The 115,343-nt window shown below is 55.8% G+C and carries 99 protein-coding genes and 2 pseudogenes (2 of these 101 only partly in view); 62 read left to right on the top strand and 39 right to left on the bottom strand.

All coding sequences use genetic code 11. The features are described from left to right. On the bottom strand, positions 1-718 hold the 5' portion of the coding sequence (locus tag G0034_RS10810; RefSeq protein ID WP_179120850.1) for an MFS transporter. 602 nt of this gene lie to the left of the window's left edge; 718 of the gene's 1,320 nt are visible here — the first part of the coding sequence; it begins with the start codon at positions 716-718; the stop codon falls past the left edge of the window. Positions 719-1,045: 327 nt separating this feature from the next. Here G0034_RS10810 and G0034_RS10815 point away from each other — a divergent pair, with 327 nt between their 5' ends. Continuing rightward, a complete protein-coding gene (locus tag G0034_RS10815; protein ID WP_179120851.1) occupies positions 1,046-1,840 on the top strand; it encodes a YdcF family protein in 795 nt (264 codons plus the stop codon). A 54-nt stretch (positions 1,841-1,894) separates the two neighbouring features. Here the strand turns inward: G0034_RS10815 and gap are convergent, their stop codons facing one another. Next, positions 1,895-2,896, bottom strand: a complete 1,002-nt coding sequence (gene gap / locus G0034_RS10820; RefSeq protein ID WP_023330368.1) for a type I glyceraldehyde-3-phosphate dehydrogenase — start codon at positions 2,894-2,896, stop codon at positions 1,895-1,897. A 190-nt stretch (positions 2,897-3,086) separates the two neighbouring features. Here gap and cybB point away from each other — a divergent pair, with 190 nt between their 5' ends. After that, complete coding sequence (cybB, locus tag G0034_RS10825) at positions 3,087-3,617, top strand: cytochrome b561 (RefSeq protein WP_071922258.1); 531 nt, start codon at positions 3,087-3,089, stop codon at positions 3,615-3,617. A 90-nt stretch (positions 3,618-3,707) separates the two neighbouring features. On the opposite strand, the gene G0034_RS10830 is transcribed toward cybB, so the two are convergent. Beyond that, complete coding sequence (locus tag G0034_RS10830; RefSeq protein ID WP_050863025.1) at positions 3,708-4,775, bottom strand: oxidoreductase; 1,068 nt, start codon at positions 4,773-4,775, stop codon at positions 3,708-3,710. A gap of 13 nt (positions 4,776-4,788) precedes the next feature. Then, positions 4,789-5,532 (bottom strand): DeoR/GlpR family DNA-binding transcription regulator, encoded by a 744-nt coding sequence (locus G0034_RS10835; RefSeq protein ID WP_069602069.1) that lies wholly within the window; start codon positions 5,530-5,532, stop codon positions 4,789-4,791. 737 nt (positions 5,533-6,269) lie between these two features. On the opposite strand from G0034_RS10835, the gene G0034_RS10840 reads away from it, so the two are divergent. The 5 genes and pseudogenes from G0034_RS10840 to G0034_RS10855 all read left to right on the top strand — a co-directional run bounded on the left by G0034_RS10840 (position 6,270) and on the right by G0034_RS10855 (position 29,159). Beyond that, on the top strand, positions 6,270-7,607 hold the full coding sequence (locus tag G0034_RS10840; RefSeq protein ID WP_179120852.1) for a TolC family outer membrane protein: 1,338 nt from the start codon (positions 6,270-6,272) through the stop codon (positions 7,605-7,607). A 121-nt stretch (positions 7,608-7,728) separates the two neighbouring features. Then, a pseudogene (locus G0034_RS23635) lies at positions 7,729-8,073 on the top strand (BapA/Bap/LapF family prefix-like domain-containing protein); the annotation flags it as partial. A gap of 192 nt (positions 8,074-8,265) precedes the next feature. Further along, positions 8,266-25,734 (top strand): annotated as a pseudogene (locus tag G0034_RS10845) (Ig-like domain-containing protein); the annotation flags it as partial. 72 nt (positions 25,735-25,806) lie between these two features. Beyond that, a complete protein-coding gene (locus tag G0034_RS10850; RefSeq protein ID WP_014883769.1) occupies positions 25,807-27,987 on the top strand; it encodes a type I secretion system permease/ATPase in 2,181 nt (726 codons plus the stop codon). Continuing rightward, on the top strand, positions 27,984-29,159 hold the full coding sequence (locus G0034_RS10855) for an HlyD family type I secretion periplasmic adaptor subunit (protein WP_047027368.1): 1,176 nt from the start codon (positions 27,984-27,986) through the stop codon (positions 29,157-29,159). Before G0034_RS10850 ends, G0034_RS10855 begins: the two co-directional genes overlap by 4 nt. A gap of 35 nt (positions 29,160-29,194) precedes the next feature. On the opposite strand, the gene G0034_RS10860 is transcribed toward G0034_RS10855, so the two are convergent. After that, positions 29,195-30,079 carry a hypothetical protein gene (locus G0034_RS10860; RefSeq protein ID WP_032629235.1) on the bottom strand — a complete coding sequence of 295 codons (885 nt, stop codon included), beginning with the start codon at positions 30,077-30,079 and terminating at the stop codon, positions 29,195-29,197. 287 nt (positions 30,080-30,366) lie between these two features. Here G0034_RS10860 and G0034_RS10865 point away from each other — a divergent pair, with 287 nt between their 5' ends. After that, positions 30,367-31,830 carry an EAL domain-containing protein gene (locus G0034_RS10865; RefSeq protein WP_032636607.1) on the top strand — a complete coding sequence of 488 codons (1,464 nt, stop codon included), beginning with the start codon at positions 30,367-30,369 and terminating at the stop codon, positions 31,828-31,830. A gap of 24 nt (positions 31,831-31,854) precedes the next feature. On the opposite strand, the gene G0034_RS10870 is transcribed toward G0034_RS10865, so the two are convergent. Continuing rightward, a complete protein-coding gene (locus tag G0034_RS10870; protein ID WP_014883773.1) occupies positions 31,855-32,127 on the bottom strand; it encodes an ElaB/YgaM/YqjD family protein in 273 nt (90 codons plus the stop codon). Between the two features lie 135 nt (positions 32,128-32,262). Then, complete coding sequence (locus G0034_RS10875) at positions 32,263-32,739, bottom strand: GNAT family N-acetyltransferase (RefSeq protein ID WP_045134059.1); 477 nt, start codon at positions 32,737-32,739, stop codon at positions 32,263-32,265. 89 nt (positions 32,740-32,828) lie between these two features. Here G0034_RS10875 and G0034_RS10880 point away from each other — a divergent pair, with 89 nt between their 5' ends. Then, on the top strand, positions 32,829-33,785 hold the full coding sequence (locus G0034_RS10880) for a LysR family transcriptional regulator (protein ID WP_087529306.1): 957 nt from the start codon (positions 32,829-32,831) through the stop codon (positions 33,783-33,785). On the opposite strand, the gene G0034_RS10885 is transcribed toward G0034_RS10880, so the two are convergent. Then, positions 33,782-34,648 (bottom strand): AraC family transcriptional regulator, encoded by an 867-nt coding sequence (locus G0034_RS10885; RefSeq protein ID WP_179120854.1) that lies wholly within the window; start codon positions 34,646-34,648, stop codon positions 33,782-33,784. The genes G0034_RS10880 and G0034_RS10885 overlap by 4 nt on opposite strands. A 463-nt stretch (positions 34,649-35,111) precedes the next feature. Here G0034_RS10885 and G0034_RS10890 point away from each other — a divergent pair, with 463 nt between their 5' ends. The 4 genes from G0034_RS10890 (at position 35,112) to G0034_RS10905 (ending at position 39,373) form a co-directional block, all read left to right on the top strand. Further along, positions 35,112-35,960 carry a hypothetical protein gene (locus tag G0034_RS10890; RefSeq protein ID WP_179120855.1) on the top strand — a complete coding sequence of 283 codons (849 nt, stop codon included), beginning with the start codon at positions 35,112-35,114 and terminating at the stop codon, positions 35,958-35,960. Positions 35,961-36,096: 136 nt separating this feature from the next. Then, positions 36,097-36,372 (top strand): metal/formaldehyde-sensitive transcriptional repressor, encoded by a 276-nt coding sequence (locus G0034_RS10895; protein ID WP_003857256.1) that lies wholly within the window; start codon positions 36,097-36,099, stop codon positions 36,370-36,372. A gap of 30 nt (positions 36,373-36,402) precedes the next feature. Further along, positions 36,403-37,521, top strand: a complete 1,119-nt coding sequence (locus tag G0034_RS10900; protein WP_023338313.1) for an S-(hydroxymethyl)glutathione dehydrogenase/class III alcohol dehydrogenase — start codon at positions 36,403-36,405, stop codon at positions 37,519-37,521. A 160-nt stretch (positions 37,522-37,681) separates the two neighbouring features. After that, positions 37,682-39,373 (top strand): methyl-accepting chemotaxis protein, encoded by a 1,692-nt coding sequence (locus G0034_RS10905; RefSeq protein WP_045282085.1) that lies wholly within the window; start codon positions 37,682-37,684, stop codon positions 39,371-39,373. Between the two features lie 89 nt (positions 39,374-39,462). Here the strand turns inward: G0034_RS10905 and G0034_RS10910 are convergent, their stop codons facing one another. The 4 genes from G0034_RS10910 to G0034_RS10925 all read right to left on the bottom strand — a co-directional run bounded on the left by G0034_RS10910 (position 39,463) and on the right by G0034_RS10925 (position 44,539). After that, complete coding sequence (locus G0034_RS10910; RefSeq protein ID WP_179120856.1) at positions 39,463-41,844, bottom strand: glucose/quinate/shikimate family membrane-bound PQQ-dependent dehydrogenase; 2,382 nt, start codon at positions 41,842-41,844, stop codon at positions 39,463-39,465. A 250-nt stretch (positions 41,845-42,094) separates the two neighbouring features. Further along, positions 42,095-43,018, bottom strand: coding sequence for a LysR substrate-binding domain-containing protein (locus G0034_RS10915; protein ID WP_014883781.1), 924 nt, complete (start codon positions 43,016-43,018; stop codon positions 42,095-42,097). A gap of 182 nt (positions 43,019-43,200) precedes the next feature. Then, on the bottom strand, positions 43,201-44,085 hold the full coding sequence (locus G0034_RS10920; protein WP_014883782.1) for an SDR family oxidoreductase: 885 nt from the start codon (positions 44,083-44,085) through the stop codon (positions 43,201-43,203). 64 nt (positions 44,086-44,149) lie between these two features. Beyond that, positions 44,150-44,539, bottom strand: a complete 390-nt coding sequence (locus G0034_RS10925; RefSeq protein WP_014883783.1) for a YdeI family stress tolerance OB fold protein — start codon at positions 44,537-44,539, stop codon at positions 44,150-44,152. A 139-nt stretch (positions 44,540-44,678) separates the two neighbouring features. Between G0034_RS10925 and G0034_RS10930 the strand changes: the two genes are divergently transcribed. The 4 genes from G0034_RS10930 to G0034_RS10945 are packed head-to-tail and all read left to right on the top strand — an operon-like array spanning position 44,679 to position 47,172. Next, on the top strand, positions 44,679-45,182 hold the full coding sequence (locus G0034_RS10930; protein WP_117581657.1) for a hypothetical protein: 504 nt from the start codon (positions 44,679-44,681) through the stop codon (positions 45,180-45,182). A gap of 9 nt (positions 45,183-45,191) precedes the next feature. Further along, positions 45,192-45,638, top strand: coding sequence for a DUF421 domain-containing protein (locus G0034_RS10935; protein ID WP_014883785.1), 447 nt, complete (start codon positions 45,192-45,194; stop codon positions 45,636-45,638). A gap of 11 nt (positions 45,639-45,649) precedes the next feature. Further along, positions 45,650-46,168 carry a 2-oxo-tetronate isomerase gene (locus tag G0034_RS10940; protein ID WP_014883786.1) on the top strand — a complete coding sequence of 173 codons (519 nt, stop codon included), beginning with the start codon at positions 45,650-45,652 and terminating at the stop codon, positions 46,166-46,168. 17 nt (positions 46,169-46,185) lie between these two features. Next, complete coding sequence (locus G0034_RS10945) at positions 46,186-47,172, top strand: SDR family oxidoreductase (RefSeq protein ID WP_179120857.1); 987 nt, start codon at positions 46,186-46,188, stop codon at positions 47,170-47,172. Here G0034_RS10945 and G0034_RS10950 read toward each other — a convergent pair whose 3' ends face one another. The 8 genes from G0034_RS10950 to G0034_RS10985 all read right to left on the bottom strand — a co-directional run bounded on the left by G0034_RS10950 (position 47,173) and on the right by G0034_RS10985 (position 53,710). Next, positions 47,173-48,798: an alpha-amylase family protein gene (locus G0034_RS10950; RefSeq protein WP_045134053.1), complete on the bottom strand. Its 1,626-nt coding sequence runs from the start codon at positions 48,796-48,798 to the stop codon at positions 47,173-47,175. Between the two features lie 8 nt (positions 48,799-48,806). Beyond that, positions 48,807-49,817 carry a cytochrome d ubiquinol oxidase subunit II gene (gene cydB, locus G0034_RS10955; RefSeq protein WP_047028235.1) on the bottom strand — a complete coding sequence of 337 codons (1,011 nt, stop codon included), beginning with the start codon at positions 49,815-49,817 and terminating at the stop codon, positions 48,807-48,809. Next, a complete protein-coding gene (locus G0034_RS10960; RefSeq protein WP_023330385.1) occupies positions 49,817-51,220 on the bottom strand; it encodes a cytochrome ubiquinol oxidase subunit I in 1,404 nt (467 codons plus the stop codon). Before G0034_RS10960 ends, cydB begins: the two co-directional genes overlap by 1 nt. A gap of 68 nt (positions 51,221-51,288) precedes the next feature. Continuing rightward, on the bottom strand, positions 51,289-52,161 hold the full coding sequence (locus G0034_RS10965; protein WP_008502274.1) for a manganese catalase family protein: 873 nt from the start codon (positions 52,159-52,161) through the stop codon (positions 51,289-51,291). A 15-nt stretch (positions 52,162-52,176) separates the two neighbouring features. After that, positions 52,177-52,683: a ferritin-like domain-containing protein gene (locus G0034_RS10970; RefSeq protein ID WP_014883791.1), complete on the bottom strand. Its 507-nt coding sequence runs from the start codon at positions 52,681-52,683 to the stop codon at positions 52,177-52,179. Positions 52,684-52,708: 25 nt separating this feature from the next. Then, positions 52,709-52,912: a hypothetical protein gene (locus G0034_RS10975; RefSeq protein WP_179120858.1), complete on the bottom strand. Its 204-nt coding sequence runs from the start codon at positions 52,910-52,912 to the stop codon at positions 52,709-52,711. Positions 52,913-52,935: 23 nt separating this feature from the next. Continuing rightward, entirely contained in the window at positions 52,936-53,430 is a 495-nt protein-coding gene (locus tag G0034_RS10980; protein ID WP_023337266.1) for a YciE/YciF ferroxidase family protein, read from the bottom strand. Positions 53,431-53,524: 94 nt separating this feature from the next. Beyond that, a complete protein-coding gene (locus tag G0034_RS10985) occupies positions 53,525-53,710 on the bottom strand; it encodes a con-10 family general stress protein (RefSeq protein WP_014883792.1) in 186 nt (61 codons plus the stop codon). Positions 53,711-54,237: 527 nt separating this feature from the next. Here G0034_RS10985 and hglS point away from each other — a divergent pair. Both hglS and G0034_RS10995 read left to right on the top strand, forming a co-directional pair. After that, positions 54,238-55,581: a 2-oxoadipate dioxygenase/decarboxylase HglS gene (hglS, locus tag G0034_RS10990; protein WP_059372955.1), complete on the top strand. Its 1,344-nt coding sequence runs from the start codon at positions 54,238-54,240 to the stop codon at positions 55,579-55,581. Positions 55,582-55,624: 43 nt separating this feature from the next. Continuing rightward, positions 55,625-57,130, top strand: coding sequence for a carboxylesterase/lipase family protein (locus G0034_RS10995; protein WP_179120859.1), 1,506 nt, complete (start codon positions 55,625-55,627; stop codon positions 57,128-57,130). Here the strand turns inward: G0034_RS10995 and G0034_RS11000 are convergent. Continuing rightward, on the bottom strand, positions 57,117-57,959 hold the full coding sequence (locus G0034_RS11000) for a LysR family transcriptional regulator (RefSeq protein ID WP_014883795.1): 843 nt from the start codon (positions 57,957-57,959) through the stop codon (positions 57,117-57,119). The genes G0034_RS10995 and G0034_RS11000 overlap by 14 nt on opposite strands. A gap of 114 nt (positions 57,960-58,073) precedes the next feature. On the opposite strand from G0034_RS11000, the gene G0034_RS11005 reads away from it, so the two are divergent. From G0034_RS11005 to rimL, 4 genes are all read left to right on the top strand, one after another. Then, positions 58,074-59,243 carry a pyridoxal phosphate-dependent aminotransferase gene (locus G0034_RS11005; RefSeq protein ID WP_014883796.1) on the top strand — a complete coding sequence of 390 codons (1,170 nt, stop codon included), beginning with the start codon at positions 58,074-58,076 and terminating at the stop codon, positions 59,241-59,243. 10 nt (positions 59,244-59,253) lie between these two features. Continuing rightward, on the top strand, positions 59,254-60,027 hold the full coding sequence (locus tag G0034_RS11010) for a transporter substrate-binding domain-containing protein (protein ID WP_023330389.1): 774 nt from the start codon (positions 59,254-59,256) through the stop codon (positions 60,025-60,027). Positions 60,028-60,269: 242 nt separating this feature from the next. Then, on the top strand, positions 60,270-61,925 hold the full coding sequence (locus G0034_RS11015) for a glucan biosynthesis protein D (RefSeq protein ID WP_063943124.1): 1,656 nt from the start codon (positions 60,270-60,272) through the stop codon (positions 61,923-61,925). Positions 61,926-62,030: 105 nt separating this feature from the next. After that, the gene (gene rimL / locus G0034_RS11020) at positions 62,031-62,570 is read left to right on the top strand and encodes a 50S ribosomal protein L7/L12-serine acetyltransferase (RefSeq protein WP_045134045.1); all 540 of its coding nucleotides are present in this window, start codon (positions 62,031-62,033) and stop codon (positions 62,568-62,570) included. On the opposite strand, the gene ydcK is transcribed toward rimL, so the two are convergent. After that, positions 62,565-63,545 (bottom strand): YdcK family protein, encoded by a 981-nt coding sequence (gene ydcK, locus G0034_RS11025; RefSeq protein ID WP_063943126.1) that lies wholly within the window; start codon positions 63,543-63,545, stop codon positions 62,565-62,567. The genes rimL and ydcK overlap by 6 nt on opposite strands. Positions 63,546-63,667: 122 nt before the next feature. On the opposite strand from ydcK, the gene tehA reads away from it, so the two are divergent. Continuing rightward, a complete protein-coding gene (tehA, locus tag G0034_RS11030; RefSeq protein WP_063943128.1) occupies positions 63,668-64,669 on the top strand; it encodes a dicarboxylate transporter/tellurite-resistance protein TehA in 1,002 nt (333 codons plus the stop codon). After that, a complete protein-coding gene (gene tehB, locus G0034_RS11035) occupies positions 64,669-65,262 on the top strand; it encodes a tellurite resistance methyltransferase TehB (RefSeq protein WP_014883802.1) in 594 nt (197 codons plus the stop codon). Before tehA ends, tehB begins: the two co-directional genes overlap by 1 nt. On the opposite strand, the gene pepT is transcribed toward tehB, so the two are convergent. Further along, positions 65,259-66,488, bottom strand: coding sequence for a peptidase T (gene pepT / locus G0034_RS11040; RefSeq protein ID WP_047344225.1), 1,230 nt, complete (start codon positions 66,486-66,488; stop codon positions 65,259-65,261). The genes tehB and pepT overlap by 4 nt on opposite strands. A 111-nt stretch (positions 66,489-66,599) precedes the next feature. Between pepT and G0034_RS11045 the strand changes: the two genes are divergently transcribed. Together G0034_RS11045 and G0034_RS11050 are read left to right on the top strand one after the other, a co-directional pair. Further along, positions 66,600-68,195, top strand: a complete 1,596-nt coding sequence (locus G0034_RS11045) for an ABC transporter substrate-binding protein (RefSeq protein WP_071922247.1) — start codon at positions 66,600-66,602, stop codon at positions 68,193-68,195. A 135-nt stretch (positions 68,196-68,330) separates the two neighbouring features. Beyond that, entirely contained in the window at positions 68,331-69,005 is a 675-nt protein-coding gene (locus G0034_RS11050) for a DUF3313 domain-containing protein (RefSeq protein WP_014883805.1), read from the top strand. Positions 69,006-69,039: 34 nt separating this feature from the next. On the opposite strand, the gene G0034_RS11055 is transcribed toward G0034_RS11050, so the two are convergent. Continuing rightward, entirely contained in the window at positions 69,040-69,936 is an 897-nt protein-coding gene (locus G0034_RS11055) for a DMT family transporter (RefSeq protein WP_014883806.1), read from the bottom strand. A gap of 174 nt (positions 69,937-70,110) precedes the next feature. On the opposite strand from G0034_RS11055, the gene G0034_RS11060 reads away from it, so the two are divergent. After that, positions 70,111-70,983 carry a helix-turn-helix transcriptional regulator gene (locus G0034_RS11060; protein ID WP_014883807.1) on the top strand — a complete coding sequence of 291 codons (873 nt, stop codon included), beginning with the start codon at positions 70,111-70,113 and terminating at the stop codon, positions 70,981-70,983. On the opposite strand, the gene G0034_RS11065 is transcribed toward G0034_RS11060, so the two are convergent. Further along, entirely contained in the window at positions 70,873-72,129 is a 1,257-nt protein-coding gene (locus tag G0034_RS11065) for a benzoate/H(+) symporter BenE family transporter (protein WP_014883808.1), read from the bottom strand. The two genes, G0034_RS11060 and G0034_RS11065, sit on opposite strands and share 111 nt — an antisense overlap. A 92-nt stretch (positions 72,130-72,221) precedes the next feature. Between G0034_RS11065 and G0034_RS11070 the strand changes: the two genes are divergently transcribed. After that, entirely contained in the window at positions 72,222-72,749 is a 528-nt protein-coding gene (locus tag G0034_RS11070) for a helix-turn-helix domain-containing protein (protein WP_014883809.1), read from the top strand. An 80-nt stretch (positions 72,750-72,829) separates the two neighbouring features. Next, a complete protein-coding gene (locus G0034_RS11075) occupies positions 72,830-74,794 on the top strand; it encodes a peptidase U32 family protein (RefSeq protein ID WP_179120860.1) in 1,965 nt (654 codons plus the stop codon). Here the strand turns inward: G0034_RS11075 and G0034_RS11080 are convergent, their stop codons facing one another. Then, positions 74,795-75,025 carry a DUF2554 family protein gene (locus tag G0034_RS11080; protein WP_014883811.1) on the bottom strand — a complete coding sequence of 77 codons (231 nt, stop codon included), beginning with the start codon at positions 75,023-75,025 and terminating at the stop codon, positions 74,795-74,797. A gap of 243 nt (positions 75,026-75,268) precedes the next feature. On the opposite strand from G0034_RS11080, the gene G0034_RS11085 reads away from it, so the two are divergent. Then, complete coding sequence (locus tag G0034_RS11085; protein ID WP_014883812.1) at positions 75,269-75,631, top strand: hypothetical protein; 363 nt, start codon at positions 75,269-75,271, stop codon at positions 75,629-75,631. 229 nt (positions 75,632-75,860) lie between these two features. Here G0034_RS11085 and ftrA read toward each other — a convergent pair whose 3' ends face one another. Next, positions 75,861-76,868, bottom strand: coding sequence for a transcriptional regulator FtrA (gene ftrA, locus G0034_RS11090; RefSeq protein WP_179120861.1), 1,008 nt, complete (start codon positions 76,866-76,868; stop codon positions 75,861-75,863). A 73-nt stretch (positions 76,869-76,941) separates the two neighbouring features. On the opposite strand from ftrA, the gene G0034_RS11095 reads away from it, so the two are divergent. The 8 genes from G0034_RS11095 (at position 76,942) to zinT (ending at position 84,960) form a co-directional block, all read left to right on the top strand. Beyond that, positions 76,942-77,355: a rhodanese-like domain-containing protein gene (locus G0034_RS11095; RefSeq protein ID WP_048996998.1), complete on the top strand. Its 414-nt coding sequence runs from the start codon at positions 76,942-76,944 to the stop codon at positions 77,353-77,355. A gap of 156 nt (positions 77,356-77,511) precedes the next feature. Continuing rightward, complete coding sequence (locus G0034_RS11100) at positions 77,512-78,615, top strand: cobalamin-independent methionine synthase II family protein (RefSeq protein ID WP_087529319.1); 1,104 nt, start codon at positions 77,512-77,514, stop codon at positions 78,613-78,615. 202 nt (positions 78,616-78,817) lie between these two features. Continuing rightward, positions 78,818-80,089 carry an urea ABC transporter substrate-binding protein gene (gene urtA, locus G0034_RS11105; protein ID WP_047344233.1) on the top strand — a complete coding sequence of 424 codons (1,272 nt, stop codon included), beginning with the start codon at positions 78,818-78,820 and terminating at the stop codon, positions 80,087-80,089. A gap of 24 nt (positions 80,090-80,113) precedes the next feature. Next, positions 80,114-81,688: an urea ABC transporter permease subunit UrtB gene (gene urtB, locus G0034_RS11110; protein ID WP_047344234.1), complete on the top strand. Its 1,575-nt coding sequence runs from the start codon at positions 80,114-80,116 to the stop codon at positions 81,686-81,688. Next, positions 81,688-82,761: an urea ABC transporter permease subunit UrtC gene (gene urtC, locus G0034_RS11115; RefSeq protein ID WP_023330406.1), complete on the top strand. Its 1,074-nt coding sequence runs from the start codon at positions 81,688-81,690 to the stop codon at positions 82,759-82,761. Before urtB ends, urtC begins: the two co-directional genes overlap by 1 nt. Beyond that, a complete protein-coding gene (gene urtD / locus G0034_RS11120; protein ID WP_023330407.1) occupies positions 82,761-83,558 on the top strand; it encodes an urea ABC transporter ATP-binding protein UrtD in 798 nt (265 codons plus the stop codon). Before urtC ends, urtD begins: the two co-directional genes overlap by 1 nt. 9 nt (positions 83,559-83,567) lie before the next feature. After that, complete coding sequence (gene urtE, locus G0034_RS11125) at positions 83,568-84,266, top strand: urea ABC transporter ATP-binding subunit UrtE (RefSeq protein WP_014883820.1); 699 nt, start codon at positions 83,568-83,570, stop codon at positions 84,264-84,266. 52 nt (positions 84,267-84,318) lie between these two features. Continuing rightward, entirely contained in the window at positions 84,319-84,960 is a 642-nt protein-coding gene (zinT, locus tag G0034_RS11130; protein WP_014883821.1) for a metal-binding protein ZinT, read from the top strand. A gap of 50 nt (positions 84,961-85,010) precedes the next feature. Here the strand turns inward: zinT and ydeE are convergent, their stop codons facing one another. Beyond that, positions 85,011-86,204, bottom strand: coding sequence for an efflux MFS transporter YdeE (ydeE, locus tag G0034_RS11135; protein WP_014883822.1), 1,194 nt, complete (start codon positions 86,202-86,204; stop codon positions 85,011-85,013). Between the two features lie 194 nt (positions 86,205-86,398). On the opposite strand from ydeE, the gene eamA reads away from it, so the two are divergent. Beyond that, entirely contained in the window at positions 86,399-87,298 is a 900-nt protein-coding gene (gene eamA / locus G0034_RS11140; protein ID WP_014883823.1) for an O-acetylserine/cysteine exporter, read from the top strand. A gap of 38 nt (positions 87,299-87,336) precedes the next feature. Here eamA and marB read toward each other — a convergent pair whose 3' ends face one another. From marB to marR, 3 genes are read right to left on the bottom strand one after another with little or no spacing between them, the layout of a single operon-like run. Further along, positions 87,337-87,555 (bottom strand): multiple antibiotic resistance protein MarB, encoded by a 219-nt coding sequence (marB, locus tag G0034_RS11145; RefSeq protein WP_014883824.1) that lies wholly within the window; start codon positions 87,553-87,555, stop codon positions 87,337-87,339. Positions 87,556-87,588: 33 nt separating this feature from the next. Continuing rightward, positions 87,589-87,969: an MDR efflux pump AcrAB transcriptional activator MarA gene (gene marA, locus G0034_RS11150; protein WP_008502237.1), complete on the bottom strand. Its 381-nt coding sequence runs from the start codon at positions 87,967-87,969 to the stop codon at positions 87,589-87,591. A gap of 19 nt (positions 87,970-87,988) precedes the next feature. Continuing rightward, positions 87,989-88,423: a multiple antibiotic resistance transcriptional regulator MarR gene (gene marR / locus G0034_RS11155; protein WP_014883825.1), complete on the bottom strand. Its 435-nt coding sequence runs from the start codon at positions 88,421-88,423 to the stop codon at positions 87,989-87,991. A gap of 256 nt (positions 88,424-88,679) precedes the next feature. On the opposite strand from marR, the gene G0034_RS11160 reads away from it, so the two are divergent. Continuing rightward, entirely contained in the window at positions 88,680-89,345 is a 666-nt protein-coding gene (locus tag G0034_RS11160) for a MarC family NAAT transporter (RefSeq protein WP_014883826.1), read from the top strand. Between the two features lie 94 nt (positions 89,346-89,439). Here G0034_RS11160 and G0034_RS11165 read toward each other — a convergent pair whose 3' ends face one another. Further along, positions 89,440-90,636 carry a sugar transporter gene (locus G0034_RS11165; protein WP_023337287.1) on the bottom strand — a complete coding sequence of 399 codons (1,197 nt, stop codon included), beginning with the start codon at positions 90,634-90,636 and terminating at the stop codon, positions 89,440-89,442. 177 nt (positions 90,637-90,813) lie between these two features. Here G0034_RS11165 and G0034_RS11170 point away from each other — a divergent pair, with 177 nt between their 5' ends. The 3 genes from G0034_RS11170 (at position 90,814) to G0034_RS11180 (ending at position 92,986) form a co-directional block, all read left to right on the top strand. Continuing rightward, on the top strand, positions 90,814-91,602 hold the full coding sequence (locus G0034_RS11170; protein ID WP_023337288.1) for a PhzF family phenazine biosynthesis protein: 789 nt from the start codon (positions 90,814-90,816) through the stop codon (positions 91,600-91,602). 27 nt (positions 91,603-91,629) lie between these two features. Then, positions 91,630-92,421, top strand: a complete 792-nt coding sequence (locus G0034_RS11175) for a PhzF family phenazine biosynthesis protein (RefSeq protein WP_023337289.1) — start codon at positions 91,630-91,632, stop codon at positions 92,419-92,421. Between the two features lie 82 nt (positions 92,422-92,503). Then, positions 92,504-92,986 (top strand): GNAT family N-acetyltransferase, encoded by a 483-nt coding sequence (locus G0034_RS11180; RefSeq protein ID WP_047344235.1) that lies wholly within the window; start codon positions 92,504-92,506, stop codon positions 92,984-92,986. On the opposite strand, the gene ptrR is transcribed toward G0034_RS11180, so the two are convergent. Continuing rightward, on the bottom strand, positions 92,940-93,818 hold the full coding sequence (gene ptrR, locus G0034_RS11185; RefSeq protein ID WP_014883831.1) for a putrescine utilization regulator PtrR: 879 nt from the start codon (positions 93,816-93,818) through the stop codon (positions 92,940-92,942). The two genes, G0034_RS11180 and ptrR, sit on opposite strands and share 47 nt — an antisense overlap. Before the next feature lie 98 nt (positions 93,819-93,916). Between ptrR and sad the strand changes: the two genes are divergently transcribed. The 9 genes from sad (at position 93,917) to G0034_RS11230 (ending at position 104,285) form a co-directional block, all read left to right on the top strand. Further along, positions 93,917-95,305 carry a succinate-semialdehyde dehydrogenase gene (gene sad / locus G0034_RS11190; RefSeq protein ID WP_023337290.1) on the top strand — a complete coding sequence of 463 codons (1,389 nt, stop codon included), beginning with the start codon at positions 93,917-93,919 and terminating at the stop codon, positions 95,303-95,305. Positions 95,306-95,417: 112 nt separating this feature from the next. Continuing rightward, positions 95,418-97,007, top strand: coding sequence for a methyl-accepting chemotaxis protein (locus tag G0034_RS11195; RefSeq protein ID WP_047626167.1), 1,590 nt, complete (start codon positions 95,418-95,420; stop codon positions 97,005-97,007). Positions 97,008-97,069: 62 nt separating this feature from the next. Then, on the top strand, positions 97,070-97,996 hold the full coding sequence (gene glsB, locus G0034_RS11200) for a glutaminase B (RefSeq protein WP_179120862.1): 927 nt from the start codon (positions 97,070-97,072) through the stop codon (positions 97,994-97,996). Next, a complete protein-coding gene (locus G0034_RS11205; protein WP_023337293.1) occupies positions 97,996-98,358 on the top strand; it encodes a DUF4186 domain-containing protein in 363 nt (120 codons plus the stop codon). Before glsB ends, G0034_RS11205 begins: the two co-directional genes overlap by 1 nt. A gap of 107 nt (positions 98,359-98,465) precedes the next feature. After that, positions 98,466-99,914 carry a GGDEF domain-containing protein gene (locus tag G0034_RS11210; protein WP_179120863.1) on the top strand — a complete coding sequence of 483 codons (1,449 nt, stop codon included), beginning with the start codon at positions 98,466-98,468 and terminating at the stop codon, positions 99,912-99,914. 111 nt (positions 99,915-100,025) lie between these two features. Further along, positions 100,026-100,991, top strand: a complete 966-nt coding sequence (locus tag G0034_RS11215; RefSeq protein ID WP_179120864.1) for a sensor domain-containing diguanylate cyclase — start codon at positions 100,026-100,028, stop codon at positions 100,989-100,991. Between the two features lie 82 nt (positions 100,992-101,073). Further along, positions 101,074-101,601, top strand: a complete 528-nt coding sequence (locus G0034_RS11220; protein ID WP_179120865.1) for a GNAT family N-acetyltransferase — start codon at positions 101,074-101,076, stop codon at positions 101,599-101,601. A gap of 116 nt (positions 101,602-101,717) precedes the next feature. Then, the gene (locus tag G0034_RS11225) at positions 101,718-103,169 is read left to right on the top strand and encodes a tagaturonate reductase (RefSeq protein ID WP_045268152.1); all 1,452 of its coding nucleotides are present in this window, start codon (positions 101,718-101,720) and stop codon (positions 103,167-103,169) included. Between the two features lie 201 nt (positions 103,170-103,370). Beyond that, the gene (locus G0034_RS11230; protein WP_179120866.1) at positions 103,371-104,285 is read left to right on the top strand and encodes a bestrophin family protein; all 915 of its coding nucleotides are present in this window, start codon (positions 103,371-103,373) and stop codon (positions 104,283-104,285) included. Here the strand turns inward: G0034_RS11230 and G0034_RS11235 are convergent. Beyond that, positions 104,273-104,821 carry a GNAT family N-acetyltransferase gene (locus tag G0034_RS11235; RefSeq protein WP_179120867.1) on the bottom strand — a complete coding sequence of 183 codons (549 nt, stop codon included), beginning with the start codon at positions 104,819-104,821 and terminating at the stop codon, positions 104,273-104,275. The genes G0034_RS11230 and G0034_RS11235 overlap by 13 nt on opposite strands. A gap of 134 nt (positions 104,822-104,955) precedes the next feature. Between G0034_RS11235 and G0034_RS11240 the strand changes: the two genes are divergently transcribed. From G0034_RS11240 to G0034_RS11265, 6 genes are all read left to right on the top strand, one after another. Further along, a complete protein-coding gene (locus G0034_RS11240) occupies positions 104,956-105,540 on the top strand; it encodes a hypothetical protein (protein ID WP_045268153.1) in 585 nt (194 codons plus the stop codon). Positions 105,541-105,592: 52 nt separating this feature from the next. Beyond that, entirely contained in the window at positions 105,593-106,033 is a 441-nt protein-coding gene (locus G0034_RS11245) for a GNAT family N-acetyltransferase (protein WP_179120868.1), read from the top strand. 146 nt (positions 106,034-106,179) lie between these two features. Then, a complete protein-coding gene (locus tag G0034_RS11250) occupies positions 106,180-107,175 on the top strand; it encodes an alpha/beta fold hydrolase (RefSeq protein WP_023330426.1) in 996 nt (331 codons plus the stop codon). Positions 107,176-107,219: 44 nt separating this feature from the next. Further along, entirely contained in the window at positions 107,220-107,960 is a 741-nt protein-coding gene (locus tag G0034_RS11255) for a response regulator (RefSeq protein ID WP_014883845.1), read from the top strand. Beyond that, positions 107,957-109,255 (top strand): ATP-binding protein, encoded by a 1,299-nt coding sequence (locus G0034_RS11260; RefSeq protein WP_014883846.1) that lies wholly within the window; start codon positions 107,957-107,959, stop codon positions 109,253-109,255. The genes G0034_RS11255 and G0034_RS11260 overlap by 4 nt, the downstream gene beginning before the upstream one ends. Positions 109,256-109,390: 135 nt before the next feature. Further along, the gene (locus G0034_RS11265; RefSeq protein ID WP_023330428.1) at positions 109,391-110,581 is read left to right on the top strand and encodes a cytochrome c biogenesis protein/redoxin; all 1,191 of its coding nucleotides are present in this window, start codon (positions 109,391-109,393) and stop codon (positions 110,579-110,581) included. A gap of 8 nt (positions 110,582-110,589) precedes the next feature. On the opposite strand, the gene tam is transcribed toward G0034_RS11265, so the two are convergent. After that, a complete protein-coding gene (gene tam / locus G0034_RS11270; RefSeq protein ID WP_014883848.1) occupies positions 110,590-111,348 on the bottom strand; it encodes a trans-aconitate 2-methyltransferase in 759 nt (252 codons plus the stop codon). 83 nt (positions 111,349-111,431) lie between these two features. Then, positions 111,432-112,016 (bottom strand): NUDIX hydrolase, encoded by a 585-nt coding sequence (locus G0034_RS11275; RefSeq protein ID WP_014883849.1) that lies wholly within the window; start codon positions 112,014-112,016, stop codon positions 111,432-111,434. Between the two features lie 86 nt (positions 112,017-112,102). Between G0034_RS11275 and G0034_RS11280 the strand changes: the two genes are divergently transcribed. Then, positions 112,103-112,864, top strand: a complete 762-nt coding sequence (locus G0034_RS11280) for a DeoR/GlpR family DNA-binding transcription regulator (RefSeq protein ID WP_179120869.1) — start codon at positions 112,103-112,105, stop codon at positions 112,862-112,864. Between the two features lie 32 nt (positions 112,865-112,896). Here G0034_RS11280 and G0034_RS11285 read toward each other — a convergent pair whose 3' ends face one another. Together G0034_RS11285 and G0034_RS11290 are read right to left on the bottom strand one after the other, a co-directional pair. Next, positions 112,897-113,259, bottom strand: a complete 363-nt coding sequence (locus G0034_RS11285) for a TIR domain-containing protein (protein WP_023330429.1) — start codon at positions 113,257-113,259, stop codon at positions 112,897-112,899. Positions 113,260-113,402: 143 nt separating this feature from the next. After that, positions 113,403-113,852 carry a PACE efflux transporter gene (locus G0034_RS11290; RefSeq protein ID WP_045134025.1) on the bottom strand — a complete coding sequence of 150 codons (450 nt, stop codon included), beginning with the start codon at positions 113,850-113,852 and terminating at the stop codon, positions 113,403-113,405. Positions 113,853-114,235: 383 nt separating this feature from the next. Here G0034_RS11290 and G0034_RS23350 point away from each other — a divergent pair, with 383 nt between their 5' ends. Next, positions 114,236-114,535 (top strand): hypothetical protein, encoded by a 300-nt coding sequence (locus G0034_RS23350; RefSeq protein ID WP_286079243.1) that lies wholly within the window; start codon positions 114,236-114,238, stop codon positions 114,533-114,535. A gap of 10 nt (positions 114,536-114,545) precedes the next feature. Further along, positions 114,546-114,809, top strand: a complete 264-nt coding sequence (locus tag G0034_RS23355; protein ID WP_286079244.1) for a hypothetical protein — start codon at positions 114,546-114,548, stop codon at positions 114,807-114,809. 42 nt (positions 114,810-114,851) lie between these two features. On the opposite strand, the gene silA is transcribed toward G0034_RS23355, so the two are convergent. Beyond that, positions 114,852-115,343, bottom strand: partial view of a Cu(+)/Ag(+) efflux RND transporter permease subunit SilA gene (gene silA, locus G0034_RS11305; RefSeq protein ID WP_179121329.1) — the final stretch only. 2,649 nt of this gene lie beyond the right edge of the window; only the last 492 of its 3,141 coding nucleotides appear in the window; its start codon lies off the right edge, out of view — the gene reads right to left on this strand; it ends in the stop codon at positions 114,852-114,854.

The raw sequence follows: 115,343 nt of genomic DNA on the forward strand, positions 1-115,343 counted from the left end.
AGTGATGCTTCAGCGTATCGCGGAGTGGGGCTTTCGCTACCTGACCAGACGCTTTCACCTTTTGAAAATCAGGCGTTTCATCAATATCTTTTCGGATCCACAGGCCGAGCAATACCAGTACCGAGCTCAGCAGGAACGGGATCCGCCAGCCCCAGGAGAGAAAATCCTCTTCACTGAACAGGGTCATGAGCGAAACAATAAAGGTCGCCATCAGCATGCCGATGGTCACGCCCGCCTGCGGAATGCTGCCGAAGAACCCTTTGCGTTTTTCTGGCGCGTATTCATAGGCCAGCAACAGCGCGCCGCCCCATTCACCGCCGATGCCCATCCCCTGAATGATACGCATCAGGATCAGCAGCGCGGGAGCCCACATGCAAATCATCTCATACGTCGGCAGCAGGCCAATCATGACGGTTGCACCGCCCATCAACGAGAGGGTCAGGACAAGGGTCTTTTTACGTCCGATGCGGTCACCGATATGTGCAAAAAGTACCCCGCCAATGGGGCGAATAAAAAAGGTTAAGGAGAAGGAGAGATAAGAGAGAATGAGTCCGATCACCGGATCGACCATCGGGAAGAAGATCTTATTAAAGACCAGCGCGGCCGCCGTACCGTAGAGAAAATAGTCAAACCATTCAATGGCGCTCCCGGTAAGGCTGGCGATTAACACCTTCTTATTTTTTCGTAATACCGTCGTCGTACTTTCATGTTCTGTCATGACCTGAAACCTCGCCACGTTGATGATGTAAGAGGTGTCACCTGGCGCGCTTCAGGTGCAACCTGTGATGATGAAAAAGGTTGTCAAATTGTTAAGCAACTTAGGGTTGGATGTTGTATTTAGCAAGCGCAGGGGGGATAAAACTGGTCAGATCACGGTGAAATAAGCAGCGTTGGGTGCTTTTTCATGACGCCTGTACCATACAATGTTTTGTTGGGCTGAAAATCAAAAGCATAATAGGCAGGTGCAACCCGATGATTTTTGGATGTTTCTGGTTATTTCAGAAAAATGATAAATTCGGTGATTCAACAACGCGAGGAGTTCACCATGGTTCAGCCCCATTTCCCCGTCCTGCCGGACGCTACGCTTACGGCCATCAATACTGTCGGTGAATGGCTGGCGCAGGACGATCTCCGCGGCACGTCTCAAACCCCGGATGTTGATGGGGTGATCCTGGCAGGAAACGCGGTGATCACGACCATTGAAGCAGCCTGCCGAATTGCCGCAGAAAAGCAGGTTCCGCTGCTGATTAGCGGCGGTATCGGCCACTCGACAACGTTTTTGTATGATGCGATCCGTCACCACCCCCGTTATCACCCACTGCCGGTGTCCGGGCGGGCGGAAGCAAGCATTCTTGCCGACATTGCGCGGGAGTTCTGGCAGATCCCCGAGTCGCGCCTGTGGGTTGAAGATCGCTCCACTAACTGCGGAGAAAACGCCCGATTTAGCTGGAACATGCTGAAACAGCACCAGCGAACAAGCGGACGAATGCTGGTGGTTCAGGATCCGACGATGCAGCGCCGTACGATGGCGACATTCGCCCGCGTTTGCCGCGATGAGCCCGTTTCTCCGCAGTGGATTAGCCACCCGGGAATGACGCCAATACTGCAAAACGGCAAAAACGGCGTGGTATTTAGCGAGGGTAACGCAGGGCTGTGGGCCGTTGAGCGTTACCTTTCGCTGGTTATGGGGGAACTGCCGCGTCTGCATGACGATGAGAACGGCTATGGCCCGGCCGGCCGGGATTTTATCGCGCACGTCGAATTCCCTGAGGCTGTCACCGAAGCCTGGAAACAGATTCAGCAGGATCCGGTCCTGAAGGTGGCGCGTAAAATCATCTGAGCACGGGGCAATCCCCTCGCCCCTTTGGGGAGAGGGTCAGGGGGAGGGGGAATTTCACAGCGCGGCGAACTTATCCAGCGTACGCACCAGCTGCGTCACGAAACCATACTCGTTGTCATACCACGCGACGGCCTTCACCAGTTGCAGGTCTCCCGCTTCCGACACCTCCGTCTGTGTGGCGTCGAATACCGAACCGTAGTGCGAACCAATCACGTCTGACGACACAATTTCATCATCGGTATACCCGAACGATTTATTCCCCTGTGTCGCCTTTTTCAGCGCAGCGTTGATCTCCTCAACGGTAACTTTCTTGCCCAGAATGGCGACCAGCTCGGTGACGGAGCCGGTTTTTACCGGCACGCGCTGCGCGTGGCCTTTCAGCTTGCCGCTGAGCGCAGGGATCACCAGGCCGATGGCTTTTGCCGCACCGGTCGTGTGCGGAATAATGTTCTCAGCTGCTGCCCGCGAGGCGCGTAGATCTTTCCCGCGCGGTCCATCGACCAGCGCCTGGGTGCCGGTGTAGGCATGGATGGTGGTCATGGTGCCCACTTTTATTTCAAACGCATCGTGCAGGGCTTTTGCCAGCGGGGCCAGGCAGTTGGTGGTGCAGGACGCGACGGAAATAATGGTGTCACTGGCGTTAATCGTGTCGTCATTCACGCTATAGACGATGGTTTTCATGTCACCTGCAGGTGCCGAAATCAGCACTTTTTTCGCACCTGCGTCCAGATGTGCCCGGGATTTCTCTTCAGAGGTGTAGAAGCCGGTGCACTCCACGACAATATCCACTCCCGCCGTTTTCCATGGAATATGCTTTGCCTCTTTCTCCGCGTATACCGCAATGGTCTTACCGTCGACGATCAGCGCATCTTCAGTGAAATCTACGCTCCACGGGAAGCCACCGTAGTTGGAATCATGTCTGAGCAGGTAAGCCAGCACTTTCGGGGAGGTGAGGTCGTTGATGGCGACGACAGTATTACTGTCCTGAGTTTCAAGAAGGCGGCGCAGAACAAGGCGTCCAATGCGTCCGAATCCGTTAATGCCAATTTTACTCATTGTGTTCTCCTGTGAACATGTCGATACGACAGTTTGAACTCATCCAGGCTTAGACCATCACGGACAGGGCGGCAATTGAAGATACTTCATCCGCAGGGAAGTGACTGAAAAGTCATACAGAAAAGTTAATGAATTTTTAAGGAAAGGAGATTATGTTGGCGCGGTGACTGTTTTTTTTTCAGGAAATCCCATGCGTACTAAATATTCAAGCCTGCAGATTGCGATTCACTGGCTGGTGTTTTTGTTAGTTGTCGTCGCCTACTGCGCGATGGAGTTTAGAGGCTTTTTCCCGCGTACCGATCGCCCGGTGATAAACATGATCCACGTCTCCTGCGGGATCTCGGTGCTGGTGCTGATGGTGGCGAGATTGCTCATCCGCCTTAAATATCCCGCACCGCCTATTCAGCCGAAACCCAAAGCGATGATCACCGGTATGTCGCACCTTGGGCATCTCATCGTTTATCTGCTGTTTATTGCGCTGCCGCTGATTGGCATTGTGATGATGTATAACCGCGGAAACGACTGGTTTGCCTTTGGCATGCTGATGCCGCATGCGGCGGAAGGGAATTTTGATCTGGTGGATGTGCTGAAGGAGTGGCACGAGACGCTGGCCAATCTCGGCTATTTCGTGATTGGTCTGCACGCGGCGGCAGCGCTAATGCATCACTATTTCTGGAAAGACAATACGCTGCTGCGCATGATGCCGAAAAAGCGTCAGTAGTCTTTTCGCCCGGCGGCGCTTCGCTTGCACGGGCCTACAAACGGCTCAAACTCGTAGGCCGGGTAAGCGCAGCGCCACCCGGCTTGTTTTTTAACCCAGCAGCGCACGCTCTTCAGCCGTTAACGCCAGCGTCTGCGTTGTCCCGGTCTCTGATGATTTCACCGCCGCTTCCAGCACAGCCATGACCGCTAATGCCTCGACAGGGTGAACAGGATGGGGGATTTCCCCGCGCAGCGCATCACGCACGTGGATGTAATACTGGCGCTGGTCGCCTTTCGGTGTGGCAACGGTCTGCGTTGCACCGTCTGCCCCGAAGAACACCATGCTGTCGCTGTCTTCTCCCCAGGTTTCGCTGCCGGGGATCACACCCGCAAGCAGTTGTGCTTCCTGCTGATCGATTCTGGCCTTCACCACGCTGCCTTTATCCCCGTGAACGGTAAAGCGCGCCGTCCCGCCAGCGACCAGCATGCTGGCGTGCAGAATAACCTTGTGCGCCGGGTAATTTAAAACCACGTGCGCCCAGTCGTCGATCTCCGCACCCTCGCGCAGCGTCGCGATATTCCCCTGAACCGACTCAGGCAGGCCAAACAGCTGTAGCGTCTGGTCGATCAGGTGCGGCCCCAGGTCAAACCACAGACCGCTCCCGGGAACGTTCTGCTCGCGCCAGCGCACGCGGACTTCCGGACGGAAGCGATCAATATGCGACTCCAGGTGCTTGACCTTGCCGAGCGTGCCTTGCGCAATAATCTGTTTAATGCCGAGGAAATCGCTGTCCCAGCGGCGGTTATGAAAAACAGAGAGCAGGAGCTGTTTTTCATCCGCCAGCGCGATCAGGTCGCGGGCTTCCTTCATATCGAGGGTAAAAGGCTTATCCACGACGACATGTTTCCCGGCGTTCAGGGCCAGCGTAGCCAGCGGGGCGTGAGTGGCGTTAGGCGAGGCAATCACCACCACGTCGATATCAGGATGCTGAATAGCCTCTTCCGGTGTCGCGACCACAAGCACATCCGGAAGATCGCGTTTTACCTTCTCTTCATCACGGGAAGAGACCACCGCCAGCCTAAGCCCGTCCACGGACTGGATCAGCGGAGCATGGAAGGTTTTACCCACAAATCCATACCCGATCAGCGCAATGTTGATTGTTTGAACTTTACTCATGACCTTCTCCACGTTATTGCGCGCATACGGTGACCTGTAATGCGCCAGGGTCCCCAAGCTCAGGCCAGGGACGATCTAAAAAGAGTTGATGAATGTCGGATAACCCCGAAACCAGATACGGTTCACAGCGGTTAACTTTCAGATGGTCGGCCACGATCCAGTGTTCATGGCTTGCAGCGAGCATCGCACGTTTCACCTCAGCATCGGCCTCTTTACCGGCACTCAGGCCGAGTTCGGCATGAATGGCGCACGCCCCAAGAATGGCGATATCTGCCCGATAGCGGGAGAGCAACGACAACGTGGCGCTTCCGGCAAACAGGCGCTGTTTCGGGTCCCATTTCCCGCCGAGCAGGATCAGATCAATGTCTTCCCGGTCGCTAAAATGCTGGGCGATGTCCAGCGAAGTGGTGATCACGGTGTGAGGCCCCTGAAGAAAGATCGCGACGGCCATCACCGTGCTGCCGGCATCCAGAAAGAGGGTAGAACCGGCTGGAACCGCCTGCGCGACCTGTTTCCCCAGGCGTTGCTTGGTTTCAGGCAGCAGCGTGTTGCGGCCCTGACGATTCATGGCGGAAAGATTAAGGGCGATAGCGCCACCGTGGTTCTTCTGGGCAAGCCCCTGATTTTCCAGGTCGGTGAGATCCCGACGGATGGTATCTGCTGAAACCTGCAGCTTTTCTGCCAGCTCAGTAATGCTGGCCTGACCTTGATCGCTCAAAATATCAAGGACATAACGTTGACGTGCGGTCTTGTGCATGGATGCACTCCTGCAAAATGTCGCAATAATTCGCATAATACAGCATTTCTGCGCAGAGGGAAGCAGGGGAATGGGTAAGCGGTCGGGAGGTGCAGTCATTCCGGTAGGTGATTATTACATTTGTATTAAGCAGATATCATTAAGCCGTTTTGAATGTTAACCACAGTGTTATTGTTATGTTTTATTTAATGATTTGGGTTATGTAACCATTATACTACCATTGATTAGAATAAATCTCTGCGAATAATATTTATAATGGCGTTTAATCTCTTACTTTAGTTTTTTAATGGATTTTTATTTTGGCGTGAGGTCGGCAATGACTTAAATTGACACTTCTTTGAAAATCTTTGTGTCTGACGCTCCTGGAAATTAACGCAAAAATGTACAGAGAGTGAATTAGGAATTTTCCTTAAATAACAGAGGGTTTATATGTTTCATTTGAAATGCCTTTTTTATACTTTTGTCCAGAAACCCCATCTTTTTTCTTATTTGTAACACCACATTAACATTGTGGGTGTAGTGGCCTATACCACATTTTGTTATGCTGCAAATCAGTTTAAGAAATAAGTAAATTCTTAATTGAAATAAGACGACGGACTTTCTCACTTCCAATGGAAATGGGTATGGGGGAGTTTTACCTGAAATTCAGTGAGGACGCTAAAGAAGATATTTGTCTAATTATCTATACCTCTTTTTGGGTAATTGCCTGAGTTTGGCTCAGAGTCAGGGAGATAAAAATGACGATATTGCGAAAGCCTATGTTACGCCGATTTACAACAGCACTGGCATTAATTTCATTCGCCATAAATACGGCTTATGCCAATAGTCACCAGGCAGGGATTGCCGCAGTGGCAAAGACGACCTTAAAAGAAAGTATTCTTTTTGCTATCGATCGCGATCCCTCAATTAGTCAGCAGGCCGCGCAATTAGGTATTGGTCAGGCGCAAATAGATGAAGCGCGTAGCGGCTGGATGCCACAAATCGCGTTGAACGGGAGCACGGGTCATAGCCAGACCACCGATTCCAGCGGATCGCTGAAGAATTCTGCGGCCTGGGGGATTAGCCTGACCCAGCTGCTGTACGATTTCGGGAAAACCAATAACAGCATCAGCCAGTCTTCCGCCCAGCGCGATAGTTACCGCTACCAGCTGATGAGTACGCTCTCTGATGTGGCGGAGAAAACGGCACTCAGCTACGTGGAAGTTAAACGCTATTCCGATCTGCTCCAGGCGGCAAAGGACAACGTTCAGGCGCTTAAAAATGTTGAGCAACTGGCAAAACTGCGTGCGGATGCAGGGGTGAGCTCCACTTCCGATGAACTGCAGACCCGCACGCGTATTGCTGGCATGCAGGCAACGGTCGCGCAGAATAACGCCGCCTTAAACAGCGCCCGCGCAAGGCTTGCGGTCTTAACCGGGATGCAGGCTGACGCTTATTCGCCCGTGCCTGCGAACCTCGCCGTTGAGCCTGATTCGCTTAACCGCATTGATTATTCCTTGATACCCACGGTGTTAGCGGCGCAGAACCGGGAGCGTTCGGCCCAGTACGGCGTGGAAACGGCGAAGTCCCAGCACTGGCCGACCTTAAGCCTGAAGGGGGGGCGTACCCGTTATGAGTCGGACAACCGTTCTTACTGGGACGACCAGATCCAGCTCAATATTGATGCACCGCTTTATCAGGGCGGCGCGGTCTCCGCACGTGTGCGTCAGGCAGAAGGCGCACGGGCTATGGCCTCTTCTATGGTTGATCAGGCGCGCTTCGATGTTCTGCAAAAAGCCTCCGTTGCGCAGGCTGACTGGACCGGTGCACGGGGAAGAATGGAAGCCGGTAAGCTGCAGCTGGAAAATGCACTGCGTGCCCGTGATGTTTATAAAAATGAATACACCCTGAGCAAGCGGAGCATTAATGATTTGCTCAGCGTTGAGCAGGATGTCTGGCAGGCCACGTCGGCAAAAATAATCGCTGAGTATGATGGGTGGAGTTCGGCAATTAATTATGCTTCCGCGGTTGATAATTTAATGTCGCTTATTGGAATAGAGAAAAACGCTGCCGCAAAATTACCCGATTTGAGTTAAAAAAAGACGCGCATAGCTGCGCAAAATAAGACTGAAAATAATGGGTGTTTTTTCCCAGGGATAGCTACATCCATCTGGTGGACATATCCACAGGAATCCGCACACCTGCAAGGAGAAGAATATGAGTAACGTAAAGGTTGTTGATGTCATCATTCGCAAAACGGCAGAAAAAACGAAATTAACCGGAGACGGAAATCTCTCGGTATCCATTTCATCGCCGAGTGTGATTGAAATCCAGGGCTCAGCTCAGGATGTGGTGCGTTATGTCCGCCAGGGTAAAGACCTTCTCATTTATATGAAAGATGGCAGCGTTATTCGCTGTAATAACTATTTTGTCGAAGATCCTGAAACCCATCATCAGTCAGAGCTGGTATTCAACGATCATCAGGAACTGACGCATATTTCTTTTGCCGATGCCGGGGAAGCGTCTGGCGCTGCTGTCACTGAGTTAACCGCCCAGGCCACACCCATTAGCAGCATTGAACCTTTCCTTGAGCAGGAAAGTGTCCTGAGCGATGCGCCGTGGGGCTGGATTGCGGGTGCTGCCCTGGGCGGTGGCGCCATCGGGGCGCTGCTGGCCAACGGCGGTGACGGCGAAACGAAAACGAAAGTCATTGATAACACCAAAGAAGTGGAAAGTGCCACGCCGACCTTTTTGCTGTCGGACAAGGTGGGTGACAAGCAGGGTGTGCTGAGCGCGAACGCGATCACGGACGATAACACCCCGACCTTTAGCGGTAGCGGCCAACCGGGCGCGACCATTCAGATCAAAGACAGCAGCGGAAGCACCATTGCCAGCGCGATGGTGGGTAAAGACGGCACCTGGACGGTAAAACTCCCGACCCAGTCTGACGGAGAGCATACGTGGTCGGTCGTGCAGATCGACGGCAGCAAAACCACCTCTGCAGGCAGCATCACGGTAACCGTCTCCACGGCCGAGGCCTCGATTACGCTGGCGACAACGGCGGGTGACAACGTGATAAACGCCAGCGAGCAGTCTGCCGGTTTTACGCTGTCCGGCAGCAGCCAGCATCTGGCGAAGGGAACCGACGTTTCCGTGACGCTGAACGGTAAAACCTACACGGCGGAAGTGGGGGCCAACGGCGCGTGGAGCGTAAAAGTGCCAGCGGCAGACGCGCAGGCGCTGGGCGATGGCACCTGGACGGTCAACGTGAGCGGCAAAGACGCGGCGGGGAATACCGTGAGCGGAAGCCAGACGATTGGCGTGGATACCGCTGCGCCAACGCTCTCTGTCGATACGCTCGCGCAGGACAATATCATCAATGCCGCCGAGCACAACCAGCCGCTGACGCTGACCGGTAAAACCAACGCGGAAGCCGGACAAATTGTGACGGTAACGCTGAACGGCAAAAACTATAACGCCACGGTGGGCAGCGATGGCACCTGGTCCGTCACACTTGCCGCCAGCGAGGTGCAGGCTCTCAGTGAGGGCAACCACACCCTGACGGTGAACGTCAGTGACAAAGCGGGTAACGGTACATCAGCGACGGCAGATTTCTCGGTTCATACTGCGGCGCCGGTCATTACCATTCACACCGTGGCGGGCGATGATATTCTCAATACCAGCGAGCAGGACCAGGCACAGATTATCTCCGGCCAGGCGAGCGGTGCCGCCGCAGGCGATGTGGTGACCGTGACCGTGGGCGGTAAGACCTTCACCGGCGTGGTGCTGGCAGACGGCAGCTGGAGCGTAGGCGTCCCGGCGTCCGTTGTGGGTGCGCTGGGAGAAGGCCACCACACCCTTTCGGTGTCCGTGACCAATGCGGCAGGCAACACCAGCAGCGCCACGCACGGCATCACGCTGAGCGGCAACCCGCCGGAATTCACGATTGACGCCATCAGCCAGGATAACGTGCTGAATGCCCAGGAGGCGATGCAGCCGCTGAGCCTGTCCGGCACCAGCAATCTGCCTGACGGCAGCGCCATCACCGTCACGCTGAATAACGTGAATTATCCGGCCACCGTCGAAAACGGTATCTGGTCCATCCAGGTGCCGGTTTCCGACGTGTTGAATCTGGCGAACACGCTTTACACCGTTACCGTTAGCGGCACCGACAGCGTGGGCAACAGCGGTTCTGCCGAAGCGAATCTGCTGGTGGATACCGTGCTGCCGCAGGTCATTATCAACACCTTTGCAGGCGACAACCTGGTCAATAACGCCGAAGCGGGCGTGGATCAAACCCTCAGCGGTCGCGTTACCGGCGCGGCGGCGGGCGATACGGTGTCTGTTACCGTGGGCGGTAAGAGCTACAGCGCCACGGTAGGCAGCGATCTCACCTGGAGCGTCACCATTCCGTCGGCGGATCTTCAGGCGTTCGGCGATGGTGATTTAACCTTCACCGCATCGGTAACCAACGGGCACGGTAATACCGGCACCGGCGAGCGTGATATCAACATCAACGCTCAGCTGCCGGGTCTGCGCGTGAACACCATTTCCGGCGATGACGTGATCAACGCCATCGAACAGCAGCACGATCTGACCGTCACCGGTGCCAGCACCCATCTGGCTGCGGGCACACAGATTGTCGTTACCATCAATAACGTCGAGTACGTCACCGCGGTTAACGCCAGCGGCAACTGGCAGATTGGCGTTCCGGCGGCGGATCTTCAGGCCTGGACGGCGGGAGAGGTGACGGTCAACGTCAGCGCGAAAGATGCCTGGAACAACACCGTTTCGGCAGAACACCCGATTGAACTCGACCTCAACGCCGTGGCGGTCACCATTGATACCGTCTCCAGCGATGACATGCTCAACGCGACAGAAAAAGGCAGCGATTTAACCCTGTCCGGCCAGACGCAGGGCGTGGAAGCGGGGCAGACCGTGGTGGTGAAATTCGCCGACCAGACCTTCACCGCCCAGGTGCAGCAGGATGGCTCCTGGAGCCTGACCGTACCGGCCAGCGCGATGGACACGCTGATCGACGGTCGCGCACAGGTGAGCGTCAGCGTCACCAACATCAACGGTAACACTGCCGACGCGTCGCGCGTGGTCACGGTGGATACCCTGCCGCCAGCGATTACCCTCGATAACCTGACCGCGGATAACATCATTAATGCGGCCGAAGCGCAGCAGGATTTAGTCTTAAGCGGCAGCAGCACGGCAGAATCGGGCCAGACGGTCACCGTAACGCTGAACGGCAAAACGTACCAGACCACGGTCCAGACGGACGGTACCTGGCAGTTGAGCGTTCCGGCGGCTGACGTTGGCGCTCTGGCCGACGGTATCGTGACCGTGACGGCCAGCGTGAGCGACGTGGCGGGTAACACCAGCAGCGCCGATCGCGTCGGTCTGGTAGACGCAACCGTGCCGCAGGTGACCATCAACGACTTTGTCACCGCCACCAACACCATTAACCAGCTTGCCCATTCTCAGGCGCAGATCCTGAGCGGCTCCGTGACCGGCGCGGCAGCGGGCGACCGGGTGACCATCACCATCAACAATGTGGATTACACCACCGTGGTGGATGCGGCGGGCAACTGGAGCCTCGGTCTGCCAGCGTCCGTGGTGCAGGGGCTGGCCGACGGTACCTGGACCATCGACGTCTCCGTGACCGACAGGTCCGGTAATACCGGAAGCAGTTCGCTGGATGTGGTGGTGAATACCGTGACGCCGGTCATCGGTATTAATACCCTGGCAGCAGATGACGTGATCAATGCGACCGAGAAAGGTCAGGATCTGCAACTCTCGGGTACCAGCAACCAGCCGGAAGGAACCCGTATCACCGTCACCCTGAACGGCATCGACTACACGGCTATTGCCGATGCCAGCGGTAACTGGAGCGTCACCGTACCGGCGACGGCGGTAGGTGCGCTGGGCGAAGCGCATTACACCGTGACGGCGAACGTGACCGACAGCGTGGGCAACAGCGCCTCTGCAAGTCACGATGTGCTGGTGGACAGTTCGCTGCCGGTTGTGACGATCAATACCCTGGCGGGCGATAATATCGTTAACGCCGCGGAGGTTGCGGCAGGGCAAACCCTGACCGGTAAAGTGGCTCACGCGGCGCCAGGTGACACTGTCACTATTATCCTTGGCGGCCAGACATACACGGCCACCGTGCAGGACGATCTCACCTGGAGCCTGCCGTTAAGCGAGGGCCAGTTAACCGCGCTCGGCAATGGCGATTTGACGCTGTCAGCCAGCGTCACCAACGCCCACGGTAATACCGGCTCATCCTCTCTGGACTTCACCATCGACGCCCAGCTTCCTGGGCTGCGTATTGACACCGTGGCGGGCGATGACGTGATTAACATCATCGAACACGGTCAAAACCTGATTGTGTCCGGCTCCAGCACCGATCTGGCGGCGGGCAGCACCGTCACGGTAACCATTAACGGCAGCAACTATTTCGCCACCGTGCTGGCGGACGGCACCTGGAAGGCGGCGATCCCGGCCGCGGATGTGTCGCAGTGGGCGGACGGTTCGCTCGATATCAAGGCAAGCGCACAGGATACCTCCGGCAACCCGGTGAATATTGGCACCGTTGTGGATGTCGATCTCGCGCCTGTCGCCATCACTATCAGCAGCGTGACCGACGATAATGTGCTCAACGCGGCGGAAAAAGGTCAGGATCTGCTGCTTTCCGGCACCACCTCCAATGTGGAAGCGGGTCAGACCGTGACCATTACCTTTGCGGGTAAAACCTGGACCACGACCGTGGATGCCAACGGCGACTGGACGTATACCGTACCGGCAGCCGATCTGAGCGGCCTGAAAGACGGCGACGCCAGCGTGCAGGTTAACGTCACCAACGCGAACGGCAACGCGGCATCGTCCGCGCAGGAATTCAGCGTCGATACCACCGCGCCGACGGTCAGCATCAACACCATCAGCAATGACAATATGCTCAACGCGGCAGAGGCGGCGCAGGATTTGACCCTGAGCGGCTCCACCACGGCCGAAGCCGGCCAGACGGTGACGGTCTCGTTCAACGGCAAGCAGTACACCGCGCAGGTGCAGGCGGACGGCAGCTGGACACTCAACGTGCCGGCGGCGGATCTGGCAGGCATCAGCGACGGTAACGCCACGGTCACGGCATCGGTTTCCGATAAAGCCGGTAACCCGACAAGCGCGGATGCCTCCGTTCTGGTGGATACCACCGTGCCACAGATTAGCTTCAACATCGTCGCGGGCGATGACATCGTGAACATTGCTGAGCACGGTCAGGCGCTGATCGTCTCCGGTAAGGTGACGGGCGCGCAGGCGGGCGATGTCATCACGGTGACCCTGAACGGGAAAGACTACACCGCAATGCTGGATGCGTCCGGGAGCTGGAGCGTGGGCGTTCCGGCAACGGACGTGGGCGCGCTGGTGAACGGCAACCAGACGATCGCGGCGACACTCACCGATAAAGCGGGTAACAGCAACACCGCAACGCATGACGTTGAGGTCTCCCTGACCGCGCCGGTGATTGCCATCAATACCCTGGCGGTTGACGACGTGATCAACGCGGCCGAAAAAGGCCAGGACCTGCTGGTTTCCGGCAGCAGTAACCAGCCGGACGGCACCACCATTACGGTGACCCTGAACGGCATCAGTTACACCGCCATCACGGACGCCAGCGGCAACTGGAGCGTCACCGTACCGGCGGCAAACGTCTCGGCGCTGGGCGAAGCGAGCTACGCCGTGACGGCAAACGTGACCGACGCGGCAGGCAATAGCGCAAGTACCAGCCACAGCGTTGTGGTCGACAGCGCGCTCCCGGTGGTGACCATTAACCCTGTCGCCACGGATGATGTGATTAATGCGGCAGAGGTCGCCGCAGGCCAGACCCTGAGCGGGAAAGTGAGCGGGGCAGCGATCGGTGACACTGTCACTATTTCCATCGGTGGCAATATCTACACCGCCACGGTACAGGACGACCTGAGCTGGTCGGTCAACGTGCCGTCCACGGTCTTAACCGCCATCGGTAACGGCGATCTGACGGTGTCCGCCAGCGTTACCAACGGCCATGGCAATACCGGCACCGGCGAGCGCGACATCACCATCGATGCCAGCCTGCCCGGTCTGCGCGTCGATACCGTCGCGGGCGACGATGTGATTAACAGCATCGAACATGCGCAAAACCTGATTATCACCGGGTCAAGCGATGGCCTGGCAGCCGGTTCGGCACTCACGGTAACCGTCAACGGAAAAACCTACGCGGCAACCGTGCTGGCAGACGGCACCTGGGCGGCGGCGATCCCGGCGGCAGACGTTAGCGCGCTGGGCGCAGGCACGGTCACCGTAACGGTTAACGGCCAGAGCACGGCGGGCACGCCGGTCACCATCAGCCACGACGTGAAGGTAGATTTGGCCGCAGTCGCCATCAGCATTAATCCGATTGCCACCGACGACGTGATTAACGCGACGGAAAAAGGCGCGGACCTGGTCCTGTCCGGCTCCACCACCAATGTGGAAGCTAACCAGACCGTCACCATCACCTTCGGCGGCAAGTCGTACACCGCGACGGTCGATGCCAGCGGCAACTGGACGACCACCGTACCGTCTGCCGATTTGGGCAGCCTGAAAGACGGCGACGCCAGCGTACAGGTGAGCGTGACCAACGTGAACGGCAACAGCGCGTCAGCTGGCCGTGAGTACAGCGTGGACGCGACGGCGCCGACGGTCTCGATTGACATCATCAGCGACAACAACATCATCAATGCGGCCGAAGCGCAGCAGGATCTGGTCATTAATGGCGTGACCAACGCCGAAGCGGGCCAGACGGTGACGGTCACGCTGAACGGTAAAGACTACACCACCACCGTAGCGGCAAACGGCAGCTGGAGCGTAACCGTGCCGTCTGCGGATCTGGGCGCGATTGCTGACGGTAACTACACCGTCAGCGCCGCCGTCGCGGATAAAGCGGGCAACCCGGCCTCTGCCGATCGCGACGTGCTGGTTGATACCACCGTTCCACAGCTGACCATCCACACCGTATCCGACGACGATGTGATCAACAGCGCCGAACATGCGCAGGCGCTGATTGTCACCGGTTCTGTGACCGGCGCGGCGGCGGGGGATGTGGTCACCGTGACGATCAACAACAAATCGTACACAGCCACTCTGGATGCCTCCGGCAACTGGAGCGTGGGCGTACCGGCGGCGGATGTGACCGCGTTGACCGCGGGAGATTACACCATCACCGCGGCGCTGACCGATAAAGCGGGCAACAGTAACAGCACCACACACAGCGTGGAGGTAAACCTGAGCGCGCCGGTGCTGACCATTGACACTGTTTCCGGTGACGATGTGATCAACAGTTCAGAGAAAACCCAGGATCTGACGATCTCCGGTACGGCTTCCGGCCTGGCGGCAGGCGCGGCGGTGACCGTGATGCTCAACGGCAAAGCGTACGGCGCAACGGTGGACGCTAACGGTAAATGGACGACCACGGTTCCGGCGGATCAGGTTGGTCAACTGGGTGAAGCGCTTTACACCGTTACCGCGTCAGCAACGGACGGCGTTGGCAACAGCACCAGTACCTCTCATACCGTGAATGTCGAATCCATTCTGCCGGGTGTCATTATCAACACCGTGGCGGGCGATGACGTCATTAACGCGGCTGAACTGGCGGCAGGCCAGAGCATCAGCGGCTCGGTAGTCAATGCCGAAGCAGGCAACACGGTTACCGTGACACTCGGAGGCAAAACGTATACCGCGACGGTCCAGAGCGATCTCACCTGGTCCATTAACGTGACGCAAGCCGAACTGACAGCGCTGGGCAACGGCGAGTTGACCGTATCTGCCAGCGTAACCAACGGCGTGGGTAACAGCGGCTCCGCTGAGCGCGATATCACTATCGACGCTAACCTGCCTGGGCTGCGCGTCGATACCGTCGCGGGCGACGATGTGATCAACAGCATCGAACATAATCAAAACCTGATGATTACGGGTACAAGCGACGGGCTGACGGCGGGCACGGCGCTGACCGTCACTGTGAACAATAAAACCTACCCGGCGACCGTCCTGGCTGACGGCACCTGGAGTGCGGCGATCCCGGCGGCGGACGTGGGTGCCCTGGCGGCAGGCACGGTGACCGTTACCGTGGCAGGCCAGAACGGTGCGGGTAATCCGGTTTCCATTAATCACGATGTGACGGTGGACCTGGCGACCGTTGCCATCAGCATTGATACCATCGCCTCAGACGATGTGATTAACGCGGCCGAGAAGGGCGCGGATCTGGTGCTCTCCGGCACCACCTCGAACGTGGAAGCAAACCAGACCGTCACCATTACCTTTGGCGGCAAGAATTATACCGCCACGGTGGATGCTGAGGGTAAATGGACCGCCACGGTGCCAGCGGGCGATCTGGCAGGTCTGAAAGACGGCGACGCCAGCGTACAGGTGAGCGTCACTAACGTGAACGGCAACAGCGCGTCGGCGGGCCGAGAGTACAGCGTGGACGCCACCGCGCCGTCCGTGATCCTCAACACGATCGCGGGTGACGACATTCTGAATGCGGCCGAAGCGAAGAGTGACCTGATCGTGTCCGGCACCAGCACCGCCGAAGCGGGCCAGACGGTCACCGTGTCGCTGAACGGTAAAGACTACACCGCAACCGTCAGCGCGGACGGCAGCTGGACGCTGAACGTTCCGGCGGCGGATGTTGCGGCGCTCGGCGACGGCAGCGTGACCGTGACCGCGAGCGTGAGCGACAAAGCGGGTAACCCTGCTTCCGTTGACCATAACCTGACGGTAGATATCACCGTGCCAGCGGTCACCATCAACACCGTGGCGGGCGACGACGTGATTAACATCCCGGAGCATTCTCAGGCGCAGATTATCAGCGGTTCCGCCACCGGGGCGGCAGCGGGCGATAAGGTCACCGTTACCCTCGGCGGCCAGACGTACATCACCGTGCTGGACGCGGCGGGCAACTGGAGCGTGGGCGTACCGGCGAGCGTGATTTCCGGCCTTAGCGACGGCACCGTAACCGTCACGGCGTCAGTCACCGATGCCGCAGGCAATACTGGCACCGGTAGCCATAACGTGACCGTCGATACCGGCCTGCCGTCGGTCGGCTTCAACACCCTCAGCGGCGACAACGTGCTGAACGCGGTGGAGAAAGGCCAGGACCTGAGCGTCGGCGGCACCAGCGCCAACCTGGCAGAAGGCACCGTGGTCACCGTGACCCTGAACGGCAAGCAGTACACCGCCACCACGGCGGCGGACGGCAACTGGAGCCTGACGGTTCCGGCGGCAGATCTGGCGGGTCTCGGTCAGGCCAACTACACCCTGAGCGCGACGGCGACCAACGGCGTGGGCAACAGCGTCAGCAACACCGCAAACCTGCTGGTGGATACCGCGCTGCCGACCGTCACCATCAACACCGTGGCGGGCGATAACGTTATTAACGCGGCGGAAGTGGCGGCCGGGCAAACCCTGAGCGGTACCGTGGCGAATGCCGAAGCGGGTAACACCGTGACCATCACCCTTGGCGGCAATACCTACACCGCGACGGTACAGAACGATCTGACCTGGTCCGTAAACGTACCGTCTGACGTGCTGACCGGGCTGGGCAACGGCAGCCTGAGCGTGACGGCGACCGTGACCAACGGCCACGGCAACACCGGTTCCGGCGAACGCGAAATCGTTATAGACGCTAACCTGCCGGGCCTGCGCGTCGATACCGTCGCGGGCGACGACGTTGTCAACAGCATCGAACATGCGCAAAACCTGATCGTCACTGGATCCAGCGACGGACTGGCGGCGGGCACGGCGCTGACCGTCACCGTTAACGGCAAAGATTATGCGGCTACAGTGCTGGCGGACGGCACCTGGAGCGCGGCGATCCCGACTGCCGACGTGAGCGCGTGGCCGGAAGGCAGCGTGAAAATCAGCGTCACCGGCGACAGCGCGGCGGGTAACACGATTAGCATCAGCCACGACGTGACGGTGGATCTGGCGACCGTTGCCATCAGCATCAACGCCATCGCCACCGACGACGTGTTCAATGCGGCGGAGAAAGGGGCAGATCTGGTGCTGTCCGGTGCGACCACCAACGTGGAAGCCGGGCAGACCGTGACCCTGAGCCTGAACGGCAAGATCTACACCACTACCGTTGATGACAGCGGCAACTGGACGTATACCGTACCGTCCGCGGATCTGGCACACCTTAAGGACGGCGACGCCAGCGTACAGGTGAGCGTCACTAACGTGAACGGCAACAGCGCCTCGGCGGGCCGCGAGTACAGCGTGGACGCCACCGCGCCGTCCGTGACCATCAACACGATCGCGGGTGACGACATTCTCAATGCGGCCGAAGCGAAGAGCGATCTGACCGTGTCCGGCACCAGCACCGCCGAGGCGGGCCAGACGGTGACCGTAAGCCTGAACGGTAAAGACTATACCGCAACCGTCAGCGCGGACGGCAGCTGGACGCTGAACGTTCCGGCGGCGGATGTTGCGGCGCTTGGCGACGGCAGCGTGACCGTGACCGCGTCCGTGAGCGACAAAGCGGGTAACCCTGCTTCCGTTGACCATAACCTGACGGTAGATATCACCGTGCCAGCGGTCACCATCAACACCGTGGCGGGCGACGACGTGATTAACATCGCGGAGCATTCTCAGGCGCAGATTATCAGCGGTTCCGCCACCGGGGCGGCAGCGGGCGATAAGGTCACCGTCACCCTCGGCGGCCAGACGTACACCACCGTGCTGGACGCGGCGGGCAACTGGAGCGTGGGCGTACCGGCGAGCGTGATTTCCGGCCTCAGCGACGGCACCGTAACCGTCACGGCGTCAGTCACCGATTCCGCAGGCAATACCGGCACCGGCAGCCATAACGTGACCGTCGATACCGGCCTGCCGTCGGTCGGCTTCAACACCCTCAGCGGCGACAACGTGCTGAACGCGGTGGAGAAAGGTCAGGATCTGAGCGTCGGCGGCACCAGCGCCAACCTGGCAGAAGGCACCGTGGTCACCGTGACCCTGAACGGCAAGCAGTACACCGCCACCACGGCGGCGGACGGCAGCTGGAGCCTGACGGTTCCGGCGGCAGATCTGGCGGGTCTCGGTCAGGCCAACTACACCCTGAGCGCGACGGCGACCAACGGCGTGGGCAACAGCGTCAGCAACACCGCGAACCTGCTGGTGGATACTGCGCTGCCGACCGTCACCATCAACACCGTGGCGGGCGATAACGTTATTAACGCGGCGGAAGTGGCTTCAGGCCAGACCATCAGCGGCAGCGTGACGAACGCGGAGGCGGGCAATATCGTTACCGTGACCCTTGGCGGTAACAGCTACACCGCGACGGTGCAGAACGATCTGACCTGGTCCGTGAGCGTGCCGGAGTCTGTTCTGACCGGGCTGGGCAACGGCGATTTGACGGTGTCAGCGACCGTGACCAACGGTCACGGCAATACCGGGGCGGGCGAGCGCGAAATCGCTATAGACGCCAGTCTGCCGGGCCTGCGCGTTGATACCGTCGCGGGTGACGACGTGATCAACAGCATCGAACACGGTCAGAACCTGATCGTCACCGGTTCCAGCGACGGGCTGGCGGTGGGAACCACGCTCACCGTGACCGTCAACGGCAAAACGTATGCCGCCTCCGTGCTGGCAGACGGTACCTGGAGCGCGGCAATCCCGGCGGCAGACGTGGGTGCGCTGGCAGCAGGCACGGTCACCGTTACCGTGGCAGGCCAAAGCACCGCGGGTAACCCGGTCTCCATCAGCCACGATGTGAGCGTGGATCTGGCCGCGGTCGCCATCAGCATTGATGCGATTGCTACCGACGACGTGATTAACGCGGCGGAGAAAGGCGCGGATCTGGTGCTTTCAGGCAGCACGTCGAACGTTGAGGAAAACCAGACCGTTACCATCACCTTCGCTGGGAAGACGTACACCGCGAAAGTGGATGCCGACGGCAACTGGACGGCTACCGTGCCTTCCGCAGATCTGGCGGGCCTCAAAGACGGCGATGCCAGCGTGCAGGTGAGCGTGACTAACGTGAACGGCAATAGCGCCTCTGCGGGCCGCGAGTACAGCGTGGATGCCACCGCGCCAGCCGTCACCATTGATACGGTCGCGGGCGATAACGTGATCAACGCCAGCGAAGCGTCCGCAGGCGTGGCCATCTCCGGTACCACCACCGCGGAAGCCGGGCAGACGGTTACCGTGACGTTGGGCGGTAAGAGCTACACCGCGCAGGTGCAGCAGGGCGGTATCTGGAGCGTCAACGTGCCGGGCACCGATCTCTCCGCAATGGCGGATAACGGCTATACCGTGCAGGTCAGCGTGAGCGACGCGGCGGGTAACCCGGGCAGCGCGGGTAAAGCGATTACGCTTGATACCACGCCACCGACCGTCAGCGTTAACGTTGTGGCGGGAGATGACGTGATCAACAGCGTGGAACACGGACAGGCGCAGATCGTCAGTGGCACGGCAACCGGCGCGAACGTCGGGGATAAAGTGGTCATTACGCTGGGTTCGAACCAGTACACCACCACCGTTGACGCCAGCGGCAACTGGAGCGTGGGCGTGCCGGCCAGCGTGGTTTCCGCCCTGACCGACGGCACAGTGACGCTGAGCGCAACCATTACCGACAGCGCGGGCAACAGCAGCACCCAGACGCACGACGTGGTGGTCAACACCGCCTCCGTGGCGTTGACGGTAAATACCCTCAGCGGCGATGACGTTATCAACGCGGCAGAAGCGGGTAACGCGCTGGTGATTAATGGCTCCAGCGCCCAGTTTGCCAGCGGTACGCAGTTGACCGTGACCCTGAACGGCAAGACCTACACCGCCACGATTCAGAGCGACGGCACCTGGACGACTACCGTCCCGGCCGCCGACGTAGGCGCACTGGCCGATGGCGCGCGCTATCAGGTGTCTGTTTCGGCGCAGGACAGCGCGGGTAACAGCGCCTCGGCAACGCACGACATCAGCGTAGATACCACCGCGCCGGTGGTAAGCATTGCGACGCTGTCGGGTGACGATGTGCTGAACGCGGCAGAAGCGCAGCAGCCGCTGACGGTTCACGGTGCCTCCAGCGCCGAGGCCGGCCAGACCGTTACCGTGACGCTGGGCGGCAAAACCTATACCGCTACCGTGGCCAACGACGGCACCTGGACGCTGGACGTACCCGCGGCGGATCTGGCCGCGCTGAGCCAGGGGGCGCTGACGGTGACCGCTTCGGTCAACGACAAAGCCGGGAACAGCGGTCAGACGACGCACACCTTAACGGTGGATACCGTCGCGCCGACCGTGACCATCAGCACCGTGGCCGATGACGACATCGTTAACAATGCCGAGCAGCTGGCGGGCCAGACCATCAGCGGTACCACCACGGCGGAACAGGGCCAGACGGTGACCGTCTCCTTCAACGGGCACAGCTATCAGGCCACCGTCGGGGCAGACGGATCGTGGTCGGTCTTCGTGCCGGGCCGTGACTTCCTCGGCCTGAGTGACGGGCAGTACGCGATTACCGCCACGGTGAGTGATAAAGCGGGTAACCCGGGCAGCGCAACGCACGACGTAACGCTGAACGGTGACGTCCCAACTATCACCATCAACACCTTTGCGGATGATGACATTGTCAGCGCTGCCGAACACGGCACGCCGCTGGTCATCAGCGGCACCACCGACGCGCCTGCGGGCCAGACGGTGACCATCACACTGAACGGTAAAACCTACACGGCGACCGTTCAGAATGACGGCACCTGGCGCTATACGGTCGGAAGCGCAGACGTGACCGCGCTGGCGGACGGCGGTTCGTACGTCATTAACGCGCAGGTCAGCAACACCATCGGCAACAGCGGCAGCGATAACCACAGCGTCACCGTGGATCTTACCGCGCCGTCGATGGGCATCAGCATTGATTCTCTGCAAAACGACACTGGCCTGAGCGCGAGTGATTTCATCACCAACGACGCTCAGGTCGTGGTCAACGGCTCGCTGACCGCGCAGCTCGGCAATAACGAGAAGGCGCAGATCAGCCTCGACGGTGGGGCAACCTGGATTGACCTGACCGTGACCGGCACCACATGGCGTTATACGGACGGCCGCACCCTGACCGAAGGGACCTATCAGTATCAGGTGCGGGTGATTGATAACGCGGGCAACGTGGGGTCAACGGACAGCCAGGACGTGGTCATTGATCTGACGAAACCGGCGGCAACGACCATTACCGTGGTTTCCGTTTCCCAGGATACCGGCCTGTCCGACAGTGACTTCATCACCAGCGACAACCAGATCAGCCTGAAAGGGACGCTCGGCGCGGCGCTGGGCAGCGGTGACCACGCGCAGATCAGCCTCGACGGCGGTCTGACCTGGACCGACGTCAGCGTCAGCGGGCTGAGCTGGACGTATGTCGATGGCCGCACGCTGGCCGACGGAGATTACAACTACCAGCTGCGCGTGATTGACGACGCGGGGAATATCAGCGCCACCACCAGCCAGGTAGTGACGATTGATACCGTCGCGCCGGACGCCAGCAAAACCATCGCCATCGACCGCATCAGCGACGATACCGGCCTGAGCAGCAGCGACTTTATCACCAACGATACGTCCCTGACGCTGCACGGCTCGCTCGGCGCGACGCTGGCTGACGGCGAGTACGCCCAGATCAGCATCGACGGCGGCGTCACCTGGCAGAACGTGATTGTGACCGGCAACAGCTGGTACTACGTCGACAGCCGCACGCTCGGGAACCAGACCTATGACTACTACGTTCGCGTGGTGGATGCGGCGGGCAACGTGGGGGCCAGCGCTCATCAGCAGGTGACCGTTGATACGGTCGCCCCGGATGCGGCGATTACGGTGACCGTGGATAACATTACCGTCGACACCGGGTTTGACAACAATGACTTCCTGACCAGTTCGACCTCGTACACGCTGCACGGCACGCTTGGCGCAGAGCTGGGGGCGGGTGAGTTCGTTCAGGTGAGCATGGATGGCGGCACCACCTGGGTGTATGCCACCGTGAGCGGGACCCAGTGGAGCTACAGCGATACGCGTACCCTGACCGACGGTAGCCATAACTACCAGGTGCGGGTGATTGACCAGGCGGGTAACGTCGGGGCAACCACCTCGCAGGCGGTGACGGTGGATACTCAGGCGCCGCAGTATGGCATCACCATCGACAGCATCAGCGAAGATACCGGTCAGTCCGGGAGTGATTTCATCACGATGGACACCACGCTGACCATTAACGGCTCGCTGGGCAACGCGCTGGCAAACGACGAGCGCGTGCAGATAAGCCTCGACGGCGGGAATACCTGGTCTGACGCCACGGTCACCAACCAGCGCTGGAGCTACACCGATACCCGCGATCTGGCGGACGGCGATTACACCTACCAGGTGCGGATCATCGACCAGGCGGGCAACGTGGGATCTACCGCGTCGCAGGTGGTGACGGTGGATACCACGCCGCCAGACACGGTGGGAACGGTCGTGAGCTATACCGACGTTGAAGGGGAACGTACGGGCACCTTTGGCAGCTCGGTCGCCACTGACGATAACTCACCGGTGATCAACGGGACGCTCAACCGCGCCCCGGACGACGGCGAGATCGTCCAGCTTTACCGCGATGGCGTCTTGCTCGGCCAGGTGACCATGAACGGCAGCGCAAGCTGGTCCTTCCAGGATAACGGCCTGAGCGATGGCAATCACACCTACATTGTGCGTGTCACCGACAAGGCCGGTAACTATACGGAATCGGACGGCTTTGTGCTGAGCGTGGATACCAGCATACCGACCACCACGGCGGCGATTACCGCGCAGACCACGTCGGATACCACGCCGATCGTCAGCGGGACCGTCTCCGCCGATCTGGTGAACGGTGAGTATCTGGTGGTGACGGTGAACGGGAAAACCTACACCTCCCAGACGGGCGGTGCGGTGGTGGTCGATCCGGATCACAACACCTGGTATCTGCAGATCCCGGACAGCGATGCACTGAACGTCGCGAGCTACAGCGTGACGGCGCAGGTGAAGAGCAGCGCGGGTAACGGCAATACCACCGGGACGACCACCGGCAGTCTGGTGATTGACACCACCACGGTGAATACCGACTGGGCAACCACGGCGGGGAACAGCAACAACTCCACCATGACCCTTGGCATGAACAGCAGCGGTCTGTGGAATATCATTGCGAACGGCCAGTCTTACTCCAGCAGCGATAGCTCGACCTATGCCGGAAATACGCTGACCAACACCCGTAATTACTACGTGGTGAGCCAGACCGCCGCTGACTTTGACCGTAACGGCACGCAGGACATTTTCGCCACGGAGAACACCTACGCGGGATCCACGCAGGTGATGTGGACCTACGATGGTAGCACCTATAACGCCAGCCAGCTGGGAATGGGCACTACCATCTGGTACGGCGGCGTGATTGCGTACGACAAAACCGGTGATGGTTATCTGGATCTGGCCTACGGCGATGCGGGTGCAGACTCCATTACGTACCTGATCAACAACAACGGGGTTCTGTCGCCGGACGGCACCAACGGCGGCGCAGGTTTCTGGGGACAATTCACCACCATGCGTGAAATCTCCGGCGTTGACCTGAACAACGACGGCACGGTGGATATTGTTCAGCACACCAACCGCAGCGGCGCGTACTCGTTAACCGTAATCAACAACAACGGCAACGGCACGCTCTCTATCGGCCAGAACCTGACCAACGTGTTTGTGGTCAACGCCGCGAACACCACCACGGCGGCGTCCATGACGTGGGCAGACTTCAACGGCGATGGCTACATGGATCTGTACCTGGGCAGCAGCTACAACAACAACGGCGGGGTGATCTACTACAACGACGGCACCGGGAAGCTCTCTACCACCAAGAGCGCGGTGGAAGCCTCTAACGCGTCGGCGGGGTATCTGTCGGTGGCGGTGGACTGGAACGGTGACGGGCAGATGGACATCATCAAGCTCAGCACCTACGGCGCGTCACAAACGGCGACCCTGTTCACCAACAACGGGTACGGTTCCACCTGGACCTCCAGCCAGCTGGCGTCCGGTATCGCCTACGCTACCGGCGTGGCCGCGGTGGACTACAACTGGGACGGCGCGAAGGATCTGCTGGTATCTCAGCAGAACGGCAAGGTGGTGCTGGTTCAGAACAGCAAAACTATTGCGGACGGCACCGCGATGCATCTGCACATTGTCGATAGCGAGGGTATCAACGCTTACTACGGCAACACGGTCAACCTGTATAACGCCGCAGGCGTGCTGGTGGCCTCGCAGATCATCAACGCCCAGTCCGGTATCGGGTCGAACGATACCTCTGCGCTGGTGAGCTTCTACGGTCTGGATCCGAATGAAACCTACTCGGCAGAGATTGTGAAGATCACCAACGGTGTGTCGGATAACGTCACCTGGAGCGGTCTGTACGCGGGCAACGGCAAAGAGGGCTACGTCCTGACGGCCGAAGCGGCGACCGGCGGCCACAGCGGGACAATCACCGGGACCGGGTATAACGACACCTTCATTGCAGAAGATGGCACCTATACCTACAACGGCTCCGGCGGCTGGAATACCCATTCCGACTACGACACCTGGAGCAACACCGGTGGGATGGACGTGGTGGATTACCGCAATGCGACCTCCGGCGTGACCGTTGACCTGCGCCTTTCAACCGCACAGGACACTGGCTTTGGTACCACACGGCTGTTGAATATTGAAGGCATTAACGGTTCGGACTTCGACGATGTTATCACCGGCAACAGCGCTGATAACCGGTTCGAAGGCCGCGGCGGGAATGACACCTTCAACATCGGCAGCGGCGGTCACGATACGTTGCTCTACAAGCTGATCAACGCGTCGGATGCCACGGGCGGTAACGGTCACGATGTGGTGAACGGCTTTACCGTCGGCACCTGGGAAGGGACGGCGGACACGGACCGTATTGACCTGCGCGATCTGCTCTCAGACAGCGGCTATACCGGCACGGGCTCAGCGAGCTATGTGAACGGCGTGGCGACGCTGGACAGTAGCGCGGGCAATATCACCGATTACATCCGCGTGGTGCAAAACGGCAGCAATACCGAGATCCAGGTTGACCTGGACGGTACCGGCGGCCAGTTCTCGCCAACCACTCTGGTGACGCTGAACGGCGTGCAGACGGATCTGGCGACACTGCTGGCTAATCATCAACTGTTAATTGCGTAAAACCCTGCCGCGGGGAGCGATCCCCGCGGCCTTTTGGCATTTCTATACACGAATAGCGTTAACCCGGAGATTATGAAGACACATCCACAGTACGAACCCTGGCTGCAGGGCATGCTGATCATCGCGAAGCACTATCGGCTGGACTTTTCCGCGGAACATGTTCGGGTCACGATTAACCATGAAAGTCAGTCTCCGCGCCAGCTGGTGCTGGAGGAGATGGCGCGCCAGCTAGGGCTGGGGATGCGTGTAGTGGCGGCGGAAGCGGTCTCTCTCGATCCGTGGCGTTTACCGCTGCTGGCGGAATTCACCGGCGGACAAATCGCAGTGATTACCCGCATGGACAACGAAGGCAACGTCAGCCTGCAGTTTAGCGGAGACGGTGGCCTGGAGACGACGCTGACGCTGGAAGCGCTCGGGACACGGTTAAAAACCCTGCTGGTGCTGCGCCCGCTGGAGTCCACACCGGATGCCCGCGTGGACGATTACATTAAACCGTATGAGAAAAACTGGTTCTGGCAGCTGGCGCTGAAAGACTGGCGACGCTACAGCGACATTATGCTGGTGGCGCTGGTGGCTAACGTACTGGCTCTCTCTGGCATGGTCTTTTCCATGCAGGTGTACGACAGGGTCGTACCGTCGCAATCAGAAGCCACGCTGTGGGTGCTGTTTGGCGGCGTCATGATTGCCATTGTCTTCGAATTCGTCATGCGCATGCTGCGCGTGCATATATCTGACGTGGTGGGGAAACGCGCCGACCTGCGCATTTCAGAGCGTGTGTTTGCCCACGCGCTGCGGATTAAAAATGGCGCACGCTCCAAATCAACCGGTTCGTTTATTGCGCAGATCCGCGAGCTGGAGTCGGTGCGTGAACTCATCACCTCCACTACCATTGCGGCGATCTCCGATCTGCCGTTCTTCCTGCTGTTCGTCTTTATTCTGTGGATGATTGGCGGCCCGCTGGTGCTGGTGGTGCTTCTCGCCGTGCCGCTGTTGCTGATTCCGGGCCTGCTGGTGCAGCGTCCGCTGGGCAAACTCTCCAGCGAGGGGATGCGCGAATCTGCTATCCGTAACGCCACGCTGGTGGAGGCGGTGCAGGGCATTGAGGACATCAAGCTGATGCGCGCCGAGCAGCGTTTTCAGAACCAGTGGAATAACACCAACGATGTCGCCGCCAGCGTCGGCATGAAGCAGCGCTGGCTGACGGGCCTGCTGCTGACCTGGACCCAGGAAGTGCAGTCTATCGTCTATGCGGTAGTCCTGCTGGTGGGCTGTTATCTGGTGATCAGCGGGGATATGACCACCGGTGCGCTGGTAGGAACCTCGATTCTGGCGTCGCGCACCATCGCGCCGCTGTCGCAGATCTCAGGCGTGCTCTCCCGCTGGCAGTCGGCAAAAGTGGCCCGTAAGGGGCTGGACGACCTGATGCAGCGACCGATTGACGATCCGCAGCACGGGAAGAAGGTGCATAAAGCCCATCTGCGCGGCGACTACGTGCTGGAGGACGTCGGGTTTTACTACGATGAAGAAGAGAAACTCAGCGTGCTTAACATCAGCAAGCTACAGATCCGTGCCGGGGAGCGCGTGGCGGTGCTTGGCCGAAATGGCTCCGGCAAAAGCACGCTGCTGCAACTTCTGGCGGGCATGCAGGAGCCGCAGCAGGGCAGCATCCTGCTGGACGATATCGCGCTTAACCATCTGGACCCGGCCGATCTGCGTCGCGACATGCAGTTGCTCAGCCAGCAGGCGCGGCTGTTTTTTGGTTCAGTGCGGGACAATATACTGATGGGTAACCCACTGGCGACTGACGAAGAAATTCATCAGGCGCTGGTGAACAGCGGCGCGCTGGAGTTTGTGCGCAAGCAGAAAATGGGGCTGAACACCCTTATCAATGAAGGCGGCACGGGGCTGTCCGGCGGGCAGCGTCAGGCGCTGCTGCTGGCGCGCGCGCTGATCACTTCTCCGACGATTTTGCTGCTGGATGAGCCTACCGCCTGGCTGGATGAAGTGAGCGAGAAGCAGTTTATTCAGCATCTTCACCAGTGGCTGGGTAAGCGCCGGACGCTGGTGGTGGCCACCCATCGCCTGCCAATTCTGGACCTGGTTGACCGCATCATTGTGCTGGAAAACGGCAAGGTGGTGATGGACGGCCCGCGCGACGCGATCCTGCATCAGCACGGTATGGCGACGCCAAAAGCCGCGCAGCGCACCGTGACCATGAAAGCGGCGGCGGTTGCTGAGGAGGGTGTGGCATGAATGATTTAACCCGTTTTAATAGCCGTCTGAAAGAGCCACGCCTGCCGAAGTCGTCGCTGGTGGCATGGGCGCTGTTCGCCCTGCTGGCGGTATTTCTCGCCTGGGCGAGCCTGTTCGAGCTTGATGAAGTCACCACCGGCAGCGGCAAGGTGATTCCGTCTTCGCATGAGCAGGTGATTCAGTCCCTGGAAGGAGGCATTATTCACAGCCTGATGGTGCGCGAAGGCGACATTGTCGAACGCGGTCAGCAGCTTGCGCAGTTAGACCGGACAAAAACCGAGTCCAGCGTGCTGGAGAGTGAGTCCCGTCTGAATGCCGCGCTGGCAACGGCGGCGCGCCTGAAGGCCGAGGTCAACGACACGGCGCTGATTTTTCCCGAAGAACTGGATGACGACGTTGAGCTGGTCAAACAAGAGACGGCGCTCTATCAGTCCCGTCGCGAAAGCCTGGAAAAAGGGCTGGCCGGCCTGCGTCAGGGGGCTGAACTGGTGCAGCGTGAACTGTCGTTAACCCGTCCGCTGGTGACCCAGGGGGCGGCCAGCAAGGTGGAGGTGTTACGTCTTGAGCGTCAAAAAAATGAGCTTGAGAATAAAATCACCGAGATGAAAAACCAGTATTACGTTCGCGCCCGTGAAGAACTGGCAAAAGCCAACGCGGAAATTGAAGCTCAGCGTTCGGTGATGAAAGGGCGTGAGGATTCCCTGACCCGGCTGACCTTCAATGCGCCGGTGCGTGGCATCGTGAAGGATATTGACGTGACGACCGTGGGAGGCGTTATTCCGCCGAATGGCAAACTGATGAGCCTGGTGCCGCTGGACGATCAGATGGTGGTTGAGGCAAAAATCTCCCCGCGCGACGTGGCATTTATCCATCCCGGCCAGAAAGCGCTGGTAAAAGTGACGGCCTATGACTACTCCATTTACGGTGGGCTGGAAGGGGAAGTGACCATGATTTCACCGGATACTTTGCAGGATGAGGTGAAAAGGGATGTCTACTACTACCGCGTTTATATCCGCACCGACAGTAACCATCTGACCAATAAGCAAGGTAAGGAATTTCCGGTCTTTCCGGGGATGATTGCGACGGTGGATATCAAAACCGGCAGTAAAACCATTCTTGATTATCTGTTGAAGCCGCTCAACAAAGCGAAAGAAGCGCTGCGGGAGAGATAAGGGCAGGGCGTTCGGGGAACCGAACGCCATTTTTATTATACCGTTAATGTGACGTTGTTGGGGTGGCGTCGTTCTTTCGGTACCACGTTAATGTAATGGGTGACATACGCGAAATAGAGTCCGGCATAGTTTTCGACCAGTTCGAGAAAAGCCGGATACACCGACAGGCGACCGTCACCGCGATCTTTCAGATATCCTGCCTCTTGCGCTGTTTTGATAATCCGGTTGACGTGGATCCGCGAAACAAAGAATTCTTTCGCGAGCGTGCTGGCTGAATAATCAATCACTGCACCATGAGCAGATTTGTTTTTTATGGCCTGCAGATAAAGATAAAGCATAATCATGCGTCCGCCATCTTTATCAATAAATAATCCTACCTCGGGTAACACTTTCCTGAAGGTTAATCCCCGGAAGAGATATTCCGCTGCGCGGCGGAAAAAATTATTTCTCAATGTGTCATTATCCAGCAGGTTTACATCAATATTAAACGTCGGATAAAGAATGCTGACGGGCAAAAATGCACCGGACATATAGCGTTTAAGTTCACTCAATCCTTTTTCGGTCGGGGCTATTCGTGTTTTTCGACGGTCATCCGTACAGCGCCAGGTTCTGATGCGCCCCGTGGTTCTGAGAAGAGTAATGATCGCAATCACACTATTAGGGCTGGCTATTTTATAGCGGGAGCATAGCTCTTTAATCTCAGATACTGACTCGGCCTGATTGCCAAATATAAAACAACACATGGCGAGAATAATGTTGAACCGCGCTTCCTGAAGCATTGTCTTGTAGAACAAAGGTTGTTTTTTATAGATGGTGTCATTAATTGTGTAGTGCTCTAATATTGCCTCACCAAATCGTGGGTTGCTCTTTATAACATCCCGTCGATGTAGCAAGGCCCTGGATGAGATGTGATTATCCATAGCATTTTTCTCGTGTTTGATGAACCGATAGATGAAGTATCCAGTCTTCTTTTTCGGAATTTTCATTATACCTGAGAAACAGTGTTTTGCCGTCGTTATTTGAAAAGAAAGATATATTTACATTTGTCGACAGAAGAGAGAGTGATTAACGCAAAGATGTTCCGGTGCGGAACGTTGATAACAGTATCTTAACCTGATGGCGTACTGTAAAATTATTCTATACACCAGCTGTATTACATATTCCGTATTCATAATAAGAATGGCGATTTTGTGCCCAGGAGCAGGTTATGACCCACAAAATTTCTCACAGAAATGTTGCTCGCGACGATCGGCGGTTTGTCATCTCAACCTGCGGTTTTACCTTCCAGGGGTATGCTTTGCTCCTGAAAAAGTACGGCATAGACGCTTCGCATATCCACTTTGAGGGAGATGATGTCTGCCAACGGGATAGGGAAAATATCCTTAATAATCAACATGCGCACATTGTTGTGTTTCCGGGTAAAGGGATTGTCACTCTGCTGGAAAGTCTGACGCGACTGGCATCCGTTTTGAATGCATTGCCTGTTATCCGATGCGTGACCCTTTATAGTGATATACCTGACAGCTGGTTATATCGCACTCTGGGTAGCCTTTTACATAACAGCCATCAATTATCACTGATTCGGATCGCCAGCGTTTCTGATGTCATCAACTGCTTCCACACCCATAATAAGGGGTTTAAAGACCACTCGCGATTATTACGCGATCACTGTCTGGGGTATTCTCCGCAGGAAAACCTGAAATGGCTAACAAGAAGAGAAATTGACGTTTTATTAAATTTCTACCGCGGTATGACCGTAAAAGATCTGTGCGAAAAGCTGGGGCTTTCAAATAAAACGGTTTATACCCATCGTAAGGAAGGTGTGCAGAAGTTACATTATATTAAACGATGGTTAAACGATCCGCATAACTTCAAAGCGGAAAGAAGTCACAAAAACCATCGTCTTAAAGCGGAATTCACGGATAAAGAAGCAGATATATTTAATGCTCTGGTGAAAAGGGAGATCTTCCCGGCCTACCAGATCATTACCGATCGCGACAAAAAAGGGGTGGGCTTTGAGATACTGATCCGCTGGAATAAAAACGGCAAAATAGTCAAGCCAGCCTGTTTTCTTAATGACATTTCAAATCACGAGATATGGTTAAAAATAACGGCCCTGGTGATCCACGCTGCCGTGTCCGGGATTAATAAATATAATGGGAAATTCTATTTTTCAGTCAATATTCCGCCTCGTCTCGCTTCCGGGAAAGCGTTGCCGGAGATGGCCCGGAAAGCCATCGGCATGTTGCTCAAACCCCAGTGGGCGGAAAAGCTTGTCTTTGAATTTGCAGAAGATATCGATGTGACCAAAGACAAGAAGATCCCTGAAACCATGCGGCATCTGCGTAATACCGGGTGCAGACTGTTTCTGGATGACTGCTTCTCTAACCATCACACCATGTTTCCTGTCAGGCAGGTGCATTTTGACGGGTTGAAACTGGACCGCGACATCGTCGAGCATTTTGTGGCGAACGACAACGATTATAATCTGATTAAAGCGATTCAGATATACAGCGACATGACCGGAACGGACTGCATTGCTGAGGGGGTGGACAGTGAAGAGAAATTTGAAAAATTAGTCGAACTGGGCGTGAAAAACTTTCAGGGATATTATCTCTCACGGGCTGTGAAGGAGGAGGAATTAGATCGCATGGTAAGACAGTTTAGCTAAAAATAAAGCCCCGAAGGGCCTTGATTATTTACGACCCAGTAGCAGGCCGAGAACAATACCGACGGCACCGGCGGCGATAAGGCCGGTTAGCGGGTTATTTCTGACCGCTTCTGTTACATCAGAAACCGCATCGCTGGCCTGCGCGGCATATTTTTTAGCCGCGCCTTTTACCTGGTGCTTTGGTGAATCGACGAATTCACCAAACTGCTGCTGTGCAGAACCTGCAATTTCATCGAGCTTATTTTTTGCTTTATCTTCAGCAAACTGGGTGTTTTTATCAGTACCGAAATCAGACATCTTTGCCTCCTTGTGTTGATAATTAAAGGATAGCCGCTCTTTGCAGATATGAGAGACGAAAGGTTAATTTCGGCACCTGGCAGGGCTGTTTTCGGATATATCTCTGTGCGAAAGGACTCGCACAGAGAGACGCTGTTATTCGGCAAAACTCAGCAGCGCGTCACCATCAAGGCGATAGCGCACCCATTCAGACTGCGGCAGCGCGCCAATGCTCAGGTAAAAATCAATGGCGGGCTGGTTCCAGTCCAGAACGCTCCATTCCAGGCGACCACACTGCCGCTTTACCGCGAGTTGCGCGATATGTTTCAGTAACGCTCTTCCCGCGCCTTTACCGCGATACTCCGGGGAAACGTACAGGTCTTCCATATAGATACCGTTGCGTCCGAGCCAGGTTGAATAGCTGGTGAAGAACACGGCATAGCCGATGATGTCGCCTTCATACTCAGCGATCAACGCTTCGGTGTTACTTCCCGCGCCAAAGAGCGTTTCACGGATCTCCTCTGGCGTGGTAACCACTTCTTCCGGCGCTTTTTCATAGACTGCCAGCTCGTAGATCATGGCGTAAATGGCCGCGGCATCTTCGGGACGGGCCTGACGAAGGATAATGCTCATTGTTATTCCTGCTTTTTGTCTGTTTCGCGATTGATGGCGTTAAGCATACGGAGTATTGTCCGAAGAATTAAGTGCAATGAAATCAACAAATGATGAATATTATGCATCCGGCTTTACGACGTCTTGATTTAAACCTGTTGCCCGTTTTCGACGCGATTTACCGCCATCGTTCTGTTCGTCTGGCAGCCGATGAGCTGGCGATGAGCACATCGGCACTGAGCCATGCGCTTTCGCGTCTGCGCGCGACGCTGAACGATCCGCTCTTTTTCCGGGAAGGGCATCGTATGTCCCCCAGCGTGTATGCTTCTCAGCTCGCACCTTCCATCGCTTCCGCACTGTCATTCCTGAATCATGAGCTGACCCCGCAGCCGGAGTTTGACGCCCCCAGCAGTACCGAGAGCTTACACATTGCGATTACGGATTTTACCGCGCTTTGCGTTTTTCCGACCCTGATGCACACCTTGCAGCATGCTGCCCCTGGTTTGCGTTTTGAATTGCGTTATTTGCCCCACAGCCCGGCGCTGACGGAGCTATTAGCCGGGGAAGTGGATCTGGCGCTCGGGTTCAGTACCTCGGAGGATATTCGTCATCCGGAACTGGAGGAGATAGGCTGGTTCGAAGATGAGTATGTGGTCATCAGTAACGCCGGCCGGACACGGCTGACGCTGGAGGATTATCTCGCGGCCCGACATCTGGTGGTCACGCCCTGGAATGAGAAACAAGGGGTTCTGGATCTGCGGCTTGAGCAGTTGGGCTATACCCGGCACATAGCGATCAAAACGCCGTCGATGCTCAGCGCCCCGTTTATCGTTGCACAAAGCGATCTGCTGATGGCAATCCCGCGGTTTGCGGCTGAGAAGCTGGTCGCGGCTGCGGATCTCAGGATATTTGCTTTACCGTTTTCAATCCGCGCGTTTGAAGTGAAAATTTACTCGCATAAACGCAGCGGCCAGCGGGGGGCGACCCGCTGGCTTAAGGAGGAGCTGCATAAACTGGCGCAGGCGGTAAGACGTTCAGCTGATGGCGGGGGAAGTCATCCGACTTAATTTAACGGCAGATAGATATCCGTTTGCAGCGCATGTTCCGGCACCTCGTGGACAAAATTGATGTAGTGGAAAAATACCGGTGCATCGCGCAGCGTTTCGCCGCTGTCTGGTAGCCAGTCGCGGAACATCGCCCATACCGTGTTGGAGATCGTATCCAGCGAGCCGGTGTGACGCCCGACAGCGTATCGTCCGCCTTTGATTTCACCATTGGCAACCCCGAACGCATTTTCTGGTACTGCCTCCGTAACGCTGCCACAGATATCGAAGCGAAAGGCATCGGCAGGTGTGGTTGCCGGGTCGTCCCAGGCGATGCCAAACGTGCTGCTTTCGCGTACTGGCGATAGCCCCGTGGCCTTACGCCAGGCCATAAATGTCGCCGCGCTGTCATTAACCCGATCCGGGCTGCCACGGTGTTGCAGCATGGCCACGTGAGTTTGGGGGAAATCAACAATCTTAACGTCCATCGATTTTTGCTCCTGAAAGGTCATTTTCGGTACGCGCTGGTGCCAGCTTAGCCAGTCCGGCTGCTGCCGGAACTGACGCGGGCTCTTTCCAAACGCGGTTTTGAAGGCGCGGCTGAACGATTCGGGGTTCTGGAAACCGGCATCGAGCGCAATATCAATCACCTTATCCTGCGGATTAAAGGCCAGTCGCCAGGAGGCCCGGCGCAGGCGTAGCCACTGGATATAGCGATACAGCGGCTGACCACTGAACGCCAGAAACTGACGATGAAAATGATAAGGTGAAGAGCTGGCTATCGCGCTGAGCTTTTCCAGCGTGAGCGGTTCATCCAGGTGGTGGGCAATATAGTCGCACACCCTATATAAGCGCTCACGGTATGCCGATTTGGCTGCATCGTTCATGACATCCTCCTGATGACCTACTTTGCCTGCGCGGTCGGGCAGGATCCTGACCGATCTTGCTTATCAGATTCATTATTGACGAAGTTTTTTCATGACAATGCGATTATGGGGGAAATTCCAGCAGCATAACATTGCACGGGAGGAATGGCCCTCTCATCAAAGATACTCTGTTCAAAATGATGACTCTCAGCGGTGACGGGAAAAATTTCCATTAAGCAAAAGTTTCGTCATGGCTATCTTTAACGAAGGCCATGATAACAAACGGCACAAAAGCGCTTGATTAGAAGCGAGAATGTGTTGTGTGAGGGAATATTGCTTGCGTTGAGATGTTAGTCACACAAAGCAAATGACAGAACAACTATTAGACATTAAAAATATAATATTTCCTTTGGTTAACAATTCCACCATGGCCGTTAAAATGTTATCTTAAATCCTCTTCATCATACGGACTAAAGGACTATCTATGTCTTGGCAAGGTGTACCGTTCAAACTTCTAAATGTAGGCGATGTTGAACAATTTTTTTTAAAAGTTTCGTCTCTTCCTAAAATAACTATCGATACGCCTACTGATTACAATCAACTCTGGTTAACGGTTGGTGCTACGTTCCTTGGTGGTATAATTCCAGCTTTGATTGCGTGGAGAACATTTCATGTAAACGCAAAAAACGTTAGAAACGAAAGAGACGAGCAACAGCGTTTCTTAAAGTCTGAAAGGGCAAAGCAGCAGCTATTTATGATGGGTGAGCGTGCCTCGCAATTTGCCTCATTGAAAGAAGAACGTGAAATACAAAAAACGCTTGCCCAAAAAACAATTAATGCTCAAGTAATCTCAACCAATAGACAAAAATGGATTAATGATTTTCGTGATAATATCGCCGAATTTTGTTTATTAATATTCAGTCATTACGATGCCCGTTCAAGTTATCTGATTACTGAGCGTAAGTTACGGGTAATAACTGATATATATAAAGGAACTAAATACTCTGAGGATTTTAGAGTTCGTTATCAGGAGGCAAGTGACGAATTTTCACGTTGTCTGGAGAAATCTCAGTCAACTCATAATGCTATGGATAAAATGAAGTTTCTCATATTGCTAAGTATGAATCCACAAGAAAAAGAAACTCAAGAAATTAAACGATTGATTAATTTTTTAAAGAGGTCGATTAATAAATTAGTTATTGATGACGTTTCGGGGGGATTAGCAAATGTTACAGAGGTTTATACTGAATTATTAAACGGTTCGGAAGAATTAATGGGTGTAGTAGGGGGCATTCTAAAAAGAGAGTGGGAAAGAGTGAAGTTATGTGAATAAGACGTACGCACGTATGAGGGGGGTCAACGTGGGGTTTAAAAATTTCGAGTAAATGTGCAATAACCCTATAAAACTTAATGTTTACAGAAAGTTGATTTCATTGATACCATACCCCCCTATAGTATCAGGAGGGCGTATGCCGCATTCACCCGAAGATAAAAAACGTATTCTTACTCGCGTCCGTCGCATTCGGGGCCAGGTCGATGCCCTTGAACGCGCACTGGAGTCGGGCGATCCCTGTCTGGCTATCCTGCAGCAAATTGCCGCCGTGCGCGGTGCTGCCAATGGCCTGATGGGCGAAATGGTAGAAATTCATCTCAAAGATGAGCTGGTGACGGGAGAGACAACGCCGGATCAGCGAGCCGTGCGCATGGCAGAAGTCGGCCATTTGCTGCGCTCTTATCTAAAATAAACCCACACACCTGACAAAAAGGGAAGACCTATGAAATCTCGCGCTGCTGTTGCATTTGGCCCCGGCCAGCCGCTGAAAATCGTTGAAATCGACGTCGCACCACCGAAAAAAGGCGAAGTGCTGATCAAAATTACCCATACCGGCGTTTGCCATACCGATGCGTTCACGCTGTCCGGCGACGATCCGGAAGGTGTTTTCCCGGCGGTACTGGGACACGAAGGCGGCGGGGTCGTTGTGGAGGTGGGCGAGGGCGTGACCAGCCTGAAGCCTGGCGATCACGTTATCCCGCTGTACACGGCGGAATGCGGCGAGTGTAAGTTCTGTAAATCCGGCAAGACCAACCTCTGCCAGGCCGTCCGCGCCACGCAGGGAAAAGGGCTGATGCCGGACGGGACGACCCGTTTCTCTTATAATGGCGAGCCGATTTACCACTACATGGGCACCAGCACCTTCAGCGAGTATACCGTTTGCGCGGAGATCTCTCTGGCGAAGGTGAACCCGCAGGCGCCGCTGGATAAAGTCTGCCTGCTGGGCTGCGGCGTGACGACCGGCATTGGCGCGGTCCATAACACGGCAAAAGTCAAAGAGGGCGATACCGTGGCGGTGTTCGGACTCGGCGGCATTGGTCTGGCGGTGATTCAGGGCGCGGTGCAGGCGAAGGCCGGGCGTATTATTGCGGTCGACACTAACCCGGAGAAATTCAAACTGGCGGGTGAAATGGGCGCGACCGATTTCGTTAACCCGAAAGATCACGAAAAACCGATTCAGGATGTCATTGTTGAGATGACCGACGGCGGCGTGGACTTCAGCTTTGAGTGTATCGGCAACGTTAACGTCATGCGTTCCGCGCTGGAATGCTGCCACAAAGGCTGGGGCGAGAGCATCATTATTGGTGTGGCAGGCGCGGGTCAGGAGATTAAAACCCGTCCATTCCAGCTGGTCACCGGACGCGTGTGGCGCGGCTCCGCGTTTGGCGGCGTGAAGGGCCGTACCCAGCTTCCGGGGATGGTTGAAGATGCTATGGTCGGTAAGATTCAGCTCGATCCATTCATTACTCACCGTTTGCCGCTGGAGCAGATCAACGAAGCGTTTGATCTGATGCACGACGGAAAATCTATCCGTACCGTTATTCATTTCGGCGACAAGTAACTCTTCTGCCAGCGGTTTTTAGCCGCTGGCATTTCTTTAATAATCTTCTCTAAAGTGTGACCAGTGCGGCGTTTTTAGCCGTAATCTAAATCTCTGCCGTGCCGATGACTATCTAACAGGCGTGTTTTTACGCATCTTACCTATAAGAGAGTCGACGGTCATGGACAACACTACTTCGATGCAGGCGCAGCGTAAGCTGGGCTTCTTGCATCACATCAGGCTGGTTCCGCTGTTTTCCTCCATTCTCGGTGGCATTATTTTGCTGTTTGCCTTGAGCTCGGGTCTGGCGGGATATTTCCTGCTGCAGGCCGATAAGGATCTGCAGGATGTCACATCTGAGATTCAGGTGCGTATGGGGCTGTCGAACAGCTCAAACCATCTGCGCACCGCGCGTATTAATCTGATCCACGCCGGCGCGGCAAGCCGTATCGCAGAGATGGATGCGATGAAGCAGAACATCAGCGAGGCGGAAACGCGTATCAAGCAGTCCCAGGATAGCTTTAACGCGTATATGAATCGCTCCGTGCGTACCGCTGAAGACGAAGCGCTGGATGCTGACCTGAAAGCGCGCTACGACGCCTATATCGCGGGCATGCAGCCGATGGTCAAATTTGCCAAAAACGGCATGTTCGAAGCGATCATCAACCACGAAAATGAAACCGCGCGCCCGCTGGATGACGCTTACAATGCCGTGCTACTGAAGGCGATTAAGATCCGCACCGACCGTGCCAATGCGCTAACGGCGCAGGCGCACAGCCGCACGCAGCTGGGGCTGATGTTTATGGTGGGCGCGTTTGTGCTGGCGCTGGTATTGACCGCGATGACCTTCGTTGTGCTGCGCCGCACGGTCATTCATCCGCTACAGCGTGCTGCGAAACGTATCGAGAATATTGCAAAAGGTGACCTGACGATGCCGGACGATGTGGCCGGACGCAGCGAAATTGGCCGTCTGACGCGCGATCTGCAAACCATGCAGCACTCCCTCGAAACAACGGTTGGCACCGTGCGTCAGGGCGCGGAGGAGATCTATCGCGGAACCAGCGAGATTTCTGCCGGTAATACTGACCTCTCTTCGCGCACCGAGCAGCAGGCCGCGGCCATTGAGCAGACCGCCGCGAGCATGGAACAGTTAACCGCCACGGTGAAACAGAACGCTGATAACGCGCATCATGCCAGCAAGCTGGCGGAAGATGCCTCCGGAAAAGCCAGCCGTGGCGGCCAGATGGTCTCCGGCGTGGTCAAAACGATGGGCAACATCTCCAGCAGTTCGAAGAAGATCTCTGAGATTACCGCCGTGATTAACAGCATTGCTTTCCAGACCAATATTCTGGCACTGAACGCGGCGGTAGAAGCGGCGCGCGCGGGTGAACAGGGGCGTGGATTTGCGGTGGTAGCCAGTGAAGTGCGTACGCTGGCAAGCCGTAGCGCCAACGCGGCAAAAGAGATCGAAAGCCTGATCAATGAGTCGGTTTCCCTTATCGATCAGGGGTCGGGTGAGGTGGTGGCTGCGGGTAACACCATGAATGAAATCGTCGACGCGGTTAAGCGCGTGACCGACATCATGCTGGAAATTGCCGCCGCATCGGATGAGCAGAGCCGCGGTATTGTGCAGGTCAGCCAGGCGATTTCGGAGATGGATAAAGTGACCCAGCAGAACGCCTCGCTGGTGGAAGAAGCATCCGCAGCCGCGGCATCCCTGGAAGAACAGGGCGCACGTCTGACCGAGGCTGTGGGGGCGTTTCGTTTAAGCGGCGCGAAGCCTGGCCGCGCGGTGACGTCTGTGCCAGTGGCGAAGAACGCGCCGTTGCGCCCGGCGGCGACGGTTTCCGGAGATAACTGGGAGACGTTCTGAGTCGCCAGCAGTGTCGGGTGGCGCTTCGCTTACCCGACCTACAAAATCGACCTACAAAAAAAGGGACCCTTCGGTCCCTTTTTTACAGCTTATTTCTTATCAGGTAACGCGTATGCGATAACGTAATCACCGCGATCCGGTGACTGGCGAGCGCCCCCGGCGTTAATGATGATGTACTGTTTACCGGTTTTCGGTGAGACGTAAGTCATCGGGCCGGACTGGCTGCCAACCGGCAGTCGGTCTTTCCAGATCTCTTTCCCGGTGGCGGTATCAAACGCACGCAGGTAGAAATCCTGAGTACCGGCGAAGAACAGCAGGCCGGACTGGGTTGAGAGCGACGCGCCCAGCGTTGGCATCCCGATTGGGATAGGCATGTGCATGCGAATGCCCAGAGGGCCGGTGTCTTCCACCGTACCGACAGGCACCTGCCACACCAGTTTGCCGGATTTCAGATCGACCGCGGACATGGTGCCGAACGGCGGTTTCTGGCACGGAATGCCGAGCGGTGACAGGAAACGTTCACGCATTGCGCCGAACGGCGTGCCGTCCATCGGGACGATGCCCATCTCAATGCCGCTGGCGTCTTTCGCCACGTTAGCGCGCGGCACCATGTAGTTTGCCAGTCCGAGGTGCATATCGTTGACGAACATCAGGCTGTTGTTCGGGTCAACCGAGACGCTGCCCCAGTTCATTCCGCCCAGCGAGCCAGGGAACTGCAGGGAACGGTCAAGACCCGGCGGGGTGAAGACACCCTGATGACGCATCTCTTTAAACTGAATACGGCACAGCAGCAGGTCGACAGGCGTCGCGCCCCACATGTCGGATTCAGTCAGCGTCTGGTTGCCAATCATCGGCATGCCGACGGAATACGGCTGGGTGGGTGAGTAGCGTTCACCTTCAACGTTACCAGCCGGTACCGGACGCTCTTCTACCTTCGCGACCGGCTTACCGGTTTCGCGGTTGAGCATAAAGATCATGCCCTGCTTGCTGGTCTGCACCAGTACAGGCGTGGTGCCGCCTTTGCCGTCAGGCAGGTCATACAGCAGCGGCTGGGAAGGCAGGTCGAAGTCCCACAGATCGTGGTGGGTGGTCTGGAAATGCCAGCGCACCTGGCCGGTGGTGGCATCAACGGCGACGATAGAAGAGCTGTATTTATCGTCCAGCGCGGTACGCTCACCCGCCCAGAAATCCGGGGTGGCGTTGCCGGTTGGCAGATAAATCAGGTTCAGTTTGGCGTCGTAAGACATGGCCGACCAGACATTTGGCGTACCGCGGGTGTAGGTCTGTCCTTCCGGCGGCAGGCCGGTCAGGTTCGGATTACCCGGATCCCACGCCCAGGCCAGCTTACCGGTGTGAACGTCATACGCACGTACCACGCCCGGGGGTTCGCCGGTGGAGAAGTTATCCGCGACGCGACCGCCGACGACGACCACGTTCCCGGCGACCAGCGGCGTGGAGGTCTGCTGATAATATCCCGGCTTGATCTCACCCATACCGATGCTCAGATCCACGGTGCCGTGGTCGCCAAAATCTTCGCAGACCTTGCCGTTATCCGCATTGATGGCAATCAGGCGGGCATCGGTGGTCGGCAGGAACAGACGGCGAGGGCATGCGGCAGGCTGCGCGGTTTCCTGTGACGTTGTCACGTTCTGGTGGTCTTCAAAATAGCCCAGACCGCGGCATCGCTGCCAGTTAGGCGCGGTGGCTTTAGAATCGTAGCGCCATTTTTCTTTCCCGGAGTCCACGTCCAGCGCCAGCACTTTACTGTACGGGGTACAAACGTACAGCGTATCGCCAATCTGTAAAGGCGTGTTCTGGTCTTCCGCGCCAGAGCCGTTGCTCTGTGGAATATCGCCGGTATGGGCAACCCAGGCGACTTTCAGTTCGCTGACGTTTTGCTTGTTAATTTGATCCAGTGCGGCGAAGCGGTCACCGTGTGTGGTGTTGCCCCAGTGCGCCCAGTTCTTTTGCTGCTCACCGGGTGCGACGGGTTTAACCGGAACGGGTTCATTCGCCGCCACGAGAGTCTGGGGCTTAAACATCCAGCCAAGGCTGACCAGCATCGCCACGGCCAGGACCGCCGCAACGCTAAAAGCAGGCGCCTTGTTGGGGGAATTGTGGTTTGCTCCACGCAGGTAAGGCCAGACGATGGCACAAAGGAAAGCCAGTACGGCGAAGGTAAACAGGCGGGAGAAGAGCGGCCAGAAATCCCAGCCCGCATCGCTTACCGCCCAGACCAGCGAGGCAATAAACGCGATGCTGTAAAGGACAATCCCGCTGGTGCGATTGAGGAAAATCAGGATCGCGGCAATCACCATTACCACGCCCATTATCAGGAAGTAACAACTTCCGCCCACGGTGGCGAGCTTAAACCCCAGCCCGCCGACGGCCAGACCGATGAGCAACATCAGTCCGGCAAGAAGCCACTGCAGGATACGCGGTATCCCACGTGGCGCGCTGCCAAATGCCATTTCTGTCTCCTTAGATCCCGCCGCTATGCCGGGTGTACCAGTTGGGTAATAAAATCGGCGGGAATAATGATTAACACGGGTGAATTCATCTTTATCAAAAGATTTACGAACCATTTGGTGAATTCGTGGCTATGATAAAACTGTTAAATTGTTTTACGCAATTGTTAATGAATCATTCCGCATTATTTGATTAGCGCACAGGACAGATCCCTCGCCCCGTTGGGGAGAGGGTTAGGGTGAAGGGAAGAATTCACACCGGCATGGATTTACGGATGGCGCTCAGCAGCGTCTGCGCACCCGTTGAGAGCGGCGTGTCTACGCGGGTTAAAATGCCGATAGGTTCACCGGCACCCGGGGCGGTCACCGGCAGAGCGGTCAGGGTTCCCTGACGCAAATCATCTTTTACCGCACCGGAGGGAACGAACCAGACGTAGTCATAATCGAGGGTGAGCTGGCGTGACAGCGAGGCCGACAGCGTTTCGATACACCCTGAGGGTAGTGTACATCCCTGCATTTGCAGCAAGTTTTCGGCGGCCTGGCGCGGGACGGTGCCTTTCGGGCAGACCACCACGGGCCATTCCATGACGCGGCTTAACGTCACGGTATCCTGCAGTAAAGGATGGTCGGGACGCACCACCAGCTTCAGGGATTCCAGAAACAGCAGTTCGTAATTGAGACCGCCCATCAGTTCAGGGTCAGACATACGACCGATACCCAGATCCAGTTCCCCCGATTTGAGCCCCGCGAGCAGCATGGTGTTATTCATGGTGGCAACCTGAATCGTGGTATGCCGTTGCTGCTTGTGGAATTGACCAATCACGGGCGGCAAAATGCCCAGCGCCGCGGTAGGCAAGGCACCCACACGTACCACGTCACTGGTGTGCTCTTCTTTTCTGTGCAGGGACTGGCCTGCGGTGTTGAGCGCATCCAGCACCTTAACGGCGTGCGTCAGGAATTGTTCGCCCACAAGGGTAAGCTGTGCGCCCAACCGACCGCGATCGAAAAGACGGGCGCCGGTGAGCTGTTCCAGCTCGTTAAGGGTTTTTGAGAGCGCAGGCTGGCTCAGATTAAGGGTTTCAGCCGCTCGCCCCAGCGTTCCCTGTTGAGCGACGGCCACAAATGTATGCAAATGGCGCAAGCGTATGCGCTGACTGAACAGACCATTTTTTTCCATAGGCGATGTTAAAAACAGAGCGATGCGGGTGACAAGTTAAGTTGTTTAATTTTGATAACCTGATAGCAAAATATTTTTAACATTTGATCTGTTTGAGTTACAACATGTTTTTCAGGAGGGGCTGCAGGCGAACGTCCTTGTTCATTTATTGCTCATTGCCGAGGGGTTACATCAGTAACCCATTAAATGACGCCATCCCCGCCGTCAGAACACCACACCTGACCGGACGTATAGGAACACGCATCCGAGGCCAGCGTGACGTACAGCGGAGCAATTTCTACCGGCTGACCCGGACGCCCCAGTGGCGTATCGCCGCCAAACTCCTTCACTTTTTCCATTGGCTGACCGCCGCTTGACTGCAGTACCGTCCAGTACGGTCCAGGCGCCACCGCGTTGACGCGAATGCCTTTTGGGCCCAGCTGTTTGGCTAAGGATTTAGTAAATACGGCCAGACAGGCTTTCGTCTGGGCGTAGTCCAGCAGCACGGGGCTGGGCTTCACTGCCTGAACCGAGGAGGTGTTAATGATAACGGACGACGCCTTCAGATGGCGCAGCGCCGCCTTGGTGATCCAGAAGGGGGCATAAACGTTGGTTTTAAACGTCGCGTCAAAGTCTTCGGTGGTGAGCTCTTCCAGAGACTCCCGGTACTGCTGACGACCCGCGTTATTGATCAGAATATCCAGGCCACCCAGCTTCGAGACGGCTTCCTCGACCAGATTCTGACAGAAGGTTTCATCCCGGATATCCCCCGGCAGCGCGATGGCTTTGCGTCCTTCCGCTTTGATCAGCGCGATCACCTCTGCGGCGTCTTTTTCCTCTTCAGGCAAATAGTTGATGGCAACGTCAGCCCCTTCACGGGCATAGGCGATAGCCACCGCGCGACCTATCCCGGAGTCACCCCCGGTGATCAGCGCTTTTTTGCCGGTAAGGCGGCCATGCCCTTTGTAGCTTTTTTCCCCATGATCGGGTACAGGTTGCATCTCTGATGCCAGTCCCGGCGGCGTTTGCGGCTGTTCCGGGAACGGGGGTTGCGGGTAAGCGTTCGTACGTTGTGTAGTATCACTCATAGCTGACTCCTTAAGCCAAGGGGTGAGATTTGATGGATAGTTGCAGCGTTAACGCTTCGCTGAATTATTTCTGCAAACGATCAACACGGACGACGGCAGGAGATGATTTTTTATCAAGCGAACCGTTGATACTGATCATCTGGTCGGGTTTTACCGTTCTGCCGTCGAAGACTGCCTGGGGAATAATAACGTCGATTTTTCCGGTTTTATCCTGGAATACAAACTTATCGCCGCTACCGTCAATAAGATTACCGCGTAATGAAATTGTCGCACCGTCATGCATTTGTTTTGCCTGATCGATGGTCATAATACGCGCATCATCGGTTCCACGATATCCGCTATCCAGCGCGTGAGGCGGGGGCGGCGCGTCACCTTTTTGTAACCCGCCGTTATTATCTGCCCATGCTGATGGAACCAAAAATATCAAAAAAGCGGAAATAAGTGATAATTTCATCTGATATCCTTCATTTTTGGGTGTCTTGACTTATTAAGTATTGTTGCTATTCCTTTATGTGGCAAATGTGATAAGTCTTAAAAACAATCTCTTTTGAAATCAAAACACTCATAAAATAAGCGAAACGGTGACGACAACCATGAAGCGTGAAAATGAAAAGTTACCCGGGATAGATGAGAGTTATCGCTTGCTCAGGTTTGAATATGCATTTCGCCAGGTGGGTTTTGCGCTGCTTTTAGGTATTATCATCGCAGCGATGGCCGGTCTGTTTTCCAGCGGCATGGTGAGCGACACGTCCAGGACCAATTCTGCTAAATCTCTGACCATTCACTATGAACGCTTTGGCCGTCGGGAGACCGAGTCAAGGATGCAATTTACGTTTCCGGTGAAAACGGCGGGTCACTTCACGCTCAGCATCACCAGCGAGCGCAGCGACGTTTACGAACCCGGCAGCGTCTGGCCGCAGCCGGACAGAATGTATAGCCGTGGGAAAACCCTTTATTTCGTCTATGACACGCTCCAGAAGTCAGACAGGTTCTCCGTGTTGTACTTCACGACCCCGACCCGGGCCGGTAAGTGGAATACTGTCATCCGCGCAAACAACGAGCCGGAGATCACCGTCTGGCAATTTATTTACCCGTAGGAGGCTGATATGGATATGGTCTTTCGTGCGCTGGCGATTTATCTGTTTCTCGTGGTGGTATTTAAAGTGGCGGGGCGACGCGCGCTGCTACAGATGACCAGCTTTGACCTTATTCTACTGTTAATTATTAGTGAAGCCACGCAGCAGGCGCTTCTGGGGCAGGACTTTTCTGTCACCGGGGCGATGATAACGATTACCACGCTGGTGGTAGTGGATATTCTCTTTGGGTTGATGAAGAAATATTTTTCCCCGGTGGAAAATATTCTGGATGGTAATCCCGTCATTCTGGTAGAGAATGGCGTGCCGTTAGCGGATAAACTCAAAAAAGTCGACGTATCCTGTGATGATATTCTGGTGTCAGCGCGTCAGAATAATGGCATTACAAAAATGAGTGAAATCAAATATGCCATATTCGAACGTAATGGGCATATTTCAATCATTCCTTTTGAGAAATAAGAGGCGGCAAAATGAGCAATCTTTTTCACGACGATCATTATACCGTAAGTGAATTAACGAAAAAGCTGGCGAGTAAATTAACCGATGCCGGGCTGCGCTTAACCACGGCGGAATCCTGTACGGGGGGAAAGCTCTCGGTCGCGTTGTGCGCAGAAGAGAACACCGCCGATTTTTATGATGTCGGGCTGGTGGTGTTCAGCGATGAAGCAAAAGCGCGGATCCTCGGCGTGCGTTCTGAAACGCTGGCGCGCTATACCGCCGTCAGCGAACCGACGGTGGGCGAGATGGCCGCCAGTATCCGCGATATGGCCCAGGCGGATATCAGCATTGCCATCAGCGGATACGCAGGCCCTGAAGGGGGCGACGATGGGACGGCGGCAGGGACGGTCTGCTTTGGCTGGAATATTTGCGGCGAGACGAAAACCCGCACCGTTCTTTTCTCCGGTGACTGTCAGGACGTGGTGGAAAAAGCGGTGCATTTTGCGCTGGCTGAACTGGTAACAACCTTGTCGGACGACAATATCGGGTAAATTCACGTGGAGGTTGTATGGCTGTCATAGTGATTACTGGCGGGACGGCGGGCGTGGGAAAAGCCACGGCACTGCACTTTGCAAAGGCGGGCTACGATGTGGGACTTATCGCCCGCGATGAAGCCAGCCTGCACTCCACTCAGGAGGAATTAAAGCGCTTTGGGGTCAATGCCCACGCGGTGCAGGCGGACGTCGCCGACAGTCAGGCGGTGGTGGATGCGGCTAACGAGATTGAGTATCGCCTTGGGGCGATTGACGTGTGGGTTAACAATGCCATGGGCGCCGTGCTGGCACCGTTTCGCACCCTTACGCCGGATGAGTTTCGTCGTGTGACTGACGTGACCTACCTCGGCTTTGTCAACGGCACTCGCGCCGCGCTGGAGCTGATGGTGCCCCGCGACAGAGGCGTGATTATCCAGGTGGGATCCGCGCTGGCCTACCGTTCCATTCCTTTGCAGTCCGCTTACTGTGGCGCCAAAGCGGCGATCCGCGGCTTCACCGATGCGGTGCGTACCGAACTGATGCATGAAAACAGCCGGGTTCAGCTTTCGATGGTTCAGATGCCGGGGCTTAACACGCCGCAGTTCGAATGGGCGAGGAATAAGTTCGCCTGGGCGATGCGCCCGGTGCCACCGGTTTTTGAGCCCGAAGTCGCCGCCCGCGCCATCTTTAAGATTGCACAAAAACCGGTACGGGAACTGTGGGTGGGAAGCAGCACGATTCAGTCGATCGTCGGGCAATTTCTTTTCCCGGGTTTACTTGACCGGCTGATGGTTAAAAAAGCCTGGGAAGGTCAGATGACCGACGATCTGAACGCACCGGATCGCCGGGACTATCTTGACCAGCCGGTTAATGATCTGCACAAAATCCATGGCCGTTTTACAGACGAGGCGAAGAACCGAGCCCCGTCCGTCACCTCCGGTATGCCTGGCAAGGTGGCACTGGGCGCCCTCGCGGTGGCGGGGATTATGCTGACCCGCCTGATAATTCGAGGGAGAAGATAATCAGCGCAGCGCGCTACGGTGGGTCCAGAACCAGCGGTAACCGTAGCCGCCAAGAGTGAGCTCGACGGTTTTGCCGCACACCAGCGCGTCGTCGTAGCGTTTGTCCGCGAGACAGGCGGTCCAGGTGGCATTGCGGATCCCTTTTGCGGCGAACTTCACCGGCTGGTCGCTGAAGTTGACGAAGGTCAGGATGCTGCGTTCATCGGTCTCGTAATACAGCCCCAGTACCGCGTCGTGATCGAGGGTAATGAGACGAAAGGGCGCAACGGCAATTTCGGGGAACTCTGAGCGGGTATTGGCAATATCCATGATTCGATGCAGAAGCGAGTTGCGGTGAAGCAGCGAATCAGCGACGTTGATTTTCTGATAGCGATACGGGCCGCGATCGATGATGGGGGCAATAAATTTTTCCGGGTTGGCCGCGGAAAAACCGCCCCCCGCCGATCCGGCCCACTGCATGGGCGTACGAACGGCGTAACGCTCTTCCAGTTCCAGGTCGTCGCCCATGCCGATCTCATCCCCGTAGCGCATCACCGGGACACCCGGCAGGGAAAAGAGCACGGCGTGACAGAACGCCAGTCGCTTGTGATCGCCATTCAGCATCGGCGCCAGGCGGCGGCGGATCCCGCGCTGATAGACGTTCATCTCTTCGTCAGGGGCGAAGGTATCAAGGACAAACTGCTTATCTTTCTGACTAATGCCCTCCAGATCCAGCTCGTCATGATTGCGCAGCCAGTTGGCAAAACAGCATGAGTCGGGCGGGACGATCATCTTTTTCACCGCATTACGCAGCGGACGGGCGCTTTTCCTCGCCAGGCTGACGTAGAAATACTTATTGAGCCAGAAATTGAGCACCAGATTCAGGCGATCGTTATTGCCGAAGTAGTCTTTATACGTCTTGACGTCGACGTCGACTTCACCCAGCAGGATCGCGTCTGGATTACGTTGCTCAATAAGACGGCGCATATGCTCCAGGATCCACAGCCCCTTTTTTTCGTCACCGTTTCCTGCCTGTCTGGTGAGGTGGGTGGCAGCGTCCAGGCGAAAGCCCGACACCCCCAGCTTAAGCCAGAACAGAATGATGTTCTCAATCTCTTTAAGTACCGCAGGCGAGGTCAGGTTCAGATCCGGCTCATGGCGATAAAACATATGCCGGTAGTACTGTCCCGCCTCGTCGTCCCAGCTCCAGACGCTCTTTTCCACGCCGGGAAACATTGGGGGCGTGTCGTCATCGTCGTTGTCCGACCAGAGGTAGTAATCACGATAGGGGGATGCCGGGTTTCGGCGGGCCTGCTGGAACCACGGATGCGCGTCTGAGGTATGCTGGATCAGCAGCTCAATAATGACCTGCATGCCCAGCTCCCGGGCCTGTTCGATAAAGGCGATGATATCGGCCAGTTTACCGAAGCGCGGATCCACCTGCAGATGGTCGCTAACGTCGTAGCCTTCGTCCAGAAAGGGGGTGAGGTAAAATGGGGTGATCCAGATAACCGTCGCGCCCATGCGGCGGATATAACGCAGCTTGGCCGCAATTCCGGCGATGTCTCCACAACCATCGCCGTTCATATCATAAAACAGTGCGGTATCAATTTGATAAATAATGGCCCGTGTATGCCAGTCTGTCATAGCGTTCCTCAGTGATAGCCTTCAGTATCCGACACTTTGCCCCGGAAGACGTAGTAGCTCCAGGCGGTGTACACCAGAATCACCGGAATGATCAGCAGGGTGCCGACCAGCATAAATAGCTGGCTGGCGGGCGGTGCCGCGGCTTCCCACAGGGTGATATGGGGCGGAATAATGTTTGGCCACAGGCTGATACCCAGGCCGCTAAAACCGAGGAAGATCAGCCCCAGCGTGAGCAGGAACGGACGCGAGTGGCTGGCCGGGTTGCGGGTCAACCGCCAGATCAGCACCGTAAACAGCCCTACCAGCAGGGGAACCGGCAGGAACCAGAAGAAGTTGGGCAAGGTAAACCAGCGGTCGGCCACGTACTGCCAGCCAAGCGGCGTCCAGACGCTGACCACCGCAATAACCACTACCAGTGCCAGCAGCACGTGGCGCGTCAGCTCGCGCATGCGGTTTTGCAGTGCGCCTTCGCTTTTCATTATGAGCCAGGTGGTCCCCAGCAGCGTATAGGCAACGACCAGCCCGATGCCACAGAAAAGATTGAAGGGCGTCAGCCAGTCAAGCGCAGAGCCGACAAAGCGCCGGCCTTCCACGTTAAAGCCATTGATCACTGCCCCTACGACGATCCCCTGGCTGAAGGTGGCGAGCAAGGACCCGCCTGCGAAGGAGTAGTCCCAGAATTTGCGGTGTGAGGGCGTCGCTTTAAAACGGAACTCAAAGGCGACGCCGCGAAAGATGAGGCCGATGAGCATGGCGGTGAGGGGGATGGTCAACGCATCAATAATCACCGCGTAGGCCAGCGGAAACGCGCCGAACAATCCCGCGCCGCCGAGCACCAGCCAGGTTTCGTTACCGTCCCACACCGGGGCCACGCTATTAACCATCACATCGCGTTCCCTGGCATCGCCCACGAAGTTGAACAGCAGACCGATGCCCAAATCAAAGCCATCCATAATGATGTACATCAGCGTGGCAAAGACGATGATGGCAAACCAGATAACAGCGATATCAACGCCCATCAGATTCTCTCCTGTTCTGAAACGGACTCCGCGGCAGACAGCGGACGGGCGGGAGTGCCCGACGTGTTTGACGTCAGCGTATCGACGGGCTGCGGACCTTTCTTAATCAACCTGATGAGGTAAACATACCCCACACCGAACACCGACGAGTAGACAACGAAGAAGGCCAGCAAGCTGATGCTCATTTGCAGAGTACTGTGCAGGGAGACCGCATCAATCGTGCGCAGATAACCGTAGACCACCCACGGTTGACGGCCCACTTCGGTGGTCACCCAGCCGGCGAGCAGCGCCAGCAGACCCGCTGGCCCCATGCAGAGCGCAAACCAGTGGAACGGGCGCGAGTGGAAAAGCCGGTGACGGTAGCGTAGCCAGAGGCTGAGCAGACCGAGGGTAATCATCAGCAGCCCCATCCCGACCATGATGCGGAACGACCAGAAAACGATGGTCGAGTTTGGGCGATCTTTTTTCGGGAAATCTTTCAGGGCCGGAACCTGTTTATCCAGGCTATGCGTCAGGATCAGGCTGCCGAGCGCGGGGATCTCGAGGCCGTATTTGGTGCGTTCCTCCTCCATATCCGGCAGGCCAAACAGCAGCAGTGGGGTGGCCTCGCCGGGCGGATTTTCCCAGTGTCCCTCAATCGCGGCGATTTTGGCGGGCTGATGCTCAAGCGTGTTCAGGCCGTGCATATCGCCCACCACCGCCTGGATGGGAGCGACCAGCAGTGCCATCCACATGGCCATCGAGAACATGGTTCGGATGGCGGGCGTATCGTTACCGCGCAACAGGTGCCAGGCACCCGACGCGCCGACAAACAGCGCGCTGCTCAGAAACGCGGCAATAGCCATATGAATCAGGCGATAAGGGAAGGAGGGGTTAAAGACGATTGCCAGCCAGTCTTGCGGAATGACCTGTCCGTTCTCGATGGTGAACCCCTGCGGCGTATGCATCCAGCTGTTGGAGGCGAGGATCCAGAAGGTCGACATTAAGGTGCCGAGCGCGACCATGCAGGTGGAAAAGAAGTGCAGGCCCGGGCCAACCTTATTCCAGCCGAACATCATTACACCCAGGAAACCGGCTTCCAGGAAGAAAGCGGTTAAGACTTCATAGGTGAGGAGTGGACCGGTGATACTGCCCGCGAACTGTGAGAATCCGCTCCAGTTGGTGCCAAACTGGTACGCCATGACCAATCCGGAAACGACCCCCATACCGAAGTTAACGGCAAATATCTTCAGCCAGAAATGGTACAACGATCGCCAGACGTCGTTTTTGGTGCGCAGCCACATGCCCTCCAGCACAACCAGATAGCTGGCGAGGCCGATGGTGATCGCAGGAAAAAGGATATGAAACGAGACGGTAAAAGCGAACTGAATTCTGGCCAGATGGAACGCGTCGAGTTCGAACATGGTCCGTACCTCTGAAACGATGGGGCACGAGAATTGCCGGGCAGTTTATGGCTGCCCGGCAAAACCGATTACGGTTTAGTCTTACCGGCACCCAGCTCGGCACCGGTCAGCGGGTCGGAATGTGGATCGGACTTCGTACGGGCAGACATCGCCTTGACCAGGGTTGCCTGTTCGGTTGTGAGCGTGACGCTTGCGCTGCCATCGCCGCCGTCAACCGCAGGCTGGGGGGACTCAACGTAATCGAAATGTTTATCGCTGTTCCAGCTTCCGCGAACCTCTCCACCTTCAGACATATTGTAGTACTTGTTGGTGAATTCCTCGATTGGCGGCAATTTTCCCGGCGGGAAATTATTACGGATAGACTGCAGCGCCTTCTCAAAGGAGAGCTGATGCGCCGCCTCGCGCGTCATCAGAAACGCCAGGGCATCCTTTACGCCGGGATCGTCGGTCACGTTGATCAGACGTTCATAGATGATTTTCGCTCTGGCCTCTGCTGCCACGTTTGAGCGCAGGTCCGCCGTTGGCTCGCCGATGGTGTCCACGTAGGCCGCCGTCCAGGGCACGCCCGCAGAGTTAGTGAGCGGGGTGCCACCACCGTAGAGCAGGGAGGTAATATGGCTGTCATTGCCGTTTTCGGTCATGGACCGATACAGCTCGGCCTCGTTTTCCACCCCTTCCGCCAGCGCGCCTTTCGCGCCTTTATTCAGCATGCCCACCAGGGTACCAATGATTTCGAGGTGGCTTAACTCCTCGGTCGCGATATCCATCAGCATATCTTTACGGCCCGGATCGTCATCGCTCAATCCTTGCGTAAAGTACCGGCAGGCGGCAGCCAGTTCGCCCTGCGGCCCACCGAACTGTTCCAGTAAAAGATTGGCGAGGCCTGGGTTCGGTTCAGCAACGCGAACCGTGTATTGCAGCTGTTTAACGTGTCGGAACATGGCGATTCTCCCTGATTATTTTTTTGCTTCGACGCCCGATGCGTCTGAACGCAGCAGGAACTGTTCCGTGGTCTGCGGAATATGACGAATCAACCAGTCGGCCATTTCGCGCTCTTCGGCGAGGATCGTTTCAATAGCGGGTATCGAGGCGGTATCGCCCGCTTTTTTCGCCGCCGCGAGCAGGGAGGTATAGCAGGCGATTTCAAACTGTTCGAAAACATAGCCGCTGATCGACCCCTTAACGATCTCATCAGACGGGAACATGCCGCCGATGGACTGCCCCAGCGCCGCCATTTTGCTCATCGAGTCTTTTAAAACTGAACGAGAAATATCATTCCGGTCGAGAATTTCTTCCAGCAAGGTAATTTGCCGTTTTGTCTCATTAATATGCTGCTCAATTCTGGCGCGAACATCAGGATAATTATCGATACGGCTGGCCATGGATTCCAGCATTGACTCAGCTTGCTTTTCCATCGCATGGGCATCGCGTAGCCAGTCATGGTAGTGTTCTACGTGATTCATCATTATATCCTCATTTGGGGTTCGCTTATTTGGTCTCACTTTCAGCAGCCTGATCGGCACGCGCGGCACTGTAGCCAGACAAATGGCCGACAATATTAGCGTAGATGCTGATGATAATGACCCATAGTACGCTGCTCTTCCACCATATTACGGAAGGGATAGCGAGAATGAACCATATTATAGCTGCCGTTAAATGGCGCCGTTTAATTGTCCTGGGACTGATGCTCATTTTATTTAACCTGTGTTATAGCGTCATTTTTGCGCTTTTTGGTTAATATTTCCTACGGCCAGATCGGTGAGTTTAAGGTCGGTCTCTTTTTCTTCCTCCAGTGTTTCTGCAAGAAGCTTAACGGCTTTTTTATAGCCAAGCTGCTCTGCCAGGGTGGCAAGGGTACCGTAGCTGGCTATTTCGTAATGCTCCACTTTTTGCGCAGCGGCAATTAATGCGGCATCACGGACTTCATTTTTTTCCGTGCTTTCGATAACTTCGTTCGCCTCTTCAATTAAGCCTTCCATTGCCACGCATTTCATGCGCTTGAGCTTGATACCGTCTTCCTGCTCGATAATCTGATCGATGCGTTCGATCTGACCTTGCGTCTCTTCAAGGTGTGCGGTGAAGGCGGCGCTCAGCTTCTCGCTGGAGGCGGCGCGGGCAAGTTTGCTTAACGCTCGGGTAAGCTGCTTTTCTGCGCTGTAGGTATCCGACAGAAGATGAATAAATACATCCTCTACACTTTTCATATTCATAATTATTACGCTCCGGTAAAATAAAGAAAGGGTACTGCGAGCTTTTCAGCCCGCAGCATGCTCTCTGGTTTTATTAAAAGAGTACTAAATAAGATCAGGAGTTATCAGATTTACGGCCTCCGCCGTGACTGTTCTGTCCCCCTTTCTTACCCGCTTCAGATGCGCGTTGCGGATCGTTTTTAAAATTACCACCGCTGTGCTGGCCACCTTTACGACCAGCTTCTGATGCTTTTTCACGGTCTTGCGCGAAATTACCTGAACCACCACGATGCTCTGCCATATTAAACCTCATGTTCATATATTGGTTATGTCAGTACGATACGAATATATTTCGTATCACTCGTCGTTCGAGTAATAACTCTAGTCGCTGAGCGCCATTCGTCAAATGCGCTTTGCTATTTGCGGTATCGTTATTTTGAAATAATGAAGGCTTTACGCTTCGCTTACCTTGAAAATATGAAGAGGTGGGAAGGACTTGTAAGCGAAGGGTGGGATTAGTCCTAAGTTTGCACTAAAAATTTGAAAGCTGAGGGTAAAAACCACGGTATGCTCAATCCGATTATTTTACAGACGGTAAGACCTGAAAAACGTACTCCTTTATAGCTATAAAACAGCACCAAAAATAATTATAGGGAAATTCCAGAGAAAAATAACGAGGCGGCAGAACCGTCCTGATAAGGTCTGCTCAAGCTCCGGTAGCACACGGTTTGACCACTGTCGTCTTAAGATCACAAATCAGAAATTCTTCCCCCCGGAAGGAACGGGTTTCTCTACACTCCAGGTAATATTCACTGGAGGCATGACATCATGGCGAACACCATCACGGCTGATGATATTCGGGAACATTTTTCGCAGGCTATGTCGGCGATGTACCAGCAGGAAGTTCCGCAGTACGGCACGTTGCTCGAACTGGTCGCGGACGTAAACCTGGCGGTTCTGGAAAATAACCCGCTATTACATGAACAACTGGCGAACGCCGATGAACTTGCCCGTCTGAACGTGGAGCGCCACGGCGCGATCCGCGTCGGCACGGCGCAAGAGCTTTCCACCCTGCGTCGTATGTTTGCCATTATGGGCATGTATCCGGTCAGCTATTACGATCTCTCTCAGGCGGGGGTGCCGGTTCACTCAACGGCGTTTCGTCCGGTAGATGATGCGGCGCTGTGCCGGAATCCGTTTCGTATCTTTACCTCACTGCTGCGCCTTGAGCTGATAGAAAACGTCCCGCTACGCGAGCGCGCGGCGGAGATCCTTGCTCAGCGGAACATTTTTACCCCGCGCTGTCTGGCACTTCTCGATCTCTGGGAATCAGAAGGGCAGTTTACTGACGTCCAGGCGCGTGAGTTTGTTCAGGAAGCGCTGGAAACCTTCCGCTGGCACCGCCATGCGACGGTCGATCAGGAAACTTATCTGGCACTGCATAACGAACATCGCCTGATTGCGGATGTGGTCTGCTTCCCGGGGTGCCATATTAACCACCTCACGCCGCGCACGCTGGATATTGACCGGGTGCAGGAGCTGATGCCGAAGTATGGTATTGAGCCCAAAATTCTGATCGAAGGGCCGCCGCGTCGTGACGTGCCCGTGTTATTGCGTCAAACCAGCTTCAAGGCGCTCGAAGAGCCAGTGCTGTTTGCCGGTGAACATAAGGGCACCCACACCGCCCGCTTCGGTGAAATAGAACAGCGCGGCGTGGCGCTGACGCCGAAAGGCCGTGAACTGTACGATAGCCTGCTGGCTAAGGCCGGTACCGGCAAAGATAACCTGACGCACCAGCTTCATTTGCGTGAGATTTTCAGCGCCTTCCCGGACAGCGAGCTGTTAATGCGCCGCCAGGAACTGGCTTATTTCCGCTACCGTCTGACGCCCGCCGGGGAAGCCCATCGTCATGCGTTCCGTCCCGGCGACGATCCGCAGCCGCTGATTGAGCGCGGGTGGGTCGTTGCCCAGCCGATTACCTACGAAGATTTTCTTCCGGTCAGCGCCGCCGGGATTTTCCAGTCCAATCTCGGGAATGAAACTCAGGCGCGCAGCCACGGTAATGCCAGCCGCGACGCGTTTGAAGCCGCGCTCGGCTGCACGGTGTATGACGAATTCACCCTCTATGAGGAGGCTGAAACGCGCAGCAAACAGCGTTGCGGTTTGCTCTGAAACCGTTACTCTGCAGGGGTGTGATGGAAAAAATAAGGTCGTTATGCAAAATCCTTCCGCCCCTGTGGTTGAAACGCGCCAGGGCGCACTGACTGGTTTAACCGATGAAAATGTCCACCGCTGGTGCGGTATTCCCTATGCTGCACCGCCAGTGGGTGACTGGCGCTGGCGCTCACCGCGCCCACCAGAACGCTGGGATGGCGTTCGCGATGCCACTGCCTTTTCGGCCTCAAGCTGGCAAAGCAGTGAATATTGTCAGGAGCTGGGCGGGGGCGATCCCGGCCAGTTCTCTGAAGACTGTCTCTATCTGAATGTCTGGTCCCCCGTCGACCGCCCGGGATCGCTTCCGGTGATGGTCTGGCTGCACGGGGGCGGGTTTACGATTGGTGCCGGTGGCCTGCCACCGTATCACGGCAAATCGCTGGCCGCGCGCGGCGTGGTTGTGGTCACGATTAACTACCGTCTCGGCCATCTCGGCTTTTTCGCCCATCCCGCGCTGGAGGGGGAAGAAGAGCGGGTAGTGCATAATTTTGCTCTGTTGGATCAGATTGCCGCGCTTGAATGGGTGCGGGAGAATATCACCGCGTTTGGGGGCGACCCGCATAACGTGACCCTGTTTGGTGAGTCCGCTGGCGCCCGCAGCGTGCTGTCGTTGCTGGCCTCGCCGCTGGCGGAAGGGCTGTTCCACAAGGCGATAGTCCAGAGTGGATATACCTTGCCCGACACGCCGCGCCGGCAGGCGCTGCAAAAAGGGGAAGCACTGGCGGCCCATTTTGGGCTGGAAAACGCGACGGCAGAGCAGCTGCGCGCGATCCCGCCTGAGTCATTCTGGCCGCTGACCGCGCCACTCAACATCGCCCCGGCGCCGATCGTCGGGGATTGCGTCCTGCCGGAGGCCATGCTGGATGTCTTTTTCGCTGCCCGCCAGCACCCTGTGCCGGTGATGATAGGTTCTAACAGCGATGAAGCCAGCGTCATGGCGGTGTTTGGCATCGATCTCGCCGGGCAAATCCAGAAACTTCGCCGGGAGCGCCGTTTTGGGCTGGGGCTCATCAAGCTGCTTTATCCGGGTGTGAAAGGCGACGAAGAGCTGGGCAGACAGGTGTGTCGCGATATGGCGTTTACCACCATGGGCTATGTCGTGATGCAGGCGCAGCAGCGTGTCGGCGGGCTTTGCTGGCGTTACTGGTTTGACTATGTCGCTGAAGCGGAGCATGCCACCTATATCAACGGCGCGTGGCATGGCAATGAAGTGCCCTACGTGTTCGATACCCTCGGCCAGGTGGAGCCTTCACGTCAGTATGTCAACGAACGGGATTTACAGTTTGCTGCCAGGGTAGCCGATTACTGGGTAAGCTTTGCGCGCGATGCCGGAACGCATGATAGCCTGTCTGGGCCGACGCACTGGCCCGCGTGCCGTAAAGGACGGGACGTGCTGCTACGTATCGGTGTGAATAAACATGCAGGTTTCAGGCTTGAAAACCGCTTTATGCGCGCGCGCATGAGCCTCTTTAAACGGGTGATGAAGCACCACGTCAGCCTCGATTAAGTAAACAGGCGCGAAACGCCGCCAGACCATTTTCTTCGTCAGGCGTTTCGCGCAGCACCAGCCGGTAGCTCGCGCCGGTTTTTACGCTTGTCTCATAGGGCCGCATCAGCCTTCCGGCACCCACATCTTCTGCCACCAGCGTTTCGTCGGCAATGGCGACGCCCAGCCCCTGAATGGCGGCGGTAATGGCGAGATCCATCGTATCGAAGTGTTGATTTTTGTGCATAACAAACCCGGGACCTTCCTGCTTCGCCAGCCACAGTGACCAGTCGGTCTTATCCCGCGTCGGGTGAAGGAACGTCAGTGAACCCAGCGTTGTTCCTGCCCGCACCGGGCTGATGACCGGCGTGAGCGCCTCTTCGAACAGCAGATCGCCTGCGCTCATATGCGTGCCAAACACAATGGCCGCGTCGTAAGATTCGGTTTTGAAATTGACGTTATGATCGGTGGTGGTCGTCAGCGCGATCTGCAGATCCGGATGCGCGTGCTCCACCTCCAGCAGGCGCGGTACCAGCCAGCGCATGGCGCAGGTAGGGGCCTTAAGCCGGATCACGGTATGCTGGCTACGGGCCTGGTCGGCCACGGTCAGCAGCTGTTCGAAAGTGGATTGCAGCTCCGGAAGCAGGGCGCTGCCCTGCGGTGAGAGGCGCAGCCCGCGGGCGTGGCGCTCAAACAGCGGAAAGCCAAACCACGCCTCAAGGGAGGCGATCTTACGGCTCACGGCCCCCTGGGTCAGACACAGCTCTGCGGCGGCATGGGTAAGATTCAGATGACGCGCGGTGACTAAAAATGCGTCAATGGCGTTAAGGGGGAGCGAACGGCGAGACATTGAAACACCTCAGTTATGCATTTTTCTCATGGCTATTATGACAACAATTCGATTGTCCCGGCAACGCACTTGTTGTTTGAATAGTTATGCAATGTCCATGAGAAGGGAAAGAGGATGACTTTACGAACGCCGGTACAAACGCGCTCCAAACTGCCAGATGTGGGGACCACCATTTTTACCGTTATCGGCCAGCTTTCGGCACAGCATAACGCCATTAACCTTTCTCAGGGCGCACCGAATTTTTCCTGTGACCCGAAACTGATTGCAGGCGTCACCCGAGCGATGGCGTCAGGGCATAACCAGTACGCGGCGATGACCGGCCTGCAGCCGCTGAAAGAACGCATTGCCGATAAAATTGCAACGCTCTACGGCACGCAGTATGACCCTGCCAGCGAGGTGCTGGTGACCGCCAGCGCCAGCGAAGGGCTCTATTCAGCGATAAGCGGTCTCGTGCACCCCGGTGATGAGGTGATCTACTTTGAACCGTCCTTTGACAGCTACGCGCCGATTGTCCGTCTGCAGGGGGCAACCCCGATTGCTATCAAACTCACGGTGCCGGATTTTGCCGTCAACTGGGATGAGGTGCGTGCCGCGATCACCCCGCGCACGCGCATGATCATCATTAACACGCCGCACAACCCGAGCGGTCAGGTCTTCTGTGCCAATGACCTGCAACAGCTGGCGGCGCTGACGCGCCAGACCGACATCATTATTTTGTCTGACGAAGTGTACGAACACGTGGTTTTTGACGGTGAACCGCATCATGGAATGGCCACGCACCCGCAGCTGGCGGAGCGCAGCGTGATTATTTCATCTTTCGGAAAAACCTATCACGTCACCGGCTGGCGCGTAGGGTATTGTGTCGCCCCGGCGGTACTGATGGATGAGATTTGTAAAGTCCATCAATTTTTAATGTTCTCTGCCGATACGCCAATGCAGCACGCCTTTGCGGAGCATATGGTCGATCCGCAAACCTGGCTGTCGCTGTCGGCGTTTTACCAGCGTAAGCGCGATCTGCTGCACGGTCTGCTGGCCGATTCGCCGTTTACCCTGCTACCGAGCGCCGGGTCGTTCTTCATGCTGGCGGATTACAGCGCGTTCAGCGATGAGCGCGACAGCGAGCTGGTGAAACGGCTGATCGTGGAGTACGGCGTTGCCACCATTCCGCTGTCGGCGTTTTATGCGGACGGTACGGATAATAAATTGATTCGTCTCTCTTTTGCGAAAGATGAGGCGACGTTACGGGCAGGTGCCCAGGCCCTGTGTCGGGTTAAATCACGCTGAGGAGTATAAGATGAAATTACGCGCGTTAGTCGTCGGCATGGGATTGCTGTGTACCTTTTCTTCCTTCGCGGCGACCGAGCTGCGTTATGGTCTGGAAGCGGAATATCCGCCGTTTGAAAGCCGTAATGCCTCAGGCGAACTGGAAGGGTTTGACGTTGAGCTGGGGAATGCCATTTGCAAAGCGGCAGCGCTGAAGTGCAGCTGGGTGGAAACCTCGTTTGACGCGCTGATCCCGGGCCTGGTGGCGAAGAAATTCGACGCCATTAATTCGGCGATGAATATCACCGAGCAGCGCCGCAAGAGCATTGATTTTACCCAGCCGATTTACCGCATTCCGTCGCAGCTGGTCGGCAAGGCCGGTACGGCGGTAGAAGCGACCCCAGAAGGGCTGAAGGGGAAAACCATTGGCGTGCTGCAGGGCTCAATTCAGGAAACCTATGCGAAAGAGCACTGGGAAAAGCAGGGTGTCACCGTGGTGTCTTATAAAGATCAGAATATGGCCTGGGGCGACCTGCTTAATGGCCGTATCGACGCCTCGCTGGTGATGTCCGCGGCCGGGCAGGCAGGTTTCCTCAGCAAGCCGCAGGGGAAAGGGTTTGGCTTCATCGGCAAACCGGTGTCTGACGACACTATCCTCGGGAGTGGGATCGGTTTTGGGTTGCGTAAAGGTGACGAGGCCACCAAAAAGCAGCTTGATGCCGCGATTGATAAAGTGCGTGCCGACGGCACGATCGCTAAACTCGCTGATAAGTACTTTCCGGGTATCGATGTCAGCGTAAAATAACCGCCTCATTAGCCCCGGTGACTGATGTCGCACCGGGGCATTTTTCTACACATTTTCCAGGCTTTCTTTACACCACTTTCGGGCCGTTCTGGTCGACAGAAAATATTTCTCACTTTGTTCATATAATCACCGGGCAACAATTGGATTCTTAACCATTTTTGTTTAGGCTGTGCGTTCTTTCTTGCCGTCATTTCGCCGAGCGCGAAACACATTCACACGACCATAAGGACGTTTTTCCAGGCATGAATCGCAGACGTTTTCTAAAAGGCTCGCTGGCAGTGGCAGCCCTGAGCGGCACCTCTGGCCTTGCTTCCCTGTTTTCCAAAGCGGCATACGCTGCTGACTCTGACATCGCTGACGGTCAGAGCCGTCGTTTTGACTTCTCCGTACTGCAATCCTTGGCGCATGACCTGGCGAAAACCCCGTGGGGTGGTGCGCCACGTCCGCTGCCGGACACGCTGGCGACCATGACGCCGCAGGCGTACAACGCCATCCGTTACGATGAGAAGCAGTCTCTGTGGAACAACATTGAAGGGCGTCAGCTGGACGTGCAGTTCTTCCATATGGGAATGGGGTTCCGCCGCCGCGTGCGGATGTTCTCGCTGGACCAGTCGACCTCTATGGCGCGTGAGATCCACTTCCGACCGGAGTTGTTCAGCTACGGTGAAACCGGTGTGGATACCAAACAGCTGGAAGGGCAAAGCGATCTTGGCTTTGCAGGCTTCCGCGCCTTTAAGGCGCCGGAACTGGCGCGTCGCGATATCGTCTCTTTCCTCGGCGCAAGCTATTTCCGTGCGGTTGACGATACCTACCAGTACGGCCTTTCCGCGCGCGGTCTGGCGGTAGATACCTTTACTGACACGCCGGAAGAGTTCCCGGACTTCACCTCCTTCTGGTTTGAAACCGTTAAGCCAGGTGACACCACGTTTACCGTCTATACGCTGCTGGACAGCCCGAGCATTACCGGTGCCTATAAGTTCGTGATCCACTGCGAGAAGAGCCAGGTGATCATGGAGGTGGAAAACCACCTCTATGCGCGTAAAGACATTAAACAGCTCGGCATCGCGCCGATGACCAGTATGTTCAGCTGCGGCAATAACGAACGACGCATGTGCGACACCATCCACCCGCAAATCCATGACTCAGACCGTCTGGCGATGTGGCGCGGCAACGGAGAGTGGATCTGCCGTCCGCTGAACAATCCGCAGAAGCTGCAGTTCAACGCCTATATGGACAAAAACCCTAAAGGGTTTGGTCTGCTGCAGCTGGATCGTGATTTCTCGCACTATCAGGACGTGATGGGCTGGTATAACAAGCGTCCAAGCCTGTGGGTAGAACCGCGCAACGACTGGGGTAAAGGCTCGGTTGGTCTGATGGAGATCCCGACCACCGGTGAAACGCTGGATAACGTTGTCTGCTTCTGGCAGCCGGAGAAAACGGTGAAAGCGGGCGACGAGCTGGACTTTAAATATCGCCTGTACTGGAGCGCAATGCCGCCGGTGCGTTCCCCGCTGGCTAATGTTTTCGCCACCCGCACCGGCATGGGCGGTTTCCCGGAAGGCTGGGCGCCAGGTGAAAATTACCCGAAAGTGTGGGCGCGCCGCTTTGCTATCGACTTTGTCGGTGGCGACCTGAAGGCCGCTGCGCCAAAAGGCATCGAGCCGGTGATTACTCTCTCCAGCGGTGAGGCGAAGCAGGTTGAGATCCTGTACGTAGAACCGTTTGACGGTTATCGCATTCTGTTTGACTGGTACCCAACCTCAGATTCGACCGAGCCGGTAGATATGCGCCTGTTCCTGCGCTGTCAGGGGGATGCCATCAGTGAAACCTGGCTGTATCAGTATTTCCCACCAGCGCCGGATAAACGTCACTACGTTGATGACCGGATAATGCGTTAATCCTTGTGGGATTGTGCCGGGTGGCGCTAACGCTTACCCGGCCTACAAATGCGTCCAGAGTAGGCCGGGTAAGGCGCAGCCGCCACCCGGCAATTGAGGGGCACCATGTCTGCAGAAATTATCCCAGTTACCCAGAATATCGAGCTTCGCGCCGTCGAAGAGCGCTATACCGCCGATCTCCATCACCTCGTCGTCAAAAACAAAACCTGGCTGCAAACCGCCTTTGACTGGGCGCAGCACGTGGGCGCGGAAGAGGATACCCGCCGTAATGTGCTAAGTAACCAGATGCTGCACCAGCGCGGCTACGCCAAAATGTTTTTGATCTTCCGGGATGATGCGCTGGTCGGCGTGCTGTCGTTTAATTCGATAGAGCCTGCCAACAAAGCGGGTTATATCGGTTACTGGCTGGACGAGGCGCATCAGGGGAAGGGGATCCTCTCTCAGTCATTGCAGGCGTTTATGCGCTATTACGCTGAGCGCGGCGAGATCCGCCGTTTTGTGATTAAGTGCCGGGTGGCGAATCAGAGCAGCAACAACGTTGCCCGGCGCAACGGTTTTACGCTGGAAGGGTGCCTGCGGGAAGCGGAATACCTGAATGGCCGCTTTGACGATGTGAACATCTACGGAAAAATTTTTACCCTATAACGCCCCCAGCAGCGGTGTGCGGGTGATGCGCTGGTCGCCGTTAATCACCTTTTCGCCACGCAGGTGAATGCTCTCACCCGAAAAGGCTTCAATGACCGCATCGTCGGTGATTTCAACCCGATGCTCGATCAACACATCGCCGCTGATCCGGGCGCGTCCCTGAATCACCACTTTATCGTCAAGCATGATCGGCCCCCCGCGCAGCCATGCCTGACCGCCGATCAGGACGTGGTGCTTAATGACGCAGTTGCCTTCCACGACGGCATTTTCCGCCACCTGTGAACTGTAGCGCACGGTGGGGATGGCGTCGTCGTCGAAACCGGCAATCAGACGGGCGTTACCGTATACCTTTGCGCAGTCGCACACCCAGACGTTATTGAGATCGTTCCCTTCGAGGATCGCACTGTCGAATACCTCAGCGCGGTGTTCAATAAACGCATTGTTCACCATCGCTTCGCCGTAGATCTGTGCCTGATGCACAACGCGCGACCGGCTTACCGTCGCTTTGTCATAGATTTGCAGGATCTGGTCGTGGTCCGGCGTCAGTCCTTTGGCGGCGATGATGACGCTGTTATGCAGGATGCGCGCGTCGCCGAAGATGTGGCACTCGCCCCGCACGCAGGAGTGCTGAATGGTGACGTTGTCACTTATCCGCGCGCCGTGACTGACTTCGGCGCCGTCCAGCCAGCAGTGACCGCTGATGCGGGCGTCATGGCTGACGGTACAGGGCAGGGTCAGGCGCGCGTGATCCGACACGGTAGCACCGGCGAACACCACGCTGTTCTCGTCATAGATCCAGCAATCCCCATTCTGTGACAGGGCGCGCGCGTCATCAATCCAGCCACCTTTCGTACCGGCCGTGACATCGTTAAAATCTGCCGTGGCGATGATCTGCCGTAAGGTTGTCGTGTGGGTTGTTTCGCCGCTTTTCCATTGCCAGAGGCGGGTTTCATCGCTGAGCCGATACTTTTTCATCGTGTTATCCCTGATAAGCGTCTTCACTAAACGTAGCAAACTTTTGGTTTTTCGTTGTGCTGGCTTCCGTTGCGGAAACCCCTTAAAATGGCATTTAAAATACATTTTAAAAATTAAAATTAATGGATAAACTCAATCCCTCACAGAAAGTGCTTAACTTGCCCGCTGGGTATTTTGGCATGGTGCTTGGCATCATTGGCATGGGTTTCGCCTGGCGATACGCCAGCACGCTCTGGCCGGTGACACGGTGGCCGGGTGATGCGCTGGTGGTCCTTGCCGTTACGTGCTGGTTTTTGCTGACGGTGGCCTTTATCATCCGCGCGATCCGTTTCCCGCGCAGCGTGCTGGCAGAGATGAGGCATCCGGTGATGAGTAGCTTTGTCAGCCTTTTTCCGGCGACGACGATGCTGGTCGCCATCGGTTTTGTGCCCTGGTGCCGCCCGATTTCAGTCGTGCTTTTTGGCGTGGGGGTGGTGACACAGCTGTCTTATTCCGCCTGGCAAAGCGCGGGACTCTGGCGCGGCAACCATCCGCAAGAAGCCACGACGCCGGGTTTATATCTGCCAACCGTGGCGAATAATTTTATTAGCGCCATGGCGTGCGGCGCCCTGGGGTTTAACGACGCCGGTTTCGTGTTCCTGGGGGCGGGTGTCTTCTCCTGGCTCAGCCTGGAGCCGGTTATACTTCAGCGCCTTCGCAGTGCCGGAGAACTTCCGACCGCGCAGCGCACCTCTTTGGGGATTCAGCTTGCGCCCGCGCTGGTGGCCTGTAGCGCCTGGTTTAGCGTTAACGGCGGTGAAGCCGACACCTTTGCCAAAATGTTGTTCGGTTATGGCCTGTTGCAACTGCTGTTTATGCTGCGTCTGTTGCCCTGGTACGTATCCCAGCCGTTTAATGCTTCTTTCTGGAGTTTCTCCTTTGGTATATCCGCACTGGCAACCACCGGGCTGCATCTGGGGCACAGCAGCCCGTCGGGCTTTTTCCACGTGATTGCCGTACCGCTTTTTATCTTCACCAACGTCATCATTGGGATCCTGTTGGTCCGTACTTTTATTCTACTGCTTCAGGGCAAACTTCTGCTGCGCACTGAAAAAGCACTGCTTATGCAATCTGAGGAAAAATAATGTCCGTCGATGAAAATTACTTCACAGAGAAATATGGTTTAACCCGTACACACTCAGAGGTGGTGTACAGCGCGGGGATCGTGAAACCGGGTAAAACCCTGGATCTGGGCTGTGGCAATGGCCGTAACAGCCTTTATCTGGCGGCCAACGGGTACGAGGTCACTGCCTGGGATAAAAATCCGATGAGCATCGATAATATCGAGCGCATCAAAGCGGCAGAAGGCATTGAGAATCTTCACTCAGCCATCAAGGATCTCAACAACCTGAGCATTGACGGCGAGTATGACTTTATTCTGTCTACCGTGGTGCTGATGTTCCTGGAGGCAAAAACCATTCCGGGTCTTATCGCCAATATGCAGCGTTGCACCAAACCTGGCGGTTATAACCTGATCGTTGCTGCGATGGACACGGCGGATTATCCGTGCACCGTCGGCTTCCCGTTTGCGTTTAAAAGCGGTGAACTGAGCAACTACTATGAAGGCTGGGAGTTGCTCAAATACAACGAAGAGGTTGGCGAACTGCACCGCACCGATGAACACGGCAACCGCATCAAGCTGCGCTTTGCTACGATGCTGGCGCGCAAGCCTGCTTAACGCGCGGCCAGCAGGCAGAGTTGCAGGGCAGTGTGGTAAGACGCCTCGAACGACGACAGCGGCAAGAATTCAAACTTCGAATGGAAGTTATGCGCGCCGGTGAAGAAGTTCGGGGTGAGCAACCCTTTTGCCGAGAGCGCTGCGCCGTCTGTACCGCCGCGCATCGGCGTCGGTTTTGGGGTGATACCCAGTGATTCCATCGCCGCAAACATTAGATCGATGGCACGCCTGTCTTCGCCAATCGCATTGCTGATATTGCTGTAAGTCTCTTCAATGCGATAGTCCACTTTTGCCGTCGGATACCGGGCGGCGATCCGGGCGGCGACATCAGCAATCTGCTGCTTGCGGGAAGCAAAGTTGTCCTTGTCAAAGTCCCGAATATTGGCCTTCAGAACGGCCTCGTTCTGCCCGGCCTGAATGCCGTTAAACCAGATGTAGCCTTCACGGCCCTCCGTGCACTCTGGCGTTTGCTGGCGGTCAAACTGGTTGATAAAGTCGGTCGCCATTAATAACGGGTTTACCAGCACCCCTTTAGCAGACATCGGGTGCGCCGTTACGCCGGTAAAGCGGATCTCAGCGGCTGCCGCATTAAAATTCTCATAGACAATCTCCCCCAGCTCGCAGCAGTCGATGGTCCAGGCAAAGTCGACATCGAAGCGTTTCAGATCTAACGCTTTTGCCCCCTTAAGGCCAGTCTCTTCGTCGGGGACAAACGCGACCACAATGTCGCCATGTTTATGCTCAGCGGTCAGGTTTTCCAGCACGGTCATGACCACGGTCACCGCTGCTTTATTATCTGCGCCTAATACGCTGGTACCGTCGCTGAAAATAATCTCTTCATTCGGGTAAGACAGAATTTCCGGATGCTCACTTACCCGTAGCCAGATCCCTTTCTCTTTATTCAGACAGAGATCTTCACCGGTAAACGTTAATATTTGTGGATGAATATCCGGCGATAATCCCACGTCCACGGTATCAATGTGAGTAATAAATCCAATGCGCGGTCCGCCGGGTACATTACCTTTTTTAACCGCCGTTACCGTGGCGAATTCGTCGATCACAATGTCATCTAATCCCAGCTGTGCCAGCTCCTGCGCCAGCTCTCGTGCCATCTCGTGCTGCCCCGGTGTTGAGGGTAAGGTTTTGACGCTGGGATCGCTCTGACTGGTGATGGCGAGATAACGGAAAAAGCGATGTGTTAATTGTCTGGAAAGCGGCGTGCCCATAGTGTTTTCTTCCTTATTTATTTTTCGGGTGTTTGCCACATCACTTTAATGTTATTTATGAAATGGCAAAAGAATTAATTAGCCGTCGAATTAAAAAGACAGGAATAAATGATGACAAGCAAACGCACAACATTAATGCTGGCACTTGCTGCGCTTACGGTCAGTTCCTCCGTTGCCGCGAAAACGCTGGTGTATTGCTCCGAAGGGTCACCGGAAAACTTTAATCCTCAGTTATATACCTCAGGCACCAGCGTGGATGCCAGCGCCGTACCGGTCTATAACCGGCTGGTCGATTTCAAACCCGGCACCACAGAACTGGTGCCGAGCCTGGCAGAGCGCTGGGAGGTGAGCGATGACGGTAAGGTTTACACCTTCCATCTGCGCCAGGGCGTGAAATTTCAGAGCAATAAATCCTTCACGCCGACCCGGGACTTTAACGCCGATGACGTGATCTTCTCGTTTATGCGCCAGAAAGACGTCAATCATCCTTATCACAACGTCTCTAACGGCAGCTACTCCAACTTTGAAAGCCTGGAGTTTGGCAGCCTGATAACCGCCATTGATAAAGTCGATGACCACACCGTGCGCTTTACCCTGGCACACCCGGAAGCGCCGTTTGTCGCCGATCTGGCCTGGTATTTTGCCTCGATTCTCTCTGCCGAGTATGCCGATGCGATGCTGAAAGCAGGCACGCCGGAGAAGGTGGATATGGAGCCGATCGGCACCGGGCCGTTTAAGCTGGCGCAGTATCAAAAAGATTCCCGCATCCTGTTCACGGCGTTTGCCGACTACTGGCAGGGCAAATCAAAGCTGGACCGGCTGGTGTTTACCATCACGCCGGATGCCTCCGTACGTTTTGCCAAAATTGAAAAGAACGAGTGTCAGGTAATGCCGTTCCCGAACCCGGCGGACCTGCCGCGCATGAAAGCCAATAAAAATATTAACCTGATGAACAAGGCCGGGTTGAATACCGGTTTCCTGGCGTTTAATACGCAAAAACCGCCGCTGGATAATGTGAACGTCCGCCGGGCGCTGGCGATGGCCATCAATAAGCCCGCCATTATCGACGCGGTGTTCCACGGCACCGGAACCGTCGCGAAAAATCTGTTACCGCCCGGCGTCTGGAGCGCCAACAGCGAGCTAAAGGATTACGCGTACGATCCTGAAAAAGCAAAAGCGTTGCTGAAAGAGGCGGGTCTTGCTAACGGCGTGAGCATTGACCTGTGGGCGATGCCGGTGCAGCGGCCCTATAACCCGAATGCGAAACGTATGGCCGAGATGATTCAGGCTGACTGGGCGAAAATCGGCGTACAAACCCACATTGTCACTTACGAATGGGGAGAATACCTCAAGCGGGTGAAGGGCGGGGAGCATCAGGCTGCGCTGATGGGCTGGACGACCGCAACGGGCGATCCTGACAACTTCTTTGGTCCGCTGTTTACCTGTACGTCGGCAAATGGCGGCTCCAATTCGGCGAAATGGTGCTATAAACCGTTTGATAACCTCATCGCCGAAGCAAAATCGATAACCGATCACGATAAACGTGTGGCGCTGTATCAAGAGGCCCAGCAGATGATGCATGACCAGATGCCAGCGGTCATGATTGCCCACTCAACGATTTTCGAGCCGGTGCGCAAGGAGGTGAAAGGCTACGAAATCGATCCGTTTGGCAAACATATCTTCTGGCAGGTGGATATCAATCCGTAATTTTTCGCTGCCCGGTATGAAGCCGGGCCTTCTTTTTGCAATTTGTGCTACTTACATCATTTTTTGTCACAACAAACCCGCCTGACTTTTGCTATAACTTCAAATGCATACTTGCAGATAACATGGAAAACTATCATGCGTACTCAAACTTTTTTTAAAGTTGCAGTGCTTACTGGTTTATTGGCTCTGGCAGGCTGTTCTTCAAAAGTCGCCGCCCCCGAACAATATTCAGGCTTTTTAAAAGATTACTCCGGCTTGCAACAGACGACATCTGCGACGGGCAAACCGACGCTGCGCTGGGTCGATCCTAATTATAACGAAGCGAATTACGACAGTATTATCTGGACGCCGATTACCTATTACCCTACGCCTAAACCGACCACTCAGATTGGGCAGAAAACCCTTGATGAGCTGTTGAACTACACCAATACCAAAATGAAAACGGCTATTGGTACTCGTAAGCCTATAGTGGCGACACCAGGTAAACATAGCCTGATTTTCCGGGGTGCCATTACAGGGGTGAGTTCGCAGAAAGAAGGCCTGCAGTTCTACGAAGTGGTGCCTGTCGCGCTGGTGGTGGCGGGGACGCAGATGGCAACCGGCCATCGCACCATGGATACCCATCTCTACTTTGAAGGTGAGCTGATCGACGCAGCCACCAACAAACCGGTGATGAAGGTTGTTCGTAAGGGCGAAGGTAAAGAGCTGAGCAATGAAAATACGCCAATGACCTTTGCGACGCTGAAGCAGGTTGTGGATGATATGGCGACAGATGCCACCATGTTTGATGTGCATAAAACAGCAAAATAAATCATGCACGGCCTGCAGATTGCAGGCCGTTTTTTTACGCCGTCCGTAAACGCCTGAACCAGGTTTCGGGTTTAGTGAACATCACCATATTCCCACCCAGAATCAGCAGTAAACCGACGATCCCGTTGAGATGCCAGACGTAGCCTTCATACACCGTTGAGATGGAGAGCGCCACCAGCGGGAAGAGTAGCGTGCTGTACGCCGCTTTCCCGGGGCCAATACGCCCGACCAGCGTGAAGTAAGCGCCGAAAGCAATCACCGAACCAAACAGAGCCAGATAGAGCAGTGCGCCGATGTAGGTTACCGTCCATTCCGGGGTAAAGCTGTCCCCTCTGAAGAGGGCGATGCAGCCCATCACCAGCGTACCGTAAAGCATCGCCCAGGCGTTGGTGGTCATGGTTTCCAGGCCTCTGCGCTGATGGCGCATGCTGATCATGTTGCCCAGCGAGAAACCATAGGTTCCAAGCGCAGAAAGGCCAATGCCCGTCAGAAGCGATACGCTCCAGCCGCTGGCAAGCAGATCGTCCCAGAAAAGGGTAATAATCCCGACCAGACCCAATGCCGCCGCCGTCCAGAAACGCGCGGGCGGGCGCTGACCAAAGAAAATAAAGCTATTAATGGCGTTATAGAGCACCGCCATGGAGAAGATGACGGATTCCAGCCCGGTATTGATGTGCGCGGCCGCGGTATAAAAGCACCAGAAGTTAAAGCAGAAAACGCAGCATCCCTGAAGCATGCAAAAAAGGTGATCCCGTAGCGCCAGCTTACGCAGTCGACGCAGGGCAAGTAACACCACCATCATCGTGGCGCTGGCCACGGCGAAACGCCAGAAAATCGACACCGGGGCCGCCACGGGACCTTGCTGCAGGAAAATGGCAATCCAGGTGGTTCCCCAGATGACCACGACCAGTCCGTATAATAATGCGTTCATATCATTTCTCTTCTCAAACCACGAAAGCCCGCAGTATGGCGCTGAAATACGCCGTGGGCTTTCACCGGCTTGCGGCAGACTTGCAAAATCTTGCGCTTTTTTCTCTCCGGGGGACTGGCAACGGGGAACAACAATTCTTAGACTGACAGTTCGATCACTCACGCGCTAACGGTTATGTCTCACGCTTACGATACCTTTGAAACGCTTAGTCAGCAGAATGCCGTCCTGCGGGAGACGGTCTCGCTGAACTCGGGTATTCAACTGGCGGCGTGGTACAACAAGCACGATACGATAACGGTTAAAAGCAATCATCACACCCTGAGCCTGTACGTGGCCGACGGTTATGAGAGCTATCAAAAAACGCCGGGCGGCTGGAAGAACGGCGGGGGACCGGACCGTTTCTGCCTGATGCCGAAAGAGAGTGAATCGACGTGGGATATCCGTGATGACCTGTCGTTTGTCCATCTCTACTGCACCGATGAACACCTGCGCGACGTGGGCGAAAAAATCTGGGATAAGCGGCCGCTGTCGCTGACGCTGGACGAACGCATTTTTGGCAGTGACCCGAAGATCACCGCGCTGTATCGCCAGTTTTTACTTGGCTGCGACTGGCAGCAGCAGGCCAATCAGCTCACCCTGAGTACAGCATCCACGTTGCTGATGACCCATCTGCTGCAAAACTACTCCAACGTTCAGTGGAAGCTGCCGGTCGTCACCGGCGGGTTATCGCCTTTCGTTCTGCGCAACGTGCTGGCCTTCATAGAAGAGCATCTTGGCCAGCCGTTAACCCTGGCCGAGCTGGCGGCGCAGGCAGCCCTCAGCGAATACCATTTTGCCCGCATGTTCCGCCAGTCGACGGGACTGGCACCGCATCAGTACGTGATGCAGCGACGCATGGAAAAAGCAAAAAACCTGGTGCAGCATAGCGCAATGCCACTAACGGACATCGCGCTGGCCTGCGGATTTAACTCCGCCAGCCACTTCAGTAACCGTTTTCGCAGCGTGATGGGTATGACGCCGTCCCAGCTGCGCGCGGCGAGCGCGTGAAAACAGGGCATAGCATATCCCGCCCAGCACCAGCCCCCAGAATGCCGAACCGATGCCCAGAAGGGTGACTCCGCTCGCGGTCATCAGAAACGTGACGATGGCTGCGTCACGTTCGGCTTCATGATTCAGGGCCTGAAATAAACTCCCGCTGAGGGTTCCAAGCAACGCCAGCCCCGCCAGGGTCTGGATCCAGCTCAGCGGCAGTGCAGCCATGATCCCGGTAATAGACCCGCCGAAAACTCCAGCCAGCAGATAAAACCCACCGGCTGCAATGGCCGCCAGCCAGCGTTTAGTCGTATCCGGGTGGGCATCAGCGCTTTGACAGATGGCGGCGGTAATGGCCGCGATGCAGATGGAGAAGACGCCAAAGGGTGAAAGCAGCAGCGCCAGGCCACCGGTAACGATGATGAGCGGTGAGACCGCCAGCGAGTAGCCGGAGGCTTTCATCGTGGCGAAGCCCGGCGCATTCTGCGAGGCCATGGTCACCAGGAAGAAGGGCAAACCGATACTCACCAGGCTGGTAAAAGTAAAGTCGGGGGCAATAAACTCAGGCATCACAACGGAGAGGCTGACTTTATCGGTGGCAACGTCACCACTTATCCATGCCACGAGACCACCTGCCAGCAGCGTAACCACGATGGCATAGCGCGGCGCCAGCGCTTTTGCCAGCAGCCACGCGGCAATCATGCTCCCGCACAGCAGAAAGTGGCCGTCAAGATGTGCAAACGCGTGCAGGCCAAACTGCAGAAGCACGCCTGCCAGCATGGCGGCCGCGAGCGAATGGGGGATCAGCGTCATGAGACGAGCGAAAAGCCCCGTAATACCGCAGAGTAAAATAAGCGCGTTAGCGAAGATAAACACACCGATAGTTTCAGACAGCGTCACCCCCTGCAGGCTGGTGGCGAGCAGGGCGGCCCCGGGGGTTGACCAGGCCGTCAGTACCGGCGCTTTAAACCACCAGGAGAGCGCCAGCGTGCTGACCCCCATCCCAATCCCCAGCGCGGTCATCCAGCCCGCGATTTGCTGCGCGCTGGCACCTGCCGCGGCGGCGGCTTGCCAGATAATGGCGGCCGAACTGGCATAACCCACCAGGACGGCGACAAATCCAGCCAGTGTGACTGGAATAAGATGAGAGGAAGGGCGCATGGCAACTCCGTTGTGCGTTATAACGTCCGTATTACGGTAGCACTGTGCGTTATAGCGTACAAGTGGTATGATCATCGGCACCAGGAGGGAACATGGACATCACACAACATCTTGCAGCAACACTGAAAACACTGCGTCAGGCACGTGGCTGGAGCCTGTCAAAGCTGGCGGACGAGGCCGGCGTGTCGAAAGCGATGCTCGGCCAAATTGAGCGCAATGAATCCAGCCCGACGGTATCGACCCTGTGGAAAATCGCCACCGGGCTGAACGTTCCGTTTTCCGCGTTCATCACGCCAGAGGCAGACAGGCAGGCTGTGTTTGATCCCCAGCAGCAGGCGATGGTCGTCAAACCGCTCTTTCCGTGGGATGAGACCCTGAGGTTCGATCATTTCTCTATTACGCTGGCGGCGGGTGCCCTGAGCGAATCCACGCCCCATGAGGCGGGCGTGATTGAACATGTGGTGGTCATTAGCGGAGAGCTGGAGATGAAAATCGACGGCGAATGGCAGACGGTTTATGCCGACTCGGGCGTCCGTTTTGCCGGTGATAAACCGCATGCCTACCGCAACAGCAGCGACCGGCCGGTGCATTTTCACTCTCTGATCCATTATCCCCGCTGAGGCTACGCAAAACTGTTTCGCTGTCGTAGACTTCTGACTACAATAGCCGCCATTTTGACCATAACGGATAACGACGAAGTATGCGCCTGCAATCCCATCATCTTGAACTTTTAAGCCCGGCCCGTGACGCCGCCATTGCCCGTGAAGCGATCCTTCACGGCGCGGACGCCGTCTATATTGGCGGCCCTGGCTTTGGTGCCCGCCATAACGCCAGCAACAGCCTGCGCGATATTGCCGACCTGGTGCCGTTCGCCCACCGTTTCGGGGCGAAAGTGTTCGTGACCCTGAACACTATTCTTCATGATGATGAGCTGGAGCCTGCGCAACGACTGATCGCCGATCTCTATCAGACCGGCGTCGATGCCCTGATTGTTCAGGACATGGGGGTTCTGGAGCTGGATATTCCGCCGATTGAACTGCACGCCAGTACCCAGTGTGATATCCGCACGGTGGAGAAGGCGAAGTTCCTCTCCGACGTCGGCTTTTCGCAGATCGTTCTGGCCCGTGAGCTGAACCTGAATCAGATCCGTGATATCCACCAGGCGACAGACGCGACGATCGAGTTCTTTATCCACGGCGCGCTGTGCGTGGCCTATTCCGGTCAGTGCAACATTTCCCACGCCCAGACGGGCCGTAGCGCCAACCGTGGCGACTGTTCGCAGGCCTGCCGTCTGCCGTATACCCTGAAAGACGATCAGGGCCGCGTAGTGGCGTTCGAAAAACACCTCCTCTCCATGAAGGATAACGATCAGACCGCCAACCTGGGCGCGCTGATTGATGCGGGCGTCCGTTCCTTCAAGATTGAAGGGCGTTATAAAGATATGAGCTACGTGAAGAATATCACCGCGCACTACCGTCAGATGCTGGACGCCATCATCGAAGACCGCGGCGATCTGGCGCGCGCGTCGGCAGGTCGTACCGAGCATTTCTTTATTCCGTCGACGGACAAAACCTTCCACCGCGGCAGCACGGACTATTTCGTGAACGCCCGTAAAGGCGATATCGGCGCGTTCGACTCACCGAAGTTCATCGGTTTACCGGTCGGTGAAGTGCTGAAGGTGGCGAAAGATCATCTTGATGTTGAAGCGACGGAGCCGCTGGCGAATGGCGATGGCCTGAACGTGATGATTAAGCGTGAAGTGGTGGGCTTCAGGGCTAATACGGTCGAAAAAACCGGTGAAAATCGCTATCGCGTATGGCCGAATGAAATGCCTGCCGATCTCTACAAGGCGCGTCCGAACGCGCCACTTAACCGTAACCTCGATCATAACTGGCAGCAGGCGCTGCTGAAGACCTCCAGCGAGCGTCGTATCGCGGTGGATATCGAGCTTGGCGGCTGGGAAGAACAGCTGATTCTGACCATGACCTGTGAAGACGGTATCAGCGTGACGCATACGCTGGATGGCCTGTTCGAGGTGGCAAACAACGCGGAAAAAGCGCTTAACAGCCTGAAGGATGGCGTGGCGAAGCTGGGGCAGACGATTTACTACGCGCGCGCTATCGAGGTTAACCTGCCGGACGCGCTGTTTGTGCCGAACAGCCTGCTTAACCAGTTCCGCCGTGAAACGGCAGAGCTGCTGGATGAAGCGCGTCTGGCCCAGTATCCACGCGGTAGCCGTAAAGCAGAAGTTGTTCCGGCCCCGGTATACCCGGACACGCATTTATCTTTCCTGGCAAACGTCTACAACCATAAGGCGCGTGAATTCTATCATCGCCACGGTGTGCAGCTGATCGACGCGGCCTATGAAGCGCATGAAGAGAAGGGCGACGTGCCGGTGATGATCACCAAGCACTGTCTCCGCTTCGCCTTCAATCTGTGCCCGAAACAGGCAAAAGGCAATATTAAGAGCTGGAAAGCGACGCCCATGCAGCTGGTCAACGGTGATGAAGTCCTTACCCTGAAGTTTGACTGCCGTCCCTGCGAAATGCATGTTATTGGCAAGATGAAAAACCATATTTTCAAAATGCCGCAGCCGGGCAGCATTGTCGCTTCCGTCAGTCCTGACGATCTGATGAAAACCCTGCCAAAACGTAAGGGGAGCTAACTACCTTACGTGCGTCTCCGGTTTGCGCGATTTCTGCCACAGGTGGTGTTCGCGCAAACCCTCCGCTGACTCTTCCGCTGCGCTGCGTAATTCATCGCTGTCGGCCTCGTGCCGCAGCTGATGCCCCACATTCTTAACCCATACATATTCATGCCCTTTGTGCCCGGCCATAAGCTGCCCTGAAAACAGCGCACAAATAAGCATGACGAGAGATAACCCTTTTTTAATCATGGTTTCACCGCTGAGTGACGTTGCGGGGATAATCATGGCGATTATTTCTTAGTGTTATTATTCAATAATTCAAAGTACGGCAAAGAAAATGTCAAAGAGTGTTGGCTCAGAATTGTTTTTAAGAAATATCCTAAATGCGCCTAAGGCACTGTCAACTACCACTTCTGGACCATAAACAGGCGTTTGAATTAGGGATAATCCTATATAATAGGGATTCTCTGGCTAAGGAATGAGTCTTAATAAATGAAAAAAATAATCGCGTTTGCGCTCCTCGTGGCTGCCGTGGGTGCTACGGCAGGGGTTCGCTATATCGGGAATGACGAACCAGAATATATTCAGTCCGCAGAAACCCGTGTTGGTTCATATTTAACCAGCGATTACGGGCGTGTAGCCTGCAATAGCAAAAAAGTAGACGATCAACGCTGGGAATTAGATTGCCTGCATCAGGCAAGAGGAAAAGTATTCCAGTTTGCGGTGTATCCTTCTGAAAAAGCCCCCTATGGTGTTTCGCGTTCGTTTTATCTCGAAGCGATTAATGATGAAGCAAAACAGAGCGCCGAACAGGGTCTGATGCGTTATTTGCAAATCAACACGAAGGCGAGTTAATAGAGCTGTTTAGCTTTCGTTAAGTTAATCAGTGTTAGTTTGTAAGGGATCCGCAGCCCGACCATGGAGCGTCGGGGACGTAGAGACCAAAATACAAATCTATCCATGCAAGCATTTACCGCCAGATAATGGCGGTTTTTTTTTTGCCATTTCGCGTATGTGCCCCTCATCCCAGCCCTCTCCCTCAGGGAGAGGGGCGTCTGTGTCGGTATTATGTTGTGGGGATCCCTCAGCGGGCAGGACCTGGACGCGAAAATTGCTTGCGGTACTGGGCCGGCGAAAGGGCAAATTGCTGACGAAAGTGGTGGCGCAACGTCGCCGCCTGTCCAAAACCGGTCTGTTCAGCGATGCTGTCGATGCTCAACCGACTGCTTTCCAGGTAATCTTTTGCTCTCAACAGACGCTCATTGATCAGCCAGCGCGACGGTGTCGTTCCCGTTACCGCCTCGAAGCGACGAAGGAAGGTACGCTGGCTCATGCCCACCCGACGCGCCAGCGAGTCGACGCTGTGCGGTTCAACGAGATGGTTGTGCAGGAAATCAAACAGCTGTCCCAGACGCTGGCTCTCCCGTAGCTGTGCCACCGGGCGGCTCAGCTGTTGCGGCTGCGAACCATCCCGGTGGGGAGGAATAACCAGCCGACGCGCCACGCTGTTGGCGGTTTCCATGCCATAATCCCGGCGGACGACGTGCAGACAGAGATCGATGCCCGCCGCGCTACCAGCAGAAGTCAGAATATCCCCCTCGTCCTGATAGAGTACGTCTTCAACCACGTCGATGTCAGGGTAGCGGGCTTTAAGCGCCTCGATGTAGCGCCAGTGGGTTGTGGCTTTGCGCCCGTTCAACAGTCCCGTTGCGGCCAGCACAAACACACCCGAGCAGATGGACAGCAGCTGGCATCCATGAGCGCTGGCCTGGCGCAATGCGTCGCATAGGGCCCTGGGAACCGGCGCGTCCAGCCCCCGCCAGCCGGGAACCACGATCAGATCCGCAGACTCAAGCAGGCTCAAATCACCATCAGTCACCATGCGGATCCCGCCCGTCGCCCGCAATTCTCCGCTATCCACACCTGCCACAGCAAAGCGATACCAGGCGTCGCCCAGCTCAGGACGTGGCAGGCCAAAAATCTCAACCGCCACGCCAAACTCAAAGGTACACAGGCCGTCATACGCCAGCACCACCACCTGAGGGCGGGAAACCTGTCTTAAGTTTGTCATCTTTTTGCTGTTTTCTGGCATAAGCAAGCGCATTCATGGGCTGAATTTGTGGATAGAGTAGTGTTAACACAAACGCCAAAGATGAGGAAGGATCATGAGCTATGTTACTGAATTTCCGGCTGCCGAGCCGCAGGAAGCCGTTACCCATTTTCTGCGTCGCCTGAGTGTCGAAACCGACTGTGCCGATGTGCATCATGCCATCGCCAGTCATGAGCAGGACTTCGTGCTGCTGCATGTGGTAGGGAGTGCGGAACAATTCGCCCGTCGTCATGTCCCCGGCGCACTGCACATGCCGTGGAGCCAGATTACTGCTGAACGCATGGCCCGGTGGCCGGACGGCACGCTGTTTGTCGTTTACTGCGCGGGGCCACACTGTAACGGCGCGGACAGGGCTGCGCTGAAGCTGGCGCGACTCGGGTTGCCGGTCAAAATCATGCTGGGCGGGATCACTGGCTGGGAAGATGAACGCTACGCGTTTGCCGGTCAGGGATCCGTTTCCGCCCTGTGAAGATGAATTTTTTTCAACACCCGTGAAATTTTCTCGTTTGCCGGAGCCGGTGAGGTATGACATCTTTTTTGGACATTTAGACATCCAGAAGTCTAAAGATTCAAATAATGAATTATCACTGCCGGCAATTATTACCGTCAGACAGAGGAGATTTCCATGCAACGACAGCACGCCCCATACCGCGCCGATGTAGTAGGCAGTTTTTTACGTCCAGATGCCATTAAACAGGCCCGCCTGAAGTTCGCCAGCGGTGAGATAGATGCCGCACAGCTTCGCGCGGTGGAGGACGATGCCATTCGCCACGTCGTCGAGCAGCAGTGTGCGTGCGGTCTGCATGTGGTGACCGACGGTGAATTTCGCCGTGCCTGGTGGCACTTCGATTTCTTCGATGGCCTGCAGGGGGTTGAGCGTTACGATTCGCAGCAGGGTATTCAGTTCAACGGTGTACAGACCAAAGCCCACGGCGTGCGCGTCACCGGCAAGCTGGGCTTTGGCGATCATCCGATGCTGGACGATTTCCGCTATCTGAAAAGCATCAGCGGTAATGCGCAGCCGAAGATGACCATTCCCAGCCCAAGCGTGCTTCATTTCCGCGGCGGCCGCAAAGATATCGACGCGACGGTTTACCCGGACCTGAACGTCTATTTTGACGATCTGGCGACCACCTGGCGCGACGCTATCCGGGCCTTCTATGATGCAGGCTGCCGTTACCTGCAACTTGACGACACCGTCTGGGCCTACCTCTGTTCGGACGATCAGCGTCGTCAGATCCGCGAGCGCGGCGATGATGCCGATGAGCTGGCGCAGATCTACGCCCGCGTGCTGAACAAGGCGCTGGAAGGTAAACCGGACGATCTGACCATCGGGCTGCATGTCTGCCGCGGCAACTTCCGTTCAACCTGGATTTCGGAAGGGGGATACGAGCCGGTGGCGGAAGTGCTGTTCGGTACGGTGAACGTAGATGCCTTCTTCCTGGAATATGATAACGACCGCAGCGGTGATTTTGCGCCACTGCGCTTTATTCGCCCGGGCAAGCAGCAGGTGGTGCTGGGTCTGATAACCACCAAAAACGGAGAGCTGGAGAACCCGGAAGGGGTTAAAGCCCGTCTGGAAGAGGCGGCAAAATACGTGGCCAAAGAGCAGATCTGCCTCAGCCCGCAGTGCGGCTTTGCCTCGACCGAAGAGGGCAACAGCCTGAGTGAAACTCAACAGTGGGAAAAAGTCCGTCTGGTGACACAGATCGCCAGTGAAGTCTGGTAAAAACACCGCCCCAGCGCTGCATTATAAAAGTGCAGCGCTGTGCCATTCTGAGTCGTTCTCTTTACATCCCGCGTTCAATCTCCCGCCATAGCGCAATGTTCATTCTGGCATCCTTTTTGCTCCTGCTTCGCTGACACATTTTTTTCCGCGTCCATGCCGTAACGGACGTTTTTGCACAGCGTTCTTTTTCAGGAGTGAAAATATGCAGCGTCGTACCTTATTAAAAGCCTTTGCGTTATCCGCGTCCGTCGTGGCGATGGGAATGAGTTTTGGTGTGCAGGCGGCCGATACCATCAAAGTGGGGATCATGCATTCTTTGTCCGGCACGATGGCCATCTCCGAAACCCCGCTGAAAGATGTCGCGCTGATGACCATTGACGAGATCAACGCCAAAGGGGGCGTACTGGGGAAAAAACTGGAGCCGGTGGTGGTGGATCCCGCTTCAAACTGGCCGCTGTTTGCCGAGAAAGCGCGTCAACTGCTGAGCCAGGATAAAGTCGCGGTGGTGTTTGGCTGCTGGACCTCCGTTTCGCGTAAATCGGTGCTGCCTGTCTTTGAGGAACTGAACGGCCTGCTGTTCTATCCGGTGCAGTATGAGGGTGAAGAAATGTCACCCAACGTCTTTTATACCGGTGCCGCACCGAACCAGCAGGCCATCCCGGCGGTGGAATACCTGATGAGCGAAGACGGCGGCGCGGCGAAACGCTTCTTCCTCTTGGGCACCGACTACGTCTACCCGCGCACCACCAACAAGATCCTGCGTGCGTTCCTGCATTCGAAAGGCGTTGAGGATAAGGACATCGAAGAGGTTTACACCCCATTTGGTCATAGCGACTACCAGACGATTGTCGCCAACATCAAGAAATTCTCCGCAGGCGGCAAAACTGCCGTGGTCTCGACCATCAATGGCGATTCCAACGTGCCGTTCTATAAAGAGCTGGCAAACCAGGGGCTGAAAGCAACCGACGTGCCGGTAGTGGCGTTCTCCGTCGGTGAAGAAGAGCTGCGCGGTATCGACACCAAACCGCTGGTGGGTAACCTGGCTGCGTGGAACTATTTTGAGTCCGTGGACAACCCCACTAACCAGGCCTTCGTGGCGGATTACAAAGCCTATGCGAAAGTGCACAAACTGCCGAATGCCGACACTGTCGTCACCAACGACCCAATGGAAGCCACTTACGTAGGGATCCATATGTGGGCGCAGGCGGTGGAAAAAGCGGGGACGACCGACGTAGATAAAGTGCGTGCCGCAATGGCCGGCCAATCGTTTAAAGCGCCTTCCGGCTTTACGCTCACCATGGATGCCACCAACCATCATCTTCATAAGCCAGTCATGATCGGTGAAATTGAAGGCAACGGCCAGTTCAACGTGGTGTGGCAGACGGAACAGCCGGTCCGCGCACAACCGTGGAGTCCGTTCATCGCCGGGAATGACAAAAAGCCCGACCAGCCGATGAAAACCGCCAGCAACTAAGCCATCACCTCAGGGAGACAAGCCATGAACGTCATGCGCACGATCGTCGCTCTTATATGGCTTACCGGACTGCTGCCAGGGATGGCGCAGGCATCGGATGCCGATCGTTTCGTTGCTGCCAGCCGCACCCAGCAGGCGGAATTACTGACGCAGTGGGCCGCCGCGCCGGATGCCGCCAGGCTGCCGCTGCTTCAGGCGTTGCAAAAGGAAAACCTGTATACCGACAGCCAAAAGCACGCTTTTGCGCAGCGTAATGGCGGAATGGTTCCCCTCGGTGAAGCAAAGGCGACTGAAGGGCAGACCAAAGCGGTACGGCTGACGAACCGACTGCGCGTACTTGCTGCCACGGCTATCGCTACGCATCAGCTGGTCAGTGACAGTGTCACGGAAAGGCGGGCGGCGGCCCGTCAACTGCAGCGAGATGCGCAACCTGCGATGCTCGCTTTTCTGGAAAATCGGGTAAACCGTGAAACGGATGCGGTAGCGCGTCAGACGCTGCTGCTGGCGGTGGCGAATCTCCAGCTGGCAAGCCCGCAGGCGGAGGTGCGTCGCCACGCTGCTGAACTGTTAGGCCAGTCCGACGATCCGGACGTGGTGTCCCGACTCACCCCGTATACCCAGGCGCAGACCGAGCCGGACGCCGGCGTTCGCGCCGCTGCCGAAGAGAGCCTTAACCAGATTACGCACCGCCTGATGTGGGGCGATCTGCTGGGTCAGGCGTTTATGGGGCTTTCCCTCGGTTCGGTGCTGCTGCTGGCTGCGCTGGGGCTGGCTATCACCTACGGCCTGCTGGGCGTCATCAATATGGCGCACGGTGAAATGCTGATGCTGGGCGCGTATGCCACCTGGATGGTGCAGCAGGCCATGACCAGCCTCGCGCCACAGTGGCTGGCGCTCTATCCGGTTATCGCCTTACCGGTCGCGTTCTGCCTGACGGCGGCAATCGGAATGGTGCTGGAGCGCACCGTGATCCGTCATCTGTACGGTCGTCCGCTGGAAACGCTGCTGGCAACGTGGGGCATCAGCCTGATGCTTATCCAACTGGTGCGCATGACGTTTGGCGCCCAGAACCTGGAGGTGGCGAACCCGGCATGGCTTTCCGGCGGGGTACAGGTTTTCGCCAACCTGACGCTGCCGTGGAACCGTATTGTGGTGCTGGGTTTTGTGCTGCTGGTACTGTTCTTTACCTGGCTGATTCTGAATAAAACCCGTCTGGGGCTAAACGTGCGCGCGGTGACGCAAAACCGCAGCATGGCTGCCTGCTGTGGGGTGCCGACAGGGCGTGTCGATATGCTCGCATTCGGGCTGGGCTCCGGCATTGCCGGGTTAGGCGGCGTGGCATTATCGCAGCTGGGTAACGTCGGACCGGAGCTGGGCCAGGGATACATCATCGACTCGTTCCTGGTGGTGGTGCTCGGTGGCGTGGGCCAGCTGGCAGGGAGCGTGGCCGCGGCCTTTGGTCTGGGCATTTTCAATAAAATCCTTGAACCACAGATGGGCGCGGTGCTGGGCAAGATCGTGATTCTGGTGGCGATCGTGCTGTTTATTCAGAAGCGTCCTCAGGGGTTATTTGCGCTGAAAGGGAGGGTTATTGACTGATGAGCCAGCCGCTTACCTTAACGCTGGCGCGCAAAGCGCCACGCACAACGCAGATCGCAGGCAGCCTGCTGGTGGCGTGTCTGCTGATATTACCGTTTTTCGCCTTACTGCCTGCAACGCATCCGCTGGCGTTATCGACCTGGATGCTGACGCTGACGGGTAAGATCCTCTGCTATGCCATCGTTGCGGTGGCGCTCGATCTGGTGTGGGGCTATGCCGGTATGCTGTCTCTTGGGCACGGTATCTTTTTCGCACTCGGCGGTTATGCGATGGGCATGTATCTGATGCGCCAGGCGGCGGGTGACGGTCTGCCCGCGTTTATGTCATTTCTCTCCTGGAGTGAGCTGCCGTGGTTCTGGTGGGGCACCCAACACTTCGCCTGGGCGCTGGTGCTGATTGTCATGGTGCCGGGGCTGCTGGCGCTGGTGTTTGGCTGGTTTGCCTTCCGCTCGAAGATCAAAGGGGTCTATTTCTCGATTATGACCCAGGCGCTGACCTATGCCGGGATGTTGCTGTTCTTTCGCAACGAGACCGGTTTTGGCGGCAATAACGGTTTCACCGGCTTTACCACGCTGCTCGGATTTTCGGTGACGGAAACCTCCACGCGTATTGCACTGTTTCTGGCGACCGTACTGTTGCTGCTCCTGGCGTTGGGGACGGGATTTGCGCTGGCAAAAAGCAAATTTGGCCGAATCCTGACCGCCGTTCGTGACGCAGAAAACCGTCTGACGTTCTGTGGTTACGACCCGCGCGGGTTCAAACTGCTGGTCTGGACGCTCTCCGCGGTGCTGTGTGGCCTGGCGGGGGCGCTCTATGTCCCGCAGGTGGGCATTATCAACCCCGGTGAAATGTCGCCGACGAACTCGATAGAAGCCGCCATCTGGGTGGCGCTGGGCGGGCGCGGCACGCTGGTGGGGCCGGTAATTGGCGCGGCGCTGGTGAACGGGGCGAAGAGCTTTTTCACCGTCGCCATGCCGGAGTACTGGCAGCTGTTCCTGGGGCTGATTTTTATCGCCGTCACGCTGTTCTTACCACGCGGTGTCTACGGTCTGTTTCGTAAGGGAGAGAAATAATGCAGCCAACGGAAGGATTATTTACCCGCCAGTTGCCCGGCGACCGCTACCGTGACCAGACGGATCCGGTGCTTCAGCTTGAGGCCATTAACGTCAATTTCGACGGTTTCCAGGCGCTGACCGATCTCTCGCTGAATATCGGCGTGGGCGAGTTGCGCTGCGTGATTGGCCCCAACGGAGCCGGTAAAACCACGTTGATGGATGTGATCACCGGCAAAACGAGACCAAAAAGCGGGAGGGCTATTTACGATCAATCGATCGACCTGACCGCGCTGGAGCCTGCGGCCATAGCCCGTCAGGGGATTGGGCGAAAGTTCCAGAAACCCACGGTCTTTGAGGCGCTGACGGTGTGGGAAAACCTTGAGATCGCCATGAAAACCGATAAATCCGTCTGGGCGAGCCTGCGGGCAAAACTCAATGGTGAACAACGCGATCGCATTGATGAGATGCTGGTTTTACTGCGTCTTGGAAACGAACGCGATCGCCGCGCCGGGCTGTTGTCGCACGGCCAAAAGCAGTTTCTGGAGATAGGTATGCTGCTGGTCCAGGATCCGCATCTGTTGCTGCTGGACGAACCCGCCGCCGGGATGACCGACGCGGAGACGGAATACACCGCCGAGTTGTTCAAAACCCTGGCGGGTAAGCACTCCCTGATGGTGGTGGAGCATGACATGGGCTTTGTCGAAACCATTGCCGACCACGTGACGGTATTGCATCAGGGGCGCGTGCTGGCCGAAGGCTCGCTTCGCGAGGTGCAGGCCAACGAGCAGGTGATTGAGGTCTATCTGGGGCGCTAAGGAGAGAAGATGTTACAGGTTAACGAACTGAATCAGTATTACGGTGGAAGCCATATCCTGCGCGGCGTCAGTTTTGAGGCCGCCACCGGAGAAGTCACCTGCCTGCTGGGGCGCAACGGCGTCGGGAAAACGACGTTGCTGAAGTGTCTGATGGGGCTGATCCCGGCGAAAACCGGGGAGGTCATCTGGCAGGGTAAGACGATCACCCACAGCAAACCGCACCAGCGGGTACAGTCTGGCGTGGCGTATGTCCCGCAGGGACGCGAGATTTTTCCGCGCCTGACCGTGGAAGAAAATCTTCTGCTGGGGCTGTCGCGCTTTTCCGCCCGCGAGGCGAAGCAGGTACCGGAGGAGATCTGGCAGCTTTTCCCGGTGCTCAAAGAGATGAAGCACCGCCGCGGAGGCGATCTCTCCGGCGGACAACAGCAGCAACTGGCGATTGGCCGTGCGCTGGCAAGCCGCCCGCAGCTGCTGATTCTGGATGAACCGACGGAAGGCATTCAGCCTTCGGTGATAAAAGAGATTGGCCAGGTGATCCGCACGCTGGCGAACAGAGGCGATATGGCGATCCTGCTGGTCGAGCAGTTTTACGACTTTGCCGCCGAGCTGGCCGACAGCTATCTCCTGATGTCGCGCGGCACCATAATCCAGCGTGGACGGGGTGAAAACATGGCGCAGGAGGGCGTTCGCGGGCTGGTTGCGATTTGAAATGTTATAATATAACATTCTCATTCTTATAAAACGGAATGAGGGGGTTATTTTGGCTGCACATGCTGGTAAATGGATCATGACTCTGGGGGCGCTGCTGGTCAGCGGCCAGCTGTTAGCGCACTCGCACGGTCATCAGATGACCGAAGCGGAGCAGAAAGCGGCGAACGGCGTGTTTGAGGATAAAGACGTAAAGGACAGAGCGCTGTCTGACTGGGACGGTACCTGGCAGTCCGTTTATCCTTTCCTGCTGGATGGATCGCTGGATCCGGTCTTCAAACAGAAAGCGCAGAAGGATAAAAGCAAAACCTTCGACGAGGTGAAAGCCTATTATCGTAAAGGCTATGCGACGGACGTGGATGCCATTGGCATTGAAAATAACGTGATGGAGTTCCACAAGGGCAAAGCGGTTAGCCGTTGCCATTATAATTACAGCGGCTACAAAATTCTGACCTATGCGTCAGGCAAAAAAGGCGTTCGCTATCTGTTTGAGTGTCAGGATGCCAGCAGCACGGCGCCGAAGTTTGTGCAGTTCAGCGACCATACCATCGGGCCGAAAGCGTCCTCGCACTTCCATATTTTTATGGGCAACACCTCCCACGAGGCGCTGCTGAAAGAGATGGATAACTGGCCGACCTATTATCCGAATGAGATGTACAAAGAGCAGGTGGTAGAAGAGATGTTGCACCACTAGGTTGTTGCGTTTGCCGGGTGGCGGCTACGCCTTACCCGGCCTACAAGTTGCTACGCTACCTTGGGTGACTCGCACCACGCCTTCACGCTCATCCCCCGCAAAATCATCAGCCACGCAATCACGATGGCGACCATCATAATCACAAACAGCGACCAGTGCGGCAGGTTGGTCAGGATAATCCCGGTGATCATCGGGTTTGCGGCCGCGCCCAGCCAGCCCAGCGCCTGTGCGGAGAAATAGCTTGCCTTCATACCCGGCGGGGCGATGTTGTCGATCAGCATGTATTCACCCGGCGCATAAATAATCTCACCCAGCGTAAAGATCGCGGCAGCGATACCCCAGTAAATCAGATTCTCCCCGGAGAGCATAAAGCCACCCAGCCCCAGGATAAAAAACAGCGTCGCGGCGGTCATCAGGGGGCGAATATTGCTTGCGGAAATCTTGCGCCCAAGCGCGTATTGCAGCGTCACCACCACGGCGGCGTTAACGGGCAGCACCACGGCGACGACCTTCTGCGCGAAATCGCTGTCGGCGTGGGCGGCCAGAACATACTGCGAAATGCAGCTGGCGAACGATCCGCCCACGTACGACGCGAGCAGGCCGGAGAGGGTGAACCAGAACAGGGCGCGGTCTTTCAGCAACACCGACGGCTGCCAGGGCATTTTTTCCTCGGCGGTATCCAGCGCGACGCTTTTTTGCACAAAGAAATGGATAAACGCGAGCGGCAGCGCGGCGCAAAAAGCGGCCAGCCAGAAGGGCAGCTGTAAGCTGTACATCACCAGCAGGGTGCCGATGGGCGGGCCGACCGTCCAGCCAATGTTCAGGAAGCTATAGTTGAGCGAGAAAACACGCGCTTTTTGGCTTGAGGTGAGCACGTCGGAGAACCAGGCTTTCAGCACCGTCGAAAATACGGAGTAGGCGCAGTTGATCAGGGAAAAGAACAGCACCACCAGCGTGACGTTATCCACCAGCGGGATCGCGACAAATCCGGCAATAAACGCCACGATCGCAATCAGCATGTAGCGTTTTTTATCAAACTTATCCGCCAGAATGCCAAATCCCAGGCTGAACACCACGCCGATGGTCAGCGCAATCGTCAGGGCATAACCAATATTCTCGACGCTCATGTTGTAGACGCGCGTGAGATAAATGGTCATGAACGGCAGCGTCGCTCCCCGACCGATGGTTAACAACAATGACGATGCCAGCAGCGCTGCGGTTGAGCGCCTGAGAGATGGTTTCATATTTCTGCCCGACAGTTGCTTATGCTTTTATTAGAGGTGTGTTAACAGGATTACCATGACATAAGGGGCTTGTATAGCACCTGGTTTATCCGTAAGTGCTTCAGCTGCCTGCCAGAATTAATGATCTTCTCGCAGCGTCCTTTTTTCTGTTACCTTGAAGTGTTAACAAATTATTAATAATTCAGGGGCAGGGTATGACGCGTAAAGACGGACTGCTGGCGTTGCTGGTGGTCGTAGTATGGGGGCTCAATTTTGTCGTCATTAAGCTGGGATTGCACAATATGCCCCCGCTTATGCTGGCCGGTTTGCGTTTCATGTTAGTGGCGTTCCCGGCGATCTTTTTTGTTGCGCGTCCAAAAATCCCGTTCAAATTACTGCTGGGCTATGGCCTGACCATCAGCTTTGGCCAGTTCGCGTTTCTCTTCTGCGCCATCAAGTTTGGTATGCCTGCCGGTCTTGCCTCGCTGGTTTTGCAGGCGCAGGCGTTCTTTACCATCATTCTCGGTGCGTTCGTATTTGGCGAACGTTTGCAGGGCAAACAGCTGGCGGGGATTACGCTGGCGGTGTTTGGCGTACTGGTGCTGATTGAAGCCAGCCTGAATGGTCAGGATGTGGCGCTGCTGGGCTTTATGCTTACGCTGGCGGCGGGGCTGAGCTGGGCGTGCGGGAATATCTTCAACAAGCTGATTATGCAGCACGCGGCGCGGCCGCAGGTGATGTCGCTGGTGGTCTGGAGCGCGTTAATTCCGGTCATCCCGTTTCTGGCGGCGTCGTTTATTCTGGATGGCCCGGATGTGATGCTGAGAAGCCTGGTCGATATCGATTTGACCACGATCCTTTCTCTGATTTATCTGGCCTTTGTCGCCACGATTGTGGGCTATGGGATCTGGGGTTCGCTGCTGGGGCGTTATGAAACCTGGCGCGTGGCGCCCCTGTCTCTGCTGGTGCCAGTGGTTGGGCTCGCCAGTGCGGCGCTATTGCTGGATGAAACGCTGAGCGCGCTGCAGTTGCTGGGGGCCGTGCTGATTATGGCGGGGCTGTATATCAACGTGTTTGGCTTGCGGGTACGGCGGGCGGCGCGCGTCAGAGGCTAGAGCATAAAAAAGCCCCGCAGTGGCGGGGCAAAAACGAATCAGAAGCCGTGCTGATTATAATAAGGCACGCCTAATTCGTCGGATTTGTCGCTACCAGTCCCCATGTGGTTGAAATCATAGGGTGACTGGTCATGTGCTGACGGCAAAATCATCGTGCCACGATTATTTTGCTGCGTTGCACCTGGGGTTTGCTCCGCGAAGGTCTGGCTGGAAAACAGCACCAGCAAGGCGAGGGCGGCGGAGGCGATAACTTTCATGATTTCCTCGGTTACGTCTTTTACAGGCGATGATTAACTACAATGTTTTAACGGATACAGGTATCGGGATTCTCCGGGTACGCTGGTGATTCGGTACTTATGAGGCGGCACGTCAAAATAGTTCTTAAACGTACGCGTCAGGGTTTGCTGTGATTCAAATCCGTAACGCTCTGCCAGATAAAGGATCGGCTCATTGCTTTCTTTCAGTTTCTGGGCAATTTCCGTCAGCTTGCGACTGCGAATATATTGACCTAGTGAATGGCCGGTCTCTTTTTTGAACATCCGTTGCAGGTGCCATTTGGAGTAACCTGAACGCTCTGACACTTTTTCAAGGGAGAGCGGCGATTCCAGGTTATCTTCGATCCAGTCCAAAATGCTATGAATGGTGATAGCGTCAGTATTGCGTCTGGACATCGTCATACCTCTTTTCTGTTTACGGCAGTATTTTCTTCAGCAAAAGCTCAAGGGTTGCCACTTCATCTGCCGTTAAGTTTTTTGTTAGTTCCTGATGCAGTGTTTGTCCTACTAATTGATGACATTGCTCGCACATGGCCGCGCCATCGCAGGTGAGCTTGACCAGCACGCCGCGTTTGTCATTCGGGTTAGGGCTTCGTTCTACCCATCCTTTGCAGACGAGACGATCCAGCATGCGGGTTAACGCACCCAGATCGACAGAGAGCACCTTTTTCAGCTCAACCGGCGTGATACACACTTCGCAGCGAATGGAACACAGCACTTTGAACTGTGTTGCGGTGATATCCAGCGGTGACAGATAGTCATTGAGCAGGCGATCTTTTTTCTGGTTAACCATATGAATAAGACGACCCAGCGGAACAACGTCGTTAAAGATATCACTGGTGCTTTTCACAATGGTTGCCCTGGCAAGTAGTTTAGTCACGGCAGATATTATTGCTCAGGCAAGTATAAGTCAACTGAATGAATCAACCGATGCCACGAATTGCTAAAAAGTTTCATGAACTTTTTTTGAACGCTTTCAAATCATATAGATAACTCAGGGTTATCCTTACTTACGGAAAATAATCGTTACGTTGCGCAGATGGCTTAACGTCACACTTTCCCCCTATACTTGCGGGGATGAATATGGATAAGGACGACGATGCATTATGTTGGATTTAATTAAAGCAGTGAGTCTTGGGCTGGTGGTGCTGCTGCCGTTGGCAAACCCGTTAACGACGGTGGCGCTTTTCCTCGGGCTGGCAGGGAATATGAACAGCGCCGAGCGTAACCATCAGTCAATGATGGCTTCCGTCTATGTGTTTGCCATCATGATGGTGGCTTACTATGCGGGACAGGTGGTGATGAACACCTTCGGGATTTCCATCCCTGGCCTGCGCATCGCCGGGGGACTCATTGTCGCCTTTATCGGTTTCCGCATGCTGTTCCCGGCGCAGAAAGCGCATGAGTCGCCGGAGGCCAAAAGCAAATCCGAAGAGCTGGAAAGCGAACCGAGTGCAAATATTGCCTTTGTGCCGCTGGCTATGCCGAGCACGGCGGGGCCGGGTACCATCGCGATGATCATCAGTTCCGCCTCTACGGTACGTGATAGCGCCACCTTCCCGGACTGGGTCCTGACGGTTGCGCCACCGCTGATTTTTGCGATTATCGGGATCATTGTGTGGGGGTCACTGCGCAGTTCCGGTGCGATTATGCGCTGGGTAGGTAAGGGCGGTATCGAAGCTATTTCCCGTCTGATGGGCTTCTTACTGGTCTGTATGGGCGTGCAGTTTATTATTAACGGCGTGCTGGAGATTATTAAAACTTACCACTGAGGTGATTGCCGGGTGGCGGTTTCGCCTTACCCGGCCTGGGTTATTACAGGCTTGTAGGCCGGGTAAGCGCAGCGCCACCCGGCACAAACAAACGTCACCCGTGCTGACCTTGTTCCTCCAGCGCCACCGGCCATTTGCGGAAGATGAGCACTGACCAGATAAGCGCGACCAGGGCCGGAATAGCGCCCAGATACCCAATCGCCGACATCGAGACATGAAGGCTAATCTGATTTCCCACCAGCGCGCCCGCGCCGATGCCCAGATTAAATATCCCCGAGAACAGTGACATGGCAACGTCCGTCGCGTCCGGTGCCAGCGCCAGCACTTTTACCTGCATGCCAAGGCCGATGATCATGATCGCCACGCCCCAGAACAGGCTCAGGATCGCCAGATGGTTTTCGCTGCCCGCGGCGGGCATCAGCAACAGCAGGCAGGCGAGCAGCAGGCCAATGGCGCCGCTCACAAGCAAGGAAGCATGCTGATTACCCAGCTTGCCAAACAGCACGCTGCCGATAATGCCCGCACCGCCGAGGATGAGCAGTAACAGGGTGGCAAAATTGGCGCTAAAGCCTGCCACCACCTGAACAAACGGTTCAATGTAGCTGTATGCCGTGTAATGGGCGGTCACCACGATTACGGTAAGCAGATAGATACTCAGCAGCGCAGGGCGACGCATCAACAGCGGCAGGCTTTTCAGCGAGCCAGAGTGTTCGCTCGGCAGCGCGGGCAGCAGCTTAATCAGACACACCAGCGTAACCAGTGCCCCCATGCCGATCGCGAAGAAGGTCGTGCGCCAGCCGAAGTATTGCCCCACGATGCGGCCAATCGGCAGACCCAGCACCATCGCCAGCGCGGTGCCGGTGGCAATCAGGCTCAGCGCCTGGGCGCGTTTACCCGCCGGGGCCAGGCGTATAGCCAGCGACGCGGTGATCGACCAGAACACCGCATGGGCGAATGCAATGCCAATCCTGCTCATGACCAGCACCGTAAAATTCCACGCCATAAACGACAGAACATGGCTGGCGATGAACAACACGAAGAGACCGATCAGTAGTTTGCGTCGCTCCATCTGGCTGGTCAGCAGCATAAACGGCAATGACATCAGCGCCACCACCCAGGCGTAGATGGTCAACATAATGCCCACCTGAGCCGTTTCCATCTGGAAACTGTCGGCAATGTCAGACAACAGCCCAACCGGAACAAACTCTGTGGTGTTGAAAATAAACGCGGCAATGGCCAGCGTGACCACGCGTAGCCACGCAACCCTGCGGGAAACTGTGTTCGTTGTCATAGGGATGTCGGAGATTCGTTGCTGGAAAGAAGAGGGGACGATCTTAAAACGTCAAACGGCGAAAACTCAACCATTATGTGACGCAGATCTCAATATTTACCTTTTGAAAGCGGTAGCCGGGGAGGGTGTTTTCATTGAATATAAAAGAACAACACAACAAAAACAGGCGGTAAGACAATGCAGGAGATTGATTTTTATCTGGTAGATGCGTTCAGCGATACTTCGTTTGGTGGCAATCCGGCGGCGGTTTGTCCGCTGAAAGAATGGTTACCCGATGAAACGCTACTGAAAATGGCGCAACAGCATAATCAATCGGAAACGGCCTTTTTCGTCTGCAGCAAAGGGGGCATTGAGCTACGCTGGTTTACAACGCTCACCGAAGTCAATCTCTGCGGGCATGCCACTTTGGCCGCCGCGTACGTCCTGTTTCATGAACTGGATTACCCCGACTCGCGGATCCACTTCGACACCGCATCTGGCCGCCTGACGGTCAGCCGGGAGGGAGAGTGGATGACGCTGGATTTCCCGGCGTGTCCGACACATAAAGAGACGCCACCGCCAGAGATGATCGCGGCGCTGGGTATCCGCCACTACGTTGACGCCCGTAAAGGGCGCGCGTGGGTGATCGTCCTGGAAAACCGCCAGCAGGTTGAAGCCCTTATGCCGAACCTGTCTGCGATGACACCGGGTGAGCACAAAGTTAGCGTGACGGCACCGGGCGAGGGGGAATATGACTTTGTCAGCCGCTTCTTCTCACCGGGCGTTTCCGTCCCGGAAGATCCGGTCACCGGGTCCGCGCACACGATGCTGATCCCCTACTGGAGTGAAACACTGGGCAAAACGACCCTGTTTGCCCGTCAGGTGTCGGCGCGGGGCGGTGACGTGCGTTGTGAACTGAGAGGGGAACGGGTGCTGATGAGCGGTCAGGCGTCGTGCTACCTGAAAGGCACGGTGTATCTGCGCTAAAAACTGATAACAAGAGAGGGAGAGACAATGCAGGAAATTGATTTTTATCTGGTGGATGCCTTCAGCGACAGGGCGTTTGGCGGTAATGCGGCGGCGGTTTGCCCGCTGGAGGAGTGGCTGCCCGATGAGACGCTGCTTAAAATGGCGCAGCAGCATAATCAGTCTGAGACCGCCTTTTTTGTGCGAACCGACGACGGGTTTGAACTGCGCTGGTTTACCACGCTGCACGAAATTAACCTGTGCGGACACGCGACCCTCGCGGCGTCACACGTGATTTTTGAATATCTGGATTATCCGCATACCGAAATTCATTTTACCACGCGCTTCGTGGGCGAGCTGACGGTCAAGCGCAGCGGCGACTGGCTGACGCTGAATTTCCCTGCGTGGCCGACGGAGGCCGTCGATAATCCCCCGGCAGCGTTGTTCACCGCGCTGGGCATCACAAAGGCGAAAGAGGTACGCGCCGGACGAGACTATATCGTGGTGCTGGAGAGCCAGCAGCAGGTGGAGGCGCTCACGCCGGATATCGCGGCAATGGTTCCGCTGGGGAAAATGGTCTGCGTAACGGCGCCTGGAGAAGACTATGACTTCGTCAGCCGCTTTTTCTGCCCGGGCGAAGGGGTGCCGGAAGATCCGGTTACCGGATCCACGCACAGCATGCTGATCCCCTACTGGAGCGAAAAGCTGGGAAAAACGTCACTGAACGCACGTCAGGTGTCGTATCGTGGCGGCGATCTGCGCTGTGAACTGAAGGGCGATCGCGTGTTGATCGCCGGTCAGGCCACGTTGTATCTGAAAGGCCGTATCTTTTTGCGCTAGCCGGGCAGCGCGATAAGTTAATACTATGAAGCGCCATGGCAGAGCTGCGCTATTTTAAAATAAAAACAGCAAGGAGCCTGCCATGTATTCCATTACCTCTGAATCCGCTCGTCATCCGGACATCCTCACACTGATTGCAGCCCTTGACCGCTATCAGAGCGAACTCTATCCCGCAGAGAGCAATCATCTGCTCGATCTTTCAGCGCTGCCCGACTCATCGCTTATCCTGATGATCATTCGCGACCAGCAGCTTCAGGCCGTTGGCTGTGGAGCCATCGTACTTAACGGGGATGGAACCGGTGAGATGAAACGGGTCTATATTGACCCGACCCACCGGGGACAGCATCTGGGAGAGAGGCTGCTGGCTGCTCTGGAGGATGAGGCCCTGAGCCGTCATTGCCACACGGTACGGCTGGAGACAGGGATAAAACAACACGCCGCGGTTCGTCTGTATGAACAGTGCGGGTACGAACTGCGCCCGGCATTTGCCCCCTATGTTGACGACCCGCTTAGCCTGTTTATGGAGAAGGCGCTGGTTGAAGACGTTCGTTTAGCAGCGCTATAAACGCTTCCAGCTGGCGGGTCATCGCCCCCCGTCGCCACACCAGCCAGGTGGTGAGCCAGCGCCAGTTTTCAGCCAGCGGCCAGGCCTCAATCTGATGATGTCCTGGCATACTTTCCAGCATGGAGCGCGGCATCAGCGCGATGCCCGCGCCCGCAATGACGCAGGCGAGCATGCCGTGATAGGACTCCATCTCGTGAATGCGGCCAGGCGTCGCGCCGTCTGCATGAAACCAGCTCTCCAGATGTCGGCGATATGAGCAGTTGGCGCGAAAGGCATAAACGTCGCTGCCGCTCACCTGCGTGGCGCGTGTGACCTCCGTATGCCCGGCAGGCGTGACCAGCATCATCTCTTCCCTGTAGACCGGCATCCCCTCCAGTTCCGGGTGTGACAGCGGCCCGTCAACAAAGGCGGCGCTCAGCGTTCCCTCCAGTACACCCTCTATCATCGTTCCGGAAGGGCCGGTAGAGAGGGCAAACTGGATGCGCGGATAACGCTGGTTAAACTGCGCCAGCGATTCAGGGATGCGCACGGCGGCGGTGCTTTCCAGCGCGCCAAGAGCAAATAACCCCTGTGGTTCATCCCCCGCGACGACCATACGCGCTTCATCCACCAGCGCCAGAATCTGTCTGCTGTAGCGCAGGAAGTTATGCCCGGCGGGAGATAACCGCAAACGCTGGTTCTCACGAATAAACAGCTCAACGCCGAGATCGGCTTCCAGCTGGCGGATTCGTGTTGTCAGGTTCGAGGGAACGCGATGCACCTTCTGCGCCGCCTGGGTGATGCTCCCCGTCAGCGCGACGGCGTTAAACATTTCAAGCTGGGTTAAATCCATAGCATTCTCATTTCGTGAATAAGGTGGTTAGTATTATTCATTTCTAAGAAATAGCAGAGTGAGCCACAATTAATCAACCGAAATGCGTGGAGAACATCATGACTTATTCATCTGCTACACATGCCCTGTCTGTTAACCCGGCTACGGGTGAAACGATCGCCGCGTATCCGTGGGCGACAAAGGAAGAGGTTGAACAGGCTATCGCCCGGGCTGATGCCGGTTTTCGTCAGTGGCGGAGCGAAAGCGTCGCCCGGCGGGCGCAGAAGCTGCGCGATCTCGGTGCTGCGCTGCGTCATCGTGCGGAAGAGATGGCCCGGATGATGTCCCGGGAGATGGGCAAACCGGTTCTGCAGGCGCGGGCGGAAGTGGCAAAATCTGCGGGTCTGTGTGACTGGTATGCGGAACACGGCCCGGCCATGCTGAATGCAGAGCCAACCCAGGTGGAAAACCACAACGCGGTTATTGAATACCGCCCGCTGGGGCCGATTCTGGCGGTGATGCCGTGGAACTTCCCGCTCTGGCAGGTACTGCGCGGGGCGGTGCCGATCCTGCTGGCAGGTAACAGCTATCTGCTTAAGCACGCGCCTAACGTGCTTGGCTCGGCGGATCTTATCGCACAGATTTTTGCTGATGCCGGTTTCCCGGAAGGCGTTTTTGGCTGGGTTAATGCCACCAATGACGGCGTAAGCCAGGCGATTAACGACCGTCGCATTGCGGCGGTGACCGTTACCGGCAGCGTGCGTGCCGGGGCCGCAATTGGTGCCCAGGCAGGTGCTGCGCTGAAAAAATGCGTGCTTGAGCTGGGCGGCTCTGACCCGTTCATCGTGCTCAACGACGCTGACCTGGATCTCGCCGTGAAAGCGGCGGTGGCGGGTCGCTATCAGAATACCGGGCAGGTGTGCGCGGCCGCCAAACGCTTTATTGTTGAAGAGGGTATTGCGGATATCTTTACCCAACGCTTCGTCGCGGGCGTAGCCGCCCTGAAGATGGGCACACCCGATGAAGAAGAGAACTACATTGGCCCGATGGCGCGTTTTGACCTGCGCGATGAACTGCATCAGCAGGTTCAGGCCACCCTGGCTGAGGGGGCCACGCTGCTGCTGGGCGGAGAGAAAATCAGCGGCGAGGGGAATTATTACGCGCCTACCGTGCTGGCGAACGTCACGCCGTCGATGACGGCCTTCCGCCAGGAGCTGTTTGGTCCGGTAGCGGCTATTACCGTCGCGAAAGATGCTGAGCACGCCCTGACGCTGGCAAACGACAGCGACTTTGGCCTCTCTGCTACGGTCTTCACCGCCGACGCCGCGCTTGCGGATAAATTCTCTCGCGAGCTGGAGTGCGGTGGGGTGTTTATCAATGGTTACAGCGCCAGCGATGCGCGCGTGGCCTTTGGCGGTGTGAAGAAGAGTGGTTTTGGCCGCGAGCTCTCCCATTTCGGCCTGCATGAATTCTGTAACGTGCAGACGGTGTGGAAGAACAGAGTGTAATTCGTTTGTAGAGGCCCTCAGTTTGAGGGCCACTGTCATTTCTCTGCAATGGTTCTGTCATTTTCGTTTCGTAGACTCGCACGCGTCTAACGTCTTGTTACTGAAGAAAATCATGAACCTAACGCAAATTTTTCGTCGTATTGCGCAGCGCTGTATCCCACGTCAATTTGGCCTGCTGACGGGTATCTTTTGTATTATTGGCCTTTTCTCCGCACTGCAACTCTCCTCATCTTTTCTGCTTAACGCCTCCCTGAAGGACGCTCAGCGCAACGAGCGGCAAAATCTACTGGCGTATCAGCAACAGAGCAAGCTTGATCTGGCGCGTGTCTCCCTGCTGGCGGCAAGCGATCTGCTTAACCGCTCCGGCGTCTGGTTTATGCAGGATAAAGAGACCGGTTCAGAAGGAAGCTGGCACAGTCTGATGGATGAGGCGCAAGCGTCGCTGGCGGTTTCTCAGCAGGCGTGGCAAGCCTGGCGGGCACTCAATCCGCCGGAAGATGAGGCCCTGGTGAACAGCTATCAGCTTTTCTACGGTGCCATTAAAGAGCAATCGGAAGCGCTTGTCAGAACCCACACCATTGATGCCTTTTTTGCTGTCCCGGCCCAGGCGTTTCAGAGCGACTTCAACGATAACTACGCCCGTTATCAGCAGGCCAGCGAGAAGCAGGCCATGCAGGGGCGTCAGGGACTTATGACGCAGCTTTCAAGGCTGCAGACGTTGTTCCTGTTTGCGCCGGTTTTACTGCTCGCCATCGCCGTTGCCGTCTGGTTCGGCATGTCCAGGTGGGTGATCACGCCGTTACGTCGACTGATTGCGCATATTAACCAGCTGGCAGCCGGAGATCTTTCCGGTACGCCGCCTGCCGTCAGGCGTTTTAATCGTGAGACGGGGCAGCTTAGCGACAGTATCGCCACCATGCAGCACGGTCTGCAGCAGCTGGTGACCCAGGTCAGCCATGCCACGACCGCAATGGTTGAAAATATCGGCTCCCTGGCGCAGGGGAATCAGAAGCTGTATCAGCAATCGGCGCGTCAGGCAAAAGAGCTGGAAGAGGTCACGACCCATATCGCGACGCTGGAAACGCATGTGGAAGGGAATACCGGCTACGCCAGACTCGCCAGCTCGCGCGCGGACGAAGCGCGTCAGGCCGCGGTAGGCGGTGACCAGATGATGTCGACCGTGAATGCGTCCATGCAGGCGATCGTCGAGCGATCTTCTGAAATGCGCGGGATCGTGGCGATGATCGACAGCGTGGCGTTTCAGACCAATATTCTGGCGTTAAACGCCGCCATTGAAGCCGCCCATGCCGGTAACCATGGACGCGGGTTTGCCGTTGTCGCCCGGGAAGTCGGCCTGCTTGCCAGAAAGAGTAGCCACTCAACGCAGACCATCCAGGAACTTATCAATCGCTCTTTGCAGGGCATTGAAGACGGATCCCGCGCGGTGAATTTGATGGAGGACAATTTGCAGCAGGTCACCGGTCTGGTCGGTAACTTAAGCAGTTTGCTGAATGAAATCTCAACCGCTACGCTCAGCCAGGGGGAGAGTATTCACCAGATGACGCGTCAGCTTCAGGCGCTGAATCAGGTTTCCCGCCAGACGGATCTGCTGGTTTCTGATGCCTCAGAGGCCTCTGAGCGACTGCAAAAGCAATCCGATCTTTTATTGCAGGCCGTTTCGCGTTTTCGTCTTAGCGCCTGACGCAATACATAAGCCTCTGTTATACTCGCAGCCCGTTTTAGCCTGAGGGCAAGGAGCAAAGAGTGGCTGCGGTCATCCATAATGAGATGCTGGACGAGATTCTGGCACAGGTTCGTCCGTTATTGGGAAAGGGTAAGGTTGCCGACTATATTCCGGCTCTTGCCTCGGTCAGCGGGAATAAGCTGGGGATTGCGATCTGTACCATCGACGGACAGCGATACCAGGCAGGGGATGCCACTGAACGTTTTTCGATTCAGTCAATTTCGAAAGTGCTGAGCCTGGTTGCAGCGATGCGCCAGTACGAGGAAGACGAGATCTGGCAGCGTGTCGGTAAAGATCCGTCCGGCCAGCCTTTCAACTCACTGCTTCAGCTTGAAATCGAGCAGGGTAAACCGCGTAATCCTTTTATCAATGCCGGGGCGCTGGTGGTCTGCGATATGCTGCAAAGCCGTCTCAGCGCACCGCGTCAGCGAATGCTGGAGATTGTTCGTCAGCTCTCGGGCGTTGACGATCTTGCCTATGATTCGCTAGTGGCCCGCTCGGAGTTTGAGCACTCCGCCCGTAACGCGGCCATCGCCTGGCTGATGAAATCCTTCGGCAACTTTCATAACGACGTGGCAACCGTACTGCAAAACTACTTCCACTACTGCGCGTTGAAAATGAGCTGCGTTGAGCTGGCCCAGACGTTCCTGTTTCTGGCGCACCAGGGGCACGCGCCGCATCTCGATCAGGACGTCGTTTCCCCACTGCAGGCGCGGCAGGTCAACGCCCTGATGGCGACCAGCGGCATGTATCAAAACGCGGGCGAGTTTGCCTGGCGGGTTGGGCTTCCGGCCAAATCCGGTGTTGGCGGCGGGGTCGTGGCGATTGTGCCGCATGAAATGGCGATTGCCGTCTGGAGCCCGGAACTGGATGAAACGGGAAATTCACTTGCCGGTGTGGCGGTGTTGGAGAAACTGACCCAACGTCTGGGACGTTCCGTATACTGATGTCCGATCTGGATCCGCTTTTTTCCCGCCTGGCGCGATCGACGTTTCGCTCGCGCTTTCGTTTAGGCAATAAAGAACGGCAGTACTGCTGGGACAAAGGACCCGACACCATTGACCAGCATGCTGCGGATTTCGTTAAAAAACGCCTTGCACCGGCGCAACCTGCCAACGACGGTAAACAGACGCCCATGCGCGGTCACCCGGTATTTATCGCCCAGCATGCCACGGCGACCTGCTGCCGGGGCTGTCTGGCAAAATGGCATAATATTCCCCAGGGCGTGCAACTGACTGCGCAGCAACAACATTATATCGTCAGCGTGATCCACCACTGGCTGGTGATACAGATGAACAGCCAAATTTGACGAGTTATGATCCTGTTGTAATTGTGTTATAGATGCAGGTTAAGTTAGTCCCGATCATGCTGACGACCGCAATATTTGCCATAAGCATTCATATGGAATGATATTTAATGCGTTCTGCTCTCACCGCCTTCAGGTTGTTCCAACCCGACACGCCGCTGCGTAATGCCTCGGCGATATTTATTCTCACCACTCTCTTTTATTTTGTGGGCGCGGAATTGCGGCTGGTCGAGGCCTTATCCCTGTTCTGGCCACTGAATGGCGTTATGGCAGGGATCTTTGCCCGTTATGTGTTTCTGCATCGCCTGCATTACTACGCGGTATGTTATGTCGCGATGCTGATGTACGACGCGGTGACGACTAACTGGGGAATGGCCTCGGTGGTCATAAACCTGTCTAACATGATCTTTATCGTCGTTGTCGCCGTGCTGGTTCAGCGTGACAGACGGTTGATGAAGAAAACCCCCGATCCGCTCAACGCATTACGGCTGTTTAACTACTGCCTGATTGCTGCGCTGCTGTGTGCCTTGCTCGGTGCGTTCGGGTCCGTGGGGATAGACAGTCATACCTTCTGGCCGCTGTTTGCCGACTGGTTTAGCGAGCAATTCTCCACTGGCGTGCTCGTTGTGCCTTGCATACTTACCCTCGGTTTGCCGGTGCGGGAACTCAGGATAAATCTTGAGAAACTGTTACCGATCATCGCGCTGGTTGTTTCGGTGGCTGCCTCGGTGGTGATTGGCGGAGCGGGAAGCCTCGCATTTCCGCTGCCTGCGCTTATCTGGTGTGCGGTACGCTACTCGCTGCCTGCGACCTGCCTGCTGACGTTTATTACAGGGGCGATTGAAATCATTCTGGTCGCCAACTCCATCATAAATATCGCCGTGGCGACGCCGCTCTCGACCCCGATGATGTTTTCTGCGCGGCTGGGTATTGCCACGATGGCCATCTGCCCGGTGATGGTCTCCGTCAGCATGGCGGCGATTAATTCCCTGATCCGTCAGGTATCCCTGCGGGCGGATTATGACTTTCTGACCCACGTCTACTCGCGTTCCGGGCTTTACGAGGCGCTAAAACGCGAAGAAACGCACCGTCATCCACGTTTTCTGACCGTCATGCTGCTCGATATTGATTACTTCAAAAGCATCAATGATAACTACGGTCATGAGTGCGGCGACCGCGTGCTGGCATCCTTTGCCCGCCAGGTTCAGCAGGTCGTTGGTGAAGACGGGATGGTGGCCCGCATGGGGGGAGAGGAGTTTGCTGTGGTCGTTAATTCGGGCGATGAACAACACGGCTATGCACTGGCGGAACGTATCAGGAGTACCGTGGCCAGCCATCCTTTCACCTGGCGTCAGCAGACGCTTTATCTGACGGTCAGTATTGGCCTCGGAAGCGGAAAGGCGGAGTCATGGCAGTTGACGGAGGTCTTCAACAAGCTGATGGCCGAGGCGGACGATCATCTTTATCGTTCAAAAAAGGCGGGTCGAAATCGTACCAGCGCCCGGCTGGCGGATGAGCAACTTGCCGCCAGTGCCGGGAATGAAACTGAGCTGCGTTAATCGTTATAAGGCATTGACGTGAATTAGATAGCGGCTTAACAGGATATTCGCACACTGACAATGTCTCTGTTTAAGCTACGCTTTGAGTAACGCTTTACGTCAGGAGACATTATGAAAGCACCTGCAACACCTGAAAATGAATCAGACCGACTTCACTCGCTGCGCGAATCGGGTCTGCTTGAGATCGACAGTTCCCCGGCGTTTGACCGCTTAACGCGCCTGGCGAAACGCTTTTTCCAGGTGCCACTGGCGATGGTCAACCTTATTGATGAGCACTCGCTGATCGTGAAATCGGCGGATGGACAGGCACCCGGTTCCGTTCCGCGTAACATCTCTTTCTGTGGCCATACGATCCTCGCTGAAGCTCCGCTGGTGGTAGGGGATATGCGTCAGGATGACCGGTTCGCGGATAACCCGCTGGTGGCCGGTGAGCCCGGCGTGCGTTTTTACGCGGGCTTCCCGCTGCGCTTACGAGACGGCGCAAGCGTTGGCTCGCTTTGCCTGATTGATTACGCTCCTCGCGAGTTTTCAGCGGCCGATCTCGCCGTACTGGGTGACCTGGGCGCGCTGGCTGAGGATGAGTTTGCCGCCATCAGCGCGGCGACCACGGATGAGTTGACCGGGTTATTCAACCGACGCGGCTTTAATCAGCTTGTGCGGTTCACGCTTTCCATTGCCCGACGCCGTGCTGAGCCGCTGACGCTGGGCTGGCTGGATCTGGATCGGTTCAAGGAGATTAACGATCGTTACGGGCATGAGGAGGGGGATAAGGCGCTTAAAGTCATGGCGCAACTGATGCGTACCTCTTTCCGTGAAGCGGATCTGCTGGTTCGTTTCGGTGGCGATGAGTTTGCGGTGCTGTTTGCCGACACGGATGAGCAGGGGGCGTGGATTGCCATGCAGTATCTCGCCGAGCAGGTCGAAAACTACAATGCGCGCAAGTTACACTCATGGTCGCTGAAGTTCTCCTGGGGGCTGAGTGAATTTGATCACAACAGTAACGACCTGCAAAAGTGGCTCAACGATGCCGATGCAAAAATGTATGCCATGAAGCAGCAGCGGCAGCGCGGGCGGTGATATAACAAAAGCGTATGACTGGCCCGATTGCGTTAAGAAAATGTTAAATGCAAAGTGTGGGTATTCAACGTAAGGACAAACAATGAATACCTCACTACATATCCAAAACTTCACCCGTGACGACATTCTCACTCATCTTGATGCGCTGGCCGGGATCCTCGAAAACTGCGTGACCGGCGGCGCATCCGTCAGCTTCATGTTGCCGTTTAGCCTCGATAAGGCCCGTTCATTCTGGCTCGGTATTGCTGAAAGCGTAGGGCGCCATGAGCGCGTTGTGCTTGCCAGCGTTGATCCCCAGCTGGGCGTTATCGGAACGGTGCAACTGATTACCGACCAGCCTGAGAATCAACCTCATCGTGCCGATGTGGCAAAACTTCTGGTACATGAAAAAGCGCGTCGCAAAGGGGCCGCGATGGCGCTGATGGAAGCGCTTGAGGCTGAAGCCCGCGCCAGAAATATTTCGGTTCTGGTACTCGATACCTCCACCGGCAGCGGCGCTGAGACGTTTTATCAGCGTGCCGGCTGGCAAAAGGTCGGTGAGATCCCGCGCTACGCCCTGATGCCGGACGGTGCCATGACGGCGACGTCCGTGTTCTACAAATTCTTATAATTTTCGTCACAACCACGCCGTGAATTGATCGAAACAGGGTTCCTGGTCGGAAAGTTTTGATAAGTTATCGTACCAATCTTATCAGGCTGTATGACTAATCATAAAAGGAACCCATTGTGAACACGCTTAACCGTCGTGATTTTCCCGGTGCTCAATACCCTGAACGCATCATCCAGTTTGGTGAAGGCAACTTCCTGCGTGCGTTTGTCGACTGGCAAATTGACCTGCTAAATGAACATACCGATCTCAATGCCGGTGTGGTTATCGTTCGCCCCATTCAGAGTGCTTTCCCGCCCTCGCTGAGCACCCAGGATGGCCTCTATACCACCATCATTCGCGGCCTGAATGAGCAGGGCGAAACGGTAAGTGAGAGCCGTCTTATCCGCTCGGTTAACCGGGAGATCGACGTCTACAGCCAGTATGATGCGTTCCTGAAACTGGCCCACAACCCCGATATGCGTTTTGTCTTCTCGAACACCACCGAGGCCGGGATCGGCTATCACGCGGGTGACAAATTCGACGATGCGCCTGCCGTGAGCTATCCGGCGAAACTGACGCGCCTGCTGTTTGAGCGCTTCAGCCACTTCAATGGTGCGACCGATAAGGGCTGGATCATCATTCCGTGTGAGCTGATAGACTACAACGGAGACGCCTTGCGTGAACTGGTCTTGCGTTATGCGCAGGAGTGGGCGCTGCCTGCCGCTTTCATCCAGTGGCTAAATGAAGCAAACCATTTCTGCTCAACGCTGGTTGACCGTATTGTGACCGGTTACCCGCGCGATGAAGCGGCCGCGCTGGAAGCTGAGCTGGGATATCACGATGCGTTCCTGGATACGGCAGAACACTTCTACCTGTTTGTTATTCAGGGGCCAGCATTCCTTGCCCGAGAACTGCGTCTGGATAAGTATCCGCTTAATGTGCTGATTGTGGATGACATCAAACCCTACAAAGAGCGTAAAGTCGCCATCCTGAATGGTGCGCATACGGCACTGGTGCCGGTAGCGTTCCTGGCGGGGCTGGATACGGTCGGTGAGGCGATGAATGATGCCGATATCTGTGCCTTCGTCGAAAAAGCGATTTATCAGGAAATTATTCCGGTCCTCGATCTGCCACGTGATGAACTGGAATCGTTCGCCAGCGCGGTAACAGGGCGTTTTCGGAACCCTTACATCAGACACCAGTTGCTCTCGATTGCACTCAACGGCATGACTAAATACCGCACCCGCATTCTGCCGCAATTGCTGGCCGGGCAGAAGGTCAGGGGGCAGTTACCATCCCGTCTGACGTTTGCGTTAGCGGCCCTGATTGCGTTTTATCGCGCGGAGCGTAACGGGGAGGGCTATCCGGTACAGGATGATGCGAACTGGCTGGAATGTTATCAGCAGTTATGGGCGCGGCACCGCGATAATCAGATAAGTACCCGTGAACTGGTGCAGGCTGTGTTGAGCGAGAGAGAGCACTGGGAGCTGGACCTGACGCAGGTGAACGGCCTGGTGGACCAGGTGACGCTGGATCTTGATGCCATTCTGCTGAAGGGAATGCGCGCAGCGGTGAAACCACTTTGCTAATCACGTCACCCGGCTGCGGCCGGGTTTAAATAGAATCTATTTTAGTTACAACATACTGTTTACTCCGTTTTTAAAAAAGAGAATCAGCACCGTGCATATTTCGCTTTGCAGATGGGAAAATGCAATGTCCCGTTAACATGCTTGCAACCGTGAGGGGGATCACGTTTAATAGCCACGCTCTTTTCTTGCCTGAAACTCACTATGATTGTTCGTCCTAAACAGCACTGGCTACAACTGATTTTTGTCTGGCACGGTTCGGTACTTCCCAAAATCTATACCCGACTGCTGCTCAACTTCCTGCTTTCTATCGCCGTGATCCTGATGCTGCCGTGGTACACCTCGCTGGGCATCAAATTTACCGTCGCGCCCTTCAGCATTCTCGGCGTGGCGATCGCTATCTTTCTGGGTTTCAGAAACAACGCCTGTTATTCACGTTACGTCGAGGCTCGACTGCTCTGGGGGCAGTTGATGATAGCGGCACGCTCGCTGTTTCGCGAGGTAAAAAACACCTTGCCTGACGATAAACATCTGGGTGAGTTTCTCCGCCTGCAGATTGCCTTTGCCAACTGCCTGCGTATGACCTTGCGCCGGGAACTGAACGCTAAAGAACTCGCTCGTTATCTTGCTGCGGATGATTTACGGCACGTGATGGCTGCCAACTCGCCGGCCAACCGTATTCTACTGATCATGGGGGAGTGGCTTGCCGTGCGGCGGCGTAACGGACAGCTTTCGGACATTCTTTTCCATAGCCTGAACAACCGCTTGAACGACATGTCCATCGTCCTTTCCGGCTGCGAGCGTATCGCGACGACGCCAGTGCCGTTTGCCTATACGCTGATTTTGCACCGCACGGTATATCTGTTCTGCATCATGCTGCCGTTCGCGCTGGTTGTGGACCTGCATTACATGACACCGTTTGTCTCCGCGCTGATCTCTTACACCTTTATCTCGCTGGATACCCTGGCAGAAGAGCTGGAAGATCCGTTTGGTACGGAAGATAACGACCTGCCGCTGGACGCCATCTGCAACAATATGGAACGCGATCTGCTGCAGATGAACGATGAAGAGAACATTCCTGAAAGGCTGATGCCAGATAAGCATTATCAGCTGACCTGACGGGCATTCCACTCGTCGCGGGTGATCTCCCACAGTTCGGAGTCAAGCATACCGCTGACGTAGTCTTTCTTTTCCGTTCTGACAAGCCGCATGCCGCTGCTGTCTGAAATACGACGTGAGCGGCTGTTGGCGGCGGCCTTCGGCGCACGCAACACCGCTTTGTTCAGCGTATTGAACCAGTAATCCGTCGCCGCAATGCTCGCCTCCCGCATATAGCCTTTACCCTGAAACTCCGGTGCAAGCCAGAATCCGCGGTTGTTATCTTCAATATCGTACAGGCAGATAATACCCATGAGTTCATCCGGTACTTCGCGACGTCGGATGCTCCAGAACCAGGCAATCCCTTTTGCCATATCGGGCAGCGCCACGTTGTTAACATAATTTTCCGCACCGTTATCCGGATAAGGCCAGGGCACCGAAGAGACCATATAACGCACGATCTCCCAGCGCGGATATAGCTTCTGTATCTGGACAGCATCTTCGGCAACCAGCGGTTTTAACAGTAAGCGTTCAGTCGTGAGCGTAGGTATTGTCATCCGCGGATCTCCGTATTTAAGCGTTATGTTTTTGTTTGGGTTCTGGTATTTTTATCTCTATCACATTCCAGTGCGCTGCGCTGTGGTTATTGACCACCAAAATCGTTTCCTTTTATTTGATGGTGATATTTTTGATGAGATTGCTGCCACTTTTAAACGGACGCGTTTTCTGTGATCTCCTGCATCATGGCAGGGAGATTGAGAAGACTATCGCCCGAGGCGAGGCTCATCTATTGAACCATTCCACTCCCGAGCTTGAACGTTATTTTTCCCGGCCGCTCAATGAGCTTCCACGTCAAAACCCTTATCCGGTCGCGGTGCTGCTTCCTCTGTTTTTAGTGGCTTTTGCATTTAATCTTCTGCCTTTTATCCATGCGTTTCCGGGCTTATCACCTTTACACCATGCACTGGGCTTTTTCTTACCGTCATTGGCCATGATTGGCGCGCTCATCATCACAAGCGTACTTCTGGCTCGGGGATTAACGTCAGGGTTAGCGGGATTTCTGGCGCTGTTCTTTATTTTGCTGATAATAACCGTCGTTCAGGCGGTATATCTCTTGTTTGCCCATCACGGAAGTAGTTGGCCACTGGTCATTGCCTTCTTCGCGTTGGTATTTTGCAGATTGGTGATGAATGGAAGAGGGTTCGTGCTCTTTACGCTCTACTGCCGTACGCAGCGTCTTGCCCGTCTGGCCCGCAAAATGCGATTAAAAAGGTGATACGACCCTACGCTGTTTCGATATGGCAATTAACAGGTATTGCGAGGAACACATGGCAGTTACGGTAAGACCGCTACGCGAAGATGATTATTCTCAATGGCGACCGCTGTGGGATGGCTATACCCATTTCTATGAGTGCTATCTAGAGGAATCCGTTACCGCATCAACCTGGGAAAGGGCGCTCTCAGCGCAATCGTCGATGTTCTGTCGCGTGGTAGAGAAGGACGAAAAAGTGATCGGTTTCGCAATGTGTATTCTGCACGAAGGCACCTGGTCAACAGCGCCCATTTGCTACCTGGAAGATCTGTTTGTTGATGCTGCTGAACGCGGCGCGGGGGCGGGCAAAGCGCTTATAGATGCCCTGATTGCAGAAGGTAAGCGTGAAGGGTGGTCAAAACTGTACTGGGTCACCCGGGAGAATAACCCGGCGCGTAAACTCTACGATCAATACCGTGAGGCCGACGATTACGTTCGCTATCGCCTTTCCCTTTAAGGCTAAAACGCCTGTGTTTGTATCACACTGTATCTGTTTTCCTGATACATACACAGGCTTGCAATAAACCCGCTTTCGCACATATCCGCTATACATTGAGGTGTTGTTATATCCCCGTGAATTGAACTCAATCGGAGACACCAAATATGTTCAGCAAACTCGCTTACTCGACCCTTGCTCTGACCGTTTCTCTTGGCACAGTGATGTCCTGTCAGGCCGAAGTCACCGGCACCAGCTTCACGGCAGCCTTTGACCACCCGCAGCAAATTAACGCCGGCGACCTTAACGTCGGGTATGTCGACATCGGCCCGAAAGACGGTCAACCGGTCATTTTATTACACGGCTGGCCCTACGATATTCACAGCTATGCTGAAGTCGCTCCCGCACTCGCGGCAAAAGGTTACCGTGTCATTGTGCCTTCTCTGCGCGGCTACGGTACCACTCGCTTCCTGTCAGCTAAAACCCCGCGCAACGGCCAGCCGTCTGCGATGGCGAAAGATATTGTTAATCTGATGGACGCCCTGAATATTAAACAGGCCGTATTTGCAGGCTACGACTGGGGTGCCCGCACCGCGGATATCGTTGCGGCGCTGTGGCCAGAACGCGTTAAGTCGCTCGTTTCGGTGAGTGGGTATCTCATCAGCAGCCAGCAGATTGGCAAACAACCGTTGCCGCCAAAAGCAGAGCAGCAGTGGTGGTATCAGTTTTACTTCGCCACCGAGCGCGGTGCGGAAGGCTACGCTAAAAACACGCATGACTTCGCCCGTTTGATCTGGTCGCAGGCCTCACCGGACTGGAAATTTAGCGATGCAACCTTCAACGCCAGCGCCAAATCGCTCGATAATCCGGATCACGTCGCGGTGACGCTCAGCAATTACCGCTGGCGCTTAGGGCTGGAAAAAGGTGAGCGCAAATACGACAGCTATGAGCAAAAACTGGCCGCGCTGCCGAATATCACCGTACCAACGATCACCATCGAAGGCGGAAACAACGGGGCACCGCATCCGGCACCACAGGCCTACGCGGGTAAATTTACCGGTAAGTATGAACACCGCACCTTTGGGGCGACTGTGGGTCACAATCCACCTCAGGAAGATCCGCAGGATTTCGTTAACGCTGTGGTCGACGCAGATAAACTCTGAAATGTGCTATTTTCAATACGTTAACCTTCAGTCTGGAGATTTCGGTGGAGCATATTGACCATATCCTTGTCGTCGATGACGACAGGGATATTCGTGAACTGATTGTCGACTATCTCGTTAAGTCCGGTTATCGCGCCTCCGGCGCGGCCAACGGCAAGGAGATGCGCGCCGTGCTGGATAAACAGCATATCGACCTGGTGGTGCTGGACGTCATGATGCCCGGCGATGACGGTCTTACGCTGTGTCGGCAACTGCGTGTCGGCAAACATAAAGATCTGCCTATCCTGATGCTGACGGCGCGTAATGAGGAGACGGACAGGATCCTGGGGCTGGAGATGGGCGCGGATGATTACGTTGTGAAGCCTTTTGTTGCGCGCGAATTGCTGGCGCGAATCAAAGCGATTTTACGCCGTTTTCGTACAATGCCGCCCAATTTACAGGTAACAGAAGCAGGGCGACTGGTGACGTTTGGTGAATGGGAGCTCGATACCGTTGCCCGCCACCTGATAGACCCGGAAGGGGTGATTGTGGCGCTCAGCGGGGCGGAGTATCGCCTGCTGCGCGTTTTCCTCGATCATCCTCAGCGCGTGTTGACTCGCGATCAACTGCTCAACCTGACGCAGGGGCGCGACGCCGAACTGTTTGAACGTTCTATCGATCTGCTGGTCAGCCGGGTACGTCAACGCCTGAATGAAGATGCGCGTACACCCGCCTATATTAAAACCGTGCGCAGCGAGGGCTATGTGTTTACCATGCCGGTCACGATCAAAGAGGCGAACGAATGAGGTTCTGGCCACGCTCACTGTTGGCCCGTTTGCTGATCATTGTGCTTCCCGGCCTGTTGCTGGCCAACGCCCTGAGCCTGACGCTGGTCATGATAGAACGAATGCACAGCGCCCGCACGGTGATGCTCGGTAACCTGGAATACGATGTCGCGACCAGCGTGGCCATTTTAGACCGCTTGCCGGCCACTGAACGGGCGGCCTGGCTGCCGCGCCTTGAGCGGGGTAACTATCGTTATATCCTCGGTCCGGGTGAGCCGGGCAACGCACCGACGGATAAGCGTTCCCGGGATGCCATCCGTACCCTAAAAGCGACACTGGCAGCACAATACCCGCTCAGCTTTACGGCTGTTCCTGGCGCCATTTCACATATCCAGGCGCATCTTACGTTACACGACGGCGCGCCGTTGACCATTGATCTGATCCCGCGCATGCCACCGGTCGCCAGCTGGCTGCCCGTTGTTCTCATCCTGCAACTGTTGCTGCTCGCGGCCTGCTCCTGGTTTGCCGTGCGGCAGGTAGTGCGGCCTTTTTCACAGTTTACCCGCGCGGTTGACGCCCTGGATCCGGCGGCCAATACGCCAATGACCGAGAAAGGGCCGCTTGAGGTACAACGGGCTGCCCATGCCTTCAACGCCATGCAGGCACGTATTCAGTCTTATCTCCGGGAACGTGCGCAGATTCTGGCCTCCATTTCGCACGATCTCCAGACGCCGATTACCCGCATGAAGCTGCGGGTCGAAATGGCGGAACACCCTGAACTGCGCGACAAGCTCATGGATGACCTTGATAATATGTCGCGTCTGGTGCGCGAGGGAATTGCCTATGCCCGGTCATCAGAATCACTGGAAGAGACATCGCTGAAGCTGGAACTTAATGCCTGGATAAACAGCATCGCCTGTGATTATCAGGACATCGGTAAAAACGTGCAATTTCAGGCGGGCGAATCCCGTTTGCCGATTGTCACGCGTCCGCAGGCGCTTCGCCGGGTGATGACCAACCTGCTGGATAACGCCCTGAAATTTGGCGAGCGCGCCAACATTGTCATTGATGATTCATCCGCCAGTGAGGTGGTGATCCACATTATTGATGGCGGCCCGGGAATACCCGATGCCGAACTGGAGGCCGTATTGCAGCCGTTTTATCGGGTTGAAACATCGCGCAACCGTGATACCGGTGGAACCGGACTGGGTCTGGCAATTGCTGCGCAACTGACCGCACAGCTGGACGGCAAGCTGAAGCTGGTGAACCGCGCCGAGGGCGGGCTGGATGTCTCCGTTACGCTCCCACGACGTTAATTGTATGGCTTTGTATCTGCCTTCCGGGAAGATACAGAGCCAGACAAAACCCGCGCTTTTACACATATCCTGAACACATCCGCACGATGAAATAGCCTCACTGCAGCGTCGCAGGACTTGTATCGTGAGGTCTCTATGTTTTTGATAATTGCTTTTCTGGGCGGGATGATAAGCCTGCTCAGTCCATGTACGCTCCCGGTTATTCCCCTCCTGTTTGCCGGTTTTCAGGGGCAAAGACGACATATTATGGCACTGCTCGCGGGGATGATCGTGATGTTCACCCTGGTTGCGATGGTTGTCACCGTCGCCAGCGAGTGGATAGCAGAAGCCACCGTCGTTGGACGCTGGATCGCGCTTATCATTCTGGCTACGGCCGCGCTGGCGTTAATTTTTCCCTCCTTTGCCCAGCGAATTGCCGGGCCAGCAGTCAGCGCGGGAAACGTCCTGAACACCCGAAGCGGACAAACACGCGGCATGGCATCTGCTTTTCTGGCCGGGCTGGCGGTCGGGTTGCTCTGGTCCCCCTGCGCAGGTCCCATTCTGGGGGCGATATTCAGCCTTAATATTGCGGGACATTCAGCCATCGCGACAGGGGCGTTACTTGCCGCCTACGGCAGTGGATGCGCGTTAATGCTGGGTTTACTCGTTCTCGGAGGCCGCACGCTGATGGCACCACTGAGAGCAAAATCGGCGCTGATGGCGAAGCTTCGCCAGGGGGCTGGCGTGGTGATGTTAGCGGCTGTCGTCTTTAACGCGACCGGAATGACGTCTGTTCTGAAAGGCGCAAATGGGGTGGCGGACCGTCTTGAAACCACGCTGCTGAATCTGGCAAAACCCGCTACACAAGCGGTGAAGCTCCAGCCGGTGGTGATGACCGAGCCGAGTAGCCAGCTGCCGTCGTTGAGCGGTGGAACAGGGTGGATAAACGGTGACCCTGTCACGTCTGAATCACTGCGCGGGAAGGTGGTCCTGATTGATTTCTGGACCTGGGACTGCATTAATTGCCAGCATACGCTTCCGCATGTGCGCGACTGGGCCACAAAGTATCAGTCGGAAGGTCTGGTCGTGATTGGGGTTCATACCCCGGAATATCCGTGGGAGAAACCGATTTCGTCGGTAAAAAATGCGGTGAATAAATGGCAGCTGCCGTATCGGGTTGTGACGGATAATAATTACCAAATCTGGAATGCTTTCGGCAACCAGTACTGGCCAGCGCATTATTACTTTGATGCTAAAGGGCAGCTGCGCTACACCTCCTTTGGGGAGGGAAATTACGATAAACAGGAACAGGTGATTCAACAGCTGCTGAAAGAAGCCCGTTCCTGATTACCGCCTCAGGGTTGACGCTGAGCAACCATAAACAACCGAGGAAAAGCCAGCAGTATCTGCCCGTTTTCCTGGAGCGGATACTGCTCTTCCAGTAGTTCATGGTAGCGTTTCAGGAAACGTTTCTGTTCGTGCTCGTTCAGTTCCTGGAGCCATGGGCGTAACCCGGTGGCGCTGACCCAGTCAATGATGGCCTGATGCGAGCGCATTTTATGGAAATAGGTCGTCCGCCAGATATCCACCTCACACCCGGCTTCGGACAAAATGTCATAGTAGGCATGGACCCCAGGCAGCGGTTCTCTACCGCGGTCAGGATAGTCTTGCTCCAGGGCCACTTCGCGCATGGCTACGTGAGTAGGCTCAAGCCAGTTGTCCGGCATCTGGATCGCCAGGACGCCATTAAGCGCGAGGAGAGAAACAAGGTGAGGCAGAAGATCGTAATGGTCTGGAACCCATTGCAATGAGGCATTGGCATAAATCAAATTCAGCGCCTGGTCCGGCTTATACTGGCGGATATCGGACTCAACAAAGCGGCAGCCCGGCAGCGCACTGCGCGCCTCTTCCAGCATGGCAGGCGAGTTATCGACCCCGGTAATCTGTGCGTTCGGCCAGCGATGGCGCAACAGCGCCGTGCTGTTTCCCGGACCACAGCCCAAATCGGCGAGGGTGGCGACGTCATCCAGTGGGATTCTGGCGAGTAGCTCAGCGGCAGGACGCGTGCGTTCAGCACCGTATTGCAGATAAAGAGAAGGGTTCCAGTCGGCCATCTTTAGATCTCCTTTTTGCGTGTACCAGCAAGGATAGCACAGGCCGGCACCTGCACCGGGACAGGTGCCGCAACAAGGTCAGATTACAGAATGCCTTTCAGTGCAACATGATAGAGCAGCATGATGGTTTTCCCGTCAACAATCATGCCCGTTTCAATGCCCCGCAAAGCGTCCTCAAAGGGGAGCTCCAGCACGTCGATATCCTCACCCTCCGCTTTGATACCGCCGCCTGCGCTGGTTTTATCCTTTGGCTGATATTCGGCAAGGTAGAAGTAGAGTTTCTCCGTAACGGAACCCGGGCTCATATAGGCTTCAAAGATTTTCTGCACGCTCGACACCTTAAACCCGGTCTCTTCTTCCGCTTCTGCCTTTATTCGGCTCTCTGGATCCATATTGTCGAGCAGGCCCGCAGCAGCCTCGATCAGATCACCCTGATGACCATTGATAAAGACCGGGAAACGGAACTGGCGAGTCAGAATCACCGTTTTTTTATCACGGTTGTAGAGCAGAATAGTCGCGCCATTCCCCCGGTCATAGACTTCACGTGTTTGTCGCTGCCATTCGCCATCGCGTCGTTGATGGTCAAAGGTATATTTTTTGAGTAAGTACCAGTTATCTGACAATATTTCATCGTTAATGATGCGCACATCTGCACGTTTCGATTGCACGTTTTGTCCTCCTTACGTAGAGTAACGATCAATAACAGCATTAACGTGCAGTTTCAAGATTTATCATGCAATATCAGGAATCCAGAATGCTCACCAGTCAGCGAAAACAATTGATACTAGAGAAGCTCGGCGCCGAAGGCCAGGTCCAGTCTAAAGCGCTCAGCATTCTCTTTGATGTCTCTGAGGACACCATCCGGCGTGATTTACGCGAGCTGGCGGCAGAAGGGCGTTTACAGCGTGTTCACGGCGGTGCGCTGCCGTCGTCTTCCGCTATTGTACCTTTTGCAGAGCGTCAGTCCGTTAAAATGGATGCCAAAAGAAAGGTAGCGCAGAAGGGCGCGCAGCTGATTTCTTCGGGCCAGGTAGTGATCATTGACGGTGGAACGACCACCTCTGAACTGATTACTTTCTTACCGCCTGATTTGCGTATTACCGTGGTGACGCACAGTCCGAGCATTGCTCTGGGGCTGGTTAATCATCCCGCTATTGAAGTGATTCTGATTGGCGGCCGTTTGTATAAACACTCGATTGTTGCAGTCGGCGCGGCGGCCATCGAAGGTATCGAAAACATTTATGCCGATCTGTTCTTTATGGGCGTGACCGGGATCCATCCGGAAGCAGGGTTGACCACGGGCGATTTCGAAGAGGCGTGCATCAAACGTGCATTTTCCGGCAGAGCGGCCGAGACGGTTGTTCTGGCTTCACCGGAAAAAATCAATACGGCGTCATCGTTTGTGATTGGGGACGTATCCTTAGCGAATACCCTTGTCGTCGAAGACGATACCGATCGTGGCTGGGTGCATACGCTATCCGAAAAAGGGGTATCGGTCGTACTGGCTTCCTCATGAGCCAGTCAGATGACTGACTGGCACGGTCATCGTTAAGCCTGAGGAATGCTCTCCAGCGTAGTATAAATCGTGAGGCCAAGTTCCCTGGCCACTTCAATGTCCATATCCGCCCCCTTAGACGCACCGGCAATCCGATAAATCGCATCGCATTTTGCGATGAGCCGGTGAGCTACGGGGTAAAGCATTGATTCTGCGATGTCATCTCCCAACGATGTCGAGCCCGCGGCCTTCGCCAGCGGCAGAGCCAGCCATTCGCCAATGACCGGAACGTGACCACGCTGGTATACGGCTAATGCGGCGTTTTCGAGACGCGCAAGATTCTCATCAATGCGCGCCTGAAGGCCATCGGTGCCGCTTCGATAGGGGCCGGCAATTAAAATGAGCTGTTGTGTCATAGATACCTCTGTCAGTGTGATTGCATGAAGTTGCACGTTTGCAGACAATATCTTACGAGATTACCGCCGCGTTATGAAATGTTTTCGTGCATTATCGTGCAAAATCATGCATAACAAAGCATGTAATCACTTAGGCAGAAGGGCTATTGCAACGAAGCCGAACGCCTCCGTCCAACGAACATCCAACGCAGGTAATCGTATAGCCAGTTAAACAGCATTGTGTATGGCAGGAAAAACAGCACCAGTCCAATCTCAACGAAAAATGCCTCAGTGAGGGGTAAATCCAGCATAACCATCGCAACGGGGATTAAGGTGATGATCAGTCCTGTTTCAAAACCCACCGCATGGATAGCACGAACAAGGAAGGTTCGTTGAAAGCGGTATTTTTTCTGCAGCGAGTCAAAGAGTTTATTAAAAACAAAATTCCATGCCGTCGCGGTCAGTGCAGATATCACGGACAGCGAGCCAGACTGAAGTATCGAAACGTTCATCAACCAGGCAAGCGACAGCGCGATGATAACGTTAGCTATGACTTCAAAAATGACAGCATGGAAGATTCGTTCTTTAACGCTTTTATTTAATTCAATTTCCATTTGCTTAGGGCTGCGTTTTCCAAAAGCTGAAGTATATCAGGCATCGTTCAACTCTTTCTCAACATGCAGGATTGATACTCTGAGCAAAAGCGGAAGGCACTGTGAGATGGTCAACGGAGACGCTTTCAGAGACTATCAGCATTCAGGACAATGACAGCCACATAACGCCAGATTTCGCCTTACTGAATGTAAGTGCGCATAATGTATATTATGTTAAATTGGATGTGAGACCCGTAATGATACCAACAAAACCTTCATAGTTGCCTTCCCTTCTACTATCGCTTATCGAGATACTTATTAAAAAATGCCGTGATGCTCTTGAACGGAATCTTTTCCATACGATCATATAAATCAACATGTGTGCCTAATCGCTGAGTATTCAAATGTTTAATGTTTTATCCCGTCGACTGCAACACTGTAACGAGGTGGCCGTCAACATAAACAATGCCGCCCCGACGCAGCTGCAACAGATCAAGACGCAGCTGGCCGAAGAAATGGGTAAGCCTGTAGGCCTACATACCATGGGTATTCCGGCGGCGGTCAGTACGCTCGGGGTGATTGTCAGTTTCGCCATTCCGCAGCTGTGGCTGGGTTACGGCATACTCACCGCACTCGACCAGCCAACCGAGCGCGTATTCGTGTGGGTTGTGCTGGTCGCCCTGCTGTTCGCTGGCCTTACTTAACGGTGTGACGATGTTTATGATTGGCAAAGGCAACATGCGCGCTGTGCGATTACATTTTAAGCTGACGGTGATAAGCCTTTTGTTAACAGCAGCTTATCTGCTTGCCGCGCTGAGCGAGAGTACTTCTCCGGGCGTCAGTCTGACCGCGGCGCTAGTGAGTATCGTCATGTTACTGCTTAGCGGCAGCTGTATTCTTTCCACCGCCTTTTATAAGATGCTGCTGTTTACTCTGCATAACAGAGCCTGGCGCAAGCTTATCAGCCAGGCGCGTTAAGCATTCATCTCGTAAAAATCCCGCCATTACAGCGGGATTTTTTTATGGCTTTTTATGCCTGCGCAACCAAATCAACTTGTAAGCCGCTGGAATGATAAACAGCGATAACAGCGGCGCTGTGATCATCCCGCCGATCATAGGCGCCGCTATCCGGCTCATAACTTCCGAACCGGCACCAGTCCCCCAGAGTATTGGCAGCAGGCCCGCAATGATCACCGCGACGGTCATGGCCTTTGGCCGCACACGGAGCACGGCACCATGATAAAGTGCTTCATCAAGCCCTTGTTCTGTGAACGTTTCCCGATGGGACAGTTCCGGTTGCGCTTCAATGGCATGACGTAAATACATCAGCATAACGACCCCAAATTCCGCTGCGACCCCGGCCAGGGCGATAAATCCGGTTCCGGTTGCCACTGACATATGGAAACCCTGCCAGTAGAGAAACCATATTCCACCGACCAGGGCGAACGGCAGACTCATCAGGATCAGCATTGCTTCATCCACGCGACGGAACGCCAGGTACAGTAAAATGAA

The sequence above is a fragment of the Enterobacter sp. T2 genome (assembly GCF_010692925.1).
GTDB lineage: Bacteria > Pseudomonadota > Gammaproteobacteria > Enterobacterales > Enterobacteriaceae > Enterobacter > Enterobacter kobei.

What these genes read in the sequence shown, in the direction of transcription:
- G0034_RS11220 (WP_179120865.1), top strand. Translation starts at nt 101,074, where the DNA reads ATGAATACCTCACTACATATCCAAAACTTCACCCGTGACGACATTCTC.
- G0034_RS11240 (WP_045268153.1), top strand. Translation starts at nt 104,956, where the DNA reads ATGAGATTGCTGCCACTTTTAAACGGACGCGTTTTCTGTGATCTCCTG.
- G0034_RS11215 (WP_179120864.1), top strand. Translation starts at nt 100,026, where the DNA reads ATGAAAGCACCTGCAACACCTGAAAATGAATCAGACCGACTTCACTCG.
- G0034_RS11075 (WP_179120860.1), top strand. Translation starts at nt 72,830, where the DNA reads ATGCGCCTGCAATCCCATCATCTTGAACTTTTAAGCCCGGCCCGTGAC.
- G0034_RS11235 (WP_179120867.1), bottom strand. Translation starts at nt 104,821, where the DNA reads ATGACAATACCTACGCTCACGACTGAACGCTTACTGTTAAAACCGCTG.
- G0034_RS10960 (WP_023330385.1), bottom strand. Translation starts at nt 51,220, where the DNA reads ATGTTCGAACTCGACGCGTTCCATCTGGCCAGAATTCAGTTCGCTTTT.
- ftrA (WP_179120861.1), bottom strand. Translation starts at nt 76,868, where the DNA reads ATGCCAGAAAACAGCAAAAAGATGACAAACTTAAGACAGGTTTCCCGC.
- G0034_RS10880 (WP_087529306.1), top strand. Translation starts at nt 32,829, where the DNA reads ATGATGAATATTATGCATCCGGCTTTACGACGTCTTGATTTAAACCTG.
- tehB (WP_014883802.1), top strand. Translation starts at nt 64,669, where the DNA reads ATGTCCGTCGATGAAAATTACTTCACAGAGAAATATGGTTTAACCCGT.
- G0034_RS11080 (WP_014883811.1), bottom strand. Translation starts at nt 75,025, where the DNA reads ATGATTAAAAAAGGGTTATCTCTCGTCATGCTTATTTGTGCGCTGTTT.
- G0034_RS11280 (WP_179120869.1), top strand. Translation starts at nt 112,103, where the DNA reads ATGCTCACCAGTCAGCGAAAACAATTGATACTAGAGAAGCTCGGCGCC.
- G0034_RS11230 (WP_179120866.1), top strand. Translation starts at nt 103,371, where the DNA reads ATGATTGTTCGTCCTAAACAGCACTGGCTACAACTGATTTTTGTCTGG.
- G0034_RS11000 (WP_014883795.1), bottom strand. Translation starts at nt 57,959, where the DNA reads ATGTCTCGCCGTTCGCTCCCCCTTAACGCCATTGACGCATTTTTAGTC.
- G0034_RS23355 (WP_286079244.1), top strand. Translation starts at nt 114,546, where the DNA reads ATGTTTATGATTGGCAAAGGCAACATGCGCGCTGTGCGATTACATTTT.
- G0034_RS11290 (WP_045134025.1), bottom strand. Translation starts at nt 113,852, where the DNA reads ATGGAAATTGAATTAAATAAAAGCGTTAAAGAACGAATCTTCCATGCT.
- cydB (WP_047028235.1), bottom strand. Translation starts at nt 49,817, where the DNA reads ATGGGCGTTGATATCGCTGTTATCTGGTTTGCCATCATCGTCTTTGCC.
- G0034_RS11165 (WP_023337287.1), bottom strand. Translation starts at nt 90,636, where the DNA reads ATGACAACGAACACAGTTTCCCGCAGGGTTGCGTGGCTACGCGTGGTC.
- G0034_RS11245 (WP_179120868.1), top strand. Translation starts at nt 105,593, where the DNA reads ATGGCAGTTACGGTAAGACCGCTACGCGAAGATGATTATTCTCAATGG.
- G0034_RS23350 (WP_286079243.1), top strand. Translation starts at nt 114,236, where the DNA reads ATGTTTAATGTTTTATCCCGTCGACTGCAACACTGTAACGAGGTGGCC.
- G0034_RS10940 (WP_014883786.1), top strand. Translation starts at nt 45,650, where the DNA reads ATGAGCAATCTTTTTCACGACGATCATTATACCGTAAGTGAATTAACG.
- urtA (WP_047344233.1), top strand. Translation starts at nt 78,818, where the DNA reads ATGCAGCGTCGTACCTTATTAAAAGCCTTTGCGTTATCCGCGTCCGTC.
- pepT (WP_047344225.1), bottom strand. Translation starts at nt 66,488, where the DNA reads ATGGGCACGCCGCTTTCCAGACAATTAACACATCGCTTTTTCCGTTAT.
- G0034_RS10910 (WP_179120856.1), bottom strand. Translation starts at nt 41,844, where the DNA reads ATGGCATTTGGCAGCGCGCCACGTGGGATACCGCGTATCCTGCAGTGG.
- G0034_RS11250 (WP_023330426.1), top strand. Translation starts at nt 106,180, where the DNA reads ATGTTCAGCAAACTCGCTTACTCGACCCTTGCTCTGACCGTTTCTCTT.
- G0034_RS11065 (WP_014883808.1), bottom strand. Translation starts at nt 72,129, where the DNA reads ATGCGCCCTTCCTCTCATCTTATTCCAGTCACACTGGCTGGATTTGTC.
- G0034_RS11195 (WP_047626167.1), top strand. Translation starts at nt 95,418, where the DNA reads ATGAACCTAACGCAAATTTTTCGTCGTATTGCGCAGCGCTGTATCCCA.
- rimL (WP_045134045.1), top strand. Translation starts at nt 62,031, where the DNA reads ATGTCTGCAGAAATTATCCCAGTTACCCAGAATATCGAGCTTCGCGCC.
- marA (WP_008502237.1), bottom strand. Translation starts at nt 87,969, where the DNA reads ATGTCCAGACGCAATACTGACGCTATCACCATTCATAGCATTTTGGAC.
- G0034_RS11180 (WP_047344235.1), top strand. Translation starts at nt 92,504, where the DNA reads ATGTATTCCATTACCTCTGAATCCGCTCGTCATCCGGACATCCTCACA.
- G0034_RS10995 (WP_179120859.1), top strand. Translation starts at nt 55,625, where the DNA reads ATGCAAAATCCTTCCGCCCCTGTGGTTGAAACGCGCCAGGGCGCACTG.
- G0034_RS11005 (WP_014883796.1), top strand. Translation starts at nt 58,074, where the DNA reads ATGACTTTACGAACGCCGGTACAAACGCGCTCCAAACTGCCAGATGTG.
- ptrR (WP_014883831.1), bottom strand. Translation starts at nt 93,818, where the DNA reads ATGGATTTAACCCAGCTTGAAATGTTTAACGCCGTCGCGCTGACGGGG.
- G0034_RS11175 (WP_023337289.1), top strand. Translation starts at nt 91,630, where the DNA reads ATGCAGGAAATTGATTTTTATCTGGTGGATGCCTTCAGCGACAGGGCG.
- G0034_RS10950 (WP_045134053.1), bottom strand. Translation starts at nt 48,798, where the DNA reads ATGACAGACTGGCATACACGGGCCATTATTTATCAAATTGATACCGCA.
- G0034_RS10815 (WP_179120851.1), top strand. Translation starts at nt 1,046, where the DNA reads ATGGTTCAGCCCCATTTCCCCGTCCTGCCGGACGCTACGCTTACGGCC.
- G0034_RS11045 (WP_071922247.1), top strand. Translation starts at nt 66,600, where the DNA reads ATGACAAGCAAACGCACAACATTAATGCTGGCACTTGCTGCGCTTACG.
- tam (WP_014883848.1), bottom strand. Translation starts at nt 111,348, where the DNA reads ATGGCCGACTGGAACCCTTCTCTTTATCTGCAATACGGTGCTGAACGC.
- G0034_RS10850 (WP_014883769.1), top strand. Translation starts at nt 25,807, where the DNA reads ATGAAGACACATCCACAGTACGAACCCTGGCTGCAGGGCATGCTGATC.
- G0034_RS10905 (WP_045282085.1), top strand. Translation starts at nt 37,682, where the DNA reads ATGGACAACACTACTTCGATGCAGGCGCAGCGTAAGCTGGGCTTCTTG.
- G0034_RS10965 (WP_008502274.1), bottom strand. Translation starts at nt 52,161, where the DNA reads ATGTTCCGACACGTTAAACAGCTGCAATACACGGTTCGCGTTGCTGAA.
- G0034_RS11055 (WP_014883806.1), bottom strand. Translation starts at nt 69,936, where the DNA reads ATGAACGCATTATTATACGGACTGGTCGTGGTCATCTGGGGAACCACC.
- G0034_RS10835 (WP_069602069.1), bottom strand. Translation starts at nt 5,532, where the DNA reads ATGCACAAGACCGCACGTCAACGTTATGTCCTTGATATTTTGAGCGAT.
- G0034_RS10830 (WP_050863025.1), bottom strand. Translation starts at nt 4,775, where the DNA reads ATGAGTAAAGTTCAAACAATCAACATTGCGCTGATCGGGTATGGATTT.
- urtB (WP_047344234.1), top strand. Translation starts at nt 80,114, where the DNA reads ATGAACGTCATGCGCACGATCGTCGCTCTTATATGGCTTACCGGACTG.
- G0034_RS11095 (WP_048996998.1), top strand. Translation starts at nt 76,942, where the DNA reads ATGAGCTATGTTACTGAATTTCCGGCTGCCGAGCCGCAGGAAGCCGTT.
- G0034_RS10840 (WP_179120852.1), top strand. Translation starts at nt 6,270, where the DNA reads ATGACGATATTGCGAAAGCCTATGTTACGCCGATTTACAACAGCACTG.
- cybB (WP_071922258.1), top strand. Translation starts at nt 3,087, where the DNA reads ATGCGTACTAAATATTCAAGCCTGCAGATTGCGATTCACTGGCTGGTG.
- G0034_RS11260 (WP_014883846.1), top strand. Translation starts at nt 107,957, where the DNA reads ATGAGGTTCTGGCCACGCTCACTGTTGGCCCGTTTGCTGATCATTGTG.
- G0034_RS11060 (WP_014883807.1), top strand. Translation starts at nt 70,111, where the DNA reads ATGTCTCACGCTTACGATACCTTTGAAACGCTTAGTCAGCAGAATGCC.
- G0034_RS11085 (WP_014883812.1), top strand. Translation starts at nt 75,269, where the DNA reads ATGAAAAAAATAATCGCGTTTGCGCTCCTCGTGGCTGCCGTGGGTGCT.
- ydcK (WP_063943126.1), bottom strand. Translation starts at nt 63,545, where the DNA reads ATGAAAAAGTATCGGCTCAGCGATGAAACCCGCCTCTGGCAATGGAAA.
- G0034_RS11170 (WP_023337288.1), top strand. Translation starts at nt 90,814, where the DNA reads ATGCAGGAGATTGATTTTTATCTGGTAGATGCGTTCAGCGATACTTCG.
- ydeE (WP_014883822.1), bottom strand. Translation starts at nt 86,204, where the DNA reads ATGAAACCATCTCTCAGGCGCTCAACCGCAGCGCTGCTGGCATCGTCA.
- G0034_RS10885 (WP_179120854.1), bottom strand. Translation starts at nt 34,648, where the DNA reads ATGAACGATGCAGCCAAATCGGCATACCGTGAGCGCTTATATAGGGTG.
- G0034_RS10915 (WP_014883781.1), bottom strand. Translation starts at nt 43,018, where the DNA reads ATGGAAAAAAATGGTCTGTTCAGTCAGCGCATACGCTTGCGCCATTTG.
- G0034_RS10865 (WP_032636607.1), top strand. Translation starts at nt 30,367, where the DNA reads ATGACCCACAAAATTTCTCACAGAAATGTTGCTCGCGACGATCGGCGG.
- G0034_RS10935 (WP_014883785.1), top strand. Translation starts at nt 45,192, where the DNA reads ATGGATATGGTCTTTCGTGCGCTGGCGATTTATCTGTTTCTCGTGGTG.
- G0034_RS11265 (WP_023330428.1), top strand. Translation starts at nt 109,391, where the DNA reads ATGTTTTTGATAATTGCTTTTCTGGGCGGGATGATAAGCCTGCTCAGT.
- sad (WP_023337290.1), top strand. Translation starts at nt 93,917, where the DNA reads ATGACTTATTCATCTGCTACACATGCCCTGTCTGTTAACCCGGCTACG.
- G0034_RS10895 (WP_003857256.1), top strand. Translation starts at nt 36,097, where the DNA reads ATGCCGCATTCACCCGAAGATAAAAAACGTATTCTTACTCGCGTCCGT.
- eamA (WP_014883823.1), top strand. Translation starts at nt 86,399, where the DNA reads ATGACGCGTAAAGACGGACTGCTGGCGTTGCTGGTGGTCGTAGTATGG.
- G0034_RS10975 (WP_179120858.1), bottom strand. Translation starts at nt 52,912, where the DNA reads ATGAGCATCAGTCCCAGGACAATTAAACGGCGCCATTTAACGGCAGCT.
- urtE (WP_014883820.1), top strand. Translation starts at nt 83,568, where the DNA reads ATGTTACAGGTTAACGAACTGAATCAGTATTACGGTGGAAGCCATATC.
- G0034_RS10890 (WP_179120855.1), top strand. Translation starts at nt 35,112, where the DNA reads ATGTCTTGGCAAGGTGTACCGTTCAAACTTCTAAATGTAGGCGATGTT.
- gap (WP_023330368.1), bottom strand. Translation starts at nt 2,896, where the DNA reads ATGAGTAAAATTGGCATTAACGGATTCGGACGCATTGGACGCCTTGTT.
- G0034_RS10860 (WP_032629235.1), bottom strand. Translation starts at nt 30,079, where the DNA reads ATGGATAATCACATCTCATCCAGGGCCTTGCTACATCGACGGGATGTT.
- G0034_RS10970 (WP_014883791.1), bottom strand. Translation starts at nt 52,683, where the DNA reads ATGAATCACGTAGAACACTACCATGACTGGCTACGCGATGCCCATGCG.
- hglS (WP_059372955.1), top strand. Translation starts at nt 54,238, where the DNA reads ATGGCGAACACCATCACGGCTGATGATATTCGGGAACATTTTTCGCAG.
- G0034_RS11010 (WP_023330389.1), top strand. Translation starts at nt 59,254, where the DNA reads ATGAAATTACGCGCGTTAGTCGTCGGCATGGGATTGCTGTGTACCTTT.
- G0034_RS10980 (WP_023337266.1), bottom strand. Translation starts at nt 53,430, where the DNA reads ATGAATATGAAAAGTGTAGAGGATGTATTTATTCATCTTCTGTCGGAT.
- G0034_RS10945 (WP_179120857.1), top strand. Translation starts at nt 46,186, where the DNA reads ATGGCTGTCATAGTGATTACTGGCGGGACGGCGGGCGTGGGAAAAGCC.
- G0034_RS11015 (WP_063943124.1), top strand. Translation starts at nt 60,270, where the DNA reads ATGAATCGCAGACGTTTTCTAAAAGGCTCGCTGGCAGTGGCAGCCCTG.
- urtC (WP_023330406.1), top strand. Translation starts at nt 81,688, where the DNA reads ATGAGCCAGCCGCTTACCTTAACGCTGGCGCGCAAAGCGCCACGCACA.
- G0034_RS11050 (WP_014883805.1), top strand. Translation starts at nt 68,331, where the DNA reads ATGCGTACTCAAACTTTTTTTAAAGTTGCAGTGCTTACTGGTTTATTG.
- G0034_RS11160 (WP_014883826.1), top strand. Translation starts at nt 88,680, where the DNA reads ATGTTGGATTTAATTAAAGCAGTGAGTCTTGGGCTGGTGGTGCTGCTG.
- G0034_RS11070 (WP_014883809.1), top strand. Translation starts at nt 72,222, where the DNA reads ATGGACATCACACAACATCTTGCAGCAACACTGAAAACACTGCGTCAG.
- G0034_RS10870 (WP_014883773.1), bottom strand. Translation starts at nt 32,127, where the DNA reads ATGTCTGATTTCGGTACTGATAAAAACACCCAGTTTGCTGAAGATAAA.
- G0034_RS10900 (WP_023338313.1), top strand. Translation starts at nt 36,403, where the DNA reads ATGAAATCTCGCGCTGCTGTTGCATTTGGCCCCGGCCAGCCGCTGAAA.
- G0034_RS11285 (WP_023330429.1), bottom strand. Translation starts at nt 113,259, where the DNA reads ATGACACAACAGCTCATTTTAATTGCCGGCCCCTATCGAAGCGGCACC.
- G0034_RS10930 (WP_117581657.1), top strand. Translation starts at nt 44,679, where the DNA reads ATGAAGCGTGAAAATGAAAAGTTACCCGGGATAGATGAGAGTTATCGC.
- tehA (WP_063943128.1), top strand. Translation starts at nt 63,668, where the DNA reads ATGGATAAACTCAATCCCTCACAGAAAGTGCTTAACTTGCCCGCTGGG.
- G0034_RS10875 (WP_045134059.1), bottom strand. Translation starts at nt 32,739, where the DNA reads ATGAGCATTATCCTTCGTCAGGCCCGTCCCGAAGATGCCGCGGCCATT.
- G0034_RS11210 (WP_179120863.1), top strand. Translation starts at nt 98,466, where the DNA reads ATGCGTTCTGCTCTCACCGCCTTCAGGTTGTTCCAACCCGACACGCCG.
- marB (WP_014883824.1), bottom strand. Translation starts at nt 87,555, where the DNA reads ATGAAAGTTATCGCCTCCGCCGCCCTCGCCTTGCTGGTGCTGTTTTCC.
- urtD (WP_023330407.1), top strand. Translation starts at nt 82,761, where the DNA reads ATGCAGCCAACGGAAGGATTATTTACCCGCCAGTTGCCCGGCGACCGC.
- G0034_RS10920 (WP_014883782.1), bottom strand. Translation starts at nt 44,085, where the DNA reads ATGAGTGATACTACACAACGTACGAACGCTTACCCGCAACCCCCGTTC.
- G0034_RS11205 (WP_023337293.1), top strand. Translation starts at nt 97,996, where the DNA reads ATGTCCGATCTGGATCCGCTTTTTTCCCGCCTGGCGCGATCGACGTTT.
- G0034_RS10985 (WP_014883792.1), bottom strand. Translation starts at nt 53,710, where the DNA reads ATGGCAGAGCATCGTGGTGGTTCAGGTAATTTCGCGCAAGACCGTGAA.
- G0034_RS10925 (WP_014883783.1), bottom strand. Translation starts at nt 44,539, where the DNA reads ATGAAATTATCACTTATTTCCGCTTTTTTGATATTTTTGGTTCCATCA.
- G0034_RS11100 (WP_087529319.1), top strand. Translation starts at nt 77,512, where the DNA reads ATGCAACGACAGCACGCCCCATACCGCGCCGATGTAGTAGGCAGTTTT.
- G0034_RS10855 (WP_047027368.1), top strand. Translation starts at nt 27,984, where the DNA reads ATGAATGATTTAACCCGTTTTAATAGCCGTCTGAAAGAGCCACGCCTG.